The 83277-nt window shown below is 70.5% G+C and carries 61 protein-coding genes; 25 read left to right on the forward strand and 36 right to left on the reverse strand.

Annotation, left to right across the window (positions count from 1 at the left end):
- Positions 1-100 precede the first annotated feature (100 nt).
- Together Raf01_RS33560 and Raf01_RS33565 are read right to left on the reverse strand one after the other, a co-directional pair.
- Positions 101-943, reverse strand: coding sequence for an alpha/beta fold hydrolase (locus Raf01_RS33560; RefSeq protein WP_239134160.1), 843 nt, complete (start codon positions 941-943; stop codon positions 101-103).
- Positions 940-2142 carry a dipeptidase gene (locus Raf01_RS33565; protein ID WP_239134161.1) on the reverse strand — a complete coding sequence of 401 codons (1203 nt, stop codon included), beginning with the start codon at positions 2140-2142 and terminating at the stop codon, positions 940-942. The genes Raf01_RS33560 and Raf01_RS33565 overlap by 4 nt, the downstream gene beginning before the upstream one ends.
- 309 nt (positions 2143-2451) lie before the next feature.
- Here Raf01_RS33565 and Raf01_RS49950 point away from each other — a divergent pair, with 309 nt between their 5' ends.
- Together Raf01_RS49950 and Raf01_RS33570 are read left to right on the forward strand one after the other, a co-directional pair.
- A complete protein-coding gene (locus Raf01_RS49950) occupies positions 2452-3729 on the forward strand; it encodes a hypothetical protein (protein WP_239134162.1) in 1278 nt (425 codons plus the stop codon).
- A 53-nt stretch (positions 3730-3782) separates the two neighbouring features.
- A complete protein-coding gene (locus tag Raf01_RS33570; protein WP_239134163.1) occupies positions 3783-4799 on the forward strand; it encodes a 5'-3' exonuclease in 1017 nt (338 codons plus the stop codon).
- Between the two features lie 274 nt (positions 4800-5073).
- Here Raf01_RS33570 and Raf01_RS33575 read toward each other — a convergent pair whose 3' ends face one another.
- Positions 5074-5472 carry an SRPBCC family protein gene (locus Raf01_RS33575; RefSeq protein WP_203922101.1) on the reverse strand — a complete coding sequence of 133 codons (399 nt, stop codon included), beginning with the start codon at positions 5470-5472 and terminating at the stop codon, positions 5074-5076.
- A gap of 7 nt (positions 5473-5479) precedes the next feature.
- Entirely contained in the window at positions 5480-5953 is a 474-nt protein-coding gene (locus Raf01_RS33580; protein WP_203922102.1) for a hypothetical protein, read from the reverse strand.
- Positions 5954-6086: 133 nt separating this feature from the next.
- Here Raf01_RS33580 and Raf01_RS33585 point away from each other — a divergent pair, with 133 nt between their 5' ends.
- The 3 genes from Raf01_RS33585 to Raf01_RS33595 all read left to right on the forward strand — a co-directional run bounded on the left by Raf01_RS33585 (position 6087) and on the right by Raf01_RS33595 (position 8626).
- The gene (locus Raf01_RS33585; RefSeq protein ID WP_239134164.1) at positions 6087-6431 is read left to right on the forward strand and encodes a GlsB/YeaQ/YmgE family stress response membrane protein; all 345 of its coding nucleotides are present in this window, start codon (positions 6087-6089) and stop codon (positions 6429-6431) included.
- Positions 6432-6856: 425 nt separating this feature from the next.
- The gene (locus Raf01_RS33590; RefSeq protein ID WP_203922103.1) at positions 6857-7477 is read left to right on the forward strand and encodes a DUF3887 domain-containing protein; all 621 of its coding nucleotides are present in this window, start codon (positions 6857-6859) and stop codon (positions 7475-7477) included.
- A gap of 24 nt (positions 7478-7501) precedes the next feature.
- A complete protein-coding gene (locus Raf01_RS33595) occupies positions 7502-8626 on the forward strand; it encodes an alpha/beta hydrolase family protein (RefSeq protein WP_203922104.1) in 1125 nt (374 codons plus the stop codon).
- Positions 8627-8809: 183 nt separating this feature from the next.
- On the opposite strand, the gene Raf01_RS33600 is transcribed toward Raf01_RS33595, so the two are convergent.
- The 3 genes from Raf01_RS33600 to Raf01_RS33610 form a co-directional block, all read right to left on the reverse strand.
- Positions 8810-9361 carry a hypothetical protein gene (locus Raf01_RS33600; RefSeq protein WP_203922105.1) on the reverse strand — a complete coding sequence of 184 codons (552 nt, stop codon included), beginning with the start codon at positions 9359-9361 and terminating at the stop codon, positions 8810-8812.
- 61 nt (positions 9362-9422) lie between these two features.
- Positions 9423-10121: a maleylpyruvate isomerase family mycothiol-dependent enzyme gene (locus Raf01_RS33605; protein ID WP_203922106.1), complete on the reverse strand. Its 699-nt coding sequence runs from the start codon at positions 10119-10121 to the stop codon at positions 9423-9425.
- A gap of 160 nt (positions 10122-10281) precedes the next feature.
- The gene (locus Raf01_RS33610; RefSeq protein WP_203922107.1) at positions 10282-10845 is read right to left on the reverse strand and encodes a TetR/AcrR family transcriptional regulator; all 564 of its coding nucleotides are present in this window, start codon (positions 10843-10845) and stop codon (positions 10282-10284) included.
- Positions 10846-10934: 89 nt separating this feature from the next.
- Here Raf01_RS33610 and Raf01_RS33615 point away from each other — a divergent pair, with 89 nt between their 5' ends.
- Positions 10935-11843 (forward strand): zinc-binding dehydrogenase, encoded by a 909-nt coding sequence (locus Raf01_RS33615; RefSeq protein ID WP_203922108.1) that lies wholly within the window; start codon positions 10935-10937, stop codon positions 11841-11843.
- A 45-nt stretch (positions 11844-11888) separates the two neighbouring features.
- Here Raf01_RS33615 and Raf01_RS33620 read toward each other — a convergent pair whose 3' ends face one another.
- Both Raf01_RS33620 and Raf01_RS33625 read right to left on the reverse strand, forming a co-directional pair.
- On the reverse strand, positions 11889-12821 hold the full coding sequence (locus tag Raf01_RS33620; RefSeq protein WP_203922109.1) for an SMP-30/gluconolactonase/LRE family protein: 933 nt from the start codon (positions 12819-12821) through the stop codon (positions 11889-11891).
- The gene (locus tag Raf01_RS33625; protein WP_203922110.1) at positions 12818-13597 is read right to left on the reverse strand and encodes an SDR family NAD(P)-dependent oxidoreductase; all 780 of its coding nucleotides are present in this window, start codon (positions 13595-13597) and stop codon (positions 12818-12820) included. The genes Raf01_RS33620 and Raf01_RS33625 overlap by 4 nt, the downstream gene beginning before the upstream one ends.
- A 265-nt stretch (positions 13598-13862) precedes the next feature.
- Between Raf01_RS33625 and Raf01_RS33630 the strand changes: the two genes are divergently transcribed.
- A complete protein-coding gene (locus tag Raf01_RS33630) occupies positions 13863-15893 on the forward strand; it encodes a beta-galactosidase (RefSeq protein WP_239134165.1) in 2031 nt (676 codons plus the stop codon).
- On the opposite strand, the gene Raf01_RS33635 is transcribed toward Raf01_RS33630, so the two are convergent.
- Positions 15877-16938 (reverse strand): mannonate dehydratase, encoded by a 1062-nt coding sequence (locus tag Raf01_RS33635; RefSeq protein ID WP_203922111.1) that lies wholly within the window; start codon positions 16936-16938, stop codon positions 15877-15879. The two genes, Raf01_RS33630 and Raf01_RS33635, sit on opposite strands and share 17 nt — an antisense overlap.
- Positions 16939-17125: 187 nt before the next feature.
- Entirely contained in the window at positions 17126-17863 is a 738-nt protein-coding gene (locus Raf01_RS33640; protein WP_203922112.1) for a GntR family transcriptional regulator, read from the reverse strand.
- A 409-nt stretch (positions 17864-18272) separates the two neighbouring features.
- Here Raf01_RS33640 and Raf01_RS33645 point away from each other — a divergent pair, with 409 nt between their 5' ends.
- From Raf01_RS33645 to Raf01_RS33665, 5 genes are all read left to right on the forward strand, one after another.
- Positions 18273-19565, forward strand: a complete 1293-nt coding sequence (locus Raf01_RS33645) for an ABC transporter substrate-binding protein (protein WP_203922113.1) — start codon at positions 18273-18275, stop codon at positions 19563-19565.
- Between the two features lie 62 nt (positions 19566-19627).
- Entirely contained in the window at positions 19628-20539 is a 912-nt protein-coding gene (locus Raf01_RS33650; protein WP_239134166.1) for a carbohydrate ABC transporter permease, read from the forward strand.
- A complete protein-coding gene (locus Raf01_RS33655; protein WP_239134167.1) occupies positions 20536-21513 on the forward strand; it encodes a carbohydrate ABC transporter permease in 978 nt (325 codons plus the stop codon). The genes Raf01_RS33650 and Raf01_RS33655 overlap by 4 nt, the downstream gene beginning before the upstream one ends.
- Before the next feature lie 85 nt (positions 21514-21598).
- Positions 21599-24952 (forward strand): chitinase N-terminal domain-containing protein, encoded by a 3354-nt coding sequence (locus Raf01_RS33660; RefSeq protein WP_203922114.1) that lies wholly within the window; start codon positions 21599-21601, stop codon positions 24950-24952.
- 93 nt (positions 24953-25045) lie between these two features.
- Complete coding sequence (locus Raf01_RS33665; protein ID WP_239134168.1) at positions 25046-25405, forward strand: nuclear transport factor 2 family protein; 360 nt, start codon at positions 25046-25048, stop codon at positions 25403-25405.
- A gap of 10 nt (positions 25406-25415) precedes the next feature.
- Here Raf01_RS33665 and Raf01_RS33670 read toward each other — a convergent pair whose 3' ends face one another.
- The 7 genes from Raf01_RS33670 to Raf01_RS33700 all read right to left on the reverse strand — a co-directional run bounded on the left by Raf01_RS33670 (position 25416) and on the right by Raf01_RS33700 (position 36749).
- Positions 25416-26432, reverse strand: a complete 1017-nt coding sequence (locus Raf01_RS33670) for a TerC/Alx family metal homeostasis membrane protein (RefSeq protein WP_239134169.1) — start codon at positions 26430-26432, stop codon at positions 25416-25418.
- A gap of 178 nt (positions 26433-26610) precedes the next feature.
- Positions 26611-27267 (reverse strand): hypothetical protein, encoded by a 657-nt coding sequence (locus Raf01_RS33675; protein WP_203922115.1) that lies wholly within the window; start codon positions 27265-27267, stop codon positions 26611-26613.
- A complete protein-coding gene (locus Raf01_RS49955) occupies positions 27257-27955 on the reverse strand; it encodes a hypothetical protein (RefSeq protein WP_239134170.1) in 699 nt (232 codons plus the stop codon). Before Raf01_RS49955 ends, Raf01_RS33675 begins: the two co-directional genes overlap by 11 nt.
- A gap of 30 nt (positions 27956-27985) precedes the next feature.
- Positions 27986-28897: a hypothetical protein gene (locus Raf01_RS33685; protein ID WP_203922116.1), complete on the reverse strand. Its 912-nt coding sequence runs from the start codon at positions 28895-28897 to the stop codon at positions 27986-27988.
- A gap of 102 nt (positions 28898-28999) precedes the next feature.
- Positions 29000-33166: a carboxypeptidase regulatory-like domain-containing protein gene (locus Raf01_RS33690; RefSeq protein WP_203922117.1), complete on the reverse strand. Its 4167-nt coding sequence runs from the start codon at positions 33164-33166 to the stop codon at positions 29000-29002.
- A gap of 15 nt (positions 33167-33181) precedes the next feature.
- Positions 33182-33451, reverse strand: a complete 270-nt coding sequence (locus Raf01_RS50645) for a hypothetical protein (protein WP_203922118.1) — start codon at positions 33449-33451, stop codon at positions 33182-33184.
- Between the two features lie 241 nt (positions 33452-33692).
- Complete coding sequence (locus Raf01_RS33700) at positions 33693-36749, reverse strand: helix-turn-helix transcriptional regulator (RefSeq protein ID WP_239134171.1); 3057 nt, start codon at positions 36747-36749, stop codon at positions 33693-33695.
- 277 nt (positions 36750-37026) lie between these two features.
- Between Raf01_RS33700 and Raf01_RS33705 the strand changes: the two genes are divergently transcribed.
- The gene (locus Raf01_RS33705; RefSeq protein WP_203922120.1) at positions 37027-38550 is read left to right on the forward strand and encodes a catalase; all 1524 of its coding nucleotides are present in this window, start codon (positions 37027-37029) and stop codon (positions 38548-38550) included.
- A 95-nt stretch (positions 38551-38645) separates the two neighbouring features.
- Positions 38646-39059: an MmcQ/YjbR family DNA-binding protein gene (locus Raf01_RS33710; protein WP_203922121.1), complete on the forward strand. Its 414-nt coding sequence runs from the start codon at positions 38646-38648 to the stop codon at positions 39057-39059.
- On the opposite strand, the gene Raf01_RS33715 is transcribed toward Raf01_RS33710, so the two are convergent.
- Positions 39029-40318 (reverse strand): MFS transporter, encoded by a 1290-nt coding sequence (locus Raf01_RS33715; protein ID WP_203922122.1) that lies wholly within the window; start codon positions 40316-40318, stop codon positions 39029-39031. The genes Raf01_RS33710 and Raf01_RS33715 overlap by 31 nt on opposite strands.
- Positions 40319-40537: 219 nt before the next feature.
- Here Raf01_RS33715 and Raf01_RS33720 point away from each other — a divergent pair, with 219 nt between their 5' ends.
- The 3 genes from Raf01_RS33720 to Raf01_RS33730 all read left to right on the forward strand — a co-directional run bounded on the left by Raf01_RS33720 (position 40538) and on the right by Raf01_RS33730 (position 45686).
- The gene (locus Raf01_RS33720) at positions 40538-41866 is read left to right on the forward strand and encodes a helix-turn-helix domain-containing protein (protein WP_203922123.1); all 1329 of its coding nucleotides are present in this window, start codon (positions 40538-40540) and stop codon (positions 41864-41866) included.
- Positions 41847-42686, forward strand: coding sequence for a class I SAM-dependent methyltransferase (locus tag Raf01_RS33725; RefSeq protein ID WP_203922124.1), 840 nt, complete (start codon positions 41847-41849; stop codon positions 42684-42686). Before Raf01_RS33720 ends, Raf01_RS33725 begins: the two co-directional genes overlap by 20 nt.
- Before the next feature lie 336 nt (positions 42687-43022).
- Positions 43023-45686 carry a S8 family serine peptidase gene (locus tag Raf01_RS33730; protein WP_203922125.1) on the forward strand — a complete coding sequence of 888 codons (2664 nt, stop codon included), beginning with the start codon at positions 43023-43025 and terminating at the stop codon, positions 45684-45686.
- 126 nt (positions 45687-45812) lie between these two features.
- On the opposite strand, the gene Raf01_RS33735 is transcribed toward Raf01_RS33730, so the two are convergent.
- On the reverse strand, positions 45813-46268 hold the full coding sequence (locus tag Raf01_RS33735) for a GNAT family N-acetyltransferase (protein ID WP_203922126.1): 456 nt from the start codon (positions 46266-46268) through the stop codon (positions 45813-45815).
- Positions 46269-46322: 54 nt separating this feature from the next.
- Between Raf01_RS33735 and Raf01_RS33740 the strand changes: the two genes are divergently transcribed.
- From Raf01_RS33740 to Raf01_RS33755, 4 genes are all read left to right on the forward strand, one after another.
- Positions 46323-47189, forward strand: a complete 867-nt coding sequence (locus Raf01_RS33740) for an LLM class flavin-dependent oxidoreductase (RefSeq protein WP_203922127.1) — start codon at positions 46323-46325, stop codon at positions 47187-47189.
- A 416-nt stretch (positions 47190-47605) separates the two neighbouring features.
- On the forward strand, positions 47606-48133 hold the full coding sequence (locus Raf01_RS33745; protein ID WP_203922128.1) for a PadR family transcriptional regulator: 528 nt from the start codon (positions 47606-47608) through the stop codon (positions 48131-48133).
- A gap of 86 nt (positions 48134-48219) precedes the next feature.
- A complete protein-coding gene (locus Raf01_RS33750; RefSeq protein WP_203922129.1) occupies positions 48220-48960 on the forward strand; it encodes an ABC transporter ATP-binding protein in 741 nt (246 codons plus the stop codon).
- 6 nt (positions 48961-48966) lie between these two features.
- Positions 48967-50847: an FtsX-like permease family protein gene (locus Raf01_RS33755; RefSeq protein WP_239134172.1), complete on the forward strand. Its 1881-nt coding sequence runs from the start codon at positions 48967-48969 to the stop codon at positions 50845-50847.
- Positions 50848-50928: 81 nt separating this feature from the next.
- Here Raf01_RS33755 and Raf01_RS33760 read toward each other — a convergent pair whose 3' ends face one another.
- The 10 genes from Raf01_RS33760 to Raf01_RS33805 all read right to left on the reverse strand — a co-directional run bounded on the left by Raf01_RS33760 (position 50929) and on the right by Raf01_RS33805 (position 68474).
- Complete coding sequence (locus Raf01_RS33760) at positions 50929-51747, reverse strand: SDR family NAD(P)-dependent oxidoreductase (RefSeq protein ID WP_203922130.1); 819 nt, start codon at positions 51745-51747, stop codon at positions 50929-50931.
- 47 nt (positions 51748-51794) lie between these two features.
- Positions 51795-52685 (reverse strand): NAD-dependent epimerase/dehydratase family protein, encoded by an 891-nt coding sequence (locus Raf01_RS33765; RefSeq protein WP_239134173.1) that lies wholly within the window; start codon positions 52683-52685, stop codon positions 51795-51797.
- Positions 52686-52702: 17 nt separating this feature from the next.
- A complete protein-coding gene (locus Raf01_RS49965; RefSeq protein WP_239134174.1) occupies positions 52703-57226 on the reverse strand; it encodes a hypothetical protein in 4524 nt (1507 codons plus the stop codon).
- 33 nt (positions 57227-57259) lie between these two features.
- Complete coding sequence (locus tag Raf01_RS33775; protein ID WP_203922131.1) at positions 57260-58210, reverse strand: carbohydrate ABC transporter permease; 951 nt, start codon at positions 58208-58210, stop codon at positions 57260-57262.
- Between the two features lie 56 nt (positions 58211-58266).
- Complete coding sequence (locus Raf01_RS33780; RefSeq protein ID WP_203922132.1) at positions 58267-59169, reverse strand: carbohydrate ABC transporter permease; 903 nt, start codon at positions 59167-59169, stop codon at positions 58267-58269.
- Positions 59170-59202: 33 nt separating this feature from the next.
- Positions 59203-60597 carry an ABC transporter substrate-binding protein gene (locus Raf01_RS33785; RefSeq protein ID WP_203922133.1) on the reverse strand — a complete coding sequence of 465 codons (1395 nt, stop codon included), beginning with the start codon at positions 60595-60597 and terminating at the stop codon, positions 59203-59205.
- Positions 60598-60637: 40 nt separating this feature from the next.
- Entirely contained in the window at positions 60638-61918 is a 1281-nt protein-coding gene (locus Raf01_RS33790; protein ID WP_203922134.1) for an enolase C-terminal domain-like protein, read from the reverse strand.
- Between the two features lie 128 nt (positions 61919-62046).
- Positions 62047-65058 carry a hypothetical protein gene (locus tag Raf01_RS33795; protein ID WP_203922135.1) on the reverse strand — a complete coding sequence of 1004 codons (3012 nt, stop codon included), beginning with the start codon at positions 65056-65058 and terminating at the stop codon, positions 62047-62049.
- Positions 65059-65109: 51 nt separating this feature from the next.
- Positions 65110-66837: an alpha-galactosidase gene (locus Raf01_RS33800; RefSeq protein ID WP_203922136.1), complete on the reverse strand. Its 1728-nt coding sequence runs from the start codon at positions 66835-66837 to the stop codon at positions 65110-65112.
- 620 nt (positions 66838-67457) lie between these two features.
- Complete coding sequence (locus tag Raf01_RS33805; RefSeq protein ID WP_239134176.1) at positions 67458-68474, reverse strand: LacI family DNA-binding transcriptional regulator; 1017 nt, start codon at positions 68472-68474, stop codon at positions 67458-67460.
- An 823-nt stretch (positions 68475-69297) separates the two neighbouring features.
- Here Raf01_RS33805 and Raf01_RS33810 point away from each other — a divergent pair.
- Complete coding sequence (locus Raf01_RS33810) at positions 69298-74868, forward strand: ATP-binding protein (RefSeq protein ID WP_203922137.1); 5571 nt, start codon at positions 69298-69300, stop codon at positions 74866-74868.
- Between the two features lie 102 nt (positions 74869-74970).
- Here Raf01_RS33810 and Raf01_RS33815 read toward each other — a convergent pair whose 3' ends face one another.
- Together Raf01_RS33815 and Raf01_RS33820 are read right to left on the reverse strand one after the other, a co-directional pair.
- Positions 74971-75726 (reverse strand): SDR family oxidoreductase, encoded by a 756-nt coding sequence (locus Raf01_RS33815; protein ID WP_203922138.1) that lies wholly within the window; start codon positions 75724-75726, stop codon positions 74971-74973.
- 10 nt (positions 75727-75736) lie between these two features.
- On the reverse strand, positions 75737-76837 hold the full coding sequence (locus Raf01_RS33820) for an alpha/beta fold hydrolase (RefSeq protein WP_203922139.1): 1101 nt from the start codon (positions 76835-76837) through the stop codon (positions 75737-75739).
- A gap of 160 nt (positions 76838-76997) precedes the next feature.
- On the opposite strand from Raf01_RS33820, the gene Raf01_RS33825 reads away from it, so the two are divergent.
- Positions 76998-77936: a helix-turn-helix domain-containing protein gene (locus Raf01_RS33825; protein WP_203922140.1), complete on the forward strand. Its 939-nt coding sequence runs from the start codon at positions 76998-77000 to the stop codon at positions 77934-77936.
- Between the two features lie 225 nt (positions 77937-78161).
- On the opposite strand, the gene Raf01_RS33830 is transcribed toward Raf01_RS33825, so the two are convergent.
- Positions 78162-78359, reverse strand: coding sequence for a hypothetical protein (locus Raf01_RS33830; RefSeq protein ID WP_203922141.1), 198 nt, complete (start codon positions 78357-78359; stop codon positions 78162-78164).
- Positions 78360-78383: 24 nt separating this feature from the next.
- Between Raf01_RS33830 and Raf01_RS33835 the strand changes: the two genes are divergently transcribed.
- Positions 78384-78620: a hypothetical protein gene (locus Raf01_RS33835; protein ID WP_203922142.1), complete on the forward strand. Its 237-nt coding sequence runs from the start codon at positions 78384-78386 to the stop codon at positions 78618-78620.
- 175 nt (positions 78621-78795) lie between these two features.
- On the opposite strand, the gene Raf01_RS33840 is transcribed toward Raf01_RS33835, so the two are convergent.
- Positions 78796-79290 (reverse strand): Rieske (2Fe-2S) protein, encoded by a 495-nt coding sequence (locus tag Raf01_RS33840; RefSeq protein WP_203922143.1) that lies wholly within the window; start codon positions 79288-79290, stop codon positions 78796-78798.
- A 378-nt stretch (positions 79291-79668) separates the two neighbouring features.
- Here Raf01_RS33840 and Raf01_RS33845 point away from each other — a divergent pair, with 378 nt between their 5' ends.
- The gene (locus Raf01_RS33845; RefSeq protein ID WP_203922144.1) at positions 79669-79989 is read left to right on the forward strand and encodes a hypothetical protein; all 321 of its coding nucleotides are present in this window, start codon (positions 79669-79671) and stop codon (positions 79987-79989) included.
- A 230-nt stretch (positions 79990-80219) separates the two neighbouring features.
- Here Raf01_RS33845 and Raf01_RS33850 read toward each other — a convergent pair whose 3' ends face one another.
- A complete protein-coding gene (locus tag Raf01_RS33850; RefSeq protein ID WP_203922145.1) occupies positions 80220-81194 on the reverse strand; it encodes a hypothetical protein in 975 nt (324 codons plus the stop codon).
- Positions 81195-81377: 183 nt separating this feature from the next.
- Positions 81378-83009: an alpha-amylase family glycosyl hydrolase gene (locus Raf01_RS33855; RefSeq protein WP_203922146.1), complete on the reverse strand. Its 1632-nt coding sequence runs from the start codon at positions 83007-83009 to the stop codon at positions 81378-81380.
- Positions 83010-83277: the final 268 nt, after the last annotated feature.

Raw genomic sequence — 83277 nt, forward strand, 5'->3', positions numbered from 1 at the left:
GGGAATCCTCCCTGACCGGCCAGCGTCGCGCTGGCCACCCTGATCACGATTCAAATCGATGAAGGTGAACATGGGGTGGACGATGGCCGCCGGCTCAGGCTCAGGCGATTCCCGCGGAGTCGAGGAAGTCGCGCACCACCCGCTGGAACAGCTCGGGCTCCTCCAACTGCGGCGAGTGGCCGGAGTTCTCGAAGACGACCAGCCGCGAGTCGGGAATCAGGTCGGCGATGACCTGCGAGGCTCCCACCGGGGTACGCCAGTCGTGCCGGCCGACCGTGACCAGGGTCGGGCAGGAGACCCGCGGCAGCTTCGGCTTGAGGTCGTAACGCGGCATGTTCTGCCCGAAGGCGGCGTTGTGAGTGCGGTAGTGGAACCGGGTCGCGGCGAGCTTCGCGGCGTCCGCGGCCGGGTCGTGGTCGTGGTCGTAGAGCGGCAGGATCGACTTCCAGTACTCGCGCAGTTGCTCGTTGCTCTCGAAGTGGCCGGTACCGATGCGCTCGATCACCCACTCCGGGATGACCACGCGGTCCGTCGACCGGGCCCGCTCGACGGCCAGGTGGTCGTGCGCCGTGTCGGCGGCGGTGTCGCGCAGCACCAGGGCACGGACCCGTTCCGGGTGGGCGATCGCGTACTCCATCGCGATGAACCCGCCGTACGAGCCGCCGGCCATGACGATCCGTTCGTACCCGAAGTGCTCCCGGATCGCGTCCACGTCGGCCACCCACTGTTCGTGGGTGAACGGCTCGTCGTCGCTGGACTCGCCCGAGCCGCGGGCGTCGAACACGATGACCCGCATCCGGTCGGCGAACGCGCCGAACGACCGCTTCGGCTCGGCCCGGGAACCGAGCCCCGGAGCGCCGTGATGCACGATCATCGCCGGCCCGTCCTCCGGCCCGAACGCCTCGACCACCAGCTCCGCACCGTTGACTTTCAGCCGGTTCACCAGACCTCCCCGAGCACGCGGACGATGTTGCCGCCGACGACCTTGGCGATCTCGTCGTCCGAGTAGTCGTGCGCGACCAGCCAGCCGACGATGTTGCCGAAGCACTCCGCCGGGTTTTCCATGCCGGACACGTACGGCACCCGGGGGTGCTCGGCCACGCCGTGCGCCCGGCCGATCGCCAGGTGCTGGGTGAAGCTGTTGTGCAGCCCGACGTGGTCGCCGAAGTTGGTGTCTGGACCGAACGCCACGTGGTCGATGCCGACCAGGTTCACGCAGTACATGAAGTGGTCCATCACCGATTCGATGGAGTGGTGCGGGTGTGCCGGCGAGAGCGTGGTGTGCGGGGCGGCCTCGATTCCGATGACACCGCCGCGTTCGGCGCACGCCCGGATCACGTCGTCCGGCTTCATCCGCGGGGTGTTCCACACCGACCGCGCCCCGGCGTGGGTGATGAACACCGGTACGCGGCTGGCCTCGACCACGTCCATCGACGTGCGGTCGCCGGAGTGCGAGATGTCGATGGCGATGCCCAGCTTGTTCATGCGGTCCACCGCGCGCCGGCCGAAGTGGGTCAGTCCCCCGTCGTGCTCCTCGGACAGTCCGGAGCCGAGCTGGTTGGCCTGGCTGTACGCGACGCCCATCTGCCGTACCCCGAAGCCGTACAGGATGTCGATGCGGTCCAGCTCGTTTTCGATCATCGTGGCCGCTTCCAGGCCGGCCACCAGTGCCAGCCGGCCGTTCCGCCTCGCCTCGAAGACCTGCTCCAGCGTGGTGGCCAGCACCACGTAGTCCTGCTTGGCGACGTCGGCCAGGCGCAGGCCGATGTCGTAGATGACGTCGTCCCACTTCCAGGCGTGCTCGCTGGTGACGCAGCCGGTGCCGTTCATGAAGTTGTCGAACACCGCGGTCAGGCCGGACCGCGCCAGGCCCTCGAAGCCGAAGGCGTTGCGGCCGGTGCGGTTGTAGTCACGCAGCTGACTCACGTCGGCCGGCAGGATCTTCGGGTGTTCGTGCAGCGAGATCGCCGGATGTTCGCGCAGCAGGCGGGCGACCCGGTCCCGTTGCGCGTCCGAAAGGCCCAGATCGTACCCGGGTACCCGGCCGATCTCCGGAGCCAACTCGAACACCTTGTAGTCACGGTGCGGCTCAAGGTAGTCGAACGATCGGTAACCGCGGTACCCGGCTGCTGCGTCCAGCACGTGCGCTCCCCTCATCACGGCCTCGTCACGGGCCAAGAGGTCTGGCGCTAGAGGTCAGACCTCTTACCAGATGGAGGGTACAACCCCGCTATGCCCCTCATCTCGCCGGTGTCTCCAGCGGTTGACAAGGCGGTCCGACCCGGGCCGCGGCCGGCAAGCGGCGAATACAGTGTCATTAAGGAACAAGCTCCAGCAAATCGGCCCCCGCAATCGCGCACCTCACACCCGTGCGTCTCACATCCGCGCGCACATCACGCTCTTGGCGGAGGCCGCACCTCGGCACGCGCGACGCCAGATCTGGAGGTGGAGGTGAGCCGCCCGTCGTCGACAGCGCCGGACGCGGGCGGCCGGGGCGCCGGCAGCTACCGGCAGGCGGCGCCACTGTCCAAGCGGCCGGCACTGACCGCGCGGGACCGCCACGCGTCCGCGCCCACCGAGACGCATCCGGCCGGACGCGGCCAGCCCAGGCTGGGACTCGCCGGGCTCACGTTCGTCATACCGTTCTTCTTCCTGCTCGCCGCCGCGCTCGGAGGCGCGGAGGCATCGTTGCTGGTCCTCGGGCCGCTGACCACGTTCGCCCTGCCGGTCATCGGGATGATCGCGTTCTGGTGGCAGGACTGGCCCGGCACCGGCCTGCGGTCCGGCTGGTCCGGACTGGTCGACACGCTGATCGCACTCGCGGCCGGAACGGCGCTGACCGTACTGGGGCAGATCGTGGTCAGCCGGTTCGACCTGCGCGGCTTGTTCACCGCGAACGCGGGGCTCGGGCATCCGCCCACCTTCCCCACCACGATCGGCCTGGGCGCCAGCACCTTCACCGCGATCCTCCAGCTGACCCTGGTCTGCGAACGCTGGCCGCTGCGCCGGCTCGGCCGGATCTGGTCGGGTGCCGCCGCACTCGTGGTGAGCTGGGCGGCCGCGGTGGTGGCGTACCTGACGCTGGTCAACCTCGACCAGGTGCCCGCTTCCATGCGGGCCGCCGAGGGTCTCCGCAACCCGCACGGGCCGGTTCCCGCTCCGGTGTACGGCGCGCTGCTCATCACCCTTGGGGTCTGGCAGGTGGTCATCTTCGTCGTCCTGCGCGGCCTGCCGTTCACCCTGATTCCGCATCAGGGCCTCCGGTTGCTCGCCGGCAACCTGGGGATCGCCGCGGTCACCGCCGGGAGCTTCGCCCTGCTGCGCGGGGTCGCCGGCTGGGAGCCCGGCCGGATCGACGCATTCGGTGGCGCCGTCATCGCCAGCGGGTTGCTGGTGGCCATGCTGTTCGAGGGATGGCCGGCGACCCGCCTTCCGCCCGCGCCGGGCCGGACTCTGCTCTTCGTACTTGTCGCCGCGGTCGCCACGGTGGTGTACCTGGCGCTGCGGGCGTACGCCGCGCAGGTCGACTTCCGGCGCGCCACCGTCGACGACTGGGTCGCCCTGGCCTCGTTGAACTTCCTCGCTCTCGGCATCGTCCTGCACGTGGCGGTGTGGCGGCGGTGGCCGGTGGTGGCGGACCGGCCGCACGGCGCGTCTTCCGGCGCGTCTTCCGGCGGACCGGGCGGCGGCCCCGCCGGCCGGCCCGACCGCCGACGAAGCGGCAGTTGACCGGCCCGGGGCGGGTGGCGGGCCGCGCCGGCCTCGACCACTACCCTGGACCGGTGGCGCCTTCCGCACCCCCGCTACTGCTCGTGCTCGACGGCAACAGCCTGCTTCACCGCGCATACCATGCGGCGGCGACCGGGCAGCTCGTCGACGCGTCCGGCCGGGCGGTGTGGGCGCTCAAGGGCCTGGTCGGCTACGCCGCACGGGCCGCCGCCCTGCTGCGCCCGGACGCGTTGGTGGTCGGCTTCGACTGTCCGGACTACTCGGCGCGCAAGGAGCACTACTCCGAGTACAAGGCGCACCGCCCGGAGAAGCCCGCCGACCTGACCGACCAGATCACCGCCGCCCCCGCCCTGCTCAACGCGACCGGCATCGCCACCGTGGTACCGCACGCCTACGAGGCCGACGACGTCCTGGCCAGTTCGGCCGCGCACGCCCGGCGCGGCGGCTGGCGCACGGTACTGATGACCAGCGACCGGGACTCGTTCGCGCTCATCGACGCGTCCACGTCGGTGCTGCGCGTGCGCAACGGCGGGTTCGACCAGGCGGTACTGGTCACGTCGGCGGCCCTGGCAGAGACGTACGGCGTCACCCCGTCCCAGTACCGCGACTACGCCGCCCTGCGCGGCGACCCGTCCGACAACCTGCGCGGCGTACCGGGCTTCGGTGCCGCCACCGCCGCCCGGCTACTCGCCGCGTTCGGCAGCGTGGAACAGGCGTGGGCGGTCTGGGACGGCGGCGACCACAAGGCGGTGTGTGCCGTGGTCGGCGAGCGATCCGGCGAGCACTTCGGCTCGGCGGCCGGCCGGGAGACGATCGACCGCAACCGCCGGCTCATGGCCATGCGTGACGACCTGCCGATACCGGAGTTGCACACGCTGCGGTTGCCGCTGAGTCTCACGGTGATGAAGCGCGCGTTGGCCGGTCGCGGCATAATCCTCGGACCGTCGCTGTGGGCGCTCACCGGCGGATTGCCACCGGACGCGCCGGATCCGGCGCCGCTACCCCAACAGTGGACTCGCGGTTCGCGTCGGCGCCGCGATCCGCTCCCCGGACAGCTCGCGCTCTTCTGACCGGACGGCTCGCGCTCTTCTGACCGGACGCGCGGACCGAGGCGGATGTCCGTCGCGGATGCTTTGCTCTGCTTACCCATAGGCAACACTCGAACGCCGTTTGTGTTGCGTAGAGGTAAGCAGAGCAAAGGATGTCGACGCGACTTCCATCCCGGTCCGGGCAGGCCCGCTTCCGGCCGCTCGACCGCGTCCCGGCCGCCGGCTCACGGCCGCCGCGTCCTGGCCGCCGACTCACGGCCGTCCGGGTCGCGGCCGTCGGGTCAATGCTGTCGGGTCACTCCGATTCCAGCAGCCGCTTCAGCCGGGTGAGGTCGGCCTGGACAGCGCCCGCGTCGCGGGCGAAGTCCTCATCGCTCAGGCCCGGTCGGCGGCGCACGGTGAACAGCACCTCGCACGAATCGCCGTCGGGGACGACCCGCATCGGGTTGTAGAAGACCTCACCCGAGGACATCGTGACGTAGTGGTCGAGGACGCCAAACCCGTTGCGTTCCACGAACGCCAACTCGGCCCGGCCGTCGGGCGTGTCCACGAACCACCGCCCGTCGACGTTCTCCACCGAGCTGCCGAGTCCGGGCGCCCACCGCGGAACGTTCGCCGGCTCCACCACGAAGTCGTACACCTCGGACACGCGCCGGTCGATACGCTCGCTGACCTGCCGGGATTCGGATGCCATGCCGCCATCATGCCGTACGCCCGACCCCTGGACGCCCGACCTGCACGCCCGGCCCGGACGACTGTTCCGTATCGCCGCGTGGCGCCGGACGCGTCGAGCCGGACCAGACCGTGAGCACGTACGCGACTACCAGGACCACGGACAGGCCGCCATCCCAGCCGATGATCGTGCCGGTGTCCGCGATGCCACCGTGGGCGGCGTAGAAGACGGCGGTCACGGTCAGCGCGACCTTGTTGAGGATGACCAGCTCCCACATTCCTCGATAGCCCCGCGGGCGGAGCGCGAGCAGGGCGAAGAGTCCGGCGAAGACGACGAAGCCGTACGCGCGCCAGGTCTCCACGACCTTCGTCGACCCGCCGGCCGAGGCCACACCACCGAACGCGGTGACCGCGCTGGCCGCGGCCGCGACAGCGGCGAGCCACAGCAGCACCTGTGCCACGCGCGTGCGCCGCCCGACCGTCATGGAACCGTGCACTGCCATTCCGGGTCACCCTCTCGCCATTGGCTAATAACCGTAGCTTACACGCTAAGTCGGATAGTCCCACGCGTCAAGCGGGTCAACGGTCGTCACTCCCCGAGATGCCGATGTGCGTCGTCGACCCGATACTGTCCTCATGCGCGTGTCGGACTATCTGGTCGCCATCCCCATCGGCCTGGTCATCGGAGTACTCGGCCGGCTCGTGCTGCCCGGCCGGCAGCGCATCGGCGTCTTCGTCACGTTCCTCATCGGCGTCGCGGCCGCAGTCGCCGGCACCTGGATCGCCGGACACCTCTCGCTGAGTCGTGGGGACGCCCACTGGCACGGCCTGTCCTGGAACTGGATCCTGCTGGGCATCCAGGTCGGCTTCGCGGTCGTCGGGGTGGGGCTGGCGAACAAGGTGACGCACACCGCGCTGGCCGACAACGACGACCGGCCACGCCGCCGCACCCGCCGGCGCCGCACGCGAACGGCGCGCTGAGACACCCGCGGCACGCTTCGGGGGCAGCTGGACGTCGTACTCGCCCGCGACCACGAGGATCCGTGCGCCGAGACGGGCGAGAGCCGATCGGCGTACAGAGAGGCGACGGCCGCACCGGTGGAGTGCGCGTCCACTGTGGACAATGGTGCCGTACCGGACCGTGGTGTAGCGATTTTCGTGCCGGCCGGATAGCATTTCGTGCCGTACGCATGGCACGAAATGGAGGCGTAATGGCCGACGCGGCAATCCCGGACAGCTGCGCCCACTGTGGCCGGGAGCTACCTGCGCAGCGAGACAGGGGCAGGAAGCGAGCCTACTGCGGGCCGACATGCCGAAGCGCCGCCCGGCGGGCCAGGGAGCGAGCCGGCAGCGGTGACGTAAAGGCGTCGTTGACAGCGGGCACGCGTCAGGAATACCTTGACAGCGTGAACGGCACGGTAACCGATCCGGCCACCGCGGCGAGCCAGGGTCAGGAGGCAGGTCGCGAGTTCGCCCGCGACCTGCTCGCCTCGCACCGGGCGCAGAGCCCGCTGGACACCATCGCGATGATGCAGGGCGCGGTGCACAGCCTGTCTGAGGGGCTGCGCCGGGCCGTCGAGCAGGCGAGGGCGTCGGGCAGCAGCTGGGCCGACGTGGGACGCATGCTCGGCACCACCAGGCAGGCGGCCTTCCAGCGGTTCGGCAGGCCGACCGATCCGCGCACCGGCCGGCCGATGACGGAAAACCTGCTCCCCGACGCCGCGGACCGGGCGGTCGGCCTGTTCTCCGACCTCGTCGCCGGGCGGTGGGAACGGGCCCGCCGCGACTTCGGCGAGCGGGTCGCGAGCCGGCTGGACGCGCCGCGGTTGGCGGCTGTGTGGGCGGCGTTGTCCGGCCGGGCCGGGGCGTACGAGCGGATGGGGACTCCGCTGGTCTACCCGGGCGGCGATCTCACGATCGTCGACGTGCCGCTGTTCTTCGAGGCCGACGAGCGGATCGGCCGGGTCAGCTACGACCAGCGCGGCAAGGTGGCCGGACTGTTCTTCCTGCCGCCGGCCCTCGCCTGATCGTGCGAACGGAGGGATCGGCCCATGCATACCCTGGCCAACGCTTTCGCCTCGGTCCTGCTGGTTCTCGGGGGACACCAGCTGCCGCACGACCCACCACACCACCCGCCATCCCGCCCGCCGGCACCAGCGCCGGTCGCGGCGGCCGACCGGGAGGTGACCTTCGTGGTGGACGGGACCACGACCTACGGCACCGTGCACGTCCCGCGGCACCGGGCTGGACAGCATCTCCCGGCGGCGCTGCTGCTGCCCGGCAGCGGCCCGACCGACCGCAACGGTGACCAGCCGGCGGCCGGATACACGCCGCACACCCTCGCGTACCTCGCCGACCAGCTGGGCGCGCAGGGCATCATGAGCCTGCGCTTCGACAAGTACGGCACCGGCGAAACCGGCCTCGGCGCGTACACCGGCCGTATCTCCGACTTTGACTACGCCGCGCAGGTGCGGCAGGCGGTCGCCGCCTACCGGCTGCTGGCCGGGCAACCGGAGGCCGACCGGCGCGCGTTGTCGGTTCTCGGTCACAGCGAAGGCGGCCTCACCGCCCTGCTGGTCGCGGAGAGCGGCGCGCCCCGGCCGGCCGGTGTGGGCCTGTTGCAACCGCTGGACGAGCGTTTCCTCGACCTGGTCCGCCTTCAGCTCGGCGAGGCGCTGGACGGACAGGTCGTCGCCGGAACGATCAGCGTCGCGGACGCGGCGACCAACAAGGCCGGAATCGATCGGGCGACCGCCCAGTTCCGGGCCGGCCAGCCGGTCGACGTGACCGGGTTGCTGCCGGGCATCGCGGCCGCCCTGAACCTGTTCTTCGGTCAGGTCAACGGCCGGTACACGCGCTCGATCGACGCGATCGACCCGTCGTCGGTGGCGTCGCGGCTGCGCTCCGGTACCCGGGTGCTGGTCACCTGCGGCACCGCCGACCCGCAGGTACCGTGCTCGACCGCCCCGGCTCTGGTGCGCGCACTGCACCGCGCCGGTACCGGCGGCCCCGGTCTGGTCGTGCTGCCCGGGGTCGACCACGACCTGCGCGCCGGGACGGCCGCGCAGGGCCTCGCCCCGGTTGCCGTCGCCGCCCTGCGCGCGTTCACCGCACCGTGGCGGGAGCCGTGGCGGGGCGGGCCTGGCGGTACCGGCGTGGTCGGTGGGCACCGGTGACAGACCTCCGTCCCTCCCCACCCGCCAACGGCGCCGGCCTCCGGCCGGACGGCTGACCCGCGCGTTAGGCATCGCGAGTGCCGGCCTGGGCCTGGCCGGGTTCATCCGGGCCGGGGCGCAAGCGGGAAGGCTTCAACAAGGTGGTACTGCACCCGTAACCCGCCCGGCAGCCACGCGCCACGGTTATCCGCGCGGCTCGCCCCGGCTCGCCCGTACCTCCTGCTGCAGGCTCCAGTCCGCGTCGCGGCCGGGACGGATCTCGCCGGTCCACACGAACGAGTCGCCGGTGATCTGCGAGAAGCGCCACCGCAGCAGCGGCTCCTCCTCGTCGCTGACCAGTTCGATGTCAGCGCCGACGATCCGGCCGACGAAGCGGCGCACCCTGGCGTTGGGTGGGTCGATCCAGGTGGACCGCCACGCGCCGATGCCTGGGTCGTAGAACCGGACGGTCGTGCCGTGGAATCCGGCGAGTCCGCCGGCCGGCCGCTGGCCGAGTAGCGGCACGGCCCACACGTCCTGTACGGCCGTCCCACCGAGTATCCAGCCGACCGACAGCGTGCCGTCCATCGTCACGGTGTGCGTACCGGTGCTGTCCCGGCCGGACCACCGCAGCACCCAGTCGCCGACGAACTGACCGAACGCCGCCAGCTCCGGCCCCGATCCGGGTGCCGGCCCGCCACTCAGCAGCGCGCCGGCCAGCGGCTGGGATGCGGGGTCGATTCGCGCCTGTTCCATCCCGCCTATCTGCCCCACCCGGTGGGTGGACCAAACGCCCGGGACACGGCCGACCGGCGAATCACGTAACCGGGTCTCTGCTCACCCGCCGGCCCATCCGGTGCAGCAGGCGGTCCTGCCGGGACGCACCGGCGCCCGGCGAATCCCCCGGCACGGCGAAGAATCGGTGGGTGGTGTCGGCCGCGGTCGGGGTCTCCGCCAGGCCAGCGTAGATCTGCTCCAGGTGGTCGTCGATCCAGGTGACCAGACCGGCGTCGAGGTCCTCGTCGGCACCGATGGCCCGGGCGAGATCCCAGGTGTGAATGGCGCTGTCCGTGAGCCGCACCGCGAGTGCCTGCTCGCCGGTCACTCGACCGAGCGGATAGTCCAGGATCTGTCGCAGCGCGTCGGGGCGGGCGAACGCCTCGGCGCACTCCCGCACGGACCGGGTGTAGGCATCGAGCGCTTTCCCGCCCAGGGCATTCCCGCTCAGGGCTTTACTGTCCAGGGCATTCCCGCCCAGGGCATTCCCGCCCAGGGCTTTACTGTCCAGTGCGTCGGCGTCCCGGAGCCGCAGGAACTGTGCCGCGCTGCCACCCTCCAGGAGGTCGATGTAGTTGAGGTTTCCGCGCGTCGTGTGGTTGACCAGTTGGCGCACGTCCCACTCGGTGCACGGCGTGGGCCAGTGCCACTGGTCGGGCCACACCGCTCGGAGCCGCCGCTCGAAGCCCGCGCTGGCCAGAACGAACCGGTCGATCAGCTGCTCGGAGAGGATGGTCACGGGACCACCATGCCCACCCGGCGGCGACCGTGGCTGGCGGATATCGGACGCCACGTTTCCGGCGCCGCCGTCAGCGGCCGACGCCGAAGCGGGTCGGACGGCGCTTCTGTCCTTCTGTTCCGGGACGATCGTGCCTTCTAATCCGGAACGATCGTGCCTTCTATTCCGGGACGATCCTGCGGGCGAGGTCGCGAACCGCTGTCCGCAGTCGCTTGACGCCGCCGTGATCGGTGATGTGACGGACGAGTTCGCCCTCGAACGAAGCGAGCAGCAGGTGGGCGACGAACTCGGCGTCGGTGTCGGGACGGACCTGGCGGATGAGTCGCGTGACGTGGTCGTGCCAGCGCTGGTAGGTGGGGTCCTGGTGCTTGTCGGCCGCGCACGCTTGTTCGTGCGCGGCGATCAGCGTGATGTTCTTCGCGGCGAGCTTGGCCAGTTCATCGAGGAATCCGAGGAGGCGATCGCGCGGGGGCGCGCTGGGTCCCAGCGGGGGCGGGCCGCTGTCGATCGCGGCTCGGATGCGGGCCGCGCGTTCGGCGAGTAGGTCCTGGAACAGGCCGGTGCGGCTGCCGAAGCGACGGAACACGGTGCCTTTGCCCACGCCGGCCCTCGCGGCGACGGAGTCGAGCGAGACGTGCTCTGGGCCTTGTTCCGCGAGTAGTTCTTCGACGGCTCGCAGGATCGATTGACGGTTTCGCGCGGCGTCCGCGCGTTCGGCTGCCATCACACCCCCCTGGGAAGTGGACTGTAAGTCCGTATAGTATCCGCACATCAAGCGGACTATCGGTCCGCCTATGGTACTGGAGGTGCCCTGTGCAAGCGCTGATCGCCGCCCCGGACACGGAAGACGGAATCCGGCTGGTGGAGGTCTCGGAGCCGGTGCCGCAACCCAGCCAGGTGCTCATCGAGGTGCGACACGCGTCGGTGAACTTTGGTGAGGTCCGCTACCTGGGCTTCCAGCCCGCTGGCTCGGTGCTCGGGTATGACGCGGCCGGATACGTCGTGCAAACCGCCGCCGACGGTTCCGGGCCGGCTGTCGGTGAGCGGGTCGTCGCCTTCGGGGCCGGCGCCTGGGCGCAACGCGCCGCGTTCGCCACGGACAGCGTCGCGGTCGTCCCTGAACGGCTCGAGCTGGCCAAGGCCGCTGCCCTGCCTCTGGTGGGCATCACGGCGCTGCGCACGTTGCGCGCCGCCGGCTCCGTGCTGGGCCGCCGAGTGCTCGTCACCGGCGCATCCGGCGGCGTCGGCCGGCTCGCGGTGCAGTTCGCCCGGCTCGGCGGCGCGTATGTCATCGCGTCGGTCGGTTCGGCACACCGAGGTGAAGGGCTGGACGCGCTCGGGGCACACGAAGTGGTCGTCGGGCTCGACCGCATCTCCGAACCGGTCGATGTCGTGTTGGAGAACGTGGGCGGAGAGCACCTGGTCACCGCCTGGGGTCTCCTCAAGCCAGGCGGGAGTCTGCAGAGCATCGGCTGGGCATCGGGGGAACCCGCGGTGTTTCCACCCAATTCGATCTTCGCCCACGGGTCAGCGAAGACACTGCAGTCGTTCGGCGACGCGTCCCATCCACGCCCTGAACTGACCACCCTCGTTGACCTCGCCGCCCGGGGCGTCATCTCAGTCCAGGTGGGCTGGCAAGACTCCTGGAAGCGCGTCGGCGACGCGATCGCGGCACTGCTGGGCAGGCAGGTACCCGGAAAGGCAGTTATCGATCTTGACTAGGAGTTCCGGGAGACGCGCCGTGGAGCGGGTCGGCGCCGGAGCGGGTCAACCGGCGAACGGCGTCGACGGCGTGCCGACGGCGCCCGGCCGGGTGACCGCGAACACCGAACCGGCCGGGTCGTCGTCGGAGAGGTCGAGTCCCTCCCGGGCCGACGTGATGTAGAGGACGTCGAGGCCCGGCCCGCCGAACGCGCAGGACGACGGCTGGTGTACCGGCATCGGGATCTCGCCGAGCACGTCCCCGTCCGGCGAGAGCCGCAGCACGCGGTCACCGCCCCAGATCGCGACCCACAGGCATCCGCTGGCGTCGACGGTGAGCCCGTCCGGCATGCCGGCCTCGACGGGCATCCGGAACAGGACTCGCCGGTTGCTGATCGACGCGGACTCCAGATCGCTGTCGAACGCCGAGATCTCACCGGCCATCGTGTCGGCGAGGTAGAACGTGCGCCCGTCGGGGCTCCAGTCGAGCCCGTTGGGCAGGGTGAGTCCGTCGAGGACGACCCTGGTCGTCCAGTCCGGCATGAGGAGGTGCAGGGCGCCCCGGCCGGGTTGGAAGTCCATCGTGGTGCTGCCGGCCCAGAAACGGCCGTACCGGTCGCACTTCGCGTCGTTCATCCGCTCGCCGTCCGGCAGGATCGCGCACCGGACGGTCATCGACCCGTCCGCCTCGACGCTGGCGAATCCTTCGGCGGTCGCGGCGAGGAACCCTCCCCCACGGCGCGGTACCGCGGCGCCGACCTGCGTCGGCAGTTCGATGCTGGTGGTTTGCCCGATCGACTGGTCTGGCTCGGCGCGTCTGTCGCCACGCGGCGACCCAGACCAGTCGGTTCCTGGGTCGCTGGTGTGGATGTGCCCGGCGGGGATGTCGACCCAGTGCAGGCGACCGTGCCGGGCGTCCCACACTGGTCCTTCGCCGACCCGTGCCCGGCCGGCGAACGCGACCTCGGGGCTCAGCTCGCGCATGGATGGCTCGGTCATTCCGGCAGCGCCACCGCGAGCTTGGCCAGCAGTCCACCGTCGACCGGGAGCGCGACCCCGGTGATGAAGCTGGCGCGGTCACTGGCCAGGAACGCGATCGCTTCGGCCACTTCCTGTGGTCGCGCCACCCGTCCGAGCGGGTGCATCCGCCCCCAGGACTCGACCAGTGCCTGCGCTCCCTCGTCGGTACCGTCGGAGAACATCCGGGCCGAGGAGCGCAGCATCGGCGTGTCCACCGACGCCGGGCAGACCGCGTTGGCTCTGATTCCGTGCCCGGCCTCGTCGATGGCGATGGACCGGGCGAGTGCGTTGAGCGCACCCTTGCTGGTGGTGTACGCGGCGACGGTGCTCTGGGTGGCCATCGACTGGACGGAGGACACGAGCACGATGGCGCCGGCCGCCCGGGCGCGCAGTGGGGGTACCGCGTGCTTCACGATGTGGAACGCGCCGGTCACGTTGACGGCGAGCACGTCGTTCCACTCCTCGGCGGTGGTGTCGGCCGCCGAACCGTACCGCTGGATGCCGGCGGCGGCGACGACGATGTCGAGTCCGCCGTGCCGGTCGACCACGTCCGCGACGAGTCGCGCGGTGGCCGCTTCGTCGGTGACGTCGAGGTGAACGTCTTCGACTCCGGGGATGTCGGGCTCAGAATCCGGTTTCGACGGAATGCCGGCGGCCACGACCGTCGCGCCGCGCGCGGAGAGCAGCCGGGCGCTCGCGCGTCCGATGCCGCTGCGGCCGCCGGTGACGATGGCGACCTTACCGTCGAACTCCACAATGGACTCCCTCGGTGTCGTACCCGAACCTCACAGGCGGGCGGGCGCGGAATTGGGCCGCAGTAGGCATTCCGGGCAACCACCGCCGCGACTGCCGTGGCACGACAGGCTGCTGTGGGCCGCGTCGGGTTCGCATAGTGTAAGCAAGGTCGTTTGACGCCGCCAGTCTGGGCGGGCCGGCGGGCCGGCGGGGCCGGTGCCAGTGGGCCTGTCGGCGGTGTGCCGGTCGGCCAGTGAGCTAGTGAGCCAGTGAGGAGAAGAGTCCGTGCCGACACAGTGGATCCGGTGGCCCGCGAACGTTCTGGCCCGGTTCGATGGCGAACCGGTGGCTTTCGGCGGTGACTACAACCCCGAGCAGTGGGACGAGAGCGTGTGGCCGGAGGATGTCCGGCTGATGCGCGAGGCCGGCGTGAACCTCGTCACGGTCGGCGTGTTCGCCTGGTCGACGCTGCAGCCGGCACCCGACCGGTGGAACTTCGGCTGGCTCGACCGGGTGCTCGACCTGCTGCACGCCGGAGGCATCGCGGTGGACCTCGCCACCGCCACCGCCTCCCCTCCGCCGTGGCTCACCACACGGTTTCCCGAGGTGCTGCCGGTCGACCACGCCGGCCACACGATGTCGCAGGGCGGGCGGCAGGCGTGGTCGCCGTCGTCACCGGTGTACCGCGAACACTCGCTGGCGTTGGTGGAGAGGCTGGCCGAGCGCTACGGCGAACATCCCGCGCTCGCGTTGTGGCACGTGTCCAACGAACTCGGCGGACACAACTCGCGGTGCTACGACGACGCGACCGCCGTGGCTTTCCGGGACTGGCTGGCGCGGCGGTACCACGACTCGCTCGATGAGCTGAACGTCGCGTGGACGACGGCCGCGTGGAGTCAGACCTACTCGGCGTGGGAGGAGATCCTGCCGCCCCGGCTGACGTTCACCGACTCGAACCCGACCCAGGTGCTGGACTTCGACCGGTTCAGCTCGGATCAGCTGCGCGAGCAGTTGCGGGCGGAGACCGCCGTGCTGCGCCGGGTGACCCCGGAGGTACCGGTCACCACGAACCTGGTGCTGTTCGACGCAGGCAAGAATATGGCCTACAGCTCGTGGACCGGCGACCTGGACCTGATCGCCAGCGACCACTACCTGAGCCCGGAGCCGGACGCACACGTCGAGCTGTCGTTCTCGGCAGATCGGGCGCGCGGCCTGTCGGCGGGGGCGCCGTGGCTGCTCATGGAGACGGCCACCGGTGCGACGAGTTGGCGCCCGGTCAACCCGGCGAAGCGCCCCGGGCAGTTGCGCCGGGACGTGTTCGCCCACCTCGCCCGCGGAGCCGACGGCATCTGCTTCTTCCAGTGGCGGGCCGCGGGAGCCGGAGCCGAGCGGTTCCACTCCGCGATGCTTCCGCACGCCGGGCCGGACAGCCGGAAGTTCCGGGAGGTCGCGGCGCTCGGCACGGAACTCGCCTCGTGTGCCCGGGTGCGGGGCAGCCGGGTGGTCGCGGACTGTGCGCTGCTGTTCTCCGAGGAGGCGTGGTGGGCCGCCGAGCGGGAAGGGCACCCGCACAACGGCCTCTCGTACGCGGAGTGCGCGCTGCGCTGGTACCGAAGCCTGTGGGACGCGGGTATCACCGCCGACGTGGTGCCTGCCTCGGCCGACCTGTCCGGGTACCGGCTGATCCTGGTACCCATGCTGTACCTGGTTTCCGACCCGGACGCGGCGGCTGTCGCGCGGGCCGCGGCGGCGGGCGCGACCGTGGTCGTCACGTACTTCTCCGGCATCGTCGACCCGCTCGACCGGGTGCGGCTCGGCGGTTACCCGGGCGCGTTCCGGGAGTTGCTGGGCATCCGGGTGGAGGAGTTCGCACCGCTGACCGGAGCGGAGTCCGTGAAAATCGACGGCGTCACCGGTCCGTCCCTGGTCTCCACCTGGCACGAGGAGATCGACCTGGTGGACGCGGTGGCCGAGGCACGCTATGTCAGCGGTGACTTCGCGGGCGGACCGGCGGTCACCCGCGCGACCCGGGGCGCCGGCGACGCCTGGTACGTCGGCGTGGAGCTGGACACCGACGCCCGCGCGTACCTGGTGGCGGCGATCGCGACGCGCCTCGGGCTGGCGGAGCGGCCGGTCGCCGGGCTGGACGTGGTGACCCGCCGGAGCGCCGGGGACGACTACCTCTTCGTCATCAACCACGGGGACACCGGCGCGACCGTCGCGGGCTCCGGCACCGACCTGCTGGACGGATCCATCCACAAGGGACTGATCGAGGTGCCCGCGGGCGGGGTACGAGTGGTCAGGTCGCCGCGGTGAGAACGCGCCCGGCCGGCTCGTCGAGCGCCAGACCGTTCAGCACGCCCTGCAGGTAGCCGATCGCGTGCGCGCGACCCCGGCTGCAGTATGCCTCCGACGAGATGTCGCCCCAGGTGTCCACGTCGCCGACCATCGCGGGAACATGGTCGTCGATGAGGAACCCGTCGAACCCGCGGTCGTGCAGCCGGCGGATCACCCGCGCCGGGTTGAAGTTGCCCTCGCCGAGGAAGCACTCCTCAAACCGCGGGACGGTGCCCCGGACGTCGCGAAAGTGCACGTAGCAGATGGCCGGCCCGAGCAGGTCGATGACCTCGTTGACGCTCTGCTCGCCGTTCATCTCGGAGACCGTGCCCAGGCACAGGTTCAACCCCCAGGACGGGCTGCCGCCGGCCTGCGCGCGGGCGCGCCCGATGGCCTCCGGGGAGGTGAAGATCCGGGCGACGCCGCCCAGCGGCTCGTCGACGGGCGGATCGTCGGGGTGCAGCGCGAGCCGTACGCCGACCTCCTCGGCCACGGGCAGCACGGCGTCGAGGAAGTACTGGTGGTTGGCCCACATCTGGTCGGCCGTGATCGGCTCGTCGACCGGTTGGTCCGGAGTCAACCGGTACCCGGCGAGCGCGTTTCCACTGTGGACATCGGCGAGGTCGAACCCGGTCACCCGGGCACCGCCACGCCCCTTCGCGGCCATGTCCGTGCGCCAGACATAGGTGCCGAGGAAGTTGTAGCCGAGGATGTCGATGCCAACCGCGGCGATGTTCCGGATCGTCGCCCGGTAGTTCTCGATCTGCTCGTCCCGGCCGGGCAGGCCACGCTGGATCTTCCAGAAGTGGGCGAGCGGAACGTTCTCCAGACCGTCGATCGCCAGCCCGTCGGCATCGCAGCGTTCCCGCAGCGCCCGCAGTTCGGCCAGGCTCCAGAAACCGCCGGCTCCGGGCAGCAGGTCGGGCGTGTGCAGCTGGACGCCGGCCAGCCCGAGCTGGTGAGCGAATGTCGCGATCCGGGAGTCGTATTTGTCGATGTGACCGAGGGAGATACGGATGCTCATGCCTGCCTGATTTTCGTGTGGTGGTGGAGGTGGTCAACCCGGCGAACGACCCGGCACCCATGGCGGGCGTGGCGGGCGGGTTGACGGGGATATCTATGCCGGGGACATCTGTGACGAGGGGCGCCGCCCGTGCTGGCGCACCCGGGCGGTTGTCGAGTCTATTCAGTGGCGATCAGATCAATGGCGATCAGTCGGTGAAATAGTCCGGGTATCTCGCCCGCAGCGATGGCGCGAGTTCGATGGCGCGCCTGGCGTGCCGACTGATCAGGGTGCGGCCGGCCGCGATGTCCGTGGCCTCCAGCGCGTCCACAATGGACCGGTGCTCGTCGATCAGTACGCGCACCGCCGCCAGATCCGGCAGGACGAGCCTCCGCAACCGGTCGAGCTGGAGCTTCGTGCGCTGCACGGCCTGCCAGGCCCCCGGGTACCCGCTGAGATTGAAGATCTCGCCGTGCAGCGCCTCGTCCGCCGCGAAGAACGCGTTGTAGTCCTCGGTCCGGTAGCTGTGCTCTTGCCGTTCGAGTAGTTCGCGCAGTGTGCTCACGTCGGGCGCGGAGCCCTCGCACGCCACCTCGAACGCCGAGATTTCGAGACTCTCCCGGACAAAGCGCGCCTCTTCCACGTCACGCAGCCCGATCAGGCCGACGCGCGTGCCGACCTGCGGGACGACGTGCACGAGTCCGGCGTCCGCGAGGCGCGCGAGGGCCTCGCGGACCGGTGTGCGGCTGACGTGCAGTCGCTCGGCGAGGTCGGTCTCGGACAGCGACGCGCCCGGGACGAGACGCAGTTCGCGGATCGCGGAGACCAACTCGTCGTACACGCGGTCCGAGGTCCGCGTGACCGCGCGCCCCCGAACGACGGGAGACAGTCCCTGACCGGGGCCGGCCGATGCCGGATGGGGAATGAACGCTTGGCGAGAACTCACGGAGATGATCCTTGCATGACTGATCCTTGCATGCCAGTGCACTTGTATGCAAGTATGCTGATCATTAACCTACTCGTCTGAGACTCGTCACACCTGCTCGTCCGTCCCACGCGTTACTCCCACAGCGCCACCCACGCGCCACCGCGCCACCCTTCGGATGTCACAGCAGATCGCGCCACCTCAGATCGCACGCGCCACCTCGCATCGCACAACCCCGCATCGCACAACCCCGCATCGCGACACCCCACATCGCACCACCTGGCCGGGCGGCACACGCAGCCCGCGCGATCCCGCACGCCCTGAGCGCTTCCGCAAAGACACGCTCCCGCAAAGACACGCTCCCGCAAGACACTCCCCCACGGCCCGGCCGTCCGGACCGTTCGTCCACATAGGAGTTGAGAGGAAAGTCATGGAGAGACGCAAGGCGAGACTCGCGGCGGCCGCGATCGCCGTCGCCGCCAGCATCGTGCTGGCCGGCTGCGGTGGCGGCAACTCCGCGTCGACCAGCAGCGGCCCGGTGGACATCAGCTTCTGGGGATGGGCCAAGTACGACCAGGCCGTCGCGCTCTGGAACCAGTCCCACCCGGACATCCATGTGAAGTGGGAGGGGCTGCCCAGCGGTGGGTCCAGCGGGTACGACAAGATGCTGACCGCCGCGAAGGCGGGTACGGCTCCGTGCCTGGCCCAGGTCGGGTACGAGACGCTGCCGACCTTCCTGGCCGCGGGCGCCCTGCGGGACATCACCCAGTACGTCAAGCCGCAGCACGACGAGTTCCCCGACTGGGTGTGGAAGAACGTCGGCGTCGACGGCAAGGCGTACGCGGTGCCGGTCGACACCGGCCCGATGGCCATGTACTACCGCGCCGACCTCTTCAAGAACGCCGGCATCCCGGTACCGAAGACCTGGCAGGACTTCGCCACGGCCGCCGCCAAGGTGAAGGCCGCCAACCCCGCGGACCGCATCATGAACCTGCCTACCGACCCGTACCTCTACTCGGGCTTCGCCTGGCAGGCCGGCGCCGCCTGGTTCGGGACCAAGGGCGACTCCTGGACGGTCTCCATGGACAGCGCCGCGAACACCGAGGTCGCCTCGTACTGGCAGGGACTGTTCAGCCAGGACCTGGTCACCACGTACCCGGCCTCCGACGCGTCGTTCTACTCCGCGCTGAGCAAGGGCCAGATCTGGGCCGAGGTCGGCGCGGTCTGGGAAGCCTCACTCATCCGTGACAACGCCGGCGACTCGTCTGGCAAGTGGGCCGTCGCTCCCATGCCCAGGTGGGGCACCACAGACGCGGTCGGCAACTCGGGCGGGTCCTCCACCGCGGTGATGAAGGACTGCAAGTACCCGAAGGAGGCGACCGAGTTCGCCATGTGGATGTCGACCAACACCGACTCCGTGTCGAACCTGATCGCCACCGGCGGCCTGTTCCCCGCGTCGAAGTCCGGGCTGGCCAATTCGGCCCTGGACAAGCCGCAGGACTACTACGGCGGCCAACCCATCTACCAACTGTTCCGGGACGAGTCGGCCAAGGTGAACCCGAACTGGCAGTGGGGCCCGGTGATGAACGACACCGCGGCCGCGCTCGGCGACGGCCTCGGCAAGGTGCACACCAAGGGCGGCACCTTCCAGGACGCGCTGAGCGGCGCTCAGAAGGCGAGCGTCTCCGCGTTGCAGACGCAGGGATTCACCGTCGCCAAGTAGTGACTTCGCGGGGGCCGCCGTGGTACGCGGCCCCCGCGAACCCTTCCACAGATGGGGTGACCGTGTCCTCCGTTACCATCGGGCGGCGGCGCCGCCTGCGCGAACTCCGGCGAGCCGCGCCGTTCGTCCTGCCGTTCGTCCTGCTGTTCATCGTCGTGTACCTGATCCCCACCGGGTACTCGATCGCGCAGAGCCTCTTCAAGGAACAACGCTCGGGGCTCGGCCTCGGCGGTGCGCAGACGGTGTTCGCCGGATTCGGCAACTACCTGCGGGCGTTCCAGGACTCGGCGTTCATCGGCTCGCTCGGTCGGGTCGCCTTCATCGGCGTCATCCAGGTGCCGGTGATGCTCGGCCTGGCGCTCTTCTTCGCCCTGCTGCTCGACTCCCGCGTGACGACCCCGGGGCGCAGGTTCTTCCGGATCGCCTACTTCCTGCCGTACGGGCTGCCCGGCGTGATCGCCGCGCTGGTGTGGTCGTTCCTGTACGCGCCGACGCTGAGCCCGGTCACCCGGCTGCTGTCGTCGGTCGGCGTGCACGTCAGCTTCGTCAGCGACGCCGCGCTGCCGTTCTCGATCATGAACATCCTGACCTGGGCGTGGACCGGCTACAACACGATCCTCATCTTCGCCGCGCTGCAGGCGATACCCGAGGAGACGATGGAGGCCGCCGCGCTGGACGGCTGCTCGGGTTGGAAGGCCGCGCTGCTCATCAAGGTACCGCTGGTCCGTCCGGCCCTGCTGCTGACGCTGGTGTTCTCCATCATCGGCACGTTCCAGCTCTACAACGAGCCGGTGACGATGAAGGCGGTGGCACCCAACCTGGAGTCCACGTACACGCCGATGATGGCCGCACTCCGGGCCCTGTCGGCCAACGACTTCAACTACGCGGCCGCGCAGTCCGTGGTGCTCGGCGCCCTGATCTGCGTGCTGTCCGTGCTGGTGTTCCGTTTCTCCGCGAAAAGGGTCGACGAATGACTTCTCTCGATCGGGGTCACTCCGCCCTCGACGCCCTCGACGCTGGCGACCGGGCGACCGCCGTGGCGCGACCGGCGGGGCGTTCGGAGAATACCGCCGCGGTGCCGCGCCCGCGCCGCTCGCGCGACAGTCCACTCACGACAGTGTCGCCGGCCTCGCGCGTCTTCGTGCTCGCCATCATGAGCCTCTTCGCCGTCTACTTCCTGGCACCGGTGTGGTGGCTGCTCGTCGCGGCCACCAAGGGCCAGGGGGAAATCTTCTCCGGCAACGGGTTCTGGTTCAGCCGGCACTTCGCCCTCGTACACAACGTGCAGACCCTGTTCGAGGCCCAGGGCGGGATCTACTCGCGGTGGCTGCTCAACTCGTTGCTGTACGCGGTGGGCGGCGGGATCGTCGCCACCCTGTTGGCGTCGATGTGCGGGTACGCGCTGGCCAAGCTGCCGTTCCCCGGGCGCGAGGCGGTGTTCGGCACGGTGCTCGCCGCGGTGCTGCTGCCGGCGCCGGTGCTCGCCATCCCGCTCTACCTCGTGTTCAGCTACACCCACGTGGTCAACACGTTCTGGTCCGTCTTCATCCCGAGCATCGTCAGCCCGTTCGGTGTGTACCTCAGCCGGATCTACGCCGCCTCGTCGGTACCCGACCAGCTCATCGAGGCCGGTCGGCTCGACGGCGCCAGCGAACTGCGCATCTTCGGCATCGGGGTACGCCTGATGGCACCCGCGATGGTCACCATCTTCCTGTTCCAGTTCGTCGCCATCTGGACGAACTACCTGCTGCCGTCGCTCATGCTGGCCAACGACAAGCTCCAACCGGTGACGGTGGGGCTGGTCAGCTGGCGCGAACTGCAGGGGTATCCGATCAGCTACACCACCGTGGTGACCGGAGCGTTCGTCTCCGTCGTGCCGGTCGTCGCCATGTTCCTGTCGTTGCAGTCCTTCTGGAGCAAGGGACTTGCGACGGGGTCCGTCAAGTAACAGGTCGTCCGGCCAGTTCGGCTCGGCGCCCCGGCGCCGCGTGACGACCCCGACCGATCGCTCACACACCCCGAAAGGATGGTCCATGCGCATCCTGAAACGAGTGATCACCGTACTCTGCGCCACCGTGCTGCTCGCCGCCGCGCAGCACGGTGTCGCGTCCGCCGAGTCAGATCCGCCACCGACCAACCTGCTCGCCGCCGACATGGACACCCAGTTCAACGGCCCAACCACCCCGCTGTCCACCGACACCGCCGCCAGCGGAGCCGCGCAGAAGTTCGTCGCCGTGGGCGGCGACAGCGCCATCGAGATCCGGGACTCGGCCCTGGGGGCGGCCAACCCCAGTTCCTTCACGCACCGCTTCACCGGCGGCGCCCTGATGACCGCCATCAACGACGTGTACAAGCAACCGGTCGGCAGCCCCGCCCGGCAGTTCAGCCTGTCGTTCGACCTGAGCCGCAGCGCGGCGAGCGACCAGCCGGTCGCCAAGGACATCTGCGCCTACATCGCCTTCGGCAACTTCGACAACAAGTTCGTGCCCCGCTTCCCGGTGCCGTTCGAGACGACGCTCACCAACACCGCGGCGTACAAGAACACGTCCGGCGCGCTGCTGCCGGTCACCGACGCCGACATTCCCCAGTACCGGTTCACCGTCGTGCCCAACGGCGGGCAGCGCCTGGTCACCTCCGTCGACCTGACGTGGGAGATCCGGGTCAACTCCACCGGGACGGACGAGGCGCTCGTCATCGACAATCCCTCGGTTGTCGAACTGCCGGATCCGGTCGTCGACAACCAGCCGCCGTCGGTGCCGACCGGGCTGACGAAGGGGCAGGTCTCGGAGAGCAGCGCCTCCTTCTCCTGGTCACCGTCCACCGACAACTTCGGCGTCACGGCGTACGACGTCTACCGGGACGGGTACCTGGTCACCTCCACCACCACCTCGCTGGCGGTGGTCGCGAACCTCGTGCCGTCCACGACCTACCAGTTCACGGTGCGGGCCAGGGACGCGAGCGGGAACGTCAGCGCGCCCACCGCACCGCTGTCGATGACGACCAGCGCGCACGTACCCAACGCGCCCGCTCCGTTCCCCGGTACCGAGCAGACCCGCTCGCAGTGGCTGTGGGACGAGACCAAGGCCATGAAGGAGGAAGAGGGTCCGCTGGACACCGCGTCGTACGTGGCGCAACTGGCGGACGATCAGAACACCGCGGCGAACCTCGGCAAGCTCGACCACCTCTACCAGGTGTACGACGCCGAGGCGTACAAGTGGGTGTCGAAGATGTACGGGTACCTCATGGTCGGCGACCAGTTCGGCACCGACCTGGACACCCACGTGCGCGGCTACTTCGCGCAGTACAGCTACAAGCTCCTGCCCCAGACCGAGAACCTGCGGATGAGCACCTACGTCACCGGATACCTGCTCGGCCAGTACCTGCCGGACGTGAAGGACCTGGACGGCAACTCCGGCGCGCAGCTGATGGCCGAGGACAAGGCGAACATCCTCGCGATGATCGACGCCGGAGTGCACCGCGGCTGGGCGGAGTACGAGAGCAGCGAGTACACCTTCATGACGTACTTCGGTCTCAACGCCATCTACCAGTGGGCCAACGACCCCGAGCTGGTCCAGAAGGCCAAGATGGCCATGGACGTCATGTGGTTCGAGTGGGCCAACGACTGGATCGACGGCTACCGGATCTCGACGGAGAGCCGGGCGAAGGGTGACGGGAGCCTCGCCGACGACCCGACCTGGCGGGGCGCGAACCACGCGCTGCTGGCCTGGACATACTTCGGCGCCTACCGGCAGCAGCAGGGCGAGGGCGAGTCGGACAACATCACGCCGTCGGCGTACCGCCCGGACCTCGAGTACGTCGGCCTGATGGCCTGGCCGGGGATGAAGTACACGCCGCCGCCGCTGGCCGTCGAGATCGGCCAGAAGACGGACAAGTCCTACACCTCGTACAAGACGAACCTGCAGAACTCCAGCGGTCGCGCGATGGACATCTACCGGACCAGTTACGTCCGGCCCACCTGGGGCCTGGGCACCGAGGTCCAGTACCGCCGGGTCGACAACTGGCTCGAGGACATGCCGATGGTACTGCGCTGGCAATCCGGCGCACCGCAGTCGGTGTTCCGGGTGTCGATCGACGTGGGCACCTCACAGATCGGCACGTACGACGATCCCTACCAGCACCGGGTGATGCAGGACGGTCCCGCCGCGGTGGGGGTCTACAAGTCGTCGGGCGACCAGACCGAGAACTACCTCAACGCGATGTTCCCGGACACCGGCTCCATCGTCGAGAAGCGGGACAACGTCGACGGGTGGACGCTGGTCAACACCGGAACGTCGTACTTCGCCTTCCGGATGGCGCAGCCCGGGACCTGGTACCACCAGACCCCGAGCGACCCGTCGAACGCGGTGAAGAAGACGACGCAGATCCACCCCACCACCACGCTCACCTACAGCTACAACATCCTGCGCAGCCAGGCCGACAGGAACGGCTGGGTGCTGGACACCGCGGACGCGTCGGAGTATCCGAGCCTCGACGCGTTCGCGAACGCGATCACGACAAAGACGAGCCTGGACACCAGCCACGTCAACGACACGGACCCGCGGCTGGTGTACCACAGCCTCCACGGCGACACGCTCGACATCACCTACGACAACCCGGCCGGGGCGCCGGGCGCCACGCACCTGGTCAACGACACCCCGATCGACTACGACTCGTTCAAGCTGTTCGACACCCCGTACCTGGCGCAGGACCCGCTCGGGAACACCTTCACCGCCACCGTGGACGGCAAGTCCGTCGTCTACGACTTCGCCAACTGGACGGTGACCACGCCGGTCGCCGACGACGGAGCCACCTCTATCCCGGCCGCCGGCACGCTCTCGTCGAACAACGGGTGGGACACCGGCCTGCTCGACGGTGACTACACCGTCTCGATGAACCTCTGGTCCGGCGAGAACGCCACGTCGTTCCGGCTGTACGAGAACGGAAAACTCATCAAGACGACTCCGCTGACCATGAAGTCACCCGGAGCACAGCAGGTCGCCGTGGACATCTCGGGGCGGCCGAACGGCACCTACGTCTACACCGGTGAGCTGGTCAACTCGAAGGGTACCCGTACCCTTGCCCCGCTCACCGTCACGGTACGGGACGCGAACCCCGCCGTACCAACGGTCAGCGACGACGACTGGGACCACGACGGCTCCTTCACGGTCACCGCGAACCTGTGGTGGGGCACGAACGCCACGCACTACCGCTTCCTGGAAAACGGGGTGCAGGTGGGTGAGGGCGACCTCACGGCCGCGACGCCGGGGGCGCAGCACGCGTCCCTGAACGTCACCGGCAAGCCCGCCGGCGTGTACGACTACGTCGTGCAGTTCTCGAACGCCCTCGGGGCGACGACGAGCCTGCCCCTGTCGGTGACGGTCGCATAAGGCGAATCATCCTGTGCCCCCGGCGTCCGTGCCGGGGGCACAGGCGCGGTAATTCCGAGCGCGACTCGCGCGGTTTCTGCCAGACTGCCGACCGTGACCGAACCCGACGCGGCTGCCGCCCTCAGCAAGCACGTGGCTGCCTTCAACTCCCGCGACCTCGACGCCCTGATGGCCGGTTTCACCGAGGACGCGTCCTGGGTCACCGGCACCTCGGTGGCTCGCGGGCACGACGAGCTGACCGAGCTGTTCGCCGGCGCGATGGCCGGTCTGCTGCCGACGCTGAGCATCGAGAACCTGCTCGCGGACGGCGACCGGGCCGCCTGCCAGCTGACGGAGACGCTGACGTTCGAGGGCGAGGAGCGCATGTACTCGATCGCCGGCTTCTACCGGTTGCGTGACGGACGCATCGCGTCGGCGAAGATCTACCGCGAGGGCAGCGCCGAACTCGCCTGAGCCGGCGGCTTCACCGCTGGTCGGTCTTCCGCCAGCGACGCCGGCGGGTCCGCTCCCCCACCGCGCCCGTGTGCGCCCGCTGCCGCGGGTGGCGACGCGACCGCAGCAGGCTCGCCACCGTCGTGGCGGCCAGAACCGAGAGAATCACGGCCAGCGACACCGGAATCGTGATCTCCGGTATGCCCGTCGAGACCTGCTCGTGCAGGAAGGTCAGGATGAGCTTCACGCCGATGAAGCCGAGAATCACCGCCAGCCCGACCGCGAGGTAGACCAGTCGCCGCAGCAGCCCCTGGATGAGAAAGTACAGGGCGCGCAGGCCGAGCAGTGCGAAAGCGTTCGCGCAGAAGACCAGGAACGGGTTCTGGGTCACCCCGAACACCGCGGGGATCGAGTCCAGGGCGAACAGCAGGTCGGTGGTGCCGATGCTGAGGAACACCAGGAACAGCGGTGTCACCATCCGCCGGCCGCCGGATCGGGCGAAGAGCCGCCCGCCGTCCATCTCCGTTGTCGTCGGCAGGACGCGACGGGCGTAACGCAGCACCGGATTGTCCTCGGGGTCGGGGTCGTCGTTGCGGTGACGGATCAGCTGGACCGCCGTGAACATGAGCAGGAGCCCGAACAACAGGAACGTGGGCGAGAACAGCGTGACGGCCGCGGCGCCCACGGCGATGAGCACCGCGCGTAGCGCCAGCGCGGCCGCGATGCCGAACAGCAGTGCCTTCTGCTGGTACGCCGGGGGTACCGCGAACCGGTTCATGATGATCACGAAGACGAACAGGTTGTCGACCGACAGGCTCTTCTCGACCAACCAACCGGTGACATAGGTGGTCCCGGTCCCCGGTTCGGCGGCGTACCCGAGCAGCAGACCGAACAGCAAGGCGATGCCGATGTAGACGCCCGACCAGCTGGCGGCCTCGACCAGGCCGACGGCGTGCGGTCGCCGTCCGGCGACCACGAAGTCGATCGCGAGCAGCGCCAGTATGAACGCGATCGTCGCCGCCCACGCCCACAGGGGCGTCCCGCCCAATCGAAGCTCCTCACGCACCGCCTACTCGTGGAAAGTACTCTCTTTCAGCGACTCATCCGGGCGAACGCGCAGGTTTGTCGCACCGGTGTCCCGGCGGCCGGCCAGCGCGGCGCCGTCGGCTCGGTCACCCGGCCGATCTCCGCGATGCTCGACGCCGCGGTAGCAGCGCCACGCCCGCTCAGAGCCCGAAGGCTCCGGCCACCCGCTCGACCAGATCGTCCTCGGTCACCGTGCCGTCGAGGTCGAGGCCGCGCAGGCCGAGACGCGCCGTCTGGTGGCGAAGGCGGTCGGTGAACATCCGGTCCCGTTCGGCGATGTTGCGCCGGGCCCGCTCCGGGTCGCTGGTCCGCTCGGTGAAACTCCACACGTCGCCTCGATGGATCAGCGCGGCTTGGCGGAACTCGGGGGTCGGCAGGAGCCAGACCGCGTGATCGGGCACCGCGAGCAACGGCCGCACCAGGTGCGGCAGCAGCCGGAACCCCTCGACGACCACCCGCGGCTGGCGGGGCAGCCGGAGCAGGTCGTCGACGATCAGACCGAACCCCTCGCCCCGGTACCAGTGGAACGTGTCGAGCATGACCTCCGGGGTCCGGTTCACCCAGCGCTGGTCCAGGTCCATGGCGAGGAACTCGGCCAGGAACGGGGCGTCGCCGGGCGTGGTACGGCGGGCGTGGTCGGGCATCACGTCGTCGGTGACATACCGGCGCAGACCGTACCGGTCCGCCAGCCGGCGGGCGATCGTCGACTTGCCCGCGCCGCTGCCGCCACCGATCCAGTACACGTGCCGCAGCCGTTCGCGGAGTGCGGCCGCCTCTCCGGTCCCGTCAGCCCGCATGGCTCAGAAACGGTTCCCAATGGGCGGCGAGGGCGTCGGCCACCGCCGTGGCGTCTCGGGTACCGTCCACCTCGATCACCCGGACGCCCAGCCGCCGGGCGTTGCGCACCGCGTCCTCGCCGACGATCCGGTTGCGTTCGAGCCGGTTGCGTTGAGCCAGCCGCGGATCGCTGACCCCCTCGCGCGCCCGGTGCGCCCGGGGAAGCACTCTGAGCTGTCGCCGCCGGAAATCCTCGGTGGGAACCATGACGACCACCCGCCGGAGCGACTCGGTGACCGTGGCGATCAGCTCGGGGCGCAGCCCCCACCCCTCGGCCACGACGGGTCGGGGTGAGCTGAGCGCGCGCAGGTCGTCCTGGACCCACGCGAACCGTTGGTGGAACCGCTCGATCGCCTGTCGGGCCATCTCCGGCGGTGTCGTCCGTACCCAGGCCGCCTCCGGGTCGGGGTCGGGGTCGGGGACCGCCTCACCGTGCCGACACCGCTGCGCGATCCACCGGTCCTGGTGCCCGCGGGCGTCGTGATAGTCATAGCGGTAGCAGGTCAGGCCGTACCGATGCGCGAGGATGCCCGCGACGGTGGACTTCCCGGCCCACTGTGCGCCGCCGATCCACAGCGCATGACGAAGGGTGGTGAACGGATCCCAGTACACACGGATGACGATGACCCCGGCGCAGCGGAAGATCAAGTCTTGTTCTTCTCCCCCGCCCCTGGTTATCTATTGGGTAGAGGCGGTCTCGCGTTCGATACCGGCCTCGCGGTTGATACCGGCCTCGCGGTTGACGCACTCCGCCAAGACACGTTCCGCCAAGACATCGGCGAACCCGCGACAGAATTCGTCCAGCCGCTCGCGCGGCAACAGGCGCGGCGGTCGCGTGGGGAAGCGGCCGACGGACTGGACCAGGTAGCCCCGCGCGACCGAGAAGAGGGTGTTCGCGTTCGAGGTCAGCGCCGCCCTGACCGTGGCCCGCGCCGGTGCCGCTCCGCCGAACCGGCTCTCGACGAACGACGACAGCCTCGGCGTGCCGGCGTCGAACACCTCACAGACCGCGTCGAGGATCGGCATCCCGTCGCGCAGTCGCAGGCCGACCATGACGGCGTCGGCGTCCTCGACCAGGTCGTTGAACATGAAGGTACTGGCCCGGTCGGTACGCGCGAGCACCCGGCGGCAGTAGTCGTAACCGGATTCGTCACCGGAGTCGTCACCGGCGTTGTCACCGGACGCGTGCCGTTCGCGGTCGCGGCGCCACTCGCCATAGAAGGTGATCAGGTCGCCGGCCCAGCCGGTGAGATCCCCCAGGTTGACGCCGGCATCGGGTGCCGGACCGTGCCGGTACACGCCGGCACACGCCGCGCCGAAGTGCGCCGTCTCGTACGCCGGGCCGGCCAACGGGTCCGCGAAGAGTCTGGTCACCGGCAGCCCGGAACCCTTCACCCGCCGGACGAAGGACCAGTCGAGCGGGCCGACCAGCATCCTCCACGAGTAGCTGGCGTAGGTCTCGTGCCGCAGGAAGTCCAGCACCAGCCGGTTCGGATCCCCGCCGCCGTCGTGGCGCTTCGCGGCGCCGTACAACTCTTCGAGGTGGCCGAGGAAGTCATCGGTCGTGGAAGTGGTCGCGGCCCGGTGCATGACGGAGGATCTTAACGATCACGCCGGCGGGCGTTGGTGGCGGTCTGCTGGTGGCGGCCTGCTGGCACCCGCGAAACGGGGCTCGCAGACCGCCACCCTTCGTCAGATCCTCGGCAGCGCGAAGTCCGCCGGTGTCTCGACACCCTTGCTGATCTGAACCACGGTGAACTGCGGCTGGTACCCGTTCATCGCGGCGGTGATGTGCAGCGGGTTGTAGCCCTTGTCGAGCCACAGTTGGTAGTGGCCGCTGGCATCGGTCTTGAGCGTGTAGCTGACCTGGCCGCACTGGCCGGTCTTGCCGCGGTACATGGTGCAGACCTGGACAGTGGCCCCGGCGATCGGCGCTCCGGTACCCGCGTCGGTCACCGTACCGGCCACCTTGCCCCACGACTTCGGCGGCTTCACCTGCACGGTGACAGCGATCGGGTGGTAGCTGTACGGCGAGTCGGTGTCCAGCGACAGGTTCGCCGTGTAACTCCCCGGCTGCGGAACGGCGGCGGAGTTGGCGGTGACCGTGATCGTCGTCGACGCGCCGGCCGCCAGGTCGATCTCGCTCTTGCTCTCCGCGAGCCACGGCACATCGGAACCGCCGCACGAGTCGTAGCCCGGCAACACCTCGGCAAACGGCTGGCCGGTCGGCAGCCCACCCGCCGAACCACCGATCTGGTACAGCCCGCAACTGCTGCCCGGGCGGTAGAAGACGTTGTTGGCGTTGGGCAGAGCCGACCAGGTGTTCGTCACCGGGTCGTACTCGGCCGCCCGGTTGGTGGCGGCCAGGCCGGTGATGCCACCGGCCACCTGGAGCCGGTCATTGGCGCCGGCGTAGGCCATCCCCCAGTTGTCGTAGGGCATGTCGGCCTGCCGGGTCCAGGTGTTCGTCTCCGGGTGGTACGCGTACGTGGTGGAAAGCGACTTCGCCACGTCGATGTCGACGCCGCCCGCGCAGACCACCTCACCGTGGATGCCGGCACAGGCGGCCCGGGTCTGCCGGGTCGGGTAGTCGGCGATGCGTGTCCAGGTGTTGCCGGCCGGCGCGTACCGGTAGGCCGCGGACGTACCGGTCAGGCAGATCCCGGTGCAGCCGCCGACCACGTACAACTGGCCGCCAAGCACGGCAACGCTCGGGGAGCCGACCAGCTCCGGCAGGTTCGCCAGCTGCGTCCAGGAGTCGGTACCCGGGCGGTAGGCGTAGAGCACGTTGACCGTCTGGGACTTGGTGTTCCAGCCGCCGACGACGTACATGGTGCCGTTCACGAACGCGCCCGACAGTCCCTCCACCGGTTGGGGAAGGTCCGCGATCGGGCTCCACGCGCCGGCTCCCGGATCATAGACGTACCCGGCGGCGGTGACGGCGGTGTCGGTCGCGCCGCCGACGGAGTACACCTTCCCCTGGTCGTACCCGACCGCGTTGTCGATGATCGGGGTCGGGTAGTCGGCGATGTCGGTCCACGGCCCGCTCGCCGGGGTGGCGTCCCGGACCGCGGGCGCGGCGCCCGGCTTGGCTCCCGGCTTTGCCGCCGCAGTCGCGGCTCCCGGCTTCGCCGGCCCGGGCGTGTAGTTTCCCTTCACCATCCGCAGCGGCGCGCCCTTGGTGCCGGTACCCACCATCGGAGTGAACCCGGTGGTGTGCTCCCCGATGGAGAGGTGCAGCGGGGCGCCGCCGGTGTTGGTGAGCTTGACCGCCGTGCCCTTGGCCGCGCCCAGTTCCTCGCTGACCGAGACGCTGGCGGTGCTCACCTTCAACTGGCCGGCCTTCAACTTCCAGTCGTGCCGGGTCGCGGTGTCGGCCGCGACGGCGACCGTACCGTTGGTGTCCGCGTACCGGCCGGCGCTGGCCGTCAGGTGCTGCGCGCCCGGCGCAGCGAACGTCCAGGCGAACCCGTCTGCCGTGCTGGGAACCGCGGCTCCGGTGACCGTGGACGGGGCAACCGTGGACCCTGTGACCGTGGCGCCGGGTACCGGCTTGCCGTTGTTGGCGTCGGACACCACGCCCTCGACCAGACCGCCGGGCAGCGCGGCGCACCCGCCGACCGTGACGTCGTCCAACTGCCAGAGCGTGACGCCCTGGCCGGCGTAGTGGAAGCGCACCTTCACGTCGGAGTGGTTGGCCGCCTGCGGGATCGCGATGGTGTTCTGCCCGAAGAAGGCGGGCACCGGGTGACCCGCGAGCGTCCAGGTGGCACCGCCGTCGACGCTGACCTCGACGTCGCCGGTGGTGCTGCCGTCCTCGGCCGGTACATAGGTGGCCTGGAACCGGACCTGCGGGGCGCTCTGCCCGGACAGGTCCACGGCCGGCGAGGTCAGCACGGTGTCCTCGGTCGCGCCCGTGTTGTACGGGTCGGCGGTGGCGAAGTTGCCGGTACCGCCGGTCAGGTTGCCGAAGTTGGCCGGGTTGTCGAACTCCCAGCCCGGCGTTGGCCCGGACACCGTCCAGCCCTGCTGCGGCGTCGTCCCGGTCCAACCCTCGAAGTCGGTACGGCTCGGGTACGCGTAGCCCGGCGCGGTGCAACCGGTGCGGTCGACGCCCAGGGCGGCGTCGGCGCGCACGTTGGCGGTGCCGAGGTCGACCGACACGTCGCGGCTTGCGTAACCCGGGTAGTCGGCCGACACGTGGAACGTGTAGTCGTGCTGCTCGGGAAGCGTGACGCTGTACCGGCCGGTGTATGGGTCGGTGCTCACCGCGCCGTACGGGTACCCGTCGATGGTGACCTTCGCGGACAGCGGCCAGCCGTGGTCGTCGCCGTCGGTGACCGTGCCGGAGACCGTGACGCTGGGCACGGACTGCATCGTCAGGTCGGCCGTGGCGGCCTGCCCGTCGGCCACCTGCACGCCGGTACGGGTGGTGTCCTGGTAGGCGTACATCGACGCGGACACGTCGTAGCCGCCGGCCGACACGATCAGCTGGTACCCGCCCTGGGCGTCGGTGGTGGCCCGGTAGGTCTTGCCGTTGCCCTCATTGGCGGCGGCCACCGAGGCTCCGGCGACCGGCTTGCCGGTGTCCTTGTCGGTCACGTGGCCGCTCAGGGTGCCGGCCGGGCCGAACGTCAGCGCGCCGACGCCGGCCGGGGTGCCCAGGCCGGTCGGGCCGTCCCATCCGGCGCCCGCGGTGCACAGCACGGTACCGCAGGTGCCGTCGGTGCCCGTGGTGACGTCGTTCAGGTCGGAGGACGCGGCGGAGTACGGGTAGGTGGCCGGGTTGGTACCCGCGACGGGATTGCCGGCCAACGCGTACATGGACGCGATCAGCGGCGACGCCAGGCTGGTACCGCCGAACTGCATCCAGCCGCTCTGCCCCTGGTACGGCAGGGAGTCGTAGACGGCGAGCCCGGTCGACGGGTCGGCGTCGGCCGCGATGTCGGAGATGGCCCGGCCGTTCGGGCACTGGGTGTCGATGCCGTCCTGGTACGCCGGGTGCGGCTCGTAGGGTGAGCAGCCCGACCCGCCCCCGGACCAGGCGGCCTCGGTCCACCCGCGGGCGGCGGTCGAGTCCCTGGACAGCGTGGTGCCGCCGACCGCGACGACGTTCGGGTCGCTGGCCGGCCAGTTGGTCACGTTGCCCAGGTCGCCGGTCGACGCGGTGACCGCCACGCCGGGATGGTCGTAGTAGTGGTTGTACGCCACCTCGTCCGGGTCCTCGCCGGAGACGCCGTACGAGTTGGAGACGAACTTCGCCCCCAGCGCGACGGCGGTGTCGGCCGCGGTACCCAGGTCGTCGGCGTTCGCGGTGTTGCCCTCGACGAGCAGGATGCGGCACAGCGGGCAGGCCGCCGACACCGCGTCCAGGTCCAGGGATGTCTCCTGAGCCCAGCTCGGGTCGTCCGCCGGAAGGTCGGCGCCGCCGTTCTGGTCGACCTTCCGGAAGCAGCCGTTCGCGGTGGTGCACTCGGGAAGCCCGTACTGGGAACGGAACACCGCGAGGTCGGCCTCGGCGGTGGAGTCACCACCGGCGTCGACGATCGCCACCGTCTGGCCCTGGCCGCCGGTCGGCAGGTGGTACGCGGACTGGATTTCCGCCGGGCCGAGAGCGGTCGACGGCGGTCCCGAGACGTTCGGGACGACCCGGTGCGTCGATCCGGTCCGGATCTCGGCGAAGCAGCGGGCGTAGCCCTTCGGCACGTCCGGGCTGTTGCAGCCGGCCGGCTGGTAGTCCACGGTGGGGGCGCCGGGCAGCCGCGGCGGGGCGGCCGGCGCGGCCTGCGCCCGCGCCGCGGGTACGGCGAGCAGGCCGGCGCCGAGGCAGGCGACGGCGGCCAGTACGGATAAGCGCATCCGGTTTCCCTTTCGTCAGAGCGGCTCGTAGCCGCGGCGGCGCTCGTCGTCGAGGCCGGTCGGCGGGTCTTCGGCGGGCGGGGCGAGGTGTTGGGTCGGCCGTGGCGTCCCGTCGGCGGCGTTGGCTTTGTCGGCGGCGGCCTTGTCGGCGACGGCGGCCTTGTCGGCGGTCTGGGCGCCACCGGTCTGAGCACCGTCGGCCCGGCCGCCGCCGGCCTGGGCACGGTCGGCCTGGGCACGGTCGGCCTGGGCGCCGCCGGTTGGCGGCGTCGCGGGTTGGATCATGCGGCCGAGTATGTGCGCTCTCGTCGATGCGTCGCGATTGGGCGGATGACCTAATCTGAGCCGCACCCCGACCGCTGGACCGGCTCACTCACAAGCCAGGCGGGCCTGGCGACTCCGCCACCCCACCCCCGGCCGCCTGACCGATCCAGCCCACAGACCAGGCGGGCCTGGCGACTCCGCCACCCCACCCCCGGCCGCTTGACCGACCCGCCCACAGACCAGGCGGGCCTGGCGGCCGGTCTCAATCCGAATCGCCAGCGGTGACGATGCCCGCCTGGGTCGCGCTGACCGCGACCGCGGTGCGCGACGAGACGCCGAGCTTGCGCATCGCCGACGTCAACTGGGCGGCGACCGTCTTCGGTGAACGGGACAGCGCCCGGGCGATCTCCGGGTTGGTCAGCCCGGCGACCACCAGCCGTACCACCTCCAACTCGCGCGGTGAGAGCTGGTCGCCGTACCCGCGGCTGCCGCCCCGCCACGGCCGGCGGGCGGTCACGCCGTGCCCGCGCAGAACCGCGGCCACCCGGTCGGCGTCCCCGGTCGCGCCGAGTCCGGACAGCCCGCGCGGCACGTCGCCGAGCACCGCCAGCCCGGCGTCGAGGTCACCGGCGGCGATCAGGTTCATGCCCTGCCGCTCGCGCGCCAGCAGTGCGTCGTACGGGCGGGGCAACCCGTCCCAAGCGAGCGCGGCGGCGGCGAAGGCAGCCGCGGCGGCGGAGCGATCACCGGTGGCCTCCGCGAGGCAGCCCCGGCAGGTGGCCAGCGACGCGGCGGCGACCGGGGCGTCGCAGCCGCGAAGTCCGCGTTCGAACGACGACACCAGTTGGTACGCGTCGCCGAGGCGGCCCGCCGCGCTCAGCGCGTCCACCCGTACCGCGGCCGTCTCGCTGGCCCACAGCCAGATCTCCTTGCCGGCCACCAGCGCCAGGACCTGCTCGGTCAGGTCGATCGCGGCGTCCACATCGCCGTCGGCCAGCCGGATACGGGCCAGCGCCGCCGCCGGCTCGTGCAGCAGCTCGACCATCCCCCGCTCGCGCGCCTCGTCGAGCACCGCGCGCAACGCCGTCTCGGCACGGCGCGGGGCGCCCGTGGCCGCGTCGAGCAGGCCGCCGACGACCTTCGCGTCCAGCCGGATCAGCGCCTCACCGTCGAGTTCGGCCAGCGCCGCCGCCCGGTCGGCCAACCCGGTCCAGGCGCCGGTGAACCAGTCGAGGTGGACCAGCGTGACCGCGATCATGTCACTCAGCCGGAGCAGGTCGTACTCCTCGGCGAGGCCGACGCCGACCGCGAGCCGCCGGCGTGCCTCGGCGTACCGGCCCCACCGCATGGCCTCGTTGCCGATGTTGAGCGCGGCGCGCGCCACGTGCGGCCGTTGCCAGGTCTCGTTCGCGGTCACCGGCAGCTCGGCGGCCACCTGCCACCCCTCGGGGTCGCCGAGGTCGAGCAGCGCGGTCATCCGGTCGATCCGCAGGGCGAGCCGGTCCGGCTCCGGGAACGCCGTCGTCGTCGCCGCGGTCATCGTCGCTGCGGTCGTCGCCGCCGTGGTCGGCTCCGCCTGACTCACCGCCGCCTGACTCATCGCCGCCGCGGCGCGGTCCAGCCACTGCCGGTGTACCGGGGCCGGCCACGCGGTGCTGAACGGCAGGCCGAGCGTGGACATGGCGTACGCGGCCTCGACCGGTTTGTGACCGAGGTCGGGGATGGCCAGTTCCAGCATGGCGGCCCCGGCCTCGTACTCGCCCGCGTGCATGAGGACCCGACCCAGTTGAGCGCGCAGCTCGGCCCGTTCCGGGACGGAGAGGGCGGCGCGGTCGAGCATTCCGCGCAAGGTACCGACGACGCCGCTACGGCGCAGGTAGCCGCTCGACGCCAGGGTCGGCATCTTGCGTACCACCCGGGCGAGCGTGCCGGCGGGCAGGTCGGCACCGGTCACCATGTCGTGCAGCAGCATCACGGCCACGCGGTGGTCCCCGGAGGCCAGCGCCAGGTCGGCGGCCCGCTCGGCATAGCGGCACCAGGTCTCCACCTCACCAGCCTCGCGGAAGTGGTGCGCCAGCCGCGCGACCGGTTGCGTCGCGGCAGCCTCCAGTACGCGTCCGGCCCGTGCGTGCAGCCGGCGCCGGTCCGGCCCGGGTACGGCGTCGTACACCGCCCGGGCGGCCAGCACGTGCCCGAACCGGATCCGGCCACGATCGTCCTCGACCAGCAGCCCGCGGTCGATCGCCTCGATCAGGCCGGCATCCGCGCTGGCCGGAAGCAGGCCGGCGGGGGCACCGGCACCGCCACCGCCACCGGCACCGGCACCGGCACCGGCACCGGCAGCTACATCGGGAGAACCCCCGGCAAGGGCGACGGCGATCAGGGTGGCCTCGCCGACCGGCTCGGCGAGGACGGCCGCCGCCTGCAGGACGCGGCGCGCGGCGGCGTCCAGGCGCGCGGCGCGTTCCAGGACGGCGTCCCGGATGGTCGGTGGTACGACGATGTCGTCGAGCGTCCGGCGGATCCACTCGCCGTCGAGCCGGACGAGGTCGGCCCGGTCGCGCATCAGCCGCACCGACTCCTCGACGGCCAGCGGCAGCCCTTCGGTGCGTCCGTGCAGGAACGCCGCGAACGCCGCCGACACGTGCTCGTCGTCGAGCATGGACGAGACCAGCTCCGCGGTACCGGCCACGTCCAGCGGGGCGAGCGTCACCCGGACCGGCTGGCCGCGTGAGGACAACCGGCGCAGCAGCGAGTCGGGTGGCACGTCCTCGGGGCGGTAGGTCAGCACGAGGCCGACCCGGCGGTCTCGCCGGGACACGAGGAACAGCAGGAACTCCAGGGTTGCCTGATCGGCCCAGTGCACATCCTCGACGACGAGCAGTTCCACCCCGAGGCGTTCGAGCAGTTCGGCCAGCGACCGCAGGAGCCGGTGCCGGGCAGCCCCGGCGTCGCCCAGCGGTTCCGGCGCTTCGGGCAGCTCCGCGGACCATTCGGGGAACAGCGGCCGCAAGGCGCCGGCGAGCGGACTCAGGCCGAGCACGGCGACCTCCGTGCACGCCTGGCGGGCCGCGTCCACGATCGGACCGAGGGTGAACGCCTCCCGAAACGGCGGGCAGACGGCCACCATGGTCCGGTCGCGGCCGGCGAGGAGTTCGTGGACCAGCCGGCTCTTGCCGATACCCGCCTCACCCTCGACGAGGGCAAGCCCGGGTGGTCCGGCGAGGGCGTGACGCAGCCGGGTCAGCTCGGCGTCCCGGCCAACCAGGCGCGGGACGCGGACGGTGGGCAGGGTCCGGTCGCCATCGGTATCCGTCACCGGCACTTCTCCGCCCTGGTCGTTACACCTCGGAGGTCTTCACAACTCGGACCAGGGTAGAGGTGAAGATCGCTTTCTGGGAATGACAGCCACCACTGGCATCGATCCCGGCGGCCGTCGCGGGGTTTGACGGCCGCCGGGATCGATGCCACGGGTCTCGCAGGCCGATACGAGCGCGAAGTCCCGGGTTTCGCGGGCCCCGCCGGACGGGAACGAGTCCCTTATCCGACGTAAGGAATATTCCGACGCGAAGAGTAGCGACGTGAGGAGTAACGAGGTGAGTGCACAAGAACGACTGCCCACGACTACGGACGCCGGCGTGCCCGTCGCCAGCGACGAGCACTCGCTGTCCGTCGGGCCCGACGGTCCCCTGCTGCTTCAGGACCATTACCTGATCGAGCAGATGGCCACGTTCAACCGGGAACGCATTCCGGAACGGCAGCCGCACGCGAAGGGCGGCGGCGCGTTCGGCGTGTTCCAGGTCACGCAGGACGTCGGCCCGTTCACCCGGGCGGCGGTGTTCCAGCCCGGTACCCAGACCGATGTGCTCATCCGGTTCTCGACCGTCGCCGGGGAGCGGGGCAGCCCGGACACCTGGCGCGACCCGCGCGGCTTCGCGGTGAAGTTCTACACCAGCGAGGGCAACCTGGACATCGTCGGTAACAACACCCCGGTCTTCTTCATCCGGGACCCGATGAAGTTCCAGCACTTCATCCGCTCGCAGAAGCGGCGGGCCTCGAACAACCTGCGCGACCACGACATGCAGTGGGACTTCTGGACGCTCTCGCCGGAGTCGGCGCACCAGGTGACGTGGTTGATGGGCGACCGCGGGATCCCGCGGACGTGGCGCCACATGAACGGGTACTCCAGCCACACCTACATGTGGATCAACGCGCGCGGCGAGCGGTTCTGGGTGAAGTACCACTTCAAGTCCGATCAGGGCATCGAGTTCTTCACCCAGGACGAGGGTGACCAGATGGCCGCGGTCGACACCGACTACCACCAGCGTGACCTGTACGAGCACATCGAGGCCGGGGACTTCCCCAGCTGGACGCTGTACATGCAGATCATGCCCTTCGAGGACGCGAAGACCTACCGGTTCAACCCGTTCGACCTCACCAAGGTCTGGCCGCACGGCGACTACCCGCTGCGGGAGGCCGGCCGGCTGACGCTGAACCGCAACGTCACCGACTACCACACGGAGATGGAACAGGCCGCGTTCGAGCCCAACAATCTCGTGCCGGGCACCGGGCTGTCCCCGGACAAGATGCTGCTCGCCCGGGGATTCAGCTACAGCGACGCGCACCGGGCCCGGCTCGGCGTCAACTACCGGCAGATCCCGGTGAACACGCCGCGGGTGCCGGTACACAGTTACTCGAAGGACGGCGCGATGCGCGTCCAGAATGTCAGCGACCCGGTGTACGCGCCGAACTCGTACGGCGGACCCTCGGCCGTACCGGAGAGCACCGACGACGGCGGCCGCTGGTACGCCGACGGTGAGATGGTGCGTTCCGCCTACACGCTGCGTACCGATGACGACGATTGGGGCCAGGCCGGCACGATGGTCCGCGAGGTGCTCGACGCCGCAGCTCGCGAGCGGCTGGTCAGCAACATCGCCGGGCACCTGCTCAACGGAGTGAGCGAGCCGGTCCTCGCGCGCGCCTTCGAGTACTGGCGCAACGTCGACAAGGGTCTGGGCGAGGCGGTCGCGGCGCAGGTGCGGGCAAAGCAGGGCGAGAAGGATCCGAAGGCCGGGCAGCAAGCCAACCCGGCGCGGTCGAGCATGCAGCGGAAAGCCTGACCGTCGTACGCGTCTCCGGCCGGGTGGTCCGCCACCCGGCCGGATTCGTGGCTGACCCGACGGATAGTTCGGTCAGCCGTCGTAGACTGAGCGGCGTGCCAGATCCGCAAGAGCAGCGGCCTCGCGACGCTTCCCCTGCACCCGCAACCGGCACCGACGACATCCGGCAGTGGGCCATGGCACTGCCGGAGGTCGAGGAGACCAACCACTTCCGCCTTCACGTCCCGGTATTCAAGGTTGGCGGCCGGACCTTCGTCGGGCTCGGCAAGGACGAGACGACCGCCGTGTTCTGTGTCAGCGAGCAGGAAGCGGACAACGCCGCAACGGCCGACCCGGACAGCTGCGCGGCCGTCCGGCGGCAGGACGCGCGGAGGAGCTTCCTCGGGCTCGAGGTCAATCTCGGTGACGTCGACGCGAAGCGGATCCGCGACCTGGTCGAGCGGGCGTGGCGCCAGCAGGCCCCGAAGAAGCTGGTGGCTCAGCGCGACCGGGACGCGTCGCCGTCCTGAGGGGCGTCCCGTGAGGCACCCTGGGGTGCGCCCGGAGAGTCGCCCACTGCGCGCATTGCCGCCAGGAGGGCCGGTAACGCGGCGAGCAGCGCGATGCCCCGCACCGCTCCGGCGATCGGGTATGCGGCGCGGAGCCCGAACACGTGCGCGGTCAGGCCGCCGGCAAGCGCACCGAGCGGGATCAGGCCCCAACCCACCATCCGGTACGCGCTGTTCACCCGGCCCAGAAGCTCCGCCGGAACCAGGCGCTGGCGCAGGCTGACTGTCACGACGCTCCAGATCGTGGTGGCGAACCCGCCAGCCGCGAGCAGCGCGCCGAGCACGGTCGCGTTCGGGCTGAACCCGATGCCGAGGAAGACCGCGACGTTGGCCGCGAGCGCCACCAGCAGCGCCGGCAACGAGCCGATCCGGGCGACGATCCGGGCATTGACCAGACCTCCCAGTACGCTGCCGACCGCGCCCGCCGCGAGCAGCCAGCCGTAACCGCGCTGGCTCAGGTGCAGCGTCGAAGTGGCGAGCAGGACCAGGGTCACGGTGCCCAGTTGGAAACAGAACGTGTTGACGCCGAGCAGCACAGCCAGGGTACGCAACAGCCGGTGCCCGGCCAACCAGCGCAAGGCGTTCACGATGGCCGTACGGAACGGCGGGTGCCCGGCCGCCGAGCCGGAACGCCGTACCGGCAACTTCGCCAACAGCACGGCCGACAGCACGAAGGAGCCGGCATCGACCCCGAACGGCAGCGCGACGGCGACGGCGAACAGCATGCTGCCCAGCGGCGGGCCGACGAACGTCTCGCCGGCGACGGTCGCGGTGTACTGGTGCGCGTTCGCCCGGTGCACCAACGACGGCGCGACGATGTCCGGCAGCACCGCCTGGGAAGCGTTGCCGAACACCACCTCGCAGACTCCGAGCCCGAACGCGATGACGGCCAGGCCGGGAATGGTCAGGTGGCGGACGGCCACCAACGCCGCGAGCAGTCCGACGATGACCGCCTGTACCGCCTGTGAACCCCACATGAGCCTCACCCGGTCGCGCCGGTCGACGAGCGCCCCGGCGGGTAGCGACAACAGCAGCCAGGGCAGGTAGGTCGCGGCGGAGACCACCGAAACGAGCCGCGGATCCCGGGTAACCGTGACGGCCAGCAGCGGGACGGCCGCGGCGAAGGCGCCGTCTCCGACGCTGTCGGCGGCGGCCGCCCACCACACCCTCCAATACGCGGCGGACAGCCGGGGTCGGGTGGGCGCTGTCGTCGCGGGCATTGGTGTCGAGGGCATTGCTGTGGACGGCATTGCTGTCACGGGCCTTACTGTCGAGGGCTGGCTGTCACAAGCTGGCTGTCACGGGGTTGGCTGTCACGAAGACATCCTGCGGGCGATGCACACGCCCGAACACCTTTTAGCCGGTCGCTACATCATCGAGGGCATGTCACTGACCAACCGGGCGCTACTCGGTCGGACGCATGCCAGATAATCGGGGGCATGCCGCTGACCGTCGACCTCAGCGTCTCCGAGCTGGCCAACACCCGGTTCGCCATCTCGCCGCTCTCGGAGACCGTGTCCGGACTGCAACTGCTCGGCGCCCGGTGGCTCGCCCAGCGGCGCGGCCAGCGCCGTGACCAGTGGCGCGGCCAGTGGCGCGGCCGACCCGGATCGCAGGACAGCAACCTGCGCTGGATCCGTTGGGCGACGGATGAACTCGCGGCGCGTCCGCTCACGCTGCCGTACACCTGGCCGTTGATCGTCGGCGACCGGCCTAGCTGGCCGCAGTTCCTGGTTCCCGCGCCGCTCGGCGCGCGGACCACCATTGACGACGACCTCGCCGCGATGTGCCGGACCACCGCCCGGCAGGTCCGCGCCAGCCTGCGTCGGGTGTTCGGCGCAGACCTCCCAGACGCCGTTCCGCCCGCCGAGCCGGACGCCGTGCCTGAAGCAGCGCCGCCCGCCGAGCCGGACGCCGAGCCTGAAGCAGCGCCGCGCGCTGTGTCGCCCCCCGCGCCTGACGCGGCGCCAGATGCCTTGCCAGATGCCGTGGCGGAACTCGCCGCGCGACCGGCCGCCGGACTCCAGGCGATCGCGGCCGAGTTGCGCGAGGCGTACGACCGGCTCATCGCGCCGCACTGGCCACGCATCCGGGCCGTGCTCGACGCCGACATCGCCTACCGAGCAAGGCGTCTGGCGGCCGGCGGAGTCGAGCGGCTGTTCGCCGACCTGCACCCGGACCTGCGATGGCACGATGGGCGTCTGACGCTGCACAACTGGCGGAGCGGGCAGGTGTCGCGGGCGACGGCGCCCGGTGGCCTGGTGCTGCTGCCAGTCGTGTTGGGCACGTCGTACCCGCAGGTAAAGCTGCACACCTCGACGCAGACCACGGTGCGCTACCCGGCCCGCGGCGCCGGCACGCTGTGGTCGACGACGCTCCGGTCGGCGGCGCTACAGTCGGCCGGCACCCAGTCGATGCCAGAGGCTGGGGGGTGCTCGCCCTCGCCACAACCCTGCTCCGGCTATGCTCCCCCGGGCAGCGCGATCCGCCTGCTCGGCCGGCACCGGGCCGAGTTGTTGGCGGCGCTGCGCTCCCCCGCGACGACCACCGACCTCGCCCGCGCGCTGCGCGTGTCGCCCAGCGCGGTGTCACAACACCTGCGGGTACTGCGAGACAGCGGCCTGGTCGCCACCGAGCGGAGCGGGCGCAGCGTGCTGTACCTGACCACCGAACGCGGGCTGGATCTGCTGGAGCCGGCGCCGGGCCCACCACCGACGGGCCCACCACCGAGGGACCTACCATGGATGGATGGTCAGCGTCAGCGGTGAGATCGCCGCCAACCAGGCCAACTGGGACGAGCGAGTACCGTCGCACCTGGTGGCGTACGGTGTTGACGAGTTCATCGCCGACCCCGGCCGCATCAGCGCCACCGTCCGCGACGACCTGCCGCTGCTGAGCCCGCACCTGCCGGGCCGGTCTCCCGCCGGACTGACGCTGCTGCACCTGCAATGTCACATCGGGCTGGACACGCTGTCCTGGGCCCGGTTGGGCGCCGCGGTCACCGGCCTCGATTTCTCAGCGGCCTCGATAGCCGCCGCTCGGAATGTCGCGGATCGGGCCGGCCTACCCGCGCGGTTCATCCACAGCGAGATCGACCACGCCGCCTCGGCGTGCCGCGACCGGTTCGACGTCATCTACACGGGAATCGGCGCTCTGTGCTGGCTGCCAGACCTGACCCGATGGGCACGGGTTATCGCCGAACTCCTGGCGCCCGGTGGCGTCTTCTACGTCCGTGACTCCCACCCGATGCTGAACAGCGTGGACGACGAGCGCGACGACGACGTGCTGGTCGTCAGCCGGCCATATTTCGCCGGCCGTCCCCTGCGCTACGACGAAGGCACCACGTACGCCGACGGCAGCGTGCGGCTCACCAACGCCACCACGTACGAATGGCAGCACTCGCTGTCGGAGATCGTCCAGTCGCTGCTCGACGCCGGGCTCGCCCTGACCTCGCTCACCGAGCACCGGACCATCCCCTGGCGGGCGCTGCCCGTGCTGGTCAGGAGCGAGCACGGCTGGGTCCTGCCGGAGGGCTCGGACCGGCTGCCGCTGACGTTCTCGCTGACCGCCACCAAGTCGGTCGGATAGCGCCCTCCACGCGCGACGCACCTTCGCGACCTACCGACGCACGTGCTGGTCGAGGACGAGCACGGCTGATTCCCTCCGGAGGAGCGGACCCGCAAGCCACAGTCGTTCCCCCCGCCGGGGCACTACGTTTCGCGGGTGCGTCGAGGGGTTCACCCTTGGCAAGCGCGGGTTGCCACGCCTAAGACGTAGGCGTACGTTGATGGAACCTCAGCGATGATCTAGAACAGTCTCGTCGCGCGGGCTCGGACGATGGCGCGCGGAGCCGGTCACCCGCCCACGTCCAGCTGTGGCGTCCCCTCAACCGTTCCGGAACCACACACACGAAAGTAGGGCCCGGTGCGCAGACCTCGCTTAGCTACCGCAACCGCTTCCCTGACCCTGGGCGCTGCCCTGGTGCTGTTCGGCACCACGGCACCCGCCGGCGCAGACCCCGGCCCGTCCGCCGCCCCCGCGCTCGATGGTGCCGACGCCGGTGGTGCGGTCATCGTGGTACTGAAGAACCAGCACACGGACATCACCCTCAAGGAGCACGGCGCGCAGCGCACCGCGACCACCCGGTCGGAGCAGAGTTCGATCGTGTCGGACATCAAGGCCAGCGGCGGCACCGGCATCACTCAGTTGGTCAGCGTGAACGCGGTCGCGGCGCACGTTTCGGCCGCCGAGGTGGACCGGCTGCGCCGCAACCCCGCTGTCAGCAAGGTGGTTCCGGACGATTCCATCCTGGTACCGCCGACGATCAGCACCCCGCACGGGAAGCCGGCGAAGCTCGATCCGAAGCTGTGCCCGACCGATCCGGCCAAGCCGCTGCTCGAACCGGAAGCGCTGGCGGTGACGCACACCGAGACGGGCGTGAAGAACGACAAGCAGCAGGCCGCCCTGGTATCCACCGGCAAGGGCGTCATCGTCGCCAACGACGGCATCAACGCGCTGGCCGGCAACCCGAACTTCGTGCGGGCGGACGGATCGCACGTGGTACTGGACGCCCCGGACTACACGCGGGACGCCAGCGACGGCGAGTACTACGGTGACGCCTCGTCGATCGCCGGCCAGGGCCTGGTGACCTACGACTTCTCGAAGGAGTTGCCGTTCTCCGGCCTACCGGCCGGCTGCACCTTCCGCATCAAGGGGGTCGCGCCGGACGCCTCGCTGGTCGACACGTCGCTCATCGACACTCCGCCGAGCGCCGACGGCGAGGCCGCGCCCGAGTCCGAGTCGCAGATCGTCGCCGGCATCGACCGCGCGGTGGTACAGGAGCACGCCGACGTCATCTCCGAGTCGTACGGCTACCGCCAGCAGCCCGGCCGGTACTCGGTGTTCTACGCGGCCAACGACGCGGCGGTGGCGGCCGGCGTCACCGTGGTGGTGTCCTCCGGCGACAGCGGCGTGTCCGGCACGGTGTCCTCGCCGGCGACCGACCCGAACGTCATCGCGGTCGGCGGTACCAACACGCTGCGCCTGCTCAGCCAGGCGTACGGCTACACCAACTGGACCAACGACAACATCACCCCGCTGTCCTCCGGCGGTACCGCGCCCAACAACCGCGTGGTCGACCTGGTCGCACCGGGCTACGGCGGCGAGGCCGCGTGCAGCCCGACCGGCAGCGACTGTCCGACGAACACGCAGACCGAGGCGTTCGGCGGCACCAGCCAGTCGTGTCCGCTGGTGGCCGGCGCGGTGGCCGATGTCATCCAGGCGTACGCCGACACCCACAACGGCACCAAGCCCGCCCCGGCGCTCATCAAGCAGATCCTCACCAGCACCGCTGACGACATCGGCGCGCCGGCCGACGAGCAGGGCGCCGGGCAGCTGAACGTGTACGCCGCCGTCCGCGCCGCCCAGCAGCAACCGGGCAGCGGCAAGGCGATCCAGCTCGCTCCGTCGGACTCCGCCAGCCTGGTCGCCTCGCCCAGCCAGCTCGACATCACCGCCGCCGCCGGAACCAGCAAGCAGTCCGTGACGCTGTTCAACACGAGCCAGGTGCCCGCCCTGGTGACCGGTGCCTACCGCTCGCTCGGCGCGGCCAAGCAGATCGGGAAGACGGTCACCGAGCCGGTCAGCGCGCCGGACCCGAGCCTGCCGGTGCCGGCGGAGGGTGCCACCGCCGCCACGCCCATCAGGTTCACCGTGCCGGCCGGGTTGGACCGGCTGAACGCCGACATGCTCATCCCGGATCCCACGAACTCCACCATCCTGTCGTTCACCCTCATCGACCCGGCCGGGAAACTGACCCAGATCTCGTACGACTACGGGACCCCACCGACCCGCGCCGGACAGCTCGGTACCGTCTCGAACATCCAGCACGTCGAGGTCGCCGCCCCGAAGGCCGGGAAGTGGACGGCGAAAATCCTGTGGGCGAACGGCCGCGCGCACCTGCAGTCGCCGCCCAACGTCCCCGGTACGTTCACCGGTGACATCTCCTTCCGGGTCACCGGCCAGCACTACGTCCTCAGCCCGGCGGTCGGCCTGGTCCTCATCCCGGCTCACTCCAGCGTCAGCGTGCCGCTTCGGGTCGCCATGCCGGCCGCGCCCGGCGACCACCCGGAGTCGGTGCAGTTCGTCGGGTCCACCGGGGCGCGGACGTCACTGCCGATCGCCCGCCGTACGCTGATCCCGCCGGCCGGTGGCGCGTTCACCACGACCATCACCAGCAGCGTCGGCCGTGGCGTCGGGCAGATCAGCACGTACAACGTCGATGTGCCGCAAGGCAAGCAGGACCTGGACGTCACGTTCCACACGGCGGACGCCAGCGCCGACAACAAGTACACGTTCTTTCTGATCGACCCGAACGGTACGGTGGTCGCCCGCGCCACCACACCGACCACGGACAGCTCGGGTGCGTCGGTGGCTGACGCCACCCTGGTCGCGCCGGCCCCGGTCGCCGGGCGCTGGGAGATCGACGTGGAGCTGAACCTGACCGTCAGCGGGAAGGAGTTCACCCAGACGGTCGCCGGTACGGTCGCCTACGACCAGGCACCCGCCAGCCCTGCCGTCGTGAGATAACACCGAGTCGGCGGTACCCGACCGAAACAGCGCCCCGGGGACCCGGATCCTACGGTCCCCCGGGGCGCTGTTTCGTGCTCGGCGACGACCGGCAGCGCCGTCACAGGGCGATCGGGCGGATCGCGGTCACAGGTCTTTGGCCAGGTTGCGGCCGGTCTCGGTGAAGCCCAGCTGCTCGTAGAGGGCTCGGGCGCCGGTGTTGTGGGCGAACACGTGCAGACCGATTCTGGTCAGCGCGTTGTCGTGGCACCAGCGCTCGGCGGCCAGCATGATCGCGCGGCCGTAGCCCTGACGGCGTACGTCGGGTTCGACGGCGATGTTGTAGACGAACGCGGTGTTGCGGGTGACTTTGACCCAGAGGAAACCGACCCGGCGGTCGCCGTCGTAGGCGTACCAGAAATGGTGGTCAGGGGTCGCGGACTCGTTGGGAAGCAGCTGCGCGTAGGTGTCGGCGGCGTTGCGCTCCGCGTCCTGTGCCGACTGGCCCGATGCGATGACACTCTGCGCGTAGTGCGCCTCGGCCTCGGCCCGCCACGGCTTGTACTGATCCTCGGTCATCGGCTCCAGCCGCACATCGGTCATGACCGACAACCTACGCGGTCCGGTTTTGTCGGTGCCTGGTGACATGATGCCGCCATGCGGTATTCGGTTAATGTTCCCAATTTCGGAGAGTTCGCGGCGCCGGAGGTCTTCGCCGAGGTAGCCCGCCGGGCGGAGGAGGCCGGGTGGGACGCGCTGCTGGTGTGGGACCACATCGTCGAGCAGAAGGACGTGCACCGGGAGATCGCCGATCCCTGGATCCTGCTCACCGCCGCGGCCCTGGCCACCCGCCGGATCCGGCTGGGCACCGCGATCACGCCGGTGGCCCGGCGACGTCCGTCCAAGCTGGCCAGAGAGGTGACCACGCTCGACCGGCTGACCGGCGGCCGTATGATCCTCGGCGCCGCACTGGGCGCGCCGGTCGACGACGAATACGGAAGCTTCGGTGACACGACCGACACCCGGGTGCTCGCCGAACGCCTGGACGAGGGCCTGCACGCATTGGATCTGCTCTGGTCCGGTGAGCCGGTGACCTACCGGGGCAACCAGGTCACGGTCGACGACGTGGTCTTCCTGCCGACCCCGGTGCAGCGTCCCCGGGTACCGATCTGGGTCGGAGGCGCCTGGCCGAACAAGGCGCCGATGCGCCGGGCGGCACGCTGGGACGGGGCCATCCCCGCCATGGAGGGGTTCACGGACGCGCGCCCGCCGGAGGTGCACCAGGTCCGGGACCTGGTGCTGTTCCTGCGCGGCTGCCGGGCGGAGTACGGGCTCGCGGACCAGCCGTTCGACATCGTCATCGGCGGCAAGAGCCCCACCGTGCCGGCGGCTGCCCGCGACCTTGTCGGCCCGCTCGCGGACCTCGGGGTCACCTGGTGGGCCGAGCAGCTGCCCTGGGGCGATGACTTGGAGCGCGCCGAGCCCATCCTGCGCCGGATCGAACAGGGCCCGCCCCGCATCTGACCCACCCCGCATCTGACCCACCCCGCATCCGATCCGCCCGTGCGAGCGCGGCGAGTACCCGAGCACGGGCCGCTCGACGTATGGCGGCCGCGCCGCACGTGCGCGGGTCTCGCGCGGCGCGGCCTCACCCTGCGCGGGTCTCGCGCCACGGCCGCTGCGCGGGCGTCGCGTGCCATGCGCCCGGTGCGGGCGTCGCGTGCCATGCCCCCCGGTGCGGGCCTCGCGCGGCGCGGGCGGCCTCCGGTCGGCCGCGCCAGCCTCGCCGGCCGCCGGGATTCCGACGACGGACACCGCCCGGGCTTGACAGCTAGGGGGATAACCGTTAGGTATAGCTAACGGTTATCCAGTGGGCAGTAATTCCGGGGCCGGTAATTCCGGGAGCGGTAATTCCGAGGGGCGGGTGTCCGGGGGGTGTCATGCAGCAGGAAGTAGTACTGGCGATGCTGGCCAAGGAGCCCTCGCACGGATACCAGCTGCGTGCACGGCTGCGCGACGCGCTCGGCCCTCTCGGCGACGCGATGAACGCCGGGCAGGTCTATGTCACGCTGACCCGGCTGGAGAAGGCCGGGCTGTTGGCGGTCGAGACGCCAGCCGACGGCACCGACCGATCGGATCGCAAGGTGTACGCGCTCACCGCCAGCGGCCAACAGCGAGTCGCCGAGTGGATCGCCGAGCTGAGCTGGCCGAGACCCGACCTCGCGGAGTTCCATCTCAAGTTGATCGCGGCCGCGTCGGCCGGGCTGGCCGACCCGCTCACCATCGTCGACACCCAGCGCCGCGAACTGCTGCGCCGGCTGCGTGACGCCCAGCGCGCCGCCCTGGCCGAGTCGGACCGCTCGGATGCGGCTCTGTTGTTGGAGGGCATCGTGCTCCGGCTGCAGGCGGACCTGCGCTGGCTCGAGGCATGCGAAAGGACCTGGAGCCACCGGAGGGGTCGATCGTGAGCAACGCCGCGAACACAAACCCCGCCAACGCAAACACCGACGCGAACGCCCCTCACGCAAACGCCGCCGATACGAGGGTCGCCGACATGAACGCCGCCAGCATGTCCGTGCTTCGCACCCGCGGGTTGCGCAAGGAGTACGGCAGGGGGGACGGACTGGTACGCGCCGTCGACGGGGTCGATCTCGACATCGGTGCCGGAGAGACGGTAGCGGTGATGGGCCCCAGCGGCTGCGGGAAGTCCACGCTGCTGCACCTGCTCGGCGGGCTGGACCGGCCGTCGGGTGGCGAGGTGTCGCTGAATGGCCGTCGCATCGACGACATCGGGGAGAGGGCTCTGGCCCGCATGCGACGGACTTCCGTCGGCTTCGTCTTCCAGTCCTTTCACCTGATGGAGGAACTCACCGCGGTGGAGAACATCGAGCTGCCGGCGCTGCTGGCCCGTCGCTCGCCCCGGGCCGCGCGACGACGCGCGACGGCGCTGCTGGAGCAGGTCGGGCTCGCCGACCGGGCGCGTTTCCTGCCGTCCGCGCTGTCGGGTGGCCAGCGGCAGCGGATCGCGATCGCGCGCGCGTTGAGCAACGAACCGTCGGTCGTCCTCGCCGACGAGCCGACCGGAAATCTGGACAGCGCCGCCGCCCTGGATGTCCTCCGGCTCTTCGAAAGGTTGCACGAGTCCGGGCAGACGCTGGTCATCGTCACTCACGACGCGCGGATCGCGGCGACCGCGGACCGGATGATCTCGATGCGTGACGGCGCGTTCGTGGACGAGACCAGGCTGTCCGGTGGCACCGGGCAGCTCGGCGTGTTCATCGGGCTGGAGGACTGAGAAGCCATGGGCGGGACGATGGGTCACCTCCTGCTCGTGGGTCGCCTCGCCGTACGCGACCTCCGGCGGCGGCGTGTCGAGGCCGCGCTTCTGCTGCTTGCCGTCCTGGCGGCCACCACGACGTTGACGCTCGGGCTTGTCCTGCGCGACGCCGCCAGCAACCCCTATCTGCACACCCGGAAGGTAACCAACGGACCCGACGTGGTGGCCAGCGTCAGCCAGCCCGTGGCGCTCTCCGGCCTCGAGCAACTGGCCAGCGCTCCCGGTGTCGTCGACCACAGCGGACCGTACCCGGCCATCCCGGCGAAGCTTCAGGCATCCGGTCGAACGTCAGACATACAGGCCGTGGGGCGCGACGCCGCGCACGCGTCGGTCGACCAGCCCGAGCTGGTCGAGGGCAGCTGGGTCAGCGATGGCGGCGTGGTGGTCGAAGCCGCGTTCGCGGGTGCGCTCAAGGTACACACCGAGGATCGCGTCACCGTGAACGGCCGGGCGTTCCGGGTCGTCGGCATCGCGGTCACCGCCGCATCTGCGCCCTATCCGGGAACGTCCTGCGTTGTCCGCGTCGGTTGCGCCAACGGCGCCGTACCCGAGGATCAGGCCGCCGCACTGCCGCTGGGGGTGTTACGCGATCCCGGGCTGGTCTGGCTCACCCAGGCGGACGTGCGGAGCCTCGCCCCGGACCCGAACTCCCTGTCGTACGTGATGAACCTGAAGCTGGCCGACCCGGACACGGCGCAGGCGTTCGCCGACGGGCACCTCAGCGACGGGCACCCTGGCGACGGGCACCCTGGCGGCACGATGCCCATGCGGACCTGGGAGGACATCCTTCGGGACGCCACCGAGCTGGCCGGAGACTCGCAGATCCTATTGCTGATCGGGGCCTGGCTGCTCGGTCTGCTTGCCGTGGCCAGCCTTTCCGTACTGGTCGGCGGCCGGATAGCCGACCAGACCAGGCGCGTCGGTCTCCTCAAGGCGGTTGGCGGCACACCGAGCCTGGTCGCCGCCGTACTGCTCGCGGAGTATGTCGTCGTGGCCCTCGTCGCGGCCGGGGCCGGGTTGGCGATCGGATCGCTGACCGCGCCGATGCTGACCGGGCCCACCGCCGGTCTCATCGGCAGCGCGGGCACACCGCCGGTGACGGCGTCCACGGCCGGTCTCGTGACCGCCGTGGCGCTCGGGGTCGCGGTGGTCGCGACCCTCGTGCCGGTCGTGCGCGCGGCCCGCTCCAGTACCGTCAAAGCATTGCTCGACGCCCCGCGCCCACCCCGCCGCATGGGCTGGCTGATCGCGGTCTCGGCACGGCTGCCCGTCCCGCTGCTTCTCGCCCTGCGCCTCGCCGCCCGCCGGCCCCGACGGGTCCTGCTCGCCGTGGCCAGTATCGCCATCACGGTCAGCGGGGTCTACGTGCTACTGGTACTCAACGCCTTCCTCGCCGGCCAACCGGGGACCGGTGGATACCAGGACGCTCAGGTGGAGGTGCTGCGCCACGTGCTCGGAGTCTGGGCGGTCATCCTGCTCTGCCTGGCGACGGTCAACGCCATCGTGATCACCTGGGCGACGGTACTCGACAACCGGCGTTCGTCGGCGCTGGCGCGCGCCCTCGGCGCAACCCCTCGTGAGGTGAGCGTGGCACTGGCCGCCGCGCAGGTGCTCCCCGCGCTCGTCGGCGCCATCGTGGGCGTCTTCCCGGTCGGCTTCGCACTGTTCTCCGGAATAAACGCGATCACCGGCGGCGACAGCGACCGGGCCACGCTTCCCCCACCCTGGCAGTTGGTCGCCGTGGTGGTCGCGACCGTGCTCGTGGTGGCGGCGCTCACCGCCGTACCGGCCCGCCTCGGCGGTCGCCGTCCGGTGGCCGAGAGTCTCCAGGTCGAACTCGCGTGATCCCCGGCGCGACGACTCACGTGACGACCCGCGTGACGACTCGCACGACGAACGGCGTGACGAACCGGACCAAAAGACGGCTCAGCCCGGCATGCCCGCCTCCTCGGGCAGTGCGACACCGATCCCGGCGAGCAGGCCGGCCTCGACCGGGATGTCAGCGCCGGTGATGAAGCTGGCCCGCGTCCCGGCCAGAAAACCGACCACCTCGGCGACCTCCCTCGGCTGAGCGATGCGGCCGAGCGGATGCGCCTGGCCCCACCGGTCCAACAGTTGCCGGACCGCGCCCGGACTGCCGTCGGTGAACAGCTCGGCGGAACGGCGCAACATCGGGGTGTCCACCGATCCTGGGTTGACCGCGTTGGCCCGGATGCCGTACGGCGCCTCGTCGATCGCTATCGAGCGCACCAGCGCGTTGACCGCGCCCTTGCTCGCGGCGTACGCGGCGACGCTGGTCTGGGTGGCCCGCGACTGTACCGACGACACCACCACGATCGCACCGGCCGGGCTGCTGCGCAGATGCGGTATCGCGGCCCGGGCGGTCAGGAAGACTCCCTTGGCGTTGATGGCGAACACCTCGTCCCAGGTCTTCTCGTCGGTGTCGGCGACCGTGCCGTAGCGCTGGATGCCGGCGCAGACCACGAGAACGTCCAGGCGCCCGAACGCGGCGACCGTCGCCTCGACCGCGGCGCCGATCGCGGCGGCGTCGGACACGTCGGCGTACACCGGGATCGCCCGGCCGCCGTTCGCGGTGATCGCGTCGGCCACTTCGCGGGCCTCGGCGGCGTCCAGCGCGTTGACGGCGACGGCGGCGCCGCGCTCGGCCAGCAGCGCAGCGCTGGCCTGCCCGATGCCGCCGGCTGCCCCGGTCACCAGCGCGACGCGTCCCGCGTGCTCCTCCATTGCCCGCTCCATCTCTGTCGTTGGTGTGCTGTCTGGCGGGAGGCCGGCTAGCCGAGAGGCATGGTGCAGAACCCCCCGCCGACCCGGTGGTTGCGTGGTTCGCCGGGATCGAAGCGACCATCGGTGAGGATCTGCCTCGCGTACCGTTCGGCGTCGTCCTCCGGGTGGTAGCCGATCGCCTCGGCCTCCGACAGCGACCACCACCGGCGGGTGTTCGCGGATATGCCCCACAGGATCCGGAACGCCGCCGGTTGCGCCCGCAGGCACACTTCGAACAGCCGGACCGCGTCAGCCGGCGACAGCCAGGCGGCCAGATCCTCGGGGACCAGCGGCCGGGGTCGGAACGCGCCGATGCGCAGGCAGGTCACGTCGATCCCGAAGCGGGAGTGATAGAGGCTGCCCAGCGCCTCGACCGCCGCCTTGCTGACGCCGTAGAAGGTGTCCGGACGCGGTGAGCTGTCCGCCGGCAGACTGCCGCCGCCGGTGACGCCATCACGCGAAACGCCATCGCGAGACACGCCATCACGCGAAACGCCGTCACGAGAGACGTCGTCACGGGAGCGGAACCCGGCGGCGTGGATGCTGCTGGCCAGCACGACCCGCGCGACACCCTGTCCCCGGACCGCTTCGAGGACCCGCGCGGTGCCGTCGATGTTGACCGCGCGGATCGTGTCCCAGTCCGCCTCGCTCGCGCGTCCGCCCAGGTGTACCACCGCGTCGACGTCGCGACACGCGGCGTCGATGGCGTCCGGGTCGGTGAACGACGCCTGCACGATTTCCACGTTCTCACCGGGCTCCGCCGGATCGACGGGCGCGATGTCCAGCAGTCGCAGCACCCGGCCGGGACGGGCCAGCCCGCGCCGCAGCGCGGTGCCGATCCGGCCGGCCGCGCCGGTGATCAGAATCCGTTGACCGTTGATGGGAGATGGTGATGGCACAGCGGAACCCCCTTCGGCTACCGGAGTTCGGCGATCGACGGCAGCTCGGGTGGCGCCGCCTGGTCGTCGTAGTACTCCGGTATGACACTGTCCCGCCGGTACGGGGGTTCGTGGTAGGTGTGGCGGCGACGGAAGACGAGGGGTACCGGCGGGCGCCAGTGCCGCCAGCCGCGCGGGTCGGTGTCCACCGGGGTACCCGGCTCGCCGGCACCGTTGAGGTTCTCGGCCGCCACGGCGTACTCGTAGACCGTTGCCTCGGTACCGTCCGGTTGGCTGAGGGGGTCGCCGTGCGGCGGCTCGACACCGTACGCGTTGCGGTCCAGGTACGCGAAGGCGAACCCGGAGAAGACCTGCCGGTACCCGGTCTGTCCCCGACGGCGGCGCAGCACCCGGTACCCGCTGGCACCGAGCACCTCACCCCAGGTCAACGCGACGGTGCCCGGAGACAGCCGGAGGCTCAGCCCGTCGGGCGCGGCCGGCGGCTGATCGCTGACGTGCAGCGGATAGTCCGCGCCGGAGGGGGCCCGATGCTCGGCGTTCGCCGCGACGATCCGCAGGTGCACCTTCCGGCCGTTGGTCAGGCCCGTCAGCCGGTACGGGCTGGTGTGCGCCGCGCCGACCGTGGCCCACGTGGTGCCACCGTCCTCGCTGACCCGCACGAAGTACTCCTCAGCCGCCGCGACCGTCGTGAAGTGCACCAGGGCGCCACCGCTGACGTTCTCGGTACGCAGCACCTCGGCGGCGACCGGACAGGGCGCCCCGCGGGTCAGCTCCCACTCGTGCGTACCGGCCGGCAGCGCCACGGTCAACTCCTGTGCCGTCGCACGGGTCGGCCGGACCGGCGCCCCATCGACGTAAAAGACCGCGCCGTCCAGGCCGGCCGGCACCCGCAGCGTGAGCACGGAACCGGCCGGCACGGAACCGGCCGGCACAGAACCGGCCGACGCTGAACCCGCCGATGCTGAACCGGCCGACGCGTTACCGGTCGGCGCGATACCGGTCGGCGCGTTACCGGTCGGCGCGCTGAACCTGCCGGACAGCCGCCGGGTGTCCCGGTACGTGAGGCTCACCCCCAGGTTATGGTCCACAGTGGACAGGCACACGTCCCGGGTACCGATACTGGTGCCGTGGAACAGCACCAGTTGCCGCTCGCCGCTGTCCAGCAGCCGGATCACCCCCGCCGTACCGGCGAACCGCAGTCCGTCCTCGTCCACGTCCAGCGCGGCCGGCTGGTGGTACGCGCCGGCCTCGTACCGGAAGACGTAGTCCACCCCGTGCGGCGCGACGATCCGCGCTCCCCACGGCGCCTGGCGCTGCGGGTCGACGGCAGGGCCATCAACGGCACTGCCATCAACGGCAGGGTCGTCGACGATAAGGCCATCGACGGCGAGGTCGTCCCGGTGACTGACGACGGCCAGGGTGTTGCCGGTCGCCGCCTCGGGATCCTCCAGGCGCAACCCGCGCGAGAGCGGGGTGCTGACCTCACCGCGTGTGTTCTGCGCGGCATCGGACGCGCCGACGCCGCGTACCACGTGAATGAACGGCATGCGGTCGGCGACGTGCCCGACGCTGTTGGCGTCCGTGGCGGTGGATCGGGTCAGCGTGGTCCACGTCCAAACCACGCGCTGGGTGCCCGCGACGGCGTCGTACGTGACGAGGTAGTCGCTGCCGACCAGGATGACGCTGCGGCTGAGGTACTGGCCGTGCACCGGGCTGTCCGGGGACGGAGTGATTTCCGCGTACTGGGCGGCACCGAGATCGTAGAACGGACGGTCGAGCGTGTTCTGACCGAGCGACCGGATGGCACCGTCCTTCCACACACCGCAGGAGCTGACGAACGTCGCGTCGGGCACCCGGCGGTCCCCGGCGTCCTCCGGGCCGTGTCCGCTGTAGGCCCGGCCGCGGGCGTAGTAGTACAGGTGCCCCGATCCGTTGTCGTCGGCGATGCCCCACCGGTAGTTCGGGCCCGGATCGGTCTGCTGGAGGTGAACCGAGACCTCGTCCGGGGAGTCGACCGCGGCGCGCAGGATGATTCCGTACCCGGTGTACTTGGCGCTGCGCAGCCGGGGATTCGTACCCCGGTCGTCGGCCGGGCCGTGCAGCACCCGCCACGGGTCGGCGGTGCCGGGCCGCTGGTCGAGCCGGGCCCCGGCCGCGCCACAACCCCACAGCAGGTGCTCGGCGACCAGCGGGCGGTAGCGGCGCAGTGCCTCGCCGAGCAGCCGCATCTCGATCGGCGGTCGCCGTGGCCAGTGGGCATGTGCGCCCTGGGTGGGATGCATGCGCAACGCGCCTTCGGCGGTCGCCGAGTCGCCCGAGCCGGCCAAGCCGCCCGCGCCGGCCCAGCCACCGCCCCAGTTAACCCAGCCGCCCGGGTTGGCCGAGCCACTGCCAGGGCTGACCGAGCCGCCGCCCGCACTCACCGAACCACCGCCCGGACTGGCCGAGCCACCGGCCGAGCCGTCAGACCCGACCGGCCGGGTCATGACCGGCGCGCTGAGCGCGCCCACCAGCCAGTCGCCGAGCGCCGCGAATTCCGGTGTGCACAGCCGGTTGTGGCCGTCCGCGCGGATGCCCAGCGCGTTGCCCAGGGTGGCCGGGCGCAGGAACGCCCACACGTAGGTGGCGAGGCTCTCCGTCCAGCGGCCCGGTTTCGCCGCCCGGCCCGGTAGCGCCGGCCGGGTGTGGAACACGCCGGCCAGCCTGACGAACGTCTCGAACTGGTCGAGCCAGTCACGGGCCGCCGGATGCTCGGGGTACAGCCAGGCAAGGCACGCCAGCGCCGCCTTGCCGTCGGCCATGAAGTTGGGGTGGCCGCCGAACATGCGCAGCATCGGGCCGATCTCCTCACCCGCCGACACATATCCGGTCAGCAGCAGCAACGCGTCGACCCGCCGCCGGTCGGCCGGGTCGAGCCGGTCACCCAGCCGGTGGCAGCCGTCCAGCAGCCGGTCATAGAGCGGCCGCTGGCCGATGTTCAGGTAACCGGCCAACTCGTTGACTCCGTGAGCGATCAGCCGGGGACCCTCGGGCCCGGTGAACAGCGCGGTGAGAAACCGCCGCGCCGTGCGGAACTCGCCGCCGGAACACTCGACGTTCGCGCACTCGTTGCCGGGGCACTCGCCGCCGGACCACAGCGGCGCCGGGCGCCGGCCCTCGTAGGTCAGGGTCCAGTCCTTGACCCGGTCGAGGTCGAGCGTGCTGTGCCACTGGTACAGGTACCGGACGTGAGTCGACTGGTACCGGGTGGCCAGCCGGGCCGCCTCGGCGGAAATGCCGTACCGGTCGGCCAGCGCGGCCGCGTGGCACCGCTGGGCGCGCAGCACCTCACGGTCGAGATCGTGGTCGTAGAAGGCGATGCCGGTACGCCGGGTGCCGTCGCGCACCGGCCACGTCCAGTGCAGCACCCGCCCGTCGTACCGGAAACGCACCTGCAGGTCCCGCGCCGAGGTCCAGGACGCGTACCGGCGGTCGTCCCAGTGCTCCGGATGCCGGACGAACAGCCCCGCGCTGTCGCAGGTGTGGACATCCCAGAATGTCGCGTGTGGACGGATGTCCCAGGCGTACGACGGAGCGTACGGCCCGACCGTGAACGCGTACCGCTCCCCCGGCGCCTCGGTGCCGCCGGGTCCGGAGAACGACGGGTCCTCACCGCTGTCCGCGACCGCCAGCGGATCGGCGATCCCCGGCCAGCGGTACGTTTCCGGCGATCCGGGATCCAGGTAGTCGTCCGCGTCCTGGGAGTACGGCCAGGTCGAGGAGAACCGGTGGGTCGGGGCGAACCCGTCCCAACTCAGCTCCCAGCCGACATCCAGCTCGTCGATCCCGGACGTTTCCTCGGTCAGCTCGACGAAGTCGTACCCCTGAATGAACCGCACCGTCGCCGTGTAGCGCGCGCCGCCGGCGAACCGGTACCCGATCTCGAATGCGGCGGTCAGCGGCCCGGCCTCCACCTCGCGGACGTCGATCCGTTCGACGCGCGCCCGGCCCACGCGCAGTGACGAGCGGCCCACCCAGCCGCGTCCCCGGTTCAGTTGCAGGATGGGTCCCGGCACATCGGCTCCACCGACATCCCCGGATCGGCCGACAGCCTGCGAACACGGCAGCCGCACCTGGATCGCGCCGGTATCCACGACCAGGCTGTCGGCCAGCCGAGTGACCGTCACCGGCCGGGCCGTCACCGAGCCGGTCGCCAGCGAGCCGGCCGAAACCGCACCGGCCGGTGGGGCCAGCGGCACCGAGGGATCGGCGGACAGCCGAAACTCCCGCACCTGCCCCGGTTCGAGCGCGGCGAAGAACCGCACGACCGCGAACGACAGCCGGTCCCCCACCAGTTCGATGCACGACAGCTGGAACGGCACCGGTTCCGCCCGTTCGTCGACAAGTCGCAGCGCACCGGCCGGTACCGACGGCTCCGCCCACCGCACCGGCCAGCCGAGCAGCGTTTCGGGCCAGGCGAACTCCGGGTGGTCGATCGGGTTCTCCAGCCGGAACGTCACGCCATGCTGGTCGCGCGCCCAGTACACACACCGCTCGGTCATCGCTCAGCACTCATGGAATCGGCGCTCATCGGATCAGCGGGCCTCGACAGACGACGCGGACGACTCGGTCGCGACGGCCACCGGATCGCGCCCCACACCCTGCGTACCGAGGCTGGCCCCGCCCGCGACGCCCTGCACCAGGTAACGCTGCAACAGGATGAACAGCACCAGGATCGGAGCCGCCACGATAAACGTGCCGGCGGCGACCAGCGGCCAGTTCGAGGTGTGCTCGCCGAAGAACGAGTAGAGGCCGCGGGTCACCGGCCACAGCGCGTCGTCGGAGAGCATCACCAGAGGCAGGATCAGGTTGTTCCACGAGTAGACGAAGCCGAAGATGCCGAAGGTGGCGAGCGCCGGCTTCATCTGCGGGATGATGATGGTGAAGATGAACCGGATGTAGCCGCATCCGTCGAGCACCGCGGCCTCGTCGATCTCGCGGGGGATCCCCTTGATGTACCCGACGAAGAAGAAGAACCCGGCGCCCGACAGGCTGGTCAGCACGAGATAGCCGGGCATGCTGTTGTACAGGTGCAGCGAGCGCGCCTCGATGAACAGCGGGATCAGGCCGCCGGGCAGGAAGCCGGAGAAGATGAAGAACGTGTAGAGCGCGTTGGAGTGCTTGAAGTAGCCCCGCGAGATGGGGAAGGCCAGGAAGACCCCGAGCACGAGGGTGATGGCGTCCGGGACGATCGCGTACACGAGACTGTTGATCATCTCGTGGCCGAAGTCGCCCTGTTGCCACGCGTCGGTGAAGTTCTGGAACGTCCAGCCGTGTGGCAGTCCGGTCGGGTGCTGCAGGAAGTCCGGGTAGGACTTGAATGCCTGCAACAGCAGGTACAGCAGCGGAAGCGCGAACAGCACGACCGAGATGAGCAGGCACACCACGTTGGTGCGCAGCCCGCGCAGGCGCTGCGCCACGCTCGGCCGGCGCCGTGAGCGCGGCTCGGTCGCGGGCAGCGCGCGATCACTCAGTACCGCTGCCACGTGCGGCCGGTACTCGCCTCCGCCCAAGGAAGGCTCCGGCCGCGCTCCGGCTGAACTCACAGCGCCACCTCCCGCCGCCGCAGGGTCCACAGCACTCCGCCGCCGACGATGAGGGTGAGGAAGAACTGCAGCATCGCCAGCATCGAGCCGTACCCGAGTTCGGCGCTGCCGGCATTGAACGCGGAGGTGAACATGTAGATGCCCAACGTCTGGGTGCCGTGCTGGCCGCCGGCCAGCACGAGGATCAGTGCGTACTCACCCAGGGAGCCGACCACGGTCAGGAACATGTTCACCGTGAACGCGGGCGCCAGCAGGGGAAAGGTCATGTTGCGGAACAGCCGGAAGCGCCCCGCGCCGTCCAGCGACGCCGCCTCGTAAACCTCCGCCGGAATGTTGCGCAGCCCGGCGATGTAGATGAGCATCGAGTACCCGGAGAACATCCACACGTTGACGAGCATGACCAGCGGCAGCGCCAGCCGGTCGGAGCCCAGGAACGTGCTGGTGACCCCGAAGGCGCCGTGCAGCAGCTTGTCGAGCGGGCCGCTGAACGGGTCGAAGATGAGCGAGAAGATGGCACCCACCACCGCGACCGAGAAGATCTGCGGCATGAAGATCAGCGCCCGGTACACCGCGTAGGACCGGCCCCGCCGGTTGAGCAGCAGGGCCAGCCCCATGCCGATCGCGTTCTGGAAGACGGTCACGCCCACCACGTAGATGAGCGAGACCCGGATCGCGTCCCAGACCGTCGAGGACAGTGCGGTGAACGCGTTCGTGTAGTTGCACAGACCGCAGAAGTTGAGCGGCGTGCCCGGCAGCCCGGAGTACTGCGTGAACGAGTAGCCGATGGTCGCGAGCGACGGGTACAGGCCGAACAACAGCCACCCGAGCCCGGGAATCGCGATGCTCGCCCAGGGAATGAACCGTCGGGTCCGTGGGGTCCCGAACAAACAGCGGGGCACGCAGCCCTCCCTTCTACCGCTTCTGCGCGCGGGCTACTTGACGGCCTTCTGGTATGCCTCGGCGGAGCGCTTCAGGATGGTGTCGATGCTGTCGCTGCCGATCGGCGCCAGCTTGTAGAAGTCCGGCCCCCCGGCGTCGGTCGACGCACCCGCCGGGACCCACGGGTTGGTCAGCTGGGCGAAGGCGTCCTTGGAGTGCGCGTCCAACCAGTCCATCCAGGACAGTCCGGCGTTCGTCAGCGCCGGCTGCGTCGAGACCGATCCGGTGGCGGTCAACCACTTCTTGTAGTTGTCCGGCTGGGAGAAGAAGGCCAGCCATTGCATGGCGAGGTCCTGGTGCGCCGAGGTGGTCGGCACCACCCAGGTCAGGTCCGGCTTGACGACGACTCGGTTGTCCGCCGCGTTGTTGGTTCCGGGCAACTGGAAGAAGCCCAGGTTCAGCTTCGGGTTCGCCTGCTGGATGGTCGCGCTGTCCCACGAGCCGTCGAGCAGGAACGGGTAGTTGTTCGCCTGGGTGGCCCATACACCCGGCGCCGTCAGTTGCGCGACGCCCGCCGCGCCCGGCTCCAGGTACTTCACCGCCTGCTGGTACTCCTGCGAAATCGTCTTGTAGACCGGGTCGTTCCAGGACTGTGTCTTCTGCCAGAACGCGGTGGCCCGGTCGGTGGACACCTTCACCGAGTCCGATGACGGGTGGCCCGCCATCAGCGTCTGGTTCATGATTCCGTTCCAGATGCCGCCCTGGAAGCCATCCTTGCCTGCCGCGAAGATGGGCGTGACTCCCTTGGACTTCAGCGTCGCGCAGTCGTCCAGGAACTCCTGGAAGGTGCTGGGGACCTGCAGGTTGTACTTGGCCAGCAGGTCCTTCTTGTACCAGATGGCGCCGGTCGACACGTACTCCGCGGCCATCACGCCGTAGACGCCGCCGTTGTACCCGACGGCCGCCTGCTGCATGGTGGTGTCGTAGTTCTTCATGAACGGCTGGTCCTTGAGGTCGACCAGCTTGCCCGCGGTCACCAGCGCGGCGGCACCGCCCGGCTGCAGCTTGGTGTAGGAGGGCGCGTAGGCCTGTTGGGTGGGCGCGAACTGGGCCAGCACGTCCACCGACTTGGACTGCAGGAGGCTGCTGGTCAGCTGCTGCCACGCGTTGTTGGCGGTCGGGGCCTGCTGGAGCTTGACCGTCACGCCGGGGTGCGCCTTCTCGAACGCGGCGTTCAGCTGCTGGGTGAACTCGATCGCGCCCGGGTTCGTCCACTCGCCGATGGTCAGGGTGACCTTCGAACCCGAACCCGAACCGTCGCTGGAGCAGGCGGTCAGGCCGGAGGCGATGCAGGTGGCGGCGATGGCGACGGCGGTCAGCGACCTGACCGCGCCGCGCCGCCGCCGGAAGTGCGCTCGCGGCGGTAATGCGCTGATGCGGGTATCCACTGGTGGTACTCCTTCGGGTTGGGTGTGAGGATTGGGCGCCCTAGGGGCGCTGCAGGGCACCGTCGTCCCTGCGCGGTGGCGCCCAGGCGTGGCCGAGGCGTGGTGAATCCGGCGAGGTTGGCGGGAACCGCAGCGCCAGTTGTTCGTCGAAGTCGACGCCGAGGCCGGGGCGGTCACTCGGCCACAGGTACCCGTCGCGGATCTCGGGGCAGCCCGGGAACACCTCGCGCAGCCGCGGCGCGAACAGGTGCTGTTCCTGGATGCCGAAGTTGGGGCACGCGAGGTCCAGGGCGAGGTTCGCCGCGTGCCCGATCGGTGACACGTCGCCGGGCCCGTGCCAGGCGGTCCGGATGCCGTACAGCTCGCACGCGTTCGCCAGCCGCCAGGCGGGCGTGATGCCGCCGATCGCCGAGACGTGTACCCGGATGAAGTCGCACAGCCCGCCGGCGAGCAGCGGACGGTACTCGGCGGGGTTGGTGAACAGCTCGCCGATCGCGATGGGGGTGGTGCACTGGGCACGCAGCCGGCGGAGCCAGTCGATGTCCTCCGGGGCCACCGGATCCTCGAGATAGAACAGGTGGAACGGTTCCAGCTCCTTGGCGAGTTGGACCGCGTCGGTGGGATGCACCCGCTCGTGCACGTCGTGGATCAGCTCGATGCCGTCGCCGAGTTCGGTACGCAGGTGCTCGAACAGCGCCCGCACGGCGCGCCGGTACGCGGCCGGATCCCACGCGTTCGCGGTCAGCGGTGGGCGGGTACCCGCGGGTGCCGCCGCGCTCGGTGCGCCATAGGTTCCGGCTCCCGGCACGGCGACCTGACACCGCACATACCGGTAGCCGTCCGCGGCCATCCGCCGTGCCTCGTCGGCGACCTCCCGCGGATCCCGGCCGGAGGCGTGGCTGTAGAGCGGGACGGCGGTGCGGCACCGACCGCCGAGCAGTTGCCAGACCGGCAGGCCCACCTGCTTGCCCTTGATGTCCCACAGCGCCATGTCCACTCCGGACAGTGCGTTGTTCAGCACCGGCCCGCTGCGCCAGTACCCGGACAGGTGCAGGGCGCCGGCGATGTCGGTGATGTCCGCCGGGTCCCGCCCGATCAGCTGCGGCGCCAGGTACTCGTCGACGGCCGTGGCGACGGCGGCGGCGCGCTGGGTGAAGGTCGCGCAGCCGAGCCCGTACAGGCCGGGTTCGTTGGTGTCCACCCGGACCACGACGAGCGTGGTACCGGCGGGGGCGGTGAGCACCGCCCGTACGCCGGTGATCCGGGTGCCCGACGAACCCGCCCAGGGTGGCGCTGATGCGGTACCGGCGACGGTGTCCACGGGTGCGGCTCCTTGGTTTTCGGGAAAGGGGTACCGGGCCCGGCCGCGGTGGGGTGTGTGCCCGCGGCCGGGCGGTATGCGGTGTCACGTGGCGGGTGCTCGCGCTCCCCGCGACCAACAGGAACGGATTAGCGGCCGAGGCCCCATAGGGTGTCGACGCGACCGCCGCTGTACTGGGCTCCGGTGCCCCAGAACGGCGCGAAGTTGTAGCAGCCCGACTGCGGCGCCTCGGACTGCGTGGTGGAGAACGTCTGCCCGTGCCCACCCGTTCCGGCGTCGCCGACCGCGAACCCGAACACCATCGTCGAGGTCTGGCCGGCCGCCTTCGGCAGGGTGGCCGCGAGTTCCGGCAACTGGCTCCAGGCGATGGCCACCTCGTACGTGGTCACCTTGGCCACCGCGTCCCGGGTGATCTGCACCCGGCCCTCGCTGCCACCGGTCGGCGAGGCGTCCATCGGGCCGAGCGGGGTCGGCAGGGCGGCGTTGGTCGGGTAGTAGGTCTGGTAGTTGGTACCCGGCGCGCACTGGCGATGCAGTTGCGGGAAGGAGTCCGCGGCGGCGTGGTCCGAGGTCTTGCTGGCCAGCGTGGCCACGTAGAGGTGGGACAGCGAGGCCAGGCACTTCTCGTAGTGCCGGTCGCCGGCGAGCAGGTCGTCGGGTTTGGCGCCGGTGTCGAACCCGAGTTGGATGTCGTCGGCCTGGAACGGGAAGAGGTACGGGTTCGTGGCGAACGCCGGGTTGAAGAACGCGATGGCGTCCTGGATCTCGGCGCGGAAGTACACGAAATCGTCGTCCCACGCGCCGCGGAGCACGTACTGCTTGCTGTCGCCGGTCTTGCTCACGCTGGTCAGCGTCACCGGGATGATGTCGCTCCACTGGTCCGCGCCGCCGCCGACGACGATCGACCGGTACGGCAGGTAGTTGACCCGTACCGTCCCGGATCCGCTGAGGTCGGCGCTCTTGAGGTCGGGCCCCTGATGGCCGGCGACCCGCACGGTCCAGTCCACCCGGTACTGGTTGTCGGGGCTCACCTGGTGCCCCGAGATCGGGAAGCTCACCACCCGCTGCTCGCCTGGCTTCAGGTTGGCGCACGGCGCGTTGGTGTACCGCAGCTTCCACCCCGGTGGCTCGGCCACGCGCAGGTTCGCGGTGACCGTCGTGGGCGACGTGTTCTCCACCCGTACCCGCAGTTCGTCGCGCTGACCGAGTGGCCCGGTCAGCGCCAGCGGGGTGACCACCAGCGGTGTGTCGTACGCGAAGGTGGCATTGGTGGTCAGCACCGCGCCCAGGGCGTCGGCGCTGCGGTCGGTCTCGAAGTACAGCACCTCCCACGGGGACAGCGTCAGCGTCACGCGGCTCTTCGAGCCGTCGGCCAACTGCCGCCCGAGGTAGTCGTAGACCCGGATGCCGCTGGCATCGCTCAGGGTCAGCGTGCCGCGGTAGCCGGCGGCCGGGTGCTCGTCGGTGCCGTCGTAGATCTGGTCGGCGTAGACAGCGGCCCGGCCCTTGCCATCCGCGGTACGGAACAGGAAGCCCCAGGTGGACTTCGCATCCGGGTACAGCTCGGACTCCAGCCGGGCGTCCTCGAGCAGGCTGGTCATCGTGGTGTACGCGACCACCGCCGGCAGCGGGGTCTTGGTGGCGATGTCGTAGATGTTGAATTCCTGGCCGGAGTACGGCTTGTCGTAGCACAGCGAGAACCAGAAGATCCGGATCGGCGAGTCCTCCTCCGCGCCGGCAAGCATGTGCAGCAGGTACGTGGGAGCCAGCGTGCGGGCCACCCCGTAGATGGCTTCCTCGACCGGCACGTCCGGGAACGAGTCCACCACCGCCGTGCCGCACTCGGTCTGCCACTGGCCGCCCTTGCCGTGCGTGCGCGACCAGAGCTTGTCCATCTTGACCTGCGTCTTGGCCATCGCGTACTGGGCCGCGTCCGGGTACCCGTAGGCGTGGTTCACCGACCCGTCGATGTACCCCGCCGAGGTGGAACCCTTGGCGTACACCGCGTCGCGGTTGTAGCTGACCGAGCCGCCGCCGATCAGGTTGACGTCCGGGAACTCGGGCTTGACCCGGTCCCAGATGAGTTTGGTCATGTCCCGGTAGTCCTGCGAGTCACCGGTGGACCAGAAGTGGCCGTGCACCCACGGCTCGTTCCACAGTTCCCAGTTCTTCACCAGATCCTGCAGCGGCGCGATGGCGTGGTACACCATGTCGGCGTACGCGACCAGATCCTTCGGCCGGTTCTGGTACACCTGCAGCGGCTGGCCGTTCGCGCCGGGCTGCACGTTCCACGCCATGTTGTAGTTGATGAACCCGGTCGGCTGGATGCCGTGGCTGACCCACTCCGCGACCTCGGCCCGGGCGACATCGATGTCGGCCTGGCCCCAGAACGTGTTCGGCGCCGGGCTGACCGTCGTCGGTTGCACCGACGCGACGCCCCGGGTCCACTTGACGCCCATCAGCGCTGCGATGCGCTTGGTGATGGCGGGGTCGCCCTCCGACCGGATGCCCAGACCGAACGCCGAGTCGGGACGCACACCGGCCACGGTCGGGCGCACCACGCCGAGGCCCAGGGTCTGCGCGAGCAACTGGGTACCGGCGGCGTCGGTGACGGTCGCGGTCACCCGGTAGTAGTCCGGGCCCAACGCGCCCAACGGGATCGCGGTGGTCTGCGCGGTACCCGCCGGGGCGGCGAAGCTCGCCGTACCGCTGCGGACGGTCTGCGTGCTGCGGGCGTTGACCGACCAGGCGACGCTGCCGGTCAGTGCGGCCGCGCTGGTGACGGTGACGCGCAGCTCCGGCGTCGCCCGGCTACCGGCGTCGACGACGAACAGCGCGGCAGGATCGGAGAAGCTCAGCACCACCGACGGTCCCGTGGCCGCGTTCGCGGCAGCTGTGTTCGCGGCGGCCGTGTGTGCGGGGCCGGTGTTCGTCGAGGCGGCCGAGGCCGGCTGATTCGGCCGCAGGACGCCGGCCATGGCGGTGCCGAGCGCGGCGGCGGCGCCGTAGGTGAGGGTGCGGCGCCGCGACAGGCCGCCCGGTCCGGTGTCTCGACTCTCACTGTCGGGATGTGCGGGTGCGGTGTGTGCGGGTGCGGTGTCTTCGGGTTGGGTGTGTTCGGGGTGTGCGGGGTCGGACATGAACAGACCTCCGAGTGCGTGGTGGAACTCAGGTAGGTGCCATGCGGGGTGTTACGCGCGTGCGGGCGTGCTTTCCGGGCTTGGGCCGGCCCCGGTTGCGGCGCCGTCGAGGTGCTCGATGACGCACAACCCGGCCGGGGGTACCGGCAGGCGGTGCAGGCCGGGGCTCAGATCCTTGAGGTGGGTACCGGCCGGCCGGCCGCGGGAGTCCATGACCGTCAGGCGGGCCCTGGCCGTACCGGTGACGTCGACGACGACGTGTCCGGCAGCGGTCGAGTTGACGAGGGCGATCTCGGTGAACCGCCCCGGATCCAGGGGCACCACCCGACGCTCGCCGAACACCGTGACGACCGCCCGGTTGCCGGCGGACGCGGTCACGGTGCCGGCGCGCTCGTCCAGCCGGCTGGCGGGGTGCTGCCCGTCGAGCAGCACGTCGCGGTACCGCAGCCAGAACCGCAACCACCACGCGGTCATCGCCCGGTGCCCTGCGGACTGCCCGGCCAGCCGGACCGAGATCTGGGGCACGGAGTACAGCGCGGACTGCACCTGCCGGGCCGCCGCGTCGACGTCCGCCGCGGGATCCCACATGAGCATGTCGCAGTGCACCGCCGCGCCGGGGGCGAGCACCGCGATGTCGCGGGTACGCAGGCGGTTGGCGCTCGCGTCGGCCGGGCAGTCGCTGGCCCGCAACAGGTTGCCGTACGCCCGCATCGCCGGCCCGGCATAGGGCTGCCGCAGTTCGATGAGCAGGTCGTCGCCGCGTACCGCGTGCAGCCGCTCGCGCAGTTCGACGAGCAACGCGCGGGTCGCCTGGCCCACGTCGGCGGCCGTGTTGTCGCCGGCGGTGTCGTTGTGGGCCGTGTCGTCGGCGTACGCCATCGCCTGATCGAGGAAGTCGACCTTCAGGCCGTCCAGCCCGTACCGGTCGACGAGCCGCACACAGCTGTCGACGACGAACGCCCGCACCTTGTCCTGCCGGGGATCCAGGATCCGGCAGTCCAGCCGAGGCGCACGCCGCGGCGCGACATCCACCAGCGTGTCGTGGACGGTGCTGCGCTCCCCGAGCAACAGCGGCGCGATCCAGGCGACGTAGCGCAGGCCCCGCGCCCGGACCGCGGCGACGTGCGCGGCGAAATCCGGGAACTTGGCCGGATCGGGAACCCAGTCACCGCAACCGGAGTAGCCCCGGACATCCGCGTTCGCCTGCCAGCCGTCGTCCAGTAGCAGCACACCGCACCCCAGTTCGGCGGCGACTGCCGCGTCGGCCTCGACGAGGTCGGCGCTCACCGCGCGGTGCATCGAGTACCACGTGGAGTACGCCGGAGTACGGGCCGCCTCGGGCGTGGGCATCGGGTCGACGGGGGTGAGCCAGCGCGCCAGCGCCCGCACCGTGTCGGCGGCGGATGGCCCGGCCGGTCGCAGGCACAGCCGGAACCCTTCGCCCGCGGCCAGCCGCGTCGCCAGCCAGACACCATAGCGCGCCCGGGATTCCGAGACGCCGAACCGCATCCAGGTCACCGCGTCGGTGCGGTCGCTGGCGAACGCCAGCAGCGATCGGCCAGCGCTGTCGTACAGGCAACCGAGGGCGGCGGACTCGACCAGGCCGACCCGGCGCCAATCGCCCTCCCAGTCCGCCGGCAACGGTCGCTCCCAGTCCGCCGACGGGTGCCAGTACCCGACCGCGTCACCGAGCGGGACGTCCAGCCGGACCAACGTTGTCTCAGCCACGCTCGCCGTGACGTGCACGGTCGCGGCTTCGGCGCCGTCCTCGATCCGCATCCGGACGCCGTCGCCTAACGCCGTAACGGCAGTTTCTCCTGCAAAGAGGGTGTTGCCGGCGGACCAAAGTCGCGTCTTATCCCTGAAATCCGTCATGACCGTTCCCCTCGGTTGACGGGTGGAACCGTAACCCCGGCCGGACAACGTTGTCCAGTATCGACCCGAAACAATCCCACCCTGCTTCGATCGCCGGATCTCCCGCCGGCAGCGACCCGCCGGCACCGTCGTCATGGGGAATGTCGGCTGGTCAACGGGCGGATCGCGGAGCCCGGGCGGGTGGCCGCAGGGCGGGTACCGGCTCGCGGGCACCGACCGGCCGCCGACGTCGGCGGATCCGACAGCGTGCCTGGTCGCGACGCCGGTGCGGCCCACCGGTAACAAGTTCGTCACGCCCGCGACCCCCGTCGCGCTCGCGGTCACCCACGTTCGATCCGGTCGCACCGCAGTCTCATCGCGGCTCAGCACCGCGGCTCGGCACCACGGCTCAGGACCGCGACTCAGGACCGCGACTCAGGACCGCTCGCGGCCCGCGTTTCACGGGCCGCCCGCGACCACGTTCCGCGATTCGCGGCTTCCACCAGCCGTTTGCGACCCCGCCGGGGCGCGTTCCACCGCGGCGCTTACCCCGCGCTGCGCTCCACCAGCCTGGTCGGCACCACGACCGTCTGCGGGCGTGACTGCTCCCCCGCGATCCGCCGGAACAGCAGCTCCGCGCCGACCCGGCCCAGCTCGCCGGCGTCGTGGGAGACGATCGTCAGCGGGTGCGGCATCAGCGCCGCGGTCTCGAAGTCGTCGAAGCCGACCAGCGCCACGTCACTGCGCCTGCGGTTGAGCACGCCGAGCGCGCCGAGCGTGAGCCGGTTGTTGAGCGCGAACAGCGCGGTCGGTGGCTGGTCCGAATCCAGCATCCGCTCGACCGCGGCCTCGGTGTCCGGGATCGTGTGCAGCCCGTCCCGGATCAGGTCGGGCCGGTAGGGCACCCCCGCGCGTTCCAGCGCCGCCTCCGCGGCCGACAGCCGCTGGCGCATCGTGTAGATCCGCAGCCAGTCGGACAGCACGCCGATCCGCTCGTGCCCCTTGGCCACCAGGTACTCGATGGCCTCGCGGGCGCCCTGTTCGTTGTCGATCAGCACGGTGTCCGCGCGCAGGTTGGTGGGCGGGCGGTCGAGGAAGACCACCGGCGTACCGATCTCGATCTCCGTACGCAGGTACCCCTGGTCCTCGGCGGCCGGCACGACGAGCAGCCCGTCCACCCGCCGCTCACACATGGACAGCAGCAGCCGGCGCTCGCGCTCGCCGTCCTCCTCCGAACTCGCCGTGATCAGCATCGCGTCGTGGTCGATCGCGCACTCCGCGGCCGCGGCGGCGATCGCCGAGTAGAACGGGTTCGCCAGGTCCTCGATCAGCAGGCCGACTGTCCCCGACGTGCTGCGCGAGCGGAGGTTACGCGCCATGTCGTTGCGCCGGAACCCCAACTCGGACACCGCGGCCAGGACCTTCTCGACCAGCGCGGGGTCCACGGTCGGCACGTGGTTGACCACCCGCGACACGGTCTTGAGACTGACCCCGGCCACCCGGGCGACGTCGGCCATGGTCGGGCGGTGCGGGCCGGCGCCGTTGCCCATCGGCGTGCTCATCGAGTGCGCTGGCTCCTCACGGCGTCGCGGCGCTGCGCCGTCCACGGTACCCACGTTGCCGTCCACGGTACCCACGTTGTCTCACACCACCAATCCGCCCGACCGTCCGCGGTGCGGGCGAAGCCAGAGCCGGCGGATGACGAATCGCGGTGCCGTCGTACAACCGGGTGGGCCATGGCCTGCGCTTCCATCCGCGACCGCGGGTCCGAGCCTGCCACCCGCGAGGCTCGGATTGTCGCACACGCACGGTCATCGGCACGACGATCGGCGTCCGCTCCCGCCAGCCCCTGCGATACTTCAGGCACCGCCATGCCACCGGCGCTGAACCCACCGCTGGCCGTGCGACTCCGCCGGCACTGCCGCTCTCCACTGTGGACGACCACGGCATCGAGACGGCGGAGCACCAGAACGGCCCGGAGCGCCGAGACAGCCGGAGTAGCGGAACCGCAGGAGCACCGGAACCGCAGGAGCGCCGGAACCCGGCCCCGGCGTCACGCCTCACCGTCGACGACCGGTGCCGACCGGTCACAGGCGAAGCGGCGAGCCGGCCGGTAAGGCGACGCACAGTAACACTACATACAGTGTCCGGGCAGTCACGGAGAATCGCGATTCGCCTCGACGCGCCGGCCGATTTGTGTGGCCCACGCGACTTCTTTGTAGGGAATCTACAACTGATCGACTCGGTACTGTGCCATTGGAGAGGTTGGTGTACGCACCGGTAGCGGGGCAGGGTGATAGGCCGGTGCAGGCGACGGTCCGCGATGCGGACGTCGCCTTACGTGTGTAGGTATGGAACGTGTGTGGGTATGGAGGGAGTCAGCCGGTGTTCAGTCGTGTCGCCATCGTCAACCGGGGAGAGGCTGCGATGCGGCTCATCCACGCCGTGCGCGACTTGTCCGCCCAAACCGGGACCCGGATCGAAACGGTCGCCCTGTTCACCGACTCCGACCGGGCCGCGATGTTCGTGCGCGAAGCCGACATCGCCTATCCCCTCGGCCCCGCCGCGGCCCGGCCCTACCTCGACTACGACAAGCTGGAGCGCGCGCTCGTCGAGACCGGGGCCGACGCGGCCTGGGTCGGTTGGGGCTTCGTGGCCGAGCACCCGGCTTTCGCCGACCTGTGCGAGCGGATCGGCGTCACGTTCATCGGGCCGAGCGCGGACGCGATGAGCAAGCTCGGCGACAAGATCGGTGCGAAGCTGATCGCCGAAGAGGTCGGCGTCCCGGTGGCACCGTGGAGCCGTGGCGAGGTCGCCACGCTCGGTGACGCGCTGAAGGCGGCCGAGCACATCGGGTACCCCCTGATGCTCAAGGCGACCGCGGGCGGCGGCGGGCGCGGTATCCGCGTCGTCGCGTCACCCGACGACCTGACCGACGCGTACGAGCGCACCAGCCAGGAAGCTCTGCGCTCGTTCGGGTCCGGCGTCGTGTTCCTGGAGCGCCTGGTCACCGGCGCCCGGCACGTCGAGGTCCAGGTCATCGCCGACGGCCAGGGCACCGCGTGGGCGCTCGGCGTGCGCGACTGCTCGGTGCAGCGGCGCAACCAGAAGATCATTGAGGAGTCCGCGTCGCCGGTCCTCGCCCCGGAGCAGACCGCCGAGCTGAAGGAGTCGGCCGAGCGGCTGGCCATCGCCGTCGGATACCGCGGCGCCGCGACCGTGGAATTCCTGTACCACCCGGGCGAGAAGCTGTTCGCCTTCCTGGAGGTCAACACGCGGCTCCAGGTCGAGCACCCGATCACTGAGATCACCACCGGTACCGACCTGGTCAAGCTGCAGTTGCACGTCGCCTCCGGGGGCAAGCTCGAAGGCGTCCAGCCGGTCGAGATGGGGCACGCGGTCGAGGCGCGGCTCAACGCCGAGGACCCGGACCGGGACTTCGCTCCCTCCCCCGGCCGCATCACCCGGCTGGTCCTGCCCGCTGGGCCGGGCATCCGGGTCGACACCGGCGTCAGCGAGGGCGACAGCATCCCCTCCGACTTCGACTCGATGATCGCGAAAATCATCGCGTACGGCCGGGACCGCGACGAGGCGCTCGGTCGCCTCCGTCGCGCCATGGGCGAGACGACGGTCATCATCGAGGGCGGCGCGACCAACAAGAGCTTCGTGCTCGACCTGCTCGACCAGCCCGAGGTGATCAGCGCGGCCGCCGACACCGGCTGGATCGACCGCGTCCGCGGCGAGGGGCGCCTAGTCTCGCACCGGCACTCGGCGATCGCGCTCGCCGCCGCGGCCATCGAGGCGTACCAGGACGAGGAGGAGGCCGCCCTGCAGCGCCTGCTGTCCACCGCGCACGGCGGGCGACCCCAGGTGCAGCACGAGAGCGGTCGTCCGCTGGACCTCAAGCTGCGTGGCGTCGGCTACCGGGTGAGCGTGACCCGCACCGGCCAGAAACGGTTCCGGGTCGGCATCGCGAGCGGCGGCGACATCCACCCGGCAGACGTCGAGATCGAGCGGTTCGACGAGCACAGCGGGCAGATCACCGTCAACGGCACCCGGTTCCGCCTGGTCACCGGTACGCACGGACCGACCCACCTGGTGGAGGTCGATGGCGTCACGCACCGGGTCAGCCTCGACGAGGGCGGCGTGGTCCGCTCACCCTGGCCGGCGCTGGTCGTCGCGACGCCGCTGTCTGTGGATGACGAGGTCGAGTCGGGCGCACCCATCCTCGTGCTGGAGAGCATGAAGATGGAGACGGTCCTGCGCGCGCCGTTCCGCGCCCGGGTCCGGGAACTGCCGGTCTCGGTCGGCAGCCAGATCGAGGCCGGCTCGCTGCTGATGCGGCTGGAGCCGCTGAGCGACGACGCGGAGGCGGAGGCCACCGCCGCGGCGACGGAGTCGGTCGAGATCGACCTGCCGGCCGAGGACGCATCGGCGACCGCGGCCGTCCGTGCCGAGCGCGGCTTGCAGGACCTGCTGAGCCTGGTGCTCGGATACGACGTCGACCCGCACGACCAGGACCGGGTACTGACCGGGTACCTCGCCGCGCGCAAACAACTCGGCGAGGCGCACCGCCCGCTGGCCGGCGAGCTGGACCTGCTGCGCGCCTTCTCGGACCTGTCCGAGCTGAGCCGCAACAAGCCGGCAAGCGAACTGGAGGAACCGCAGAGCCACGTACACAGCCCGCGCGAGTACTTCCACGCGTACCTGCAGAGCCTCGACGTCGAGCGCGCCGGCGTCACCGAAGGCTTCCAGGCCAGGCTGAGCCGGGTACTCGCGCACTACGGCGTGACCGACCTCGCCCGTACGCCCGAGTTGGAATCCGCCGTCTTCCGCATCTTCCTCGCCCAGCAGCGGGCCACCCGCGACGTCGCCGTCGTCTCGGCCCTGCTGCGGCAGTGGCTGGCGGAGGCGCCACCGGCGGAACCGCTGCGCGAGCGGGTCGGCCTGACGCTGGAACACCTCGTCGAGGCGACCCAGGTGCGGTTCCCGGCGGTGTCCGACCTGGCGCACGGCATCGTGTTCCGCTGGTTCGCCATGCCGATCCTGCGCCGCAACCGCGCCGAGGTGTATGCCGGTGTCCGCCGCGAACTCCGTTACCTGGACCAGAACCCGGACGCGCCGGACCGCGCCGACCGGATCGCGGCCATGGTCGCCGTCTCCGAGCCGCTGGTCCGCCTGGTCGGGCAGCGTATCGGCCGGCCGGAACGCGACCAGGCGACGCTGCTGGAGGTGCTGACCCGCCGCTACTACGGCAACCGCGCGCTGTCCGGCGTCGAGTTCCGGGACCTGGCCGGGTGCCGGTTCGTCACGGCGAACGCCGCCGGTACCCACGTCGTCACCACGGCGGTCGACTTCCCCGGGCTCGGCGACGCGGTACGCGCGATCGGGCAGCTGGCGCAGGAACTGCCCACGGACGCGGGGTTGGTCGCCGACATCTACCTCGTCTGGGAATCCCAGCCGGACGTCGACGCCATGGCCGCGCGGCTCGGCGAAGTCCTTGCCGCGTCGGCGTTGCCGGCGCAGGTCGAGCGGATCACCACCACGGTCGCCGGCACCGCCGGCGCGGTGATGCACCACCACTTCACGTTCAGGCCTGGATCGCGAGAGGCGACCTCCTTGCCGCCGGCGGCGTCGGCCGCCGAGTCACGAGAGGCGACCTCCTTGCCGCCGGCGGCGTCGGCCGCCGATGAGGATCATGCGTTCACCGAGGACCGGCTGATCCGCGGGCTGCACCCGCACATCGCGCAGCGCATGCAGCTGGAGCGTTGGCGCGAGTTCAACCTCACCCGGCTGCCGTCGTTCGACGAGGAGATCTACGTCTTCAAGGCGGTCGCGCGGGAGAATCCGGCCGACGAGCGCCTGGTGGCGATGGCTCAGGTCCGTGACCTGACGCCGCTGCGCGAGGCCGACGGTCGCCTCGTCGCGCTGCCCACTCTGGAAAACGCCCTCGCCGCCTGCCTCGACGCGATCCGCAACATCCAGGCGCAGCGGCCGCAGAACAAGCGCTTCGACACCAACCGCATCTTCATGTACGTCTGGCCGCCGAGCGACGTGTCGACGGACGAGCTGCGCATGCTCGCGCACCGCATCCTGCCCACCACCGCCGCGGCGGGGCTCGAGGAGGTCGAGTTCATCGCCCGCGAGCGCTCCGGAAACGGCGAGCTGACCGAGATCTCGGTCCGGATGGGCATCGACGCCGGCCACGGCCCGCGGCTTTCCATGGGGCAGCCGTCGACCGAGCCGGTGCGACCGCTCGACGACTACCGGCAGAAGGTGCTGCGCGCGGCACGGCGCGGCAACGTCTACCCGTACGAGATCACGGAAATCCTCGCCGGCCTGGAAGGGTCGTTCGTGGAGCACGACCTCGAAGACGGCGTGCTGGTACCGGTGGACCGGCCGAAGGGTCGCAACAGCGCGGCGATCGTCGCCGGTGTGGTACGCACGCCGTCCGAGCGGTACCCCGAGGGCGTCACGCGCGTGGTGTTGCTGGGCGACCCGACGAAGGCGCTCGGCGCGCTGTCCGAGCCGGAGTGCTCGCGGATCATCGCCGCGCTGGATCTGGCGGAGCGGATGCGGGTACCGCTGGAGTGGTTCGCGCTGTCCGCCGGTGCGCGGATCTCGATGACCTCCGGTACCGAGAACATGGACTGGGTGGCCGCCGCGCTCAAGCGGATCGTCGAGTTCACCCAGTCCGGCGGCGAAATCAACATTGTCGTCGCGGGGATCAACGTCGGCGCCCAGCCGTACTGGAACGCCGAGGCCACGATGCTCATGCACACCAAGGGCATCCTCGTCATGACGCCCGACTCGGCCATGGTGCTCACCGGCAAGCAGTCCCTGGACTTCTCCGGTGGCGTGTCGGCCGAGGACAACTTCGGCATCGGCGGCTACGACCGGGTCATGGGCCCGAACGGCCAGGCGCAGTACTGGGCGCCGAACCTACCCGCCGCCCGCGACGTGTTGATGGCGCACTACGACCACACCTACATCGCGCCCGGCGAGACGGCGCCGCGCCGGGCGAGTTCCAACGACCCGGTCGACCGCGACGTCTCGACATTCCCGCACGAGTTGCCCGGCAGCGAGTTCGCGACCGTGGGCCAGATCTTCTCGACCACGCACAACCCCGACCGCAAGAAGCCGTTCGACATCCGTACCGTGATGCGCGCGCTCGCCGACCAGGACCACACGGTACTGGAGCGCTGGGCCGGCATGGCGGACGCGGAGACCTCGGTGGTGCAGGACGTGCACATCGGCGGCTGGCCGGTCTGCCTCATCGGGATCGAGTCGCGATCGGTGCCCCGGCGCGGATTCCCGCCGACCGACGGCCCGGACTCCTACACCGCCGGTACGCTGTTCCCGCGTTCCTCGAAGAAGACCGCGCGGGCCATCAACGCGGCGTCGGGCAACCGGCCGGTCGTGGTGCTGGCAAACCTGTCCGGCTTCGACGGCTCACCGGAATCGCTGCGCAAGCTGCAGCTGGAGTACGGCGCCGAGATCGGCCGCGCGATCGTGAACTTCCAGGGTCCGATCGTGTTCTGCGTGATTTCGCGCTACCACGGCGGTGCGTTCGTGGTGTTCTCCAAGACGCTGAACCCGAACATGACGGTACTGGCGCTGGAGGGCTCGTTCGCGTCGGTGCTCGGTGGTGCGCCGGCGGCGGCCGTGGTGTTCTCGGCCGACGTCAACAACCGCACGGCCACCGACTCGCGCGTCACCGACCTGCAGGCACGGGTCGCCGCGGCGAGCGGTGCCGAACGCGCGGCACTCAACGCCCAGCTGTCCGAGGTGACCGCCTCGGTGCGGGCGGAGAAGCTCGGCGAGGTGGCGGCCGAGTTCGACCGCGTACACAGCATCCAGCGCGCGGTCGAGGTCGGCTCGGTGGACGCGATCGTCTCGACGGCGCAGCTGCGTCCCCGGATCGTGGCAGCCATCGAGAGCGGCCTGTTCCGCTGAGCTACGGGGCCCGAGCAACGGGGCCCCAAGCTGCGAGGCCGAGCGGCCCGGTCCGCACGTCGTGCGGGCCGGGCGGTGGCGGAGCCTCCGGCGGTGACGGGGCTAGCGGATGCCGCCGCAGGCACGCAGGTTCTGGCCCGTCATCCAGCGGCCGTCCGGGCCGGCCAGGAACGCCACCACGTCCGCCACGTCGGACGGCTGACCGATCCGGCGCAGCGGTGACAGCCGCTTGAACATCTCCAGCCCCTCCGGCGAGTTGGTCTGGTGGATCAGGTCGGTGTCCGTGGCGCCGGGCGACACCGTGTTCACCGTGATGAAGCGCGAGCCCAGTTCGTGCGCCGCCACGGCGGTGAACTGCTCCAGGGCGCCCTTGCTGCCGGCGTACACGCTGATGCCCGGGCCGGGCAGGACGGTGTTGAGAGTGGAGACGTTGATGACCCGGCCGCCGTCGCGCATGTTGCGGGCGGCGTACTGGAGCGCGAGGAACGGCGCCTTGGCGTTGACCGCCATCATCCGGTCGTAGTACTCCTCGGTCACGTCGACCATCAGCGCCGGCAGGAAGTGGTCGGCCGCGTTGTTGACCAGGATGTCGAGCCCGTCGAGGTGCTTCTCGGCCTGCTCGAACAGCCGGGCGACGCCGTCGGGTTCGCCGAGGTCCGCCGCCACCGCGTGGGCGGTGCCGCCGGCTTCGGCAACGGTACGTTCGACCTCCGCGGCCGCCTCGGCGTTGCGCGCGTACCCGAAGACCACCTCGGCGCCGTCCCTGGCCAGCCGCTCGACGATGGCCCGGCCGATGCCGCGCGACCCGCCGGTGACCACCGCCGCCTTACCGTTCAGGACTGCCTCTTCGATCGTCATAGGGCCGAGTTTATGGCGTGGTCTGCGGGGCGGTGAGCGGGCGCACGTGGGACAGCAGGCCGCGCAGGAACTCCTCCGGTCGGGTGAAGGCGCAGAAGTGTCCCGCGTCGCGGATCCTGACCAGGGCCTTGGTCGGCGCCTGGAGTTCGGCGAAGTACTCCTCGGCGAGACCGGTCAGGGTCACCACGTCGGTGTCGCCCTGGAACAAGAAGTACGGCACCTCGAACCGGCTACCCAACCGCCGCGCGTCGAACGCCATGAACTCGTCGAAGAGCCGATCCCTGGAGTACGCGAAGCCGCTGAACCAGTGAGCGACGTCCCGCAGGGTGTGCGCCGGTGAGGTCAGCACGCGGGAGAGCATCAGCTTCATCGCACCGTTCGGGGTGACCGGGTCGGTACGCATCGCCCACTGCATCTTCACGCCCCAGGCGCGCACATCCCAGCGGGACGGGTCCGGTCCGATCCGCTCCAGGGCTGCCACCGCCCTCGAGACACCCCTGCCGTTGCCGGCCGCCCGGACCCGGTCCAGGGTCATCCGGTATCCGGCCGCCTCGTTGCGCAGCATGTCGACGTAGCAGTCGGTCGCCACGTACGCGTGGAAGAGGCCGGGGCGGCGCAACGCCAACTGGGCCCCGACCAGGGTACCCATCGAGCCGGCCAGCAGTACCACCTTGTCCTGGCGCAGGTGTTCGCGGAGGTGTTCGACGACTTCCGCGGCGTCGTCGACCATCCGGTCGAGCGTCAGCTCACCGCAGCCGGCCTTGCCGTTGCGGCCCAGAGTCTTGCCTGCACCGCGCCGATCCCACTGGACCACCGTGAAATGCTTCTCCCACGAGCGCAGCAGCGGCGTGAAGACCGAGTACGGCGAGCCCGGCCCGCCGTGCAGAACGAGCAGGACCGGGTTGGTCCGATCTTCGCCCCGGATGCCGATCCACTGGTCGATGCCGCCGACCCGGACGAACCGCTCCTCGGCGATCCCGTCCCGGGTACGGATGGCGGTGGCGCGCGCGGTCCGCCAACGCCGGACGGCGCGGTAGCCGAGCCCGGCGATCACCGGAGCGGCGATGACGCCGGCGGCAACGGCGGTCGTGACAACGGTGGTTGCGAGCATGACATCCTCCTCGGTCGGCGTTGCCTGAAGCGTCCGGCGTTGCCTGCGTCCGGCGCTGCCTGAAGCGTGCGGCCGGCGGCCGGGGCCTATCCAGTGGTGCGGTTTACCTAGGTCTGGCAGAACCAGGCTCGGCCGTCGCGCCGGGGTCACAATGAGAGCCATGAGCGACACCCCCGCCGACATCGGCGAGTTCCTGCGCTCCCGCCGCGCGCGGCTGCGGCCCGAGGACGCCGGCCTACCGGCCTTCGGAGGCCGGCGGCGCGTCCCCGGACTCCGCCGCGAAGAGCTCGCTCAACTGGCCGGCGTCAGCGCCGACTACTACATCCGCCTCGAACAGGGCCGGCTGCGCAACGTCTCCGAGGCGATCCTGGACGCCGTGGCCCGGGCACTGCGGCTGGACGACACCGAACGCATCCACCTGCACCACCTGGCCAAGCCGACCCACCGGCCGCCGCGCCGGGAGCGCCGGCAGCCGGTGCGGGCCAGCACGCAGTGGCTGCTGGACGCCCTGGTCGCGACGCCGGCCTACGTCCTCGGCCGGCGACTCGACGTGGTCGCGTGGAACGACCTGGCCAGTGCCGTGCTCGGGGTCGAGCTGGACGGGCTGGCACCGGACCAGCGCAACATGGGCCGCCTGGTCTTCCTCGACGACAGCGCCCGCGACCTGTGGGCCGACTGGGACGCCAAGGCGCAGGAGACCGTGGGCGGCCTGCGCATGCACGCCGGTGCATACCCCGACGACCCGCAACTAGCCAACCTGGTCGGCGAGCTGTCGATGAAGAGCCCGGAATTCCGGCGGCTGTGGGCGGACCAGCACGTCTGGGCGACCCCGCACGGGACGGTTGACGTGCGACATCCGCTGGTCGGCGACCTCACCCTGGCCTACGAGACGCTGGCGACGCCCGACGCGCTCGACCAACTCATGGTCGTCTACACCGCCGAACCAGGCTCGGCCACCCACACCGCTCTGCAGTTGCTGGCGAGCTGGACCGCCGGTACCGCCGACGATCCCACCGCGGATCCCGTTGCGGCTCCCGTCGCGGATCCCACCGGCGATTCCGCAGCCGATCCCTTCGCCGGTCCTCTCGCCGATCCCTAGCCGATCCGCTCGGCGACGCCAGCGGCGATCCCACAGCCGATCCCACAGCCGATTCCATCGGCGCTGCCAGCAGCGATGCCGCAGCGATGCCGGCATCGATCCGAGCGGCGGAGCCCGCCGGACGGAGCCGGACGGCGCACGAGGCCGGGCCGACGAACGGTAGCGTCCGAGCCGAGTGGCCGTTCCATGCGCTGCGCCGAGGCCGGGTCGCCCCCGACCGACGCGTCACTCGGGCGGCGCGCGGGGCGCCGTCAGCAGCGGCAGCAGGATCTCGTCGACACAGCGTTGTACGTACTCGTCCGACGCACCCGCGCCGGTGAGGAACATCTCGCTGCGAAGCAGGTCCAGCGGTAGCCGCACAACCAGCGGAGTGAGGCAACTCTGCGGGCCGGCGACCGCGCACCCGATGCCCCGGTCACGCACCCCACCACCGGCTCCGGTGCCCGCGTGTTCGACCTCCTGCGTGGCCCGCAGGCCACCAGGCTGGTCTTCGGCGGCCCCGACCTCGTTGGCCCCGACCCCGCCGACCAGCCCCGCACTCTGTACGGCATCGACGTCCACACCGTCCCGGTCATCGACGGCACCGGAACGGCCCGCGAGATCTACGGTCTACCCGCCGGTGGCCCCACCACCGCCGTCACCGTCCGACCGGACGGCTACGTCGCCGCCATCACCCCCGCGTGAACCGCCGCCCCGGCGTAGGTCTGGCCGCGTCTCGGCCGTGCGCGGGGCGGCACCGCGTGCTCGCCGTGCCGCCCCGCCTCCCCCAGGCCGTGCTCGGAACGCGTGTCGAAACGCACTCCGGAACACGTTTCCGGACGCGTTCCTTACCGCACTTCGGGAACGCGTTCGGAACGCATCACTGAAGGATGAGGTCGTCGCCCCGGAGGGCGACTGTCCGGGCCGACAGCGGCTGTTGGGACGGGCCGGCCTCGACCGATCCGTCGCTGGCCGAGAACAGGCTGCCGTGGCACTGGCACTTGATGACTCCGTCGCTGACCGCGGAGACGAGACAACCGCTGTGCGGGCAGACCGCGTCGAACGCCTTGTACTGTCCGGCGACCGGTTGAGTGACGACGACCCGTTGCTGGTCGAAGATCTTCCCGCCGCCGATCGGGATTCCGCTCGCCGTGCCCAGATCCTCTCCCGCGACCGCCGGACTGGGAGCAGCGGCCGTCGGCGGGGTACTGGTGCGAGCCGTGGTGTCAGAAGGGTGTTGTGTGTCAGAAGGGTGTTGCCTGCTGGACGCGTCGGTACCGCAGCCGGTGAGCGCCGCGACGACGCCGGCCATCCCTGCCCCGGCTAGGACCGCTCGACGCGCCGCGGTCCCGGGGCGTTCCTGGTCATCGCTCAACGGACCCCTCCCTGTCTCATCGCTGTCTCTGATACGTCGCTGTCTCTGATACGTCGCTGTCTCTGATACGTCGCTGTCTCTGATACGTCGCTGTCTGTGGTACGTCGCTGTCTGTGCTGCATGGCTGTCTGTGCTGCATGGCTGCCTCAGATACCTGGCAGCCTGTCGCGCACGGCTGCCTCTGGTTTGTCTCAGTCCCTGGTGCGTCGTTGGGCAGCCCCTTCCCGATGCTTGCCGGGTCGCGTCACGCGGTCGTCAACGAACGTCCGCGTCCCGTGCCGAGCGCAGGGTCAGCGCGTGTGGGACCCGACGTGCACCGGCTCACAGCGTTGCCGGCACCTCACAGCGTTGCCGACACCCGCGTCGTACCGTGGCCGGATGGTCGCAACCACCGGTCGCATTGAGGTCGGTTTCCAGCCCAGCCGGGTCAACGGCTGGTTCTTGAAGGCGTTCGCCCGACCGTACGTGTCGGTCGGCGGCACTGAGCACGCCGGCAGCTGGTCGGCACCGGTGACGGTCGAGGCACCGGTGGGCACGCAGCGCGTCTGCGCCTACGTGCGCTACCGGGGCACCCGGTGGAATCTCGGAGCGCGGCCCACAGTCGTCGACGTCGAGCCGGGATCGCGAATCACGCTGACGGCGCGCAACGGATGGGCAAACTCGTCGACCTTCACATTGAGCCCGCCGGCTCGGTCGTAGGCGGGGTCCGGATGTGGGCGCGCGGCCCTCTCGCGGTGGCGCGCCGCCCGATCCCGGCGGTGGCGCCAGGATCGGGCGGCGGGATCGCGCGGCGGGATCGCGGCGCGCCGCCACGGTGAATCCGTGCCGTGATCTCTGTGGCTTGGTTCTCTGGCTTGGTTCTGTCGCTTGGTTCTGTCGCTTGGTTCTGTGGCTTGGTTCTGTGCGTTGATTCTGTGCCGGGAAACGCGTCAGACGTCCGCGATCTGGAACACGCCGATGTCGTCGCCGCTGGTGCCCTGGGACGGCACAGTCTGGTTGAGCGATGCCTCGACGCCGACCCAGCCGTGCAGGACGCCGTCGTTGTCGATGACTTCCAGCATGGGCTTCACATGCGAGTTGCCGGTGTAGCAGTACTCGCCGCGGTTGTCGGCGTTGGCGGTCCGCCAGTACCAGAGGGTGTCGCGCAGATCTGTCGAGGTCTTGTTGGCGCGTGAGATGTAGTACTGGTTGTCGGTGGTGGTGCCGCCGAGGCAGCGGCCACCGGTGCACGGTGTCCAGTTCAGGTTCCAGAACCGGGAGCCGTCGCCGTGGTCGATGTACGGATTGAAGTTGCTGTCGGTGGCCCAGGTGTAGTACGTGAAAATCATCCCGGTCCAGTTCGCCGCGGCGATCTGCGCGGTCGACACCGGAGCGTTCCACGCCCTGTCGCTGCCGTACCCGAACCCGTTGGTGGCCCCGAACGAGTTGGCGCGGTACGTCAGCTTCGCCAGCTTGCCGTCGATCGGCTCGCTGATCGTCCACTCCTCCCAGCCCGTGGTGCCGTCCCAGGTGACCCGCAGAACCGAGCCGGTCACGGTGTACGTTCCGTGCAGGGTGTTGGGCGCGGTGGTGCTCTGGTAGCCGTTGCCGGTCATCACGACGCAGTTGCGCGCCCCGCAGTTGGAGGCGGCGTTTCCGGTCGAACTGCGCGACACCCGGTCCCGCTGAGTCCAGTGCCAGTGCGTCTCGGTGACACCGTTGGTGTCATCGAACGTGTACATGCCCAACCGCTCCCAGTTGGTCCGTACGCTCGCGTTGACCTCACCGATCGCCACCACGAACCGGTGCATCCCGCCCGGAGCGTTGCTCGCGGCCGTGGCCGGTGCCGAGGCGACCAGAACCGACCCGAGCACCGCAAGCGCGGTCGCGGCCACGGCCGCGACGCGTAACCTTTGATACTTCATTGACGCAGGCTAATTCTGGCCTCTTGCCATCGGCCTTGCCAATCCGATGGCCACCGGCGCCGACCGATGGTGGCAGGACGTTCCAGATCGCGGTCGTCGGTCCAGATCGCGGTCGTCGGTCCAGATCGCGGTCGGTCCAGATCGCGGTCGGTCCAGATCGCGGTCGGTCCGGATCGCGGTCGGTCAGTCCAGCGCGAAGACGCCGTATCCGAAGCCGTCGACCGTGAGTTCACCGCCGGCCACCTTGACGCCCCGCGCCTCCAGCGGGCGCGCCGTGGACAGCCGTGCCGCGGTGGCACCCGCCACGGCCGCCCGGGCCGGCTCACGCCGCGGGTTGACGACCACGAGATAACTGGTACCCCGCAGGTAGACCAGCGGGTACCCGGAGCACAGCACCTCCGCGCCGCCCGTGGTGCCAAGCGCCGGATGCGCCCGGCGCAGCGCGATGAGCCGCCGGACGAGGTTCAGCAGCGAATCGCCGTCGGCCCGCTGCGCGGCGACCGACGAGCGGTCCGCGGCCGGGTCGAGCGGCAGGTAGAACCGCTCCGGCGCGGCGGTGGAGAACCCGGCGCCGGCAGAGTCGTCCCACTGCATCGGGGTCCGCGAGCCGGCCCGGTTGTGGTCGGGGGCCAGCTCGCTGCCCTCCTTGTCGGGCAGACCGGGGACGTACCGCATGCCGATCTCGTCGCCGTAGTAGATGGCCGGCACGGTGGGCCAGGTGAGCAGGAACGCGAAGGCGGGGCCGAGCTGGTCGCGGGTACGCGGACCGCAGGCCAGCCGGGAGAAGTCGTGGTTACTGGTCGGCAGCGCGACCCAGCCGGCGCCGGCGATGGTGGCGGTGGCGGCCTGGTAGGCGGCGAGAAACTCGTCGACCGAACCGCGCCCCTCCGCGTCGAAGTAGCACGGCCCACTCAGCGCCGCCCTCTGCTGCACACCGGCGCGGTTGTCCCACAGCGAGAGCAGGGCCCGCCCGGTGAAGTGCAGGAAGAAGTCGGCGTGGAAGCCCGCGGGGACCGACACGGCCGGGTCGCCCCATTCGGCGATGAGCGCGGCCTGCGGGTACCGCTGCTCCAGCCAGCCACGCAGCTCGGTCCACAGGCGCCCGGTCTCCGCCCGGTCCGGGTCGTCCTTCACCAGGCTGGAGGCCATGTCGACGCGGAATCCGGAAATCCCGCGATCCAGCCAGTACGTCATGATGTCGCGCAACGCCGCGCGGTTGGCCCGCGGTCCCGCAGCGTCCACCGGTTGGCGCCACGGCTCCGCGTCGTTCATCTGGGCGTAACCGAAGTTGAGCGCGGGTTGGATCGGGTAGAAATTTTGCAGGTAGTAGCCGGGGCGCGAGCCGGGCGACGGATTCCACCGGGACCCGGCGGCGCGGTCCGACCAGATGTACCGGTGGTCGTCGGGGTCGTCCGCGGCGGCACGGAACCAGGGGTGGTCGATCGAGGTGTGCCCGGCCACCAGATCCAGCAGTACCCGGATCCCCCGCGCCCGGGCCGCCTCGGCCAGCGCGATGAGTTCCCGGTTGGTGCCGTACCGTTCGGCCACCCGCAGGTAGTCGGCGACATCGTAGCCGGCGTCGCCGAACGGTGAGGCGAAGCACGGGCTGAGCCAGATCGCGTCGACGCCGAGCCAGGACAGGTAGTCCAGGCGCTCGGTGATGCCGGCGATGTCGCCGATCCCGTCACCGTTGGCATCGGCGAAACTCTGCGGATAGATCTGGTACAGAACGGCGTCAGCCAGCCACGATTCGGTCGACCGCGGCTCGGTCAGCTGGGACTCGGTCGGCCGCGACGAGGATGGCGTTCCAGACATCAGCATGACTCCACAGTGGACGGTCGGGCGATTCGTCTTCGAAGAAGCCTACCGCCGGTCGCGGCGCGAATGCACGGTCGCGGCCCAGACTCACGATCGCGGCGCGAATGCACGGTCGCGCGGGCGTATGGTTGGGCGGCCGGAGATCGATCGCCGGAAACGCCCCCCGGTCGGGTGGCCCTGGCATGCCGTTGCCCTGGCATGCCGTTGCCCTGGCATGCCGTTGCCCTGGCATGCCGTTGCCCTGGCATGCCGTTGCCCTGGCATG

Origin of the sequence: Rugosimonospora africana (assembly GCF_016862975.1) — a bacterium.
Lineage (GTDB): Bacteria > Actinomycetota > Actinomycetes > Mycobacteriales > Micromonosporaceae > Rugosimonospora > Rugosimonospora africana.

Bases quoted from the DNA above. Each gene is read 5' to 3' on its own strand.
- Raf01_RS33575 (WP_203922101.1), bottom strand. From the start codon at position 5,472: ATGGCATCCGAATCCCGGCAGGTCAGCGAGCGTATCGACCGGCGCGTG.
- Raf01_RS33580 (WP_203922102.1), bottom strand. From the start codon at position 5,953: ATGGCAGTGCACGGTTCCATGACGGTCGGGCGGCGCACGCGCGTGGCA.
- Raf01_RS33585 (WP_239134164.1), top strand. From the start codon at position 6,087: ATGCGCGTGTCGGACTATCTGGTCGCCATCCCCATCGGCCTGGTCATC.
- Raf01_RS33595 (WP_203922104.1), top strand. From the start codon at position 7,502: ATGCATACCCTGGCCAACGCTTTCGCCTCGGTCCTGCTGGTTCTCGGG.
- Raf01_RS33600 (WP_203922105.1), bottom strand. From the start codon at position 9,361: ATGGAACAGGCGCGAATCGACCCCGCATCCCAGCCGCTGGCCGGCGCG.
- Raf01_RS33610 (WP_203922107.1), bottom strand. From the start codon at position 10,845: ATGGCAGCCGAACGCGCGGACGCCGCGCGAAACCGTCAATCGATCCTG.
- Raf01_RS33620 (WP_203922109.1), bottom strand. From the start codon at position 12,821: ATGACCGAGCCATCCATGCGCGAGCTGAGCCCCGAGGTCGCGTTCGCC.
- Raf01_RS33635 (WP_203922111.1), bottom strand. From the start codon at position 16,938: ATGAGCATCCGTATCTCCCTCGGTCACATCGACAAATACGACTCCCGG.
- Raf01_RS33645 (WP_203922113.1), top strand. From the start codon at position 18,273: ATGGAGAGACGCAAGGCGAGACTCGCGGCGGCCGCGATCGCCGTCGCC.
- Raf01_RS33655 (WP_239134167.1), top strand. From the start codon at position 20,536: ATGACTTCTCTCGATCGGGGTCACTCCGCCCTCGACGCCCTCGACGCT.
- Raf01_RS33660 (WP_203922114.1), top strand. From the start codon at position 21,599: ATGCGCATCCTGAAACGAGTGATCACCGTACTCTGCGCCACCGTGCTG.
- Raf01_RS33675 (WP_203922115.1), bottom strand. From the start codon at position 27,267: ATGCGGGCTGACGGGACCGGAGAGGCGGCCGCACTCCGCGAACGGCTG.
- Raf01_RS33685 (WP_203922116.1), bottom strand. From the start codon at position 28,897: ATGCACCGGGCCGCGACCACTTCCACGACCGATGACTTCCTCGGCCAC.
- Raf01_RS33690 (WP_203922117.1), bottom strand. From the start codon at position 33,166: ATGCGCTTATCCGTACTGGCCGCCGTCGCCTGCCTCGGCGCCGGCCTG.
- Raf01_RS50645 (WP_203922118.1), bottom strand. From the start codon at position 33,451: ATGATCCAACCCGCGACGCCGCCAACCGGCGGCGCCCAGGCCGACCGT.
- Raf01_RS33715 (WP_203922122.1), bottom strand. From the start codon at position 40,318: ATGCCCGCGACGACAGCGCCCACCCGACCCCGGCTGTCCGCCGCGTAT.
- Raf01_RS33720 (WP_203922123.1), top strand. From the start codon at position 40,538: ATGCCGCTGACCGTCGACCTCAGCGTCTCCGAGCTGGCCAACACCCGG.
- Raf01_RS33725 (WP_203922124.1), top strand. From the start codon at position 41,847: ATGGTCAGCGTCAGCGGTGAGATCGCCGCCAACCAGGCCAACTGGGAC.
- Raf01_RS33735 (WP_203922126.1), bottom strand. From the start codon at position 46,268: ATGACCGATGTGCGGCTGGAGCCGATGACCGAGGATCAGTACAAGCCG.
- Raf01_RS33740 (WP_203922127.1), top strand. From the start codon at position 46,323: ATGCGGTATTCGGTTAATGTTCCCAATTTCGGAGAGTTCGCGGCGCCG.
- Raf01_RS33745 (WP_203922128.1), top strand. From the start codon at position 47,606: ATGCAGCAGGAAGTAGTACTGGCGATGCTGGCCAAGGAGCCCTCGCAC.
- Raf01_RS33750 (WP_203922129.1), top strand. From the start codon at position 48,220: ATGAACGCCGCCAGCATGTCCGTGCTTCGCACCCGCGGGTTGCGCAAG.
- Raf01_RS33755 (WP_239134172.1), top strand. From the start codon at position 48,967: ATGGGCGGGACGATGGGTCACCTCCTGCTCGTGGGTCGCCTCGCCGTA.
- Raf01_RS33760 (WP_203922130.1), bottom strand. From the start codon at position 51,747: ATGGAGGAGCACGCGGGACGCGTCGCGCTGGTGACCGGGGCAGCCGGC.
- Raf01_RS49965 (WP_239134174.1), bottom strand. From the start codon at position 57,226: ATGACCGAGCGGTGTGTGTACTGGGCGCGCGACCAGCATGGCGTGACG.
- Raf01_RS33795 (WP_203922135.1), bottom strand. From the start codon at position 65,058: ATGTCCGACCCCGCACACCCCGAACACACCCAACCCGAAGACACCGCA.
- Raf01_RS33800 (WP_203922136.1), bottom strand. From the start codon at position 66,837: ATGCGGATCGAGGACGGCGCCGAAGCCGCGACCGTGCACGTCACGGCG.
- Raf01_RS33805 (WP_239134176.1), bottom strand. From the start codon at position 68,474: ATGAGCACGCCGATGGGCAACGGCGCCGGCCCGCACCGCCCGACCATG.
- Raf01_RS33815 (WP_203922138.1), bottom strand. From the start codon at position 75,726: ATGACGATCGAAGAGGCAGTCCTGAACGGTAAGGCGGCGGTGGTCACC.
- Raf01_RS33820 (WP_203922139.1), bottom strand. From the start codon at position 76,837: ATGCTCGCAACCACCGTTGTCACGACCGCCGTTGCCGCCGGCGTCATC.
- Raf01_RS33825 (WP_203922140.1), top strand. From the start codon at position 76,998: ATGAGCGACACCCCCGCCGACATCGGCGAGTTCCTGCGCTCCCGCCGC.
- Raf01_RS33845 (WP_203922144.1), top strand. From the start codon at position 79,669: ATGGTCGCAACCACCGGTCGCATTGAGGTCGGTTTCCAGCCCAGCCGG.
- Raf01_RS33850 (WP_203922145.1), bottom strand. From the start codon at position 81,194: ATGAAGTATCAAAGGTTACGCGTCGCGGCCGTGGCCGCGACCGCGCTT.
- Raf01_RS33855 (WP_203922146.1), bottom strand. From the start codon at position 83,009: ATGTCTGGAACGCCATCCTCGTCGCGGCCGACCGAGTCCCAGCTGACC.